This is a genomic window from Erwinia aphidicola (assembly GCF_014773485.1).
Classification (GTDB): Bacteria; Pseudomonadota; Gammaproteobacteria; order Enterobacterales; family Enterobacteriaceae; genus Erwinia; species Erwinia aphidicola.
On record NZ_JACXBP010000001.1, the window covers coordinates 397,765 to 513,107 of the forward strand.

The 115,343-nt window shown below is 56.4% G+C and carries 102 protein-coding genes, 2 tRNA genes and 3 pseudogenes (2 of these 107 only partly in view); 66 read left to right on the forward strand and 41 right to left on the reverse strand.

The annotated features are described in order from the left end of the window. Nucleotides 1-16 (reverse strand) — tRNA-Ser (locus ID864_RS01895); it reaches 72 nt to the left of the window's first position. A 364-nt stretch (nt 17-380) separates the two neighbouring features. Here ID864_RS01895 and phoA point away from each other — a divergent pair. Next, nucleotides 381-1,784, forward strand: coding sequence for an alkaline phosphatase (phoA, locus tag ID864_RS01900; RefSeq protein ID WP_191149323.1), 1,404 nt, complete (start codon nt 381-383; stop codon nt 1,782-1,784). 140 nt (nt 1,785-1,924) lie between these two features. Here the strand turns inward: phoA and ID864_RS01905 are convergent. Then, nucleotides 1,925-2,012, reverse strand: a tRNA-Ser gene (locus ID864_RS01905). Nucleotides 2,013-2,243: 231 nt separating this feature from the next. Here ID864_RS01905 and ID864_RS01910 point away from each other — a divergent pair. The 5 genes from ID864_RS01910 to ID864_RS01930 all read left to right on the forward strand — a co-directional run bounded on the left by ID864_RS01910 (nt 2,244) and on the right by ID864_RS01930 (nt 7,273). Next, a complete protein-coding gene (locus ID864_RS01910) occupies nt 2,244-3,710 on the forward strand; it encodes a peptide MFS transporter (RefSeq protein WP_230050344.1) in 1,467 nt (488 codons plus the stop codon). Nucleotides 3,711-3,798: 88 nt separating this feature from the next. Beyond that, nucleotides 3,799-4,737, forward strand: coding sequence for a glyoxylate/hydroxypyruvate reductase GhrA (gene ghrA / locus ID864_RS01915; RefSeq protein ID WP_099754864.1), 939 nt, complete (start codon nt 3,799-3,801; stop codon nt 4,735-4,737). A gap of 14 nt (nt 4,738-4,751) precedes the next feature. After that, nucleotides 4,752-5,489 carry a phosphatase gene (locus ID864_RS01920; RefSeq protein WP_191149324.1) on the forward strand — a complete coding sequence of 246 codons (738 nt, stop codon included), beginning with the start codon at nt 4,752-4,754 and terminating at the stop codon, nt 5,487-5,489. A 36-nt stretch (nt 5,490-5,525) separates the two neighbouring features. Then, nucleotides 5,526-6,095 (forward strand): TorD/DmsD family molecular chaperone, encoded by a 570-nt coding sequence (locus tag ID864_RS01925; protein ID WP_048915754.1) that lies wholly within the window; start codon nt 5,526-5,528, stop codon nt 6,093-6,095. A gap of 266 nt (nt 6,096-6,361) precedes the next feature. Continuing rightward, entirely contained in the window at nt 6,362-7,273 is a 912-nt protein-coding gene (locus tag ID864_RS01930; RefSeq protein ID WP_191149325.1) for a glycosyltransferase family 2 protein, read from the forward strand. A 34-nt stretch (nt 7,274-7,307) separates the two neighbouring features. On the opposite strand, the gene ID864_RS01935 is transcribed toward ID864_RS01930, so the two are convergent. Both ID864_RS01935 and ID864_RS01940 read right to left on the reverse strand, forming a co-directional pair. Then, nucleotides 7,308-8,690, reverse strand: coding sequence for a CoA transferase (locus ID864_RS01935; RefSeq protein WP_191149326.1), 1,383 nt, complete (start codon nt 8,688-8,690; stop codon nt 7,308-7,310). 19 nt (nt 8,691-8,709) lie between these two features. Continuing rightward, nucleotides 8,710-9,615 carry a DMT family transporter gene (locus ID864_RS01940; RefSeq protein WP_191149327.1) on the reverse strand — a complete coding sequence of 302 codons (906 nt, stop codon included), beginning with the start codon at nt 9,613-9,615 and terminating at the stop codon, nt 8,710-8,712. 241 nt (nt 9,616-9,856) lie between these two features. Between ID864_RS01940 and ID864_RS01945 the strand changes: the two genes are divergently transcribed. The 4 genes from ID864_RS01945 to exaC all read left to right on the forward strand — a co-directional run bounded on the left by ID864_RS01945 (nt 9,857) and on the right by exaC (nt 14,023). Next, a complete protein-coding gene (locus ID864_RS01945) occupies nt 9,857-10,582 on the forward strand; it encodes a glutamine amidotransferase (RefSeq protein ID WP_191149474.1) in 726 nt (241 codons plus the stop codon). 152 nt (nt 10,583-10,734) lie between these two features. Next, entirely contained in the window at nt 10,735-11,583 is an 849-nt protein-coding gene (locus tag ID864_RS01950; protein WP_191149328.1) for a DUF3289 family protein, read from the forward strand. Further along, nucleotides 11,567-12,028 carry a DUF943 family protein gene (locus ID864_RS01955; RefSeq protein ID WP_053110419.1) on the forward strand — a complete coding sequence of 154 codons (462 nt, stop codon included), beginning with the start codon at nt 11,567-11,569 and terminating at the stop codon, nt 12,026-12,028. The genes ID864_RS01950 and ID864_RS01955 overlap by 17 nt, the downstream gene beginning before the upstream one ends. Before the next feature lie 474 nt (nt 12,029-12,502). Then, entirely contained in the window at nt 12,503-14,023 is a 1,521-nt protein-coding gene (gene exaC / locus ID864_RS01960; RefSeq protein ID WP_048915763.1) for an acetaldehyde dehydrogenase ExaC, read from the forward strand. 55 nt (nt 14,024-14,078) lie between these two features. Here exaC and ID864_RS01965 read toward each other — a convergent pair whose 3' ends face one another. Next, nucleotides 14,079-15,197, reverse strand: coding sequence for a hypothetical protein (locus ID864_RS01965; RefSeq protein WP_191149329.1), 1,119 nt, complete (start codon nt 15,195-15,197; stop codon nt 14,079-14,081). A gap of 543 nt (nt 15,198-15,740) precedes the next feature. Here ID864_RS01965 and ID864_RS01970 point away from each other — a divergent pair. The 6 genes and pseudogenes from ID864_RS01970 to ID864_RS01995 all read left to right on the forward strand — a co-directional run bounded on the left by ID864_RS01970 (nt 15,741) and on the right by ID864_RS01995 (nt 20,279). After that, on the forward strand, nt 15,741-17,132 hold the full coding sequence (locus tag ID864_RS01970) for a purine-cytosine permease family protein (protein ID WP_048915766.1): 1,392 nt from the start codon (nt 15,741-15,743) through the stop codon (nt 17,130-17,132). Nucleotides 17,133-17,250: 118 nt separating this feature from the next. After that, a complete protein-coding gene (locus tag ID864_RS01975; RefSeq protein ID WP_191149330.1) occupies nt 17,251-18,099 on the forward strand; it encodes a DUF3289 family protein in 849 nt (282 codons plus the stop codon). Next, a complete protein-coding gene (locus tag ID864_RS01980; protein WP_099754872.1) occupies nt 18,083-18,556 on the forward strand; it encodes a DUF943 family protein in 474 nt (157 codons plus the stop codon). The genes ID864_RS01975 and ID864_RS01980 overlap by 17 nt, the downstream gene beginning before the upstream one ends. Before the next feature lie 35 nt (nt 18,557-18,591). Next, nucleotides 18,592-19,066, forward strand: a pseudogene (locus tag ID864_RS01985) (DUF943 family protein). Nucleotides 19,067-19,082: 16 nt separating this feature from the next. Continuing rightward, nucleotides 19,083-19,562, forward strand: a pseudogene (locus ID864_RS01990) (DUF943 family protein). A gap of 244 nt (nt 19,563-19,806) precedes the next feature. Continuing rightward, nucleotides 19,807-20,279, forward strand: a pseudogene (locus ID864_RS01995) (DUF943 family protein). Nucleotides 20,280-20,476: 197 nt separating this feature from the next. Here ID864_RS01995 and betA read toward each other — a convergent pair. After that, the gene (betA, locus tag ID864_RS02000; protein WP_048918757.1) at nt 20,477-22,153 is read right to left on the reverse strand and encodes a choline dehydrogenase; all 1,677 of its coding nucleotides are present in this window, start codon (nt 22,151-22,153) and stop codon (nt 20,477-20,479) included. A gap of 19 nt (nt 22,154-22,172) precedes the next feature. Continuing rightward, nucleotides 22,173-23,642, reverse strand: a complete 1,470-nt coding sequence (gene betB / locus ID864_RS02005) for a betaine-aldehyde dehydrogenase (RefSeq protein WP_191149331.1) — start codon at nt 23,640-23,642, stop codon at nt 22,173-22,175. A 200-nt stretch (nt 23,643-23,842) separates the two neighbouring features. Between betB and ID864_RS02010 the strand changes: the two genes are divergently transcribed. The 3 genes from ID864_RS02010 (at nt 23,843) to ID864_RS02020 (ending at nt 28,733) form a co-directional block, all read left to right on the forward strand. After that, nucleotides 23,843-25,426, forward strand: coding sequence for a BCCT family transporter (locus tag ID864_RS02010; RefSeq protein WP_048918759.1), 1,584 nt, complete (start codon nt 23,843-23,845; stop codon nt 25,424-25,426). Between the two features lie 1,021 nt (nt 25,427-26,447). Then, nucleotides 26,448-27,425, forward strand: a complete 978-nt coding sequence (locus ID864_RS02015) for a glycosyltransferase family 2 protein (RefSeq protein ID WP_062820936.1) — start codon at nt 26,448-26,450, stop codon at nt 27,423-27,425. Nucleotides 27,426-27,431: 6 nt separating this feature from the next. After that, a complete protein-coding gene (locus tag ID864_RS02020; RefSeq protein ID WP_048915771.1) occupies nt 27,432-28,733 on the forward strand; it encodes a flippase in 1,302 nt (433 codons plus the stop codon). A 10-nt stretch (nt 28,734-28,743) separates the two neighbouring features. Here ID864_RS02020 and ID864_RS02025 read toward each other — a convergent pair whose 3' ends face one another. Then, on the reverse strand, nt 28,744-30,078 hold the full coding sequence (locus ID864_RS02025; RefSeq protein ID WP_048915772.1) for a cation:proton antiporter: 1,335 nt from the start codon (nt 30,076-30,078) through the stop codon (nt 28,744-28,746). Between the two features lie 86 nt (nt 30,079-30,164). Then, nucleotides 30,165-30,731: an NADPH-dependent FMN reductase gene (locus tag ID864_RS02030; RefSeq protein WP_048915773.1), complete on the reverse strand. Its 567-nt coding sequence runs from the start codon at nt 30,729-30,731 to the stop codon at nt 30,165-30,167. A 236-nt stretch (nt 30,732-30,967) separates the two neighbouring features. Between ID864_RS02030 and hemB the strand changes: the two genes are divergently transcribed. Beyond that, the gene (hemB, locus tag ID864_RS02035; protein WP_048915774.1) at nt 30,968-31,948 is read left to right on the forward strand and encodes a porphobilinogen synthase; all 981 of its coding nucleotides are present in this window, start codon (nt 30,968-30,970) and stop codon (nt 31,946-31,948) included. Nucleotides 31,949-32,070: 122 nt separating this feature from the next. On the opposite strand, the gene ID864_RS02040 is transcribed toward hemB, so the two are convergent. After that, nucleotides 32,071-33,534 (reverse strand): sensor histidine kinase, encoded by a 1,464-nt coding sequence (locus ID864_RS02040; RefSeq protein ID WP_191149332.1) that lies wholly within the window; start codon nt 33,532-33,534, stop codon nt 32,071-32,073. After that, nucleotides 33,531-34,259, reverse strand: a complete 729-nt coding sequence (locus ID864_RS02045) for a response regulator transcription factor (RefSeq protein WP_191149333.1) — start codon at nt 34,257-34,259, stop codon at nt 33,531-33,533. The genes ID864_RS02040 and ID864_RS02045 overlap by 4 nt, the downstream gene beginning before the upstream one ends. Nucleotides 34,260-34,409: 150 nt before the next feature. Between ID864_RS02045 and ID864_RS02050 the strand changes: the two genes are divergently transcribed. Genes ID864_RS02050 through ID864_RS02060 form a run of 3 tightly spaced genes read left to right on the forward strand, consistent with a single transcriptional unit; the run spans nt 34,410 to nt 36,185 of the window. After that, entirely contained in the window at nt 34,410-35,027 is a 618-nt protein-coding gene (locus ID864_RS02050) for a cytochrome b/b6 domain-containing protein (RefSeq protein ID WP_191149334.1), read from the forward strand. Between the two features lie 9 nt (nt 35,028-35,036). After that, the gene (locus ID864_RS02055; protein WP_191149335.1) at nt 35,037-35,828 is read left to right on the forward strand and encodes a molybdopterin-dependent oxidoreductase; all 792 of its coding nucleotides are present in this window, start codon (nt 35,037-35,039) and stop codon (nt 35,826-35,828) included. Nucleotides 35,829-35,888: 60 nt separating this feature from the next. Beyond that, nucleotides 35,889-36,185 (forward strand): pentapeptide MXKDX repeat protein, encoded by a 297-nt coding sequence (locus tag ID864_RS02060; RefSeq protein ID WP_191149336.1) that lies wholly within the window; start codon nt 35,889-35,891, stop codon nt 36,183-36,185. Between the two features lie 96 nt (nt 36,186-36,281). Here the strand turns inward: ID864_RS02060 and ID864_RS02065 are convergent, their stop codons facing one another. The 3 genes from ID864_RS02065 to ID864_RS02075 form a co-directional block, all read right to left on the reverse strand. Beyond that, nucleotides 36,282-36,845, reverse strand: coding sequence for a pentapeptide repeat-containing protein (locus tag ID864_RS02065; RefSeq protein WP_191149337.1), 564 nt, complete (start codon nt 36,843-36,845; stop codon nt 36,282-36,284). A gap of 626 nt (nt 36,846-37,471) precedes the next feature. Next, a complete protein-coding gene (locus tag ID864_RS02070) occupies nt 37,472-37,774 on the reverse strand; it encodes an EthD family reductase (RefSeq protein ID WP_048915778.1) in 303 nt (100 codons plus the stop codon). A gap of 63 nt (nt 37,775-37,837) precedes the next feature. Next, nucleotides 37,838-38,662, reverse strand: a complete 825-nt coding sequence (locus ID864_RS02075) for a helix-turn-helix domain-containing protein (protein ID WP_191149338.1) — start codon at nt 38,660-38,662, stop codon at nt 37,838-37,840. Nucleotides 38,663-38,867: 205 nt separating this feature from the next. Between ID864_RS02075 and ID864_RS02080 the strand changes: the two genes are divergently transcribed. The 3 genes from ID864_RS02080 to ID864_RS02090 are packed head-to-tail and all read left to right on the forward strand — an operon-like array spanning nt 38,868 to nt 43,502. Further along, nucleotides 38,868-40,442 carry an alpha-L-rhamnosidase-related protein gene (locus tag ID864_RS02080; protein ID WP_053110422.1) on the forward strand — a complete coding sequence of 525 codons (1,575 nt, stop codon included), beginning with the start codon at nt 38,868-38,870 and terminating at the stop codon, nt 40,440-40,442. Between the two features lie 38 nt (nt 40,443-40,480). Further along, entirely contained in the window at nt 40,481-41,875 is a 1,395-nt protein-coding gene (locus tag ID864_RS02085; protein WP_191149339.1) for an MFS transporter, read from the forward strand. Nucleotides 41,876-41,900: 25 nt separating this feature from the next. Beyond that, a complete protein-coding gene (locus tag ID864_RS02090) occupies nt 41,901-43,502 on the forward strand; it encodes a carbohydrate porin (RefSeq protein ID WP_191149340.1) in 1,602 nt (533 codons plus the stop codon). A 186-nt stretch (nt 43,503-43,688) separates the two neighbouring features. Here the strand turns inward: ID864_RS02090 and ID864_RS02095 are convergent, their stop codons facing one another. The 3 genes from ID864_RS02095 to umuD all read right to left on the reverse strand — a co-directional run bounded on the left by ID864_RS02095 (nt 43,689) and on the right by umuD (nt 46,683). Beyond that, nucleotides 43,689-44,885 (reverse strand): MFS transporter, encoded by a 1,197-nt coding sequence (locus ID864_RS02095; protein WP_191149476.1) that lies wholly within the window; start codon nt 44,883-44,885, stop codon nt 43,689-43,691. Between the two features lie 113 nt (nt 44,886-44,998). Beyond that, entirely contained in the window at nt 44,999-46,261 is a 1,263-nt protein-coding gene (gene umuC, locus ID864_RS02100) for a translesion error-prone DNA polymerase V subunit UmuC (RefSeq protein WP_048915783.1), read from the reverse strand. A 2-nt stretch (nt 46,262-46,263) separates the two neighbouring features. Next, nucleotides 46,264-46,683 (reverse strand): translesion error-prone DNA polymerase V autoproteolytic subunit, encoded by a 420-nt coding sequence (gene umuD / locus ID864_RS02105; RefSeq protein ID WP_099754265.1) that lies wholly within the window; start codon nt 46,681-46,683, stop codon nt 46,264-46,266. A 296-nt stretch (nt 46,684-46,979) separates the two neighbouring features. On the opposite strand from umuD, the gene ID864_RS02110 reads away from it, so the two are divergent. After that, a complete protein-coding gene (locus tag ID864_RS02110; RefSeq protein WP_048915784.1) occupies nt 46,980-47,429 on the forward strand; it encodes a DUF4385 domain-containing protein in 450 nt (149 codons plus the stop codon). Here the strand turns inward: ID864_RS02110 and ID864_RS02115 are convergent. After that, nucleotides 47,426-48,031, reverse strand: a complete 606-nt coding sequence (locus ID864_RS02115) for a TetR/AcrR family transcriptional regulator (RefSeq protein WP_048915785.1) — start codon at nt 48,029-48,031, stop codon at nt 47,426-47,428. The genes ID864_RS02110 and ID864_RS02115 overlap by 4 nt on opposite strands. Nucleotides 48,032-48,135: 104 nt before the next feature. Here ID864_RS02115 and ID864_RS02120 point away from each other — a divergent pair, with 104 nt between their 5' ends. Then, the gene (locus ID864_RS02120; RefSeq protein WP_048915786.1) at nt 48,136-49,029 is read left to right on the forward strand and encodes an ABC transporter six-transmembrane domain-containing protein; all 894 of its coding nucleotides are present in this window, start codon (nt 48,136-48,138) and stop codon (nt 49,027-49,029) included. A gap of 47 nt (nt 49,030-49,076) precedes the next feature. Here the strand turns inward: ID864_RS02120 and ID864_RS02125 are convergent, their stop codons facing one another. Together ID864_RS02125 and ID864_RS02130 are read right to left on the reverse strand one after the other, a co-directional pair. Next, entirely contained in the window at nt 49,077-50,087 is a 1,011-nt protein-coding gene (locus tag ID864_RS02125; protein WP_187498338.1) for an alpha/beta fold hydrolase, read from the reverse strand. A 105-nt stretch (nt 50,088-50,192) separates the two neighbouring features. Beyond that, nucleotides 50,193-50,936, reverse strand: a complete 744-nt coding sequence (locus ID864_RS02130) for a YoaK family protein (protein WP_048915788.1) — start codon at nt 50,934-50,936, stop codon at nt 50,193-50,195. 403 nt (nt 50,937-51,339) lie between these two features. Between ID864_RS02130 and ID864_RS02135 the strand changes: the two genes are divergently transcribed. The 19 genes from ID864_RS02135 (at nt 51,340) to flhE (ending at nt 73,944) form a co-directional block, all read left to right on the forward strand. After that, nucleotides 51,340-52,563 (forward strand): HD-GYP domain-containing protein, encoded by a 1,224-nt coding sequence (locus tag ID864_RS02135; RefSeq protein WP_062818238.1) that lies wholly within the window; start codon nt 51,340-51,342, stop codon nt 52,561-52,563. Between the two features lie 191 nt (nt 52,564-52,754). Continuing rightward, complete coding sequence (gene otsB, locus ID864_RS02140) at nt 52,755-53,564, forward strand: trehalose-phosphatase (RefSeq protein ID WP_191149341.1); 810 nt, start codon at nt 52,755-52,757, stop codon at nt 53,562-53,564. Continuing rightward, on the forward strand, nt 53,539-54,969 hold the full coding sequence (otsA, locus tag ID864_RS02145; RefSeq protein ID WP_048915790.1) for an alpha,alpha-trehalose-phosphate synthase: 1,431 nt from the start codon (nt 53,539-53,541) through the stop codon (nt 54,967-54,969). The genes otsB and otsA overlap by 26 nt, the downstream gene beginning before the upstream one ends. 963 nt (nt 54,970-55,932) lie before the next feature. Beyond that, complete coding sequence (gene flhD, locus ID864_RS02150) at nt 55,933-56,286, forward strand: flagellar transcriptional regulator FlhD (protein ID WP_048915794.1); 354 nt, start codon at nt 55,933-55,935, stop codon at nt 56,284-56,286. Next, nucleotides 56,286-56,864: a flagellar transcriptional regulator FlhC gene (gene flhC, locus ID864_RS02155; RefSeq protein ID WP_048915795.1), complete on the forward strand. Its 579-nt coding sequence runs from the start codon at nt 56,286-56,288 to the stop codon at nt 56,862-56,864. The genes flhD and flhC overlap by 1 nt, the downstream gene beginning before the upstream one ends. Before the next feature lie 132 nt (nt 56,865-56,996). Next, nucleotides 56,997-57,881: a flagellar motor stator protein MotA gene (gene motA / locus ID864_RS02160; RefSeq protein WP_048915796.1), complete on the forward strand. Its 885-nt coding sequence runs from the start codon at nt 56,997-56,999 to the stop codon at nt 57,879-57,881. Further along, nucleotides 57,878-58,909, forward strand: a complete 1,032-nt coding sequence (gene motB / locus ID864_RS02165; RefSeq protein WP_048915797.1) for a flagellar motor protein MotB — start codon at nt 57,878-57,880, stop codon at nt 58,907-58,909. Before motA ends, motB begins: the two co-directional genes overlap by 4 nt. Nucleotides 58,910-58,919: 10 nt before the next feature. Beyond that, entirely contained in the window at nt 58,920-60,914 is a 1,995-nt protein-coding gene (gene cheA / locus ID864_RS02170) for a chemotaxis protein CheA (protein ID WP_048915798.1), read from the forward strand. Nucleotides 60,915-60,938: 24 nt separating this feature from the next. Beyond that, complete coding sequence (cheW, locus tag ID864_RS02175) at nt 60,939-61,436, forward strand: chemotaxis protein CheW (protein WP_048915799.1); 498 nt, start codon at nt 60,939-60,941, stop codon at nt 61,434-61,436. A 209-nt stretch (nt 61,437-61,645) separates the two neighbouring features. Continuing rightward, nucleotides 61,646-63,307, forward strand: coding sequence for a methyl-accepting chemotaxis protein (locus ID864_RS02180; RefSeq protein ID WP_048915800.1), 1,662 nt, complete (start codon nt 61,646-61,648; stop codon nt 63,305-63,307). Nucleotides 63,308-63,493: 186 nt separating this feature from the next. Next, complete coding sequence (locus ID864_RS02185) at nt 63,494-65,155, forward strand: methyl-accepting chemotaxis protein (RefSeq protein ID WP_191149342.1); 1,662 nt, start codon at nt 63,494-63,496, stop codon at nt 65,153-65,155. A gap of 187 nt (nt 65,156-65,342) precedes the next feature. Beyond that, on the forward strand, nt 65,343-67,022 hold the full coding sequence (locus ID864_RS02190) for a methyl-accepting chemotaxis protein (RefSeq protein WP_048915802.1): 1,680 nt from the start codon (nt 65,343-65,345) through the stop codon (nt 67,020-67,022). A 149-nt stretch (nt 67,023-67,171) separates the two neighbouring features. Further along, nucleotides 67,172-68,044 (forward strand): protein-glutamate O-methyltransferase CheR, encoded by an 873-nt coding sequence (gene cheR / locus ID864_RS02195; protein WP_048915803.1) that lies wholly within the window; start codon nt 67,172-67,174, stop codon nt 68,042-68,044. Then, nucleotides 68,044-69,093: a protein-glutamate methylesterase/protein-glutamine glutaminase gene (locus tag ID864_RS02200; protein ID WP_048915804.1), complete on the forward strand. Its 1,050-nt coding sequence runs from the start codon at nt 68,044-68,046 to the stop codon at nt 69,091-69,093. Before cheR ends, ID864_RS02200 begins: the two co-directional genes overlap by 1 nt. A gap of 39 nt (nt 69,094-69,132) precedes the next feature. Then, nucleotides 69,133-69,522, forward strand: a complete 390-nt coding sequence (gene cheY, locus ID864_RS02205) for a chemotaxis response regulator CheY (protein WP_048915805.1) — start codon at nt 69,133-69,135, stop codon at nt 69,520-69,522. 9 nt (nt 69,523-69,531) lie between these two features. Then, nucleotides 69,532-70,176 carry a protein phosphatase CheZ gene (cheZ, locus tag ID864_RS02210; RefSeq protein ID WP_048915806.1) on the forward strand — a complete coding sequence of 215 codons (645 nt, stop codon included), beginning with the start codon at nt 69,532-69,534 and terminating at the stop codon, nt 70,174-70,176. 147 nt (nt 70,177-70,323) lie between these two features. Then, nucleotides 70,324-71,475, forward strand: a complete 1,152-nt coding sequence (gene flhB / locus ID864_RS02215) for a flagellar biosynthesis protein FlhB (protein WP_048915807.1) — start codon at nt 70,324-70,326, stop codon at nt 71,473-71,475. Continuing rightward, on the forward strand, nt 71,468-73,555 hold the full coding sequence (gene flhA / locus ID864_RS02220; protein ID WP_048915808.1) for a flagellar biosynthesis protein FlhA: 2,088 nt from the start codon (nt 71,468-71,470) through the stop codon (nt 73,553-73,555). The genes flhB and flhA overlap by 8 nt, the downstream gene beginning before the upstream one ends. Beyond that, entirely contained in the window at nt 73,555-73,944 is a 390-nt protein-coding gene (gene flhE / locus ID864_RS02225; protein ID WP_048915809.1) for a flagellar protein FlhE, read from the forward strand. The genes flhA and flhE overlap by 1 nt, the downstream gene beginning before the upstream one ends. 76 nt (nt 73,945-74,020) lie before the next feature. On the opposite strand, the gene argS is transcribed toward flhE, so the two are convergent. Continuing rightward, the gene (argS, locus tag ID864_RS02230; protein WP_191149343.1) at nt 74,021-75,751 is read right to left on the reverse strand and encodes an arginine--tRNA ligase; all 1,731 of its coding nucleotides are present in this window, start codon (nt 75,749-75,751) and stop codon (nt 74,021-74,023) included. Nucleotides 75,752-76,408: 657 nt separating this feature from the next. Here argS and ID864_RS02235 point away from each other — a divergent pair. After that, nucleotides 76,409-76,975 (forward strand): VOC family protein, encoded by a 567-nt coding sequence (locus ID864_RS02235; RefSeq protein WP_191149344.1) that lies wholly within the window; start codon nt 76,409-76,411, stop codon nt 76,973-76,975. Here ID864_RS02235 and ID864_RS02240 read toward each other — a convergent pair. After that, the gene (locus ID864_RS02240; RefSeq protein WP_191149345.1) at nt 76,972-78,117 is read right to left on the reverse strand and encodes a MalY/PatB family protein; all 1,146 of its coding nucleotides are present in this window, start codon (nt 78,115-78,117) and stop codon (nt 76,972-76,974) included. The genes ID864_RS02235 and ID864_RS02240 overlap by 4 nt on opposite strands. A 103-nt stretch (nt 78,118-78,220) precedes the next feature. Here ID864_RS02240 and cutC point away from each other — a divergent pair, with 103 nt between their 5' ends. Both cutC and ID864_RS02250 read left to right on the forward strand, forming a co-directional pair. Then, nucleotides 78,221-78,976, forward strand: coding sequence for a copper homeostasis protein CutC (gene cutC, locus ID864_RS02245; RefSeq protein WP_099753934.1), 756 nt, complete (start codon nt 78,221-78,223; stop codon nt 78,974-78,976). Nucleotides 78,977-79,148: 172 nt separating this feature from the next. Next, on the forward strand, nt 79,149-79,979 hold the full coding sequence (locus ID864_RS02250) for a hypothetical protein (RefSeq protein WP_191149346.1): 831 nt from the start codon (nt 79,149-79,151) through the stop codon (nt 79,977-79,979). 62 nt (nt 79,980-80,041) lie between these two features. On the opposite strand, the gene cmoB is transcribed toward ID864_RS02250, so the two are convergent. The 6 genes from cmoB to ID864_RS02280 form a co-directional block, all read right to left on the reverse strand. Beyond that, complete coding sequence (cmoB, locus tag ID864_RS02255; RefSeq protein WP_048915814.1) at nt 80,042-81,010, reverse strand: tRNA 5-methoxyuridine(34)/uridine 5-oxyacetic acid(34) synthase CmoB; 969 nt, start codon at nt 81,008-81,010, stop codon at nt 80,042-80,044. Continuing rightward, nucleotides 81,007-81,747: a carboxy-S-adenosyl-L-methionine synthase CmoA gene (gene cmoA / locus ID864_RS02260; RefSeq protein WP_048915815.1), complete on the reverse strand. Its 741-nt coding sequence runs from the start codon at nt 81,745-81,747 to the stop codon at nt 81,007-81,009. The genes cmoB and cmoA overlap by 4 nt, the downstream gene beginning before the upstream one ends. A 91-nt stretch (nt 81,748-81,838) precedes the next feature. Next, a complete protein-coding gene (locus ID864_RS02265) occupies nt 81,839-82,234 on the reverse strand; it encodes an MAPEG family protein (RefSeq protein ID WP_048915816.1) in 396 nt (131 codons plus the stop codon). 67 nt (nt 82,235-82,301) lie between these two features. Further along, entirely contained in the window at nt 82,302-83,126 is an 825-nt protein-coding gene (locus ID864_RS02270) for a DUF72 domain-containing protein (protein WP_191149347.1), read from the reverse strand. A 101-nt stretch (nt 83,127-83,227) separates the two neighbouring features. Then, a complete protein-coding gene (locus tag ID864_RS02275) occupies nt 83,228-83,794 on the reverse strand; it encodes a hydrolase (protein WP_048915818.1) in 567 nt (188 codons plus the stop codon). Between the two features lie 207 nt (nt 83,795-84,001). Then, nucleotides 84,002-84,595: a hypothetical protein gene (locus tag ID864_RS02280; protein ID WP_191149348.1), complete on the reverse strand. Its 594-nt coding sequence runs from the start codon at nt 84,593-84,595 to the stop codon at nt 84,002-84,004. A 266-nt stretch (nt 84,596-84,861) separates the two neighbouring features. Here ID864_RS02280 and aspS point away from each other — a divergent pair, with 266 nt between their 5' ends. The 6 genes from aspS to ruvB all read left to right on the forward strand — a co-directional run bounded on the left by aspS (nt 84,862) and on the right by ruvB (nt 90,198). Further along, a complete protein-coding gene (gene aspS / locus ID864_RS02285; RefSeq protein WP_048915820.1) occupies nt 84,862-86,649 on the forward strand; it encodes an aspartate--tRNA ligase in 1,788 nt (595 codons plus the stop codon). After that, nucleotides 86,649-87,083, forward strand: a complete 435-nt coding sequence (nudB, locus tag ID864_RS02290) for a dihydroneopterin triphosphate diphosphatase (RefSeq protein ID WP_048915821.1) — start codon at nt 86,649-86,651, stop codon at nt 87,081-87,083. The genes aspS and nudB overlap by 1 nt, the downstream gene beginning before the upstream one ends. A 91-nt stretch (nt 87,084-87,174) precedes the next feature. Then, nucleotides 87,175-87,918, forward strand: a complete 744-nt coding sequence (locus tag ID864_RS02295; protein WP_048915822.1) for a YebC/PmpR family DNA-binding transcriptional regulator — start codon at nt 87,175-87,177, stop codon at nt 87,916-87,918. A gap of 31 nt (nt 87,919-87,949) precedes the next feature. After that, nucleotides 87,950-88,471, forward strand: coding sequence for a crossover junction endodeoxyribonuclease RuvC (ruvC, locus tag ID864_RS02300; RefSeq protein WP_048915823.1), 522 nt, complete (start codon nt 87,950-87,952; stop codon nt 88,469-88,471). Between the two features lie 92 nt (nt 88,472-88,563). Beyond that, nucleotides 88,564-89,178 (forward strand): Holliday junction branch migration protein RuvA, encoded by a 615-nt coding sequence (ruvA, locus tag ID864_RS02305; protein WP_048915824.1) that lies wholly within the window; start codon nt 88,564-88,566, stop codon nt 89,176-89,178. Nucleotides 89,179-89,187: 9 nt separating this feature from the next. Then, nucleotides 89,188-90,198 carry a Holliday junction branch migration DNA helicase RuvB gene (gene ruvB / locus ID864_RS02310; protein WP_048915825.1) on the forward strand — a complete coding sequence of 337 codons (1,011 nt, stop codon included), beginning with the start codon at nt 89,188-89,190 and terminating at the stop codon, nt 90,196-90,198. 67 nt (nt 90,199-90,265) lie between these two features. Here the strand turns inward: ruvB and znuB are convergent, their stop codons facing one another. Further along, on the reverse strand, nt 90,266-91,051 hold the full coding sequence (gene znuB, locus ID864_RS02315) for a zinc ABC transporter permease subunit ZnuB (protein WP_187497920.1): 786 nt from the start codon (nt 91,049-91,051) through the stop codon (nt 90,266-90,268). Next, a complete protein-coding gene (znuC, locus tag ID864_RS02320) occupies nt 91,044-91,802 on the reverse strand; it encodes a zinc ABC transporter ATP-binding protein ZnuC (RefSeq protein ID WP_191149349.1) in 759 nt (252 codons plus the stop codon). Before znuC ends, znuB begins: the two co-directional genes overlap by 8 nt. A gap of 77 nt (nt 91,803-91,879) precedes the next feature. Here znuC and znuA point away from each other — a divergent pair, with 77 nt between their 5' ends. From znuA to lpxM, 3 genes are all read left to right on the forward strand, one after another. Continuing rightward, a complete protein-coding gene (gene znuA / locus ID864_RS02325) occupies nt 91,880-92,827 on the forward strand; it encodes a zinc ABC transporter substrate-binding protein ZnuA (RefSeq protein WP_048915828.1) in 948 nt (315 codons plus the stop codon). Nucleotides 92,828-92,838: 11 nt separating this feature from the next. Beyond that, the gene (mepM, locus tag ID864_RS02330) at nt 92,839-94,164 is read left to right on the forward strand and encodes a murein DD-endopeptidase MepM (RefSeq protein ID WP_048915829.1); all 1,326 of its coding nucleotides are present in this window, start codon (nt 92,839-92,841) and stop codon (nt 94,162-94,164) included. Between the two features lie 136 nt (nt 94,165-94,300). Further along, nucleotides 94,301-95,272 carry a lauroyl-Kdo(2)-lipid IV(A) myristoyltransferase gene (gene lpxM / locus ID864_RS02335; protein WP_099753926.1) on the forward strand — a complete coding sequence of 324 codons (972 nt, stop codon included), beginning with the start codon at nt 94,301-94,303 and terminating at the stop codon, nt 95,270-95,272. A 110-nt stretch (nt 95,273-95,382) separates the two neighbouring features. Here the strand turns inward: lpxM and ID864_RS02340 are convergent, their stop codons facing one another. The 6 genes from ID864_RS02340 to ID864_RS02365 all read right to left on the reverse strand — a co-directional run bounded on the left by ID864_RS02340 (nt 95,383) and on the right by ID864_RS02365 (nt 104,771). Further along, a complete protein-coding gene (locus ID864_RS02340; RefSeq protein WP_048915831.1) occupies nt 95,383-96,609 on the reverse strand; it encodes an MFS transporter in 1,227 nt (408 codons plus the stop codon). A gap of 104 nt (nt 96,610-96,713) precedes the next feature. Then, a complete protein-coding gene (locus tag ID864_RS02345; RefSeq protein ID WP_099753925.1) occupies nt 96,714-99,068 on the reverse strand; it encodes a GNAT family N-acetyltransferase in 2,355 nt (784 codons plus the stop codon). A gap of 1 nt (nt 99,069) precedes the next feature. Next, nucleotides 99,070-100,359 (reverse strand): lysine N(6)-hydroxylase/L-ornithine N(5)-oxygenase family protein, encoded by a 1,290-nt coding sequence (locus tag ID864_RS02350; RefSeq protein ID WP_224750359.1) that lies wholly within the window; start codon nt 100,357-100,359, stop codon nt 99,070-99,072. Continuing rightward, nucleotides 100,352-101,893 (reverse strand): pyridoxal phosphate-dependent decarboxylase family protein, encoded by a 1,542-nt coding sequence (locus ID864_RS02355; protein WP_191149350.1) that lies wholly within the window; start codon nt 101,891-101,893, stop codon nt 100,352-100,354. Before ID864_RS02355 ends, ID864_RS02350 begins: the two co-directional genes overlap by 8 nt. A 434-nt stretch (nt 101,894-102,327) precedes the next feature. Continuing rightward, entirely contained in the window at nt 102,328-103,770 is a 1,443-nt protein-coding gene (pyk, locus tag ID864_RS02360; RefSeq protein WP_048915836.1) for a pyruvate kinase, read from the reverse strand. 128 nt (nt 103,771-103,898) lie between these two features. Further along, complete coding sequence (locus ID864_RS02365; protein WP_048915837.1) at nt 103,899-104,771, reverse strand: MurR/RpiR family transcriptional regulator; 873 nt, start codon at nt 104,769-104,771, stop codon at nt 103,899-103,901. 386 nt (nt 104,772-105,157) lie between these two features. Here ID864_RS02365 and zwf point away from each other — a divergent pair, with 386 nt between their 5' ends. Further along, nucleotides 105,158-106,633, forward strand: a complete 1,476-nt coding sequence (zwf, locus tag ID864_RS02370) for a glucose-6-phosphate dehydrogenase (protein WP_048915838.1) — start codon at nt 105,158-105,160, stop codon at nt 106,631-106,633. 225 nt (nt 106,634-106,858) lie between these two features. After that, nucleotides 106,859-107,497, forward strand: a complete 639-nt coding sequence (locus ID864_RS02375) for a bifunctional 4-hydroxy-2-oxoglutarate aldolase/2-dehydro-3-deoxy-phosphogluconate aldolase (protein ID WP_048915839.1) — start codon at nt 106,859-106,861, stop codon at nt 107,495-107,497. 59 nt (nt 107,498-107,556) lie between these two features. On the opposite strand, the gene purT is transcribed toward ID864_RS02375, so the two are convergent. Next, nucleotides 107,557-108,735, reverse strand: a complete 1,179-nt coding sequence (purT, locus tag ID864_RS02380; protein WP_191149351.1) for a formate-dependent phosphoribosylglycinamide formyltransferase — start codon at nt 108,733-108,735, stop codon at nt 107,557-107,559. 138 nt (nt 108,736-108,873) lie between these two features. On the opposite strand from purT, the gene ID864_RS02385 reads away from it, so the two are divergent. Continuing rightward, nucleotides 108,874-109,170, forward strand: coding sequence for a YebG family protein (locus tag ID864_RS02385; protein ID WP_099755035.1), 297 nt, complete (start codon nt 108,874-108,876; stop codon nt 109,168-109,170). A gap of 59 nt (nt 109,171-109,229) precedes the next feature. Here ID864_RS02385 and ID864_RS02390 read toward each other — a convergent pair whose 3' ends face one another. Continuing rightward, nucleotides 109,230-110,042, reverse strand: coding sequence for a sugar phosphate isomerase/epimerase family protein (locus ID864_RS02390; protein ID WP_191149352.1), 813 nt, complete (start codon nt 110,040-110,042; stop codon nt 109,230-109,232). A 170-nt stretch (nt 110,043-110,212) separates the two neighbouring features. On the opposite strand from ID864_RS02390, the gene ID864_RS02395 reads away from it, so the two are divergent. Both ID864_RS02395 and ID864_RS02400 read left to right on the forward strand, forming a co-directional pair. After that, complete coding sequence (locus tag ID864_RS02395; RefSeq protein WP_048915843.1) at nt 110,213-110,863, forward strand: tellurite resistance TerB family protein; 651 nt, start codon at nt 110,213-110,215, stop codon at nt 110,861-110,863. A gap of 133 nt (nt 110,864-110,996) precedes the next feature. Next, entirely contained in the window at nt 110,997-113,057 is a 2,061-nt protein-coding gene (locus tag ID864_RS02400) for a prolyl oligopeptidase family serine peptidase (protein ID WP_191149353.1), read from the forward strand. Here ID864_RS02400 and exoX read toward each other — a convergent pair. The 3 genes from exoX to ID864_RS02415 all read right to left on the reverse strand — a co-directional run bounded on the left by exoX (nt 113,054) and on the right by ID864_RS02415 (nt 114,788). Further along, nucleotides 113,054-113,719 (reverse strand): exodeoxyribonuclease X, encoded by a 666-nt coding sequence (gene exoX, locus ID864_RS02405; RefSeq protein ID WP_099755032.1) that lies wholly within the window; start codon nt 113,717-113,719, stop codon nt 113,054-113,056. The genes ID864_RS02400 and exoX overlap by 4 nt on opposite strands. A 12-nt stretch (nt 113,720-113,731) precedes the next feature. Beyond that, nucleotides 113,732-114,490 (reverse strand): carbon-nitrogen hydrolase family protein, encoded by a 759-nt coding sequence (locus ID864_RS02410; RefSeq protein ID WP_048915846.1) that lies wholly within the window; start codon nt 114,488-114,490, stop codon nt 113,732-113,734. Between the two features lie 67 nt (nt 114,491-114,557). Next, nucleotides 114,558-114,788 carry a DNA polymerase III subunit theta gene (locus ID864_RS02415; protein WP_048915847.1) on the reverse strand — a complete coding sequence of 77 codons (231 nt, stop codon included), beginning with the start codon at nt 114,786-114,788 and terminating at the stop codon, nt 114,558-114,560. Between the two features lie 166 nt (nt 114,789-114,954). Between ID864_RS02415 and copC the strand changes: the two genes are divergently transcribed. Both copC and copD read left to right on the forward strand, forming a co-directional pair. Continuing rightward, complete coding sequence (gene copC, locus ID864_RS02420) at nt 114,955-115,320, forward strand: copper homeostasis periplasmic binding protein CopC (protein WP_048915848.1); 366 nt, start codon at nt 114,955-114,957, stop codon at nt 115,318-115,320. Beyond that, nucleotides 115,320-115,343, forward strand: the 5' portion of a protein-coding gene (copD, locus tag ID864_RS02425) for a copper homeostasis membrane protein CopD (RefSeq protein ID WP_224750360.1). 858 nt of this gene lie beyond the right edge of the window; only the first 24 of its 882 coding nucleotides appear in the window; the start codon lies at nt 115,320-115,322; the stop codon falls past the right edge of the window. The genes copC and copD overlap by 1 nt, the downstream gene beginning before the upstream one ends.

Here is a 115,343-nt window from a genome sequence, read left to right on the forward strand (position 1 = left end):
ACTCGGACACCTCACCATATTTTACTGCCGCTACCCGCAGGGGGTAACGGGGCGCTACTATAGGCAGTCGCGCGTAATGGGTCAAGCAGTATTTTTCCCTGTGCTTCTATTCGCTTAAGTGCTGAGCAACCACGGATAATCTGGTGCGGCCAGTGCGCAATTCGCCATAAACGGCGAAGCTCGCCTTTTATGCCGTTATAACGGCAGGCCGGGCTTTAAGCCGGGCTGATATCAGCAGCTAAACCCTGCGAAGCGCTCGGCCAGCCATAAGGTAAATTGACATTAATCTGTCACAAATAAGTCGCAAAGCTGAAATAGTTGTATCGCAGACTGACTCCCTGAAATCTTTAGCAAAACTTATTCATGGAGATCGCCGTTTAATGAAACATAAAGCTTTCGCACTTTCCCTGCTGACCTCACTTATCTGCTCCTCTGCCGTCGCCGATATCGCCACTTACCAGCGGGCCGCGCAGGGTGATATTACTCAGCCGGGCGGAGCACGTCGCCTGAGCGGTGACCAGACCAAGGCGATTAAAGCGTCGTTGAGCAACAGCACGGCGAAAAACGTTATTCTGCTGATCGGCGACGGCATGGGCGACTCAGAAATTACGGCGGCGCGAAACTATGCGCAAGGGGCGGGCGGTTTCTTTGAAGGGATTGATGCGCTGCCGCTCACCGGACAGTACACCCACTATGCGCTGGATAAGAAAACCCACAAGCCTGACTATGTGACTGATTCAGCAGCATCTGCCACCGCCTGGGCAACCGGCGTGAAGTCCTATAACGGCGCAATTGGCGTTGATGTAAAGGGTAAAGATCATCCCTCGCTGCTGGAGTTGGCGAAAGCCGCCGGTAAAGCGACCGGCAATGTTTCAACCGCAGAGCTGGAAGATGCCACCCCGGCGGCGCAGATTGCCCACGTCACCTCGCGTAAGTGCTATGGCCCGGTCAAAACCAGCGAGCTGTGCGCCAGCAATGCGCTGGAGCAGGGCGGTAAAGGCTCGATTGCTGAGCAGTTGCTAAATGCGCGCGCCGACGTCACCTTTGGCGGCGGCGGGAAGACCTTCAGTGAAACGGCCAAAGCCGGCGAGTGGCAGGGCAAAACGCTGGAAGAGCAGGCGAAGCTACGCGGCTATCAGCTGGTGAACGATCTCGACGGCATGAATGCGCTTACCTCTGCCAGCGACGCGCAGCCGGTGCTGGGGCTGTTCGCTGCCGGGAATATGCCGGTGCGCTGGAAAGGCCCCAAGGCCACATACCACGGTAATCTTGATGGCAAACCGATTACCTGCGAAGTAAACGCGGAGCGCCCGGCGTCGACGCCGACGCTGGCGCAGATGACCGATAAGGCTATTACGCTGCTGAGCAGTAAACCGGAGGGCTTCTTCCTGCAGGTGGAAGGCGCTTCTATTGATAAGCAGGATCACGCGGCCAATCCGTGCGGGCAGATTGGTGAAACCGTCGATCTGGACGAAGCGGTGCAGAAGGCACTGGAGTTTGCGCGCAAAGAGGGCAATACCCTGGTGATTGTCACTGCCGATCATGCGCACTCCAGCCAGATTATCGCCAACGACAGCAAAGCCCCGGGCCTGACGCAGACGCTGATCACCAAAGATGGCAGCCCGATGACCATCAGCTACGGTAATTCAGAAGAGGATTCGCAGGGCCACACCGGCACCCAGCTGCGCATCGCTGCCTTTGGCCCGCACGCGGCCAATGTCGTCGGCCTGACCGATCAGACCGATCTGTTCTATACCATTAAAGCGGCGCTGGATATTAAATAATCACGCATTTTACGGGCCGATCGAAAAAAAGGATCGGCCCCTACAGCACACAGGAAGATGTAGGGGGCGACCGCTTTTCTGGTCGACCCGCAAATGCAAAAAAAAAGTCTGAACGTGAGTTCAGACTTTCTCTTTAAATATGGTGGTGAGAGAGGGGTTCGAACCCTCGATACGTTGCCGTATACACACTTTCCAGGCGTGCTCCTTCAGCCACTCGGACACCTCACCATATTGTTGCCGCAACCAGGTTGCTGACGGGCGCTAATGTAGGGAAAAGTGCGGTTGCGGTCAACTGCCTTTCGACTATTTTGAGTGCGTTTAGTCAGTTTTAACGCACTTTGCTGGTTTAAACGCCAGCCAGGTTCAGATTAGGCCGCTAAAGCCAAATCGGCGCGCATCGCCAGGCGCAAAAGGTGCATAATAACCGACTTATTTTGGCAGGAAAAACAGAGGTTAGTTGTGGATCACACCAACCGTATCCCCCAACAGCAGGTGCCGGGGGGAACCGGCGCGCTGTTCTTTATTCAAATTTTCGCCACCATGGGCTTCGCGGTGCTTTACTCCAGCCTGGTGCTGTACGCCACCAAAAAACTCGGCTTCAGCGAAGGGCAGGCCAACACCATGATGGGCGTGTTCGGCGCCTTTAACTACGGTCTGCACCTGTTCGGTGGCTACCTTGGCGGTCGCTTCCTCAGCAACCGTAATCTTTTCGTGCTGGGAATGGTGCTGCAGGTTGCTGGCTGCTGGACGCTCTCCGGTCAGAGCGCGGAAGGCCTTTACTGGGGGCTGGCGATGTTCCTGACCGGCAGCGGCCTCAATGTTACCTGCATTAATATGATGCTGACCCAGCGCTTTGCCCCGGAAGATAACCGCCGTGAGAGCGCCTTCCTGTGGAACTACGCCGGGATGAACCTCGGATTCTTCCTCGGCTTTACCGGCGCGGGCTACTTCCAGCTCAGCGAGCACTATGAAGCGCTGTTCCTGTTCGCCACTATCGGTAACGCAGTGGCCATTGTTATCTCGCTGCTGCGCTGGAAGGTGCTGGCCGATATCAGTACCCCGCTGCTGCAGGCAAACCCGCGCCAGTTCCGCTGGCGCATGCTGGCCGGGCTGATGATTCTGGTGGCGCTGGTGCCGCTGATCCGCCTGATGCTCAATCACGCCGGGTTTACCGGGGCGTTTGTGCTGGCGCTGGGCGCAGCGATCTTCCTGCTGCTGTGCTTTACCACGCTGCGCCATCGCCCGCGTGATGAGCAGCGCCGCATGTGTGCTTATCTGATCCTCGCGCTGGGTGCGCTGGTGTTCTGGACGCTGTACCAGCTGGCGCCGATGGGCCTGATGCTGTTCACCGAGCACAATATTAACCTCCGCGTGTACGGCATTCAGGTGGCCCCGCAGTGGGTGCAGAATATCAACACCCTGGTGATTGTTTTCGGCGGGCCTTTGCTGGCTATCTGGTTCCGCAACCTGCGCGAGCGCGGCTGGCGCATCGATATCCCGCTGCAGTTCTCCGCCTCGCTGTTTATGATCGGGCTGGGTATGCTGGTGCTACCGCTGGGTATCGCGCTGGCGGGCGGGGACGGCATTGTGGCGTTCAAATGGATTGTTATCAGCTACGTATTGCAGAGCATCGCCGAACTGCTGCTGTCGCCAATTGGCTATGCGATGATCGGCAAGCTGGCTCCGGCGCGCTATCAGGGGGTGATGATGGGCTGCTGGATGATGGTGACCGGCGTCGCTTCGGTGCTGTCCGGCTACGTTTCCGCGCTGATGCCGGAAAACAGCGGCAGCACGCCGCTGCTGACTAACCCCGGCTACAGCCATATCTTCAGCCTGCTCGGCTGGGGCAGTGCGGCGGTCGGTTTAGTGCTGATCTGCCTGATCCCGCTGCTGCGCCGACTGATCCAGCAGGTCGACCGGCCATAATTCTTTTCGGGGCAGTTCTCTGCCCCAAATTTTCACTTGCCAGCCGCCGCGTTTTCCCTGAGCCTAAACAAAAAACAGGAGAGAAAACGTGGACATCCTTTTTTATCACCCATCCTTTAAGGCAGAGACCTGGATCAGCGGGTTACAGCTGCGTTTACCCCATGCACGTATTCGTCTTTGGCAGCCCGGCGACGATCGGCCGGCCGATTATGCGCTGGTACGCCAGCCGCCGGTAGAGATGTTAAAAGGGCGGGCGCTGAAGGGCGTCTTTGCGCTCGGCGCCGGCGTGGATGATATCCTCGGCCAGCTGCGCGAGCATCCGGATATGCTGGCACCCGGGGTGCCGCTGTTCCGCCTGGAAGATACCGGCATGGGCCGCCAGATGCAGGAGTATGCGGTTTATCACGTCCTCGGCTGGTTCCGCCGCTTCCCGGAATATCAGAAACAGAAAACCGAAACCCTGTGGCACCACCTGCGCAACTACGCGCGCCGCGACTTCACCATTGGTATTCTCGGTGCGGGCGTGCTGGGCAGCAGCGTCGCCAGCAGCCTGCTGGCGTGGGATTTCCCGGTCAGCTGCTGGAGCCGTTCACCGAAGCAGATTGACGGCGTCACCAGCTTCCATGGTGAAGCGCAGCTTGGCGAGTTTCTTGCCGGAAGCCAGGTGTTAATTAACCTGCTGCCGAACACGCCGCAAACCCGCGGTATTATCAACCGCCAGCTGCTCAGCCAGCTGAAGCCCGGTGCATTCCTGCTTAACCTCGCGCGCGGTGCCCACCTGGTGGAAGCCGATCTGCTGGCCGCGCTGGAAGCGGGCGAAGTGAAAGCAGCGGCGCTCGACGTGTTTAATCACGAACCGCTGCCCGCCGAACACGCGTTCTGGTCGCACCCGGATATCGCTATCACCCCGCATAATGCCGCTGTAACCTTGCCAGATGAAGCTATGGACTACATTGCGCGTTCGATTACCCGGCGCGAGAGCGGTGAAATGCCGGAAGGGCGCGTCGATATCGATCGGGGTTACTAATCAGGAGAGAACAGATGTATCCAGTTGACCTTCACATGCATACCGTTGCCAGCACTCATGCTTACAGCACGCTGCGCGACTACGTATTACAGGCGCAGACCTGCGGCGTTAAGCTGCTGGCGATCACCGATCACGGCCCGGATATGGCCGATGCACCGCACTACTGGCATTTTGTTAATATGAAAGTCTGGCCGCGGGTGATTGACGGCGTGGGCGTGCTGCGCGGCATCGAAGCGAATATCAAAAATGTACAGGGCGAGATCGACTGCAGCGGCCCGATGCTGGGTTCGATTGATATTATCGTTGCCGGGTTCCACGAGCCGGTATTTCCTCCGCAGGATGAAGCGACCCATACCCAGGCGATGATCGCCGCGATGGCCAGCGGGCTGGTGCATATTATCAGCCATCCCGGCAACCCAAATTACCCGATCGATATTCATGCGGTCGCTGAAGCAGCGGCGAAGTATGATGTGGCGCTGGAGCTGAATAACTCCTCATTTACCACCTCGCGCATGGGCAGTGAACCCAACTGCCGTAAAGTCGCGCAAGCGGTGCGCGATGCGGGGGGCTGCCTGGCATTAGGCTCTGATTCTCACACCGCCTTTACCCTCGGTAATTTTGAGCACTGTCTGCGTATCATGCGCGAGGTGGATTTTCCTGAAGATCGCGTGTTAAATGTCACGCCGCGCCGCCTGCTGGACTTCCTGCAGCAGCGTACCGGTAAGAAAATAGCTGAATTCGCCGATTTGTGACAGTGTCACGCATAACTTATTACGGAATTGAAAGACATGAATGAGTTTTCCATCATCTGCCGCATTTTAGGCTCGCTTTACAACCGCCAGCCGCAGGACCCTTTACTGGTGCCGCTGTTCCAGATGCTGCGTGAAGGTAAACTGCAACAGCACTGGCCGCTGGAGCAGGATGAGCTGCTGACCCGTTTGCAGCAGAACTGTGACCCGCAGACGCTGGCGACCGACTACAACGCCCTGTTTGTCGGCAGCGAATGCCGAGTGTCGCCTTTCGGTTCGCAGTGGGAGAATGGCCCGCAGGAAGCGGACGTGCGTGCTTTTCTTACCAGCCGCGGTATGCCGCTTAGCGATGCACCTGCCGACCATATTGGCGCACTGCTGCTGGCGGCATCATGGCTGGAAGATCAGTCCGAAGCGGATGAAATCACGGCACAGATAACCCTGTTTGATGAGTATCTGCTGCCGTGGGTGGGGGCGTTTCTGGGCAAAGTAGAAGCCCATGCGACCACCGCCTTTTACCGCACGCTGGCCGTCATCAGCCGTGAAGCGATGCAGGCGATGCGCGACGAGCTGGAAGACGAGAGTGAACAGCAGGAAGATAAGGATTAAAGGGGGGTAATTACTCTCCTTTAAAGCGGAAGATACCTGCAGTTTATTAGCCCCATCGCTTTTGTGGGGGTTGTAGGAATAACATTATCCTGTCGTCAGTGATCACCTGGTGAGGTGATGCGAACGGTTTTTATCGCAGATTAAAGCTATATTGCCTGGCGCAGTGGGGTGTTTTCTCGACATTTACATAAGATATTGCTGTTCTGCCAGAGTGATCTCCCCCTCATAAGCATTCGACATTTATTTAATACGTTTAGGGGGATTTCATGCCAACAGTTTCAGTCCTGCTGCCGGTGCTTAATGGCGAGCGCGATATTAAACAGTGCATCGATTCGATGCTGGCGCAAACGCTGCGGGATTTTGAGCTGATAGTGATTGACGATGGTTCAACGGACGGCACTGCCGCCGTGGTTTCAGCCTACTGCGACAGCCGCATCCGGCTGATTTCGCTAGCGGAAAATGGCGGCACCGCTAACGCCCTCAACCTCGCCTGGTCGCAGTCGGACAGCAAATATATCGCACTGATGGATCACGATGACATTGCGGTCCCTCAGCGTCTGGAGTGGCAGGTCAGGATGCTTAATGGCCAGCCGCGCATTGCTGCAGTAGGGGGGCAGATGAACGCTTTCGGCGAGGCGCAGGGCAAGGTAGCCGTTCCTCTACTGGATGGGCAGATTAAGGCGAATCTGTTAGCCGCCACGCAAAACCTGCTAAACCCAACGACGATGCTACGTCGTAAAGCGATTGATAAAACCGGCATCCGCTGGGATGCGAAAATGAGCGGCGTATTTGACTGGGCGTTCTGGTGTGAGCTGATGTTTCAGCAGGTCAATTATGCCAACCACCCGGAAGTGTTGCTACATTACCGTATCCACGGCGGGCAGCAGTCAAAAGACCAGCGCCATTTGCGACCGTTACATGCTGAGATGCGGTTGAAAATTCTGGCCGCGTTTTTCCCTGACCTTCCCCTACAGCAAGCCACGCTGGTCGAGCCGCTGCTGCAGTGGATCCAACCGCCGCCGTTAAACTCAGAGGCGGTAAAAAGCGGGCTGCAGGTTTTATCGACAATGCTCAACCAGCCGGTGAGCAGGTTGGGGGAGGATCGTAACACGCTGAATAATTTCCTGCAGAGCTGTTATTCACGCTGGGACCAGGCGCTCAGGCCCGCGCATGCCTGATTGATGGCGCTATCGCCGATTGCTGCTGCGGCCTTCAGGGGCAGTTTGGCTGCCACCGGGCACGGTCGCAACCCAGCTTCGTCGGTCCATGCGACCAGTTTAGCGGCGTGCCGGGCAGCCAGAACGGCGAACGCAGCCGCTGGCTCAGGCCAAACGACGATATCAGCGCTTCGGCATCTTCATCTCGCGGCACGCGCGTGCCCAAACCTGAGGGCTGTGCTTCCTGTGGATAGGGGGCGTCCGTCAGCAGGCAGGCGGTGCGCGCCAGCGACAGGCGAGCAGTGAAGCCGGTATTGTGCAGCAGGCGCTGGCGCAATCCTTCCAGTACCGCTGCCGCCATCATATAACCCGTGGCGTGATCCAGCGCCTGCACCGGCAGCGGGACTGGCGCATCGCTGTGCTGCCACAGGCGGCCGCGCTCGGCAATTCCGCTGGCCATCTGTACCAGGCTGTCAAAGCCGCGGCGGTTGCGCCACGGCCCGGTCCATCCCCATGCATTAAGGCTGACATCGACCAGCCCCGGTTTCAGCGCCTGTAGCGCCTCTGCATCATAGCCCAGATTGCTGAGCGCATCGGCGCGGTAGCCGTGCACCAGCACGTCACACTGGCCGAGCAGCTGCTCAAACCGTTTGCGTCCTTCCGCCGATTTCAAATTCAGCCGCGCGCAGCGTTTACCCAGCGTAACTTCCTCCTCCAGCGCAGGTTCCTGCCAGTCTGGCGGATCGAGGCGCAGCACCTCAGCGCCCAGCCCGGCCAGAAAACGCGTGGCGACCGGCCCGGCGATAATACGCGTCAGGTCGAGCACGCGCACGCCCAGCAGCGGGCGTGCCGCAAACAGTCGCCAGGTGGGCGCAGGGCCACAGGCCTGCAGCGTTTGCTCAATCAGTGCTTCACGGCTGACGCTCTGCCCCTGCGGGTGCTGCTGCCACTCGCTGTGGCTGCGCAGCGCGGCGGCACAGCCTCCGGCGTCCACCACGGCCTGCTCCAGCTCCACTTTCTGCCAGCGGGCGACGGCTGCCGCCAGCTGCTGACGATGAGTCTGCTGCCCGAGTACCTGTTCCATCGCTGCACGATGATGCGGCGCATTAGTATGCAGACGCACCCAGCCATCCGCAGTGGCGTAATCCCCGGCAAGCGGATCCCACAGCGAGGGCAGCGGGCGATTAACCGGGCGCAGCGCGTGCTGAAACCAGCGCGCACACAAAGCCGCATCCAGCTCCACCGGTTGCGCGCTACCGATCAGGCTGGCAGTCGCCTGCGCCGCCAGCCCGATGCTGGTGGCCGCCAGTTCGCTGACGGGATAAGCGGAAACCAGCGCCTGTTCACCATTAATTTTCAGCTCGGGCAGCGGCGTGCTGCTGTTGCGAAGTCCCTGCCACAGCTGTTGCCACAGCGCAGCGCTCAGGCGATTATCCATTCAACTCTCCTTCAGTTAATCAGGGGCGATCCGAACGGCGGCGCACAAGGCGAAAACGTGACAGACGGGCGTGCATTTTCAGGTTGCGCAGGTTAATCACCGCGATTGCCGTGCCAATAATCACCAGCAGGCCGCCAGTGACTTTAAAGCTGTTCATGCTGTCGCCCAACACCACCACCCCCATAATCACCGCCAGAACCGGGGTCAGCAGCGAGTAGGGCATGATCAGGTTAACGTTGTAGTTTTTCAGCAGGCTGTACCACAGCGAATAAGCCACAATCGAGGAGCCGATCGCGCTGAACAGGATGCCAAACCAGCCGCGCCATGAAGAGTGTAGCAGCAGGTTAAGCTGGTCGGATTCGGTCAGCCAGGATGCGCTGGCGACGATCGGAATGGCCAGAAATGAGAGCCAGCCGGTCATGGTCAGCGGACTGATGGGCGGTGATTTTTTCACAATCATATTGCTCACCGCCCAGCCGAATGCACTCAGCAGCAGCAGAACCAGCACCCACCAATTAGGGATTGTTGGGCTTCCCGCCAGCACCACCACGCCGCTCAGTGAAATCGTAATGCCCAGCAGCTGCACCAGGCGCAGTTTCTCTTTGAGGATCAGCATCGCCAGCAGCATGGCGATAGGCGTGCCGAGCTGTACGATCACCGCCGCAGTACCGGCATCGGTATGGTTCAGGCTGACAAACAGCAGCGAAAAGTGCATAAAGCCAAACGTAAAGGCAAGCGGCACCAGGTAGCGCAGCTGCTGGCGCGAGACGCGAGTAAACGGCACCAGGATCAGCGCCACCACCACAAAGCGCAGGGTGGTCATCAGCAGTGGGGGCAGGTCATGCAGCCCCCATTTAATAGCGATGTTATTAAATGCCCAGATGGACACCACCATCAGAATCAGAAAAAAATGACGCAGGGCCACCACAAAATCCTTAGTTGAGTGATTGAGTCCCTTTCATCATGGCACGAAATGCGCCAGATGAGGCGCTACTGACCGTCATTTTTTCAGCAGCAGGTAGTGCATAAGTGAAGAAATAGCGCTCTGGCTAAGCCGATGCTTTGTATAAAGATTACCTGAAAATGTTATGAGACAGGCTGGTGACAAACTGCGATGATGATCTGCGGGCTGTCCGGCCCCAATAACATTGCCGATAAGGAGCGAGATAACAGTGAAATTGCCGTTAGCGATTATCCAGCTTGAAAGCCCGCCGCAGGCGGTTAGCCGCCAGGTTGGGGAGCAGAAGCAGTGGTTTATTGAGGCGCTGGAGCTGGCCGATGATGACTATATCGTGGTGCGCCCCGATCTTGGCGATGCACTGCCGGACGTGCAGCAGATTGCCTGCGCCGTGCTCAGCGGTTCGTGGGCGATGGTCACCGACCACGCAGAGTGGAGCGAGCGCACCGCCGCCTGGGTGCGCCATGCGGTGGCCGAACAGCTGCCGCTGCTGGGCGTCTGCTACGGTCATCAGCTGATGGCTTACGCGCTGGGTGGCGAGGTGGGGGATAATCCCAACGGCTGGGAGCGCGGCGTAAAGCTGCTGCAAACCACCCGCGCGCAGCGTCAGGATCCGCTGCTGGCCTCTGTGCCTGAGCGCTTCACCGCGTGGCTATCACACCGTCAGTCGGTGCTGACGCCGCCGCCGGGTGCGCAGGTGCTGGCCGCCTCCGCGCAGGATGGCTGCCAGATTATTCGCTACTCTGCCAGCACGCTGTCGCTGCAGTTTCACCCGGAATTCACCCCTGAAATTATGGCCGCCTGCCTGCATAACAGCCTCGCGCCGGGGGAAGTGCAGAAGCTGCTGACGCAACAGCCCGAACCGCACTGGCCGCGCCAGCTGCTGCGTGATTTTTTCCAACAGGCGCAGCCGCAGCAGGCGAAAAGCGCCTAATATAGGGGGCTGCCTGCAGCGGGCAGCTCTCTTGCTAAAATAGAACGGGCGGATTTCTGATTTTGGCCGTAAACAGCCCGCGATAATTTACTCGGCTGCTGGCTGTGCCGTAACATTCTGCGATGAAAGGACAATCGCACAAGGAGTGTTATATGTCAGCCCTCACGTTTCCCTGCACCCTGTTTAAAACCCAAAAGCAAATGGATGACAATCATGCGGAAGATATGCGCTGCGGGGATTTATCAGAGTCTCAGCTAAAGACGCTTTATCACCTGGTGGATGTTTCCAGCCGGGTAAACCCCTGGACTTTGACTAAAGTCAGCGCTTTTACCCAGCCGCAGTCGATGTTTCAGGGCTCACGCCCTGAAGGGGAAAAAGTGACCCGCCAGCAGTGCGCCGCTATTCTTTTTGATGAGTTCCGCCAGCTATCCCGCCCTTTTGCGCTCTATGGCCCCTACAGCCACCTGATTGAAAAGATGATTACACATATGCAGGTCAGCCAGGGTAAGGCATTTTCCAGTATGTATCTTGATGTGGCTTTAAAAGAGCATATTCAAAGGGATACAACAGAAAACAGTACGAGGAAACTTTTGAAAGATGCCTTTGACGCATATATAGATTGGGAAAATCGGTACTATCCTGTTGGTAAAAGAGGTGAGCTAAGAACCGCCATTCTTGGCGGCAAACTACCTAAATTCGACAGATTAAAAGATAATTTTAACGGTATGGGGATCAGCGTTCACGATACCTGGGCCACCCATATCACCCTTAAATCACTGAAGATAGGGAATGATATCTACCGGGCCGTGTTACATTATAAAGTACAGGATCACTTCGGTCTGGACAGTCACGATATGTTAAACGCAAAGTACAGCCAGTTCCGTTTGTTCCGCATCTGGTTTGTACTGCAGCGGTTCAATAAGTTCGCGTTTAAACCTTTTATGACCAATATGGAAGCCACCGTGGTGATTACCGGAGGACGCAGTGATAATAAAAAATAACAAAGTTTCTAGTGTGTTAATTCTGGCTATCGGCGTGGGCGGTCTCTATTTTATCTCGACTTTACTCAGGCCGGTTGAGATTGTCGCGGTTCACCAGGACGGGAATTTTAGTGATGTTCTGGTAAATAATTTTCCTCTGACCAATAAAGGAAAAATAGATTGGTGGCTGGCGAATAAGAGTATGCTGAAAGATCGCTATGATATTCCCAAACCAGCTTCTTATGGCGCCTTTACTATCGTCTTTTGGGATTTTGGCGATGGCTATATGGAGGAGGGAAAGTATGATCGGCGTTGCTTTGAGGATATGCCGCCGCCGGTAAACTGCATAGAAAAAAACAAGGAATTTACTGTGAAAACCGGTAGGGATGACGAAATTTTATTTGGGCTGCATGATGGCCTGTATCATTTGAAAAAAGATGGTGAGATATTCAAGCAAAGAGATTAGGTAAAAAGGTGAAGTAGATTAATCCTTTAGAAGATTACAGAGTGAATTATGATAATAAAAAAAATAACAGAAGTATGACAGGCTTTGTTTTGTTGATATGCCACCGCCGGTAATCTGCATTGAATAAAACAAGGAGTTCACTGTTGAAATGGGTAGAGGCGACGAGATGTTGTTTGGCGCAGATGGTGGAATATACCATTTGAAAAAAGAGGGTGAGATGTTCAAGGAAAACTATTAATCAATACGTGCCTGTCTGTGCCATCCCGCGTGGTGGCTGGCTGAAGTGAGCAACACGGTGAGTTACCGCCTGTGCCCCACCTCACATCACCCCGCGAAATTCCCGTTTTACTGACGTCCTCATCACAGTTTCAGCCTCTGCGATCTGGCATCCTGCCGAATATCGACAAGTGTTAACATTCAGTTATCACAGTGTTAATTATTCGCCACGGCGATGACCTCAACAGGAGTACGATGATGCGCTATGCATACCCGGGCACCACAGATTCACTGATTACCCTGAAGCAGGAGTATGGCAACTACATCAACGGCGAGTTTGTCGCTCCGGTCAACGGTAACTATTTTACCAATACCTCGCCGGTAAACGGTTCGGTTATCGGCAAGTTCCCGCGCTCTGATAAAGATGACGTTGAAAAGGCGCTGGATGCCGCCCACGCCGCTGCGGAAGCCTGGGGGAAAACCTCCGTGCAGGCGCGCTCCCTGACGCTGTTGAAAATTGCCGATCGGCTGGAGCAGCATCTGGAAACGCTGGCGGTCAATGAAACCTGGGACAACGGTAAGCCGGTTCGTGAAACCATGGCGGCGGATATGCCGCTGGCGGTCGATCACTTCCGCTACTTCGCTGGCTGCCTGCGTGCGCAGGAGGGTACGGCGGCGGAGATCGATGAGTTTACCGCCGCCTACCACTTCCATGAACCGCTAGGCGTGGTCGCGCAGATTATTCCTTGGAACTTCCCGCTATTAATGGCAGCCTGGAAGCTGGCGCCTGCGCTGGCCGCCGGTAACTGCGTGCTGCTAAAGCCCGCCGAGCAGACGCCGCTGTCGATTACGCTGTTTGTGGAGCTGATTGGTGACCTGCTGCCGAAAGGGGTACTGAACGTGATCCACGGTTTCGGTAAGGAAGCGGGTGAAGCGCTGGCCTCGAACCCGCGCATCGCCAAAGTGGCCTTTACCGGGTCGACCGCGACCGGTGGACATATTCTGGAGCTGGCGGCGAAAAACCTGATCCCATCGACCGTCGAGCTGGGCGGCAAATCGCCCAATATTTTCTTCGAAGACATCATGCAGGCCGAGCCATCCTTTATTGAGAAAGCGGCAGAGGGGGTGGTACTGGGCTTCCTGAATCAGGGGGAGGTCTGTACCTGTCCGTCGCGTGCGCTGGTACAGGAATCGATCTACGAGCCATTTATGGCGGCGGTGATGGCGCGCGTGAAAACCATTAAGCGCGGCGACCCGATGGACACCGACACCATGGTGGGCGCGCAGGCTTCGCAGCAGCAGTTTGATAAAATCCTTTCTTACCTTGAAATTGCGCAGCAGGAGGGGGCTGAAATTCTCACCGGCGGCGGGGTGGAAAAACTGGAGGGCGATCTCTCGAGCGGTTACTACATTCAGCCAACGCTGCTGAAAGGTACCAATAGCATGCGCGTGTTTCAGGAGGAGATCTTCGGGCCGGTGGTCGGCATTACCACCTTTAAGGATGAAGCCGAGGCGATTGCCATAGCCAATGATTCCATTTATGGGCTGGGTGCCGGCGTGTGGACGCGCGATATCAACCGTGCTTACCGCGTTGGACGGGCTATTAAAGCCGGGCGCGTCTGGACCAACTGTTACCACCTCTATCCGGCACATGCGGCGTTTGGCGGTTACAAAAAATCCGGTATTGGCCGCGAAACGCACAAAATGATGCTTGATCACTACCAGCAGACCAAAAATTTGCTGGTCAGCTACAGCGTGCAGCCACTGGGTTTCTTCTGAGTAAATTGCGTACAGGCCGGGGTTTTCCGGCCTGTGAATCCCACTGCGCTCCCCCTTAGTGGAACTGAGAACCGCCACCAAATCCTTCCGAACCGGTGTTGTTTGCTCCGTATCCGTGGCCGCCAAAAGCGTGCGATCCGGCATTATTTTCACCATGACCCGAGCCACCCGCATGCTGAGAACGCTGACCTTTAATGCTCCCTCCCGTTCCTTTTGCTGTCTGGAATGGGGCACTGTTTTTGACGACCGGTTTATTCAAAACAACAGCGGGTACAGTCTCGGTAAAGGTCGGGCGGCCGACAACCTGCGTTTTAACCCGATCAATATTCATCTGGGTAAGCTGCGCACCGAGTAACGCGTTGATCTGCATTTGCGTGCGCGCCTGATTGGCGGCGGTGAGCTGAGCGCCTTGCAGTGCCGCAGTTTGCTGCGCGGTACGCGCCTGATTGGCGGCGGTGAGCTGAGCGCCTTGCAGTGCGGCAGTTTGCTGCGCGGTGCGCGCCTGATTGGCGGCGGTGAGCTGTGCGCCTTGCAGCGCGGCAGTTTGCTGCGCGGTGCGCGCCTGATTGGCGGCGGTGAGCTGTGCGCCTTGCAGCGCGGCAGTTTGCTGCGCGGTGCGTGCCTGATTGGCGGCGGTGAGCTGTGCGCCTTGCAGCGCGGCAGTTTGCTGCGCGGTGCGCGCCTGATTGGCGGCGGTAAGCTGTGCACCTTGCAGTGCAGCGCGCGCGGCTGCGGCTGCCTGTTGCCCAGCCAGGATGCTGGCAGTCATCGAGCTGTTTTTAATACTGTTTACAGTCTGGCTGCTGACAGCGGGTTTATCAGGTGTTGTTGCCGTTGCCGTTGCCGTTGGTACTGGTGCTGTCAGGGGCTTCAGGCCAGTCCTGGCAGGTTCACCTGAATATCCGATTCTGTTAGCGATAGTGCTATCCAGATCGTAAACTGAAATGTTGTACCCTTTTGCCAACTGGCCAAAAGTTTGTGCCTGCATATCGGTTAGGGTCATACCTGCGCGCCGTACGGCAATATCCTTAATAGCAGAAATGTTCATTCCCAGAGGTTCTGAGGCAGCCTGGCGAACACTGTCTACGATCTGATGAAGTGGCTCAAAGGCGGAGGCAGAAAAAGTCAGTGTGGAAGCGATTACAACAGCGATGACCTTAATTGAAGTTTTCATAAATCTTCACTATAAAAAAAATTTGCGTTTCATCGGGCCTCTCCCTGGATTCTCTACCTTGTAAGTATCGATAAAAAATCGACATTTTTACTTGCCATCTTTTTTTGAACGTAAACAAGTAGCCAAAACCTTCCGACCAGCGCGTAAAAAAAAGATTAAAAGCCCACTGATAAATGTGAGTGACAGGCAGCATACCCTCCCTCGGCGAGGCTGATATTACGCCGCACTGGGTAGCGGGATTTGACGTAGATCACACTTTTGGTGGAAGCGATTACACTGCGTAAATTTCCCATTGTTTCGTAAAGAAAAATAATTATCAAACAGTGTGAAATGGTGCAATTAGTGTCGTCTGCTGCACCACTGAGAAGGGTAATTATCCTTCCATAACTTTTTAATATGACCCAGACGATTGCTGACTAAAGCCAAATATGGCACGGTGTTTTTAAGGTTGTATAGACAAGAATGCACAACCATTTTTCAACATGACGCTGTCGCCGCGCCGTTCCCGCGGTGATGAGATCACTTCAGGCAAGGAGTTTGGATATGTCCGTCACATCATCGCGCGCGCAGCCTCAGCCACGCCGTCTTATCGAAACCCGCAGTATTGATTATATTCCCGACGCCGAGCGCCATGGCCGGGTGTTCAGCCAGTTCACCCTGTGGTTCGGCGGTAATCTGCAAATTACCGCGATAATCACCGGCGCGCTCACCGTAGTCCTGGGCGGCGATGTCGTCTGGTCGCTGGTGGGGCTGCTGGCAGGACAGGTAATTGGAGCCGCAGTGATGGCGCTGCATGCGGTGCAGGGGCCACGCCTTGGGCTGCCGCAGATGATTACCTGCCGCACCCAGTTTGGCGTTTATGGCGCGGTGATCCCGCTGCTGCTGGTCTGCATGATGTACGTGGGCTTTTCCGCCAGTGGCACCGTGCTGGCCGGGCAGGCGCTGGCGCATCTTGTCGGCGTAGGTGACCGCAGCGGCATGATGCTGTTTGCCGTGATTATCATGGTGGTGGCGACGTTGGGTTACCGTCTTATCCATGGCTTAGGTAAAGTCGCCAGCGTGGTTGGCATCCTGGCATTCTGCTATCTTTTCCTGCGCCTGTTTATGGAAAATGACGTCAGCAGCCTGCTGGCGAACCGCCATTTTTCTCTGCCGATGTTCCTGTTGGCGGTGTCGCTCTCCTCATCGTGGCAGATCGCCTTTTGCCCCTATGTTTCCGACTACTCGCGCTATCTGCCGCGCAGCGTTTCGGCGCGCAGCACCTTTCTGGCGGTGTTCAGCGGCACGGTGCTTGGCACCCAGGCTTCGATGACGCTCGGGGTGATTGCCGCAGCGCTGGCGGGCAGCGCCTTCTCGGGTAATGAGGTGGGTTATATCGTCGGGCTGGGATCGAGCGGCACGATGGCGCTGGTGCTTTATTTCGCCATCTGCTTTGGCAAAATCACCTTTACCACCCTGAATGCCTACGGCAGCTTTATGTCGCTGGCGACAATCGTCTGCGGCTTCCGCAAAAGTGCAGCGATTAGCGAGCGGGCGCGCATGCTGTTTATCATCGCTATGATGCTGGTCTCCTGCGGTATTGCCATACTTAGCGAACCCTCTTTCCTTAAGTCATTCACCCAGTTCCTGCTGTTCCTGCTGGCCTTCTTTGTCCCCTGGAGCGCAATGAACCTGACCGACTACTACTTTATTACCCGTGGGCAGATAGATATTCCGGCGCTGAGCGATCCGGATGGCCGCTATGGGCGCTGGAACTGGACAGGCATTTTTACCTATGCGCTGGGCGTGCTGGTGCAGCTGCCGTTTGTCGCCAATGGCTTTTATCAGGGGGCGTTAGTGAGCTGGTTTGACGGCAATGATATTTCGTGGCTGATCGGCTGGGTATTTACCGCGTTGTGCTGGCTGGTAATTAACAGGCTGCGCACTCATAGGTGATTAAGGATAAATGGCCAAAATTCTGATTTTGGCCAGAAGAATGGGTAAAAAATGACTTTCTCTCTGGCATTAGCGTAATATTTCGGAATAAAAGGATTTTACACAAGGAGTGTATAACATGCCAGCCCTGAGCTTTCCCTGTACCATCTTTAAAACCCAAAGAAGTATGGACGATAACAATGCAGAAGATATGCGCTGCGGGGATTTGTCAGAATCTCAGCTAAAGAGGCACTATCATCTGGTTGACGTTTCCGCCAGGGTTAATCCCTATACCCTGTCCAAAATTAGCGCTTTTACCCAGCCGCAGTCGATGTTTCAGGGCACCCGGCCCGAAGGGGATAAAGTCACCCGCCAGCAGTGCGCCGCTATTCTGTTTGATGAATTTCGCCAGCTGTCGCGCGCCTTTTCGCTTTATGGTCCGTACAAATCGTTGATTGAATCGATGATTAGTCATATGCAAAGCGGTGAAGGTAAGGCCTTTTCCAGCATATATCTGGATGTGGCTTTAAAGGAGCAAATCGAAAGAGACAGTACAGTGAACAGTACGCTGCAGCGGTTAAAGGATGCCTTGAGAAAATTTACAGACTGGGAAAAACGATACTTCCCTCAAGAAAATAGAGAATATCTTACAAAAGCCATTCTGGGCAGCAAACTACCTAAGTTCGATCGTTTTGTCGACAATTTCAACGGAATGGGGATCTCCGTTCATGATACCTGGGCTACCCATATTACCCTTAAGTCGCTGAAGATTAACGGTGACAGTTACCGCGCGGTGGTGCATTACAAAGTGCAGGATCACTTCGGCTTGGACGGTAACGATATTTTAAATATCAAATATCGGCAGCTGCGTTTTTTCCGCATCTGGTTTGTGCTGCAGCGCTACAATAAGCTCGCATTTAAACCCTTTATGACCAATATGGAAGCCAGCGTGGTGATCACCGGAGGGCGTAATGACGATAAAAAATAGCCTGTATCTTATTGTGTTAGCGATGCTCTTTACTTCAGGGCTCCTCTACTTTATCTGTTTTCTTATGCGGCCAGTTGAAATTGTCGCAGTCCACCAGGACGCCCAATTCAGTGATGTGCTGGTGAAACATTTCCCTCTGACTGAAAGAGGGAAAATAGACTGGTGGCTGGCAAATAAAGATACTTTGAAGAAGCGTTATAATTTTCCAAAACCTGACAGAAATGGTAATTTCTCCATTGTCTTTTGGGACTTTGGCGATGGTTATATGGAAGAGGGGAAGTACGATCGGCGCTGCTTTTCAGATATGAAACCTCCGATAAACTGCATTGAAAAAAACATGGAGTTTACTGTGGATAGGGGTATGGATGGCGGTATTTATTTTGGCGTTAATGATGGTATATACCGTATGAAGGAAAATGGTGAGGTGTTTAAAAGAAAATATCAACCAAACCTTTGAGCGCCCGGCTTACTTGAGGTGTACAGGAAAGGATAATGAAATTAAAAAGCAGGAAAACGCTTAACGCAATTATATTAGCTATGGTTGTTGGTGCGTTTTACTTTCTATGGGTTTTCCTCCGGCCGGTTGAAATTGTCGCAGTCCACCAGGATGGTAATTACAGCTATGTCCTGGTAAAAAACTTTCCATTGACCGAAAAAGGGAAAATACACTGGTGGCTGATGAATAAGGATATGCTGAAACAGCGTTATGATATTCCCAAGCCTGCATCCTATGGTGCCTTTACCATTGAGTTCTGGGATTTTGCTGATGGCTACCTTGAAGAGGGGAAATATGACAGGTTATGTTTTACAGATATGAAGCCTTCGGTAAACTGTATTGAAAAAAAATCAGGAGTTTACTGTAGGTAAAGGTTTAGATAACGACATTTATTTTGGCGTTGATGATGGTATATACCGTATGAAGGAAAATGGTGAGATGTTTAAAAGAAAATATCAGCCAAACCTTTGAACGCCCGGATTACTTGATGGGTACAGGAAAGGATAATGACAATAAAAAAAGAAAACCGCTCAACGCACTAATCTTAGCTATGGTTGTTGGTGCGCTTTACTTTCTATGGGTTTTCCTCCGGCCGGTTGAAATCGTCGCAATCCATCAGGACGCCCAGTTCAGTGATGTACTGGTGAAACATTTTCCTCTGACTGAAAGAGGGAAAATAGACTGGTGGCTGGCAAATAAAGATACCTTGAAGAAGCGTTATAATTTTCCAAAACCTGATAAAAAAGGAAATTTTTCCGTTGTCTTTTAGGACTTTGGCGATGGTTATATGGAAGAGGGGAAGTACGATCGGCGCTGCTTTTTAGATATGAAACCTCCGATAAACTGCATTGAAAAAAATAAGGAGTTTACTGTGGAAACTGGCAGGGGAAGCGACATGCTCTTCGGCGTTTATGATGGTATCTATCGTTTGAAAGCCAATGGTGAGATGACTAAAGAAAAATATTAACTCATCATAACTCGTGGCGTAAACGTTATGATCGAATGACCATTTTACCATTTTACCATTTTACCATTTTTATAGCGAGCTCACATAAGCGGGACTTAATTCACATTGAAAGCATCACACCAGCATGAGGTCACCTTCACTATGCTCAATCCCTGAAGCTGCCCAGTCACCCTGATGAAATAAAATAGCCGAAATTCTGATGTGAGTAATTTGGAAACCACTAGGGTTGTCTCTGGAGAACGCAATGACAGTAAAAAATAATAAAGCGGTTATTGTACTACTCTTAGCTTTGGTTGCTGGAGTAATCTACCTTATCTGGTTTCTGCTTCGGCCAGTTGAAATTGTCGCAGTCCACCAGGATGGTAATTACAGCTATGTCCTGGTAAAAAATTTTCCATTGACCGAAAAAGGAAAAATAGACTGGTGGCTGATGAATAAGGATATGCTGAAACAGCGTTATGGTATTCCCAAGCCTGCATCCTATGGTGCTTTTACTATTGTTTTCTGGGATTTTTCTGGTGGTTATATGGAAGAGGGTAAGTACGATCGGCGTTGCTTTGCGGATATGAAACCTCCAGTAAACTGCATTGAAAAAACAAAGAGTTTACTGTGGGGAGAGGTACAGATAGCGACATTTATTTTGGCGTTGATGATGGTATATACCGTATGAAGGAAAATGGTGAAATGACCAAAAGAAAATATAAACCAAACCTGTGAGTGTTTCGGCGAATTTGATCAGTAAAGGAGGAACAATGAGAGGGAAGGGCATCTTTTAGTAAATTAATTATAGCTAAGGTTGCTTGTGCGCTCGGTATACTCTTGATTTTATAAATTTCGATGCTTCGAAAGTTTTAAGGCCCGAACAATCGGGCCTTAATTTTTATATACTCCGGTTTTGCCAGCCGCCTTAATGATTAACGCGGCTGCCGAACCGGTGCGCCGTTGGCCTGATAGTACGGCACCTCCACCGCTGGCAGCGGGGCACGGCCGCGGATCACATCGGCCATCTTCTCGGCAATCATAATCGTTGGCGCATTCAGGTTGCCGGTGGTGATCTGCGGCATAATCGATGCATCCACCACGCGTAGCCCCTCAATGCCGTGAACTTTGCCATCGTTACCCACCACCGCCATATTGTGATAGCCCATCGCGTTCGAGCAGGAAGGGTGGTAGGCGGTTTCGGCATGATGGCGCACGAAGTCATCCAGCTGCGCATCGCTGACGCACTCTGCGCCCGGGGAGATCTCTTTGCCACGGAATGGATCCAGCGCGCGCTGCTGCATAATCTCGCGCGTGATGCGGATCCCCGCCCGGAACTCGCGCCAGTCCTGTTCGTGCGACATATAGTTGAACAGAATGCTCGGATGCGCTTTTGGATCCTTCGATACCACCTGCACGCGGCCACGGCTCGGGGAGCGCATTGAGCCAACGTGTGCCTGGAAGCTGTGGGTGCGGATCGGGTTAGAACCGTTATAGTTCACCGCCACCGGCAGGAAGTGGTACTGAATATTTGGCCAGCTAAACTCTTCGTGGCTGCGGATAAAGCCGCCCGCTTCGAAGTGGTTACTGGCGCCAATTCCCGTGCCGTTCAGCAGCCATTCGGCGCCGATCAGCGGCTGGTTGTGCAGCTTCAGCGCGGGCGACAGTGAAACCGGCTGCGTACATTCGTACTGCAGATACATCTCCAGGTGGTCCTGCAGATTGGCACCCACGCCGGGCAGGTCAAGCACCAGCGGGATGTCCAGCGAAGAGAGCAGTGCGCCGGGGCCGACACCGGAGCGTTGCAGGATCTGCGGGGAGGCAATCGCCCCGGCGCACAGCAGTACTTCGCGTTTCGCATACGCCTGCTGCGGCTGATCTTTCTGCTGCCACAGCACCCCGACGGCGCGCTGCTGCTCGAACAGAATGCGGTCGGTCAGCGCATGGACTTCAATCGTCAGATTGCTGCGCGGACGCGCCTGGTCGAGGTAGCCGCGTGCGGTGCTGGCGCGTCGTCCCTTTGGCGTGACGGTGCGGTCCATCGGACCAAAGCCTTCCTGCTGATAGCCGTTCAGATCCTCGGTGCGCGGATAACCCGCCTGCACGCCCGCCTCAACCATGGCATGGAACAGAATATTGTTATCGCTTTTCGGCGTGGTGACGCTGACCGGCCCGGCATCGCCGTGATAATCATTGCCACCGATATCGCGCCGCTCGGCAATCTTGAAGTAGGGAAGGCAGTCGAGGTAGCGCCAGTTCTCCAGCCCCTCCTGCTGCGCCCAGTTGTCGTAATCCATCGCGTTGCCGCGGATGTAGCACATGCCGTTGATCAGCGATGAGCCGCCCAGCCCTTTGCCGCGCCCGCACTCCATGCGGCGATTGTTCATATGCGGTTCCGGGTCGGTCAGATACGCCCAGTTATAGCGGCGGCCCTGTAACGGGTAAGCCAGCGCCGCCGGCATCTGGGTGCGAAAATCCTGACGGTAGTCGGGGCCGCCAGCTTCCAGCAGCAGCACCGTCACCTCAGGATCTTCGGTCAGGCGGGTGGCCAGTACGTTGCCGGCAGAACCTGCGCCAATAATGATGTAGTCATATTCCCTGCGATTGCTCATGGTCACTTCCCTTTACTCATTAAAAAATTGACTGATAACGTTCCATCGAGACCTGCACCGACTTGATGCGGGTGTAATGGTGGAGAGCGGTTAAGCCGTTCTCACGACCAACGCCAGACTGCTTGTAGCCACCTACCGGCATCTGCGCGGGGGATTCTCCCCAGCTGTTAATCCAGCAAATTCCCGCCTCCAGCTGGTGGATAATCTGGTGAGCTTTCGCCAGGTCGGGCGTGACCACCCCAGCGGCCAGGCCATAAACGGTATCGTTGGCGCGCTGAATCGCTTCCTGCTCGCTGTCATAGCTGAGAAGGCTCATCACCGGGCCAAAGATCTCTTCGCGCACGATGGTGTGGCTATCTTCACAGTCGGTGAAGATGGTGGGCTGCACCCAGGCACCGGCATCGAACATCCCACCGGTTATTGCCGCGCCGCCGCTCAGCAGGCGCGCGCCTTCACGCAGGCCGGAAGCGATATACCCGAGCACCTTGTCACGATGCGCGAAGCTGGCCAGCGGGCCAAAGTTGGTGTCCATTTCCAGCGGATCACCCGGGCGAATACGCTGCACGCGTTTGAGCAGTGCCGCTTCCAGCTCCGCTTTGCGCGCGCGCGGGACAAATACGCGGGTGCCGTTGGTGCACACCTGTCCCGAACTGTAGAAGTTCGCCATCATCGCGATGTCGGCGGCCAGTTCGATATCGGCATCGGCGAGGATAATCAGCGGCGATTTACCGCCCAGTTCCATGGTGACCTCTTTTAATGAGGACTCCGCAGCAGCGGCCATCACTTTCTTGCCGGTCGGCACGCCGCCGGTGAAGGAGATTTTTTCAATGCGCGAATGAACGGTCAGCGCCTGGCCAGTGCTGCCGCTACCCTGCAACACGTTGAATACGCCGTCCGGCACGCCCGCTTCGCTGTAAATCGCCGCCAGCTTCAGCGCGCTGAGCGGGGTGATCTCACTCGGTTTGAAGATCATCGCGTTACCCGCAGCCAGCGCCGGGGCCGACTTCCACAGGGCGATCTGAATGGGGTAGTTCCACGCGCCGATCCCGGCCGTGACGCCCAGCGGTTCGCGGCGGGTATAGAAGAAGCTGCCGCTGCGCAGCGGATACTGCTCGCCTTCAATAGCACCCGCCAGCCCGGCGTAATACTCCAGCACGTCTGCGCCGGTAACGATATCCACGGCCGTGGTCTCCGACAGCGGTTTCCCGGTGTCCAGGCTCTCAAGCAGAGCAAGTTCGGCATTGCGCTCGCGCAGCAGCGCCATGGCGTTGAGCAGAATACGCCCGCGCTCCGTGCCGGTCATGGCGGCCCAGATACGCTGGCCGCGTTCGGCGCTCTCCACCGCACGTTCAACGTCGGCGGCAGTGGCAATTTGCACCTGCGCCAGGCTTTCCCCCGTGGCGGGATTGATGGTTTCGAAGGTCTCTGTGCCGCTGGCATCCGTCAGGCGGCCATCGATATACAGTTTCTGAATGGGAAGTTGAGCCATATGACTTGTCCTTAAGTTGGGGCTTACGTGCTGCCCGGTGCTCCCAATCTGTGATGCAGATTACGGGAAAGAATCGGCTGTTTTATTATTGATTGAACGTTCAATTAAAATACTATAGGCTCACCTAATGTCAATGAGATGATGTTCAATTGATAATGAGATGTTGCAAAATGGTTTGTGAGATGAACAAGGAATGATGGATGACAGTGGAAAATCGCAATACGCATCAAGATGAATCGGTGAGCCTCAATCGGCCGGTTTTTGTCAGTTCATCGCTGGTGATTTTAGTTCTCGGCATCCTGCTGGTGCTGTTCCCGGCAGGCAGCGAGCAGTGGCTGAGCCACGCGCAACTGTGGATAACCGATGTGTTTGGCTGGTACTACATGCTGCTGATGGTGCTGTGCATGGGGTTTGTTTTCTGGCTGGCCTGTTCACGCCACGGTAACATCCGGCTCGGTAAAGAGGGGGAACCCCCGCAGTTCAGCTATCCGTCATGGGTGGCGATGCTGTTCTCTTCGGGCATCGGTATCGCGCTGGTGTACTACGGCGCTTATGAACCGCTCGACCATTTCCTGCAGCCCCCGGAAGGGGCAGGCGGCACCGTGGAAGCGGCGCGACAGGCGATGGCGATCACCTTCCTGCACTGGGGGCTACACGGCTGGGCGCTGTATGCGCTGATTGGCGTGGCGCTGGCCTATTTCGCCTATTGCCGCGGTCAGCCGCTGGCGCTGCGCTCTGCACTCTATCCGCTGTTTGGCGAGCGCACTCACGGCTGGCCCGGGCATCTGGTGGACAGTTTTGGCATCCTGGTCACGGTGATTTCGATGGTCACCAATCTCGGGATCGGCGCGCTGCTGGTCAACTCTGGCCTCAACTATCTGTTTGGCGTGCCGCAAACGCCGGGTGTGCTGCTGGGGTTGATCGTGGTGATGATGATCGTGGCAACCTTTGCAGCGGTCAGCGGCGTTGAAAAGGGCATCGCCATGCTGTCGAATATTAACGTCGGCTTCCTCTGCCTGCTGCTGCTGTTTGTCTTCCTGAGCGGGCCGACGCTCAGCCTGCTGAACGGCATGCTGCAAAACGTGGGTGACTATCTCTCCACCATTGTCAGCCGCAGCTTTGATGTTTACCTGTATGGTAAGGCGGAGAAGTGGCAGGGCGCATGGACGCTGTTTTACTGGGCGTGGTGGGTGGCATGGGCGCCGTTTGTCGGGCTGTTTATTGCCCGTATCTCAAAAGGCCGTACCATTCGTGAACTGATCCTTGGCGTGCTGCTGATCCCGCTCGGTTTTACCCTGGCGTGGCTCTCCATTTTTGGCAATACCGCCATCAGTCTGGTGCTGGAGCACGGCGATGCGATTTTAGGAAAGGTGGCGCTGACCGACCCGCCGATGTCGATATTCAAACTGTTTGAAAATCTGCCGTTCACGCACATTGTGTCTGGCTTTACCGTGGTGATCAGCTTCCTGCTGTTCCTGACGCCGGTCGATTCCGGCACGCTGATGATCGCCAACCTCTCCAGCAAGGGTGGAACCTCCAGCGATGATGCGCCGGCCTGGTTACGTATTTTCTGGGCGGCGGTGACCACTCTGGTCTGCGCCGGGCTGCTGTATGCCGGGAACTTCAATGCGATGCAGACGGCGGTGGTCATTTGCGGCGTACCGTTCTCCGTGGTGATCCTGCTGTATATGGTCAGCCTGCATAAAGACCTGATGCGCAAGAGCCGGGAAGCGCAGCCGCAAAAGCTGTCGCCGCCACCGGCTGATGCCAACGTTAGCCACTAAACTTCGCGTCACACTCACCTGACCGCTGATTTCCCCTCTTTCAGCGGTCATCTTCTGTTCCATCATACTGGCCACCTCCCCACCGATCCCAGCGCGAAAAGCCATAAGGTCGGCAGTGGCTGCCTTTACGTCAGGCCAGCATCAACCGGCAATAACGCGCCTCTGCAGTGGGTTGACCGTCAGTTGGTCGCGATTTCTCGATGATTAATTTGTTAACCCGGAGTTCACTGATTAAAGGAATTTATCTTTGAGGCGAGTTTTGTCGCCTGAACGCGAGGAAATGTTGTCGTCATCGGGTTTTACTAATAAGAATCAGCGTGGGGAAACCGTAACCGGGTGTGACTTTGTGGCTGATGATGTCGCCACTTTACGCTGAAAGTGTGATTTACATCGCGCTGGCTGATGCTTTTTTTGGCTGAAAAGTGGCGAATCTATCAGAATTATCTGTTTTAAACGGTGCTGAATTGCCCGGGTTTGTTACCGCGGTGGTTTGCCGTTCTCCCCTCTAAGCTAAAAAGAGTGTAAATATTACACCAGGATGAATTTGGAACGGTCAGGAGGCGAGGGGAGCAGTCAGGAGGCTAAGCTACAGATTTTATAGGAAACCTCGGTTTTGACCTTCTGCCACTTAACGTGTGAAATAAGAATATCCTCATCCTACGCTTACGGTTGGCAATAAATTTACACTAAGAATATTCCTAGTGGCACTTTTGGTTTATTGAACGTTAATATTAAAAACCACGTCCATTTTTTTCTTAAGTTAACCTTAATGTAATCATTAGCGATAAATTATGTTTTAAATAATTGGATTTAATTATCCCCGCATCGTTTAACCTTTGTTTATTTGATTTCCAACTAATGATTTCACTGAAAATGTTTCAGGGTTTCTTATCTGATTCTTAAGTGATTTCTTTGGCAATGTCGGCTTTATCCGAAACCCCGCGCAGGAATTAATATGGCGTTGATATTTTATTTTATCTGGTGTTAATTAAATTAACTTCGAGCTTAAGAGATTTACGTGATGACTCAAAAATTGCTGTCAGTGATCATCCCTGCGTATAACGTGGCTAACTATATTGTTGAGTGCGTTGATTCATTACTGACACAAATTCCGGCACCGAACGAACTGATTATCGTTAACGACGGTTCAACCGACGACACCCTGGCGCGCGTCGAGCAGGCCTACGGCAGTGATGAACGTGTGAAAATTGTCACGCTTTCTAATGGTGGCGCGGGCCAGGCCCGTGACTACGGCATTAGCCTCGCACAGGGAACATTCGTCTTTTGCTGTGACCCAGATGATGTTGTTACCAATGGCTTTTTTGCAGAGTTGCAGGCGACTTACAGCCAGTTTCCTGAGCTGGAACTGTTCTGCTTCAACTCCTCAATGTTTGCCGACAATGCCCCTGAACGCAGCTGGCCAAAAGTACAGCATCAACAGTTTGGTCTGCTGCGTCCGGCGACGGTTTTCCGCAATTTGTTAAGCCATGGTGGATATACCTCAGCGAGCTGGAACTACGTGCTTAAAAGGGACGTTATCGAGAAACACAATTTGAAATATATCCATCGGGTGCATGAAGACCACTGCTACACGCTGGGGGCATTCCTCTGCAGTCGAATTGCCTTTGTTAGTACCAATATTTATTACCGTCAGCGCGTTCGCCAGGGCTCTCTCACCAATAGCGCCAAAGCGGAAAGTTTCTTCCGCCAGCGTTATGATGCCTTTATCTTCTGCTATGAAAAGCTGATGAAGTTGACAAGCGGAATGGAAGAACGTCATGAATTGCGTCGGCTTTATCTGATCCACTCCTTCAAATTAATGATTAATCTTTCGCTCGCCAGCAACAATCCGGTGCCCGATTACGTAAAAAATGCGATTAATTATTTCGGGAAAAATCTGAAACCGGGCGGTACGGGCAACTGGCTATTGTTAAAACAACCCGAACTGTACTCTAATCTGATTAAATTAAAGCGAGGACTTCGCAAGGCGCAAGGTTAGAGACTCATGGCGAAAGTAATTGATAAAGGTTTGTTAATAAATGTTCTCTCACTGCTGGCCTATCGTGGCGCTTCATTTATCATCCCGCTGGTAACGCTGCCGTATCTGGCACGTATCCTCGGCGTTGAGCATATGGGGTTACTGGCGCTGGGCCTGGCCTGCGTAATGTACTGCAGTACCATCTCCGACTGGGGATTCAACGTTTACACCACCAAAGATATCGCAGAGCATCGTGATAATAAGCTGAAAGTCACCGAGCTGTTCTGGTCGACGTTCAACGCCAAGCTGCTGCTGGGTACTGCCTCGCTGGCGGTACTGCTGATGGTCACCTGGTTTAATCCGGCCTGGCATAACCTGTTCTACATCGTGCTCGCTAACGCTACGGTGTTGTACGGTCAGCTGCTCTCTTTTGGCTGGCTGATGCAGGGCTTTGAGAAGTTGGGCAAGACGGCGATCATCTCGACAATTGGTCAGCTGACGTCTATCCCGCTGACTTTCCTGCTGGTAAAAACGCCGGACGATACCTGGCTGGCAGCGCTGATCCCGGGCGTTGTGGCTTTCGTTACGGCAATTATCACGCTGTCGATTGTCGTGAAGATGGACATCATCGGCTTTTACCGCTTCCAGCCCAGGGAAATTTTGCAGCGCATGAAAGACAGCCTGCACGTGTTCCTGTCGATTTTCGGCGCCAATATGTTTAACAACATCAACGTGCTGATCCTTGCGTCGATGACCAGCACCTATATGGTCGGGCTATATAACGGAGCAGACCGCCTGAAAAAAGCGGCGAACTCGGTGCCTGAGCAGATCGGTAACGCCTTTTTCCCCCGCGTCAGCCATCTGTTTAACAAAGACCGCGCAGCGGCAATAGCAGCCACACGCAAAAGCATCACGTTATCTTTCCTGCTTAGCCTGTTCATCGTGATTTTCACTTACTTCTTCGCCGATATTGTGGTGCGCATCCTGCTTGGGCCAGCATTCCATGAGTCGGCAGACGTGCTGCGGGTGGCAGTGTGTGGCTTTATCTTCGGTAACATCAGCTATCCGGCTGGTCTGCAAATCCTCATTCCTCACGGTCTGACCAAGCAGCGTATGTACCTGATGTTTATCGTTGGCGGGATTAATATCCCGGCCTGCTGCCTGCTGGCGTGGAAGTTTGGTGCTTTGGGTGCGGCCTGCGCGCTGGTGTTTTCAGAAATCCTGATCTTTATCGGCATTATCTATCTGCTGGTGAAACACGATATCCTGAAGACCTATCTCGCCCGGCCAGCGGTTTTTAAACAGCCTGGTAACGAGCACGCAGGCTGAGTTACTGGCGTCAGTGGCGATCGATACGTGACTGACGCCAGTTCAACCACGGCGTTACCGAGATGCCGTGTACCACCACGCTGGCGACGATCAGCGTAAACGCCATATCCGCCATCCGCGTCACTTCCTCCCCCGACAGTCCGTGGGTATAGGCCCAGGCAATATAATTTATGCTGCCAATTCCGCGAATGCCCAGCCAGCCAATCGTGGCGCGCTGCAGGCGCGGTGTGTGCATGCCCAGCGTGGCAATCCAAACCGACAGCGGGCGAATAATCAGGAACAGCAGCGCGGCCAGCACCAGCCCGTCCACGTTCCAGTGCTGCGCCAGCGTCACCCCAAGCACGATAATTATCACCGCGGCAAACAGCCGTTCGATGGTATCGCCGAAGGAGAGCGCATCGCTGACAACCAGCCCGGCAGAGCTGGCCGGATTGGTGCCCTCAACCATATGGCGGGCGTTGGGGTTAATCAGCTCTTCAGCCGGTGGATGACAGTCGCTATCCTGGAACTCTTCGGTCGGGAAATGGCGCACCACGCGCATTTCGGCGCGGCGCAGCCCAACCCCGGCGGCGAAAGCGGCGAGAAAGCCGGAAGCATCCAGCGCCTGCGCTGCGCTGTAGCTCAGGGCAATCAGCGCCAGCGCCAGGAAATCATTCGGGGCAACATCCTGATGCGTGTGGCGCAGGTGCGCGGCATACTGCCCAATCAGCTTGCCGAGCACAAAGCCGATAGCGCTCCCGCCGACCACCGCCCACAGCACGTCGACCAGCGCCCAGTGGCTGAGGTAAGCCCAGGACATTTCTCCGCTGCCGGTCAGCAGCGCCACCGCCAGCATCAGCAGCGGCAGGGCGGTGCCGTCATTCATTCCGGCCTCGCTGGAGAGCGAAACGCGCAGATTATCGTTATCGCGTGCGTCGTTGACTGAAATCAGGCTGGCGAGCACCGGGTCAGTGGGGGCGACGATAGCGCCAAACGCCAGCGCCAGCGGCCAGGAGAATCCGGCCAGCCAGTGTGCGGCCAGCGTCACGCCTGCCACCGTCAGCAGCATGCCTGGAAACGCCAGACGCAGCCCCATATGCCAGCCGGGGCTTTTGATCGGCAGCCGTAGCTTCAGCCCGGTGATAAACAGCGAGGCGGCCATGGCAATCTCAGTCAGGTTTTTGGCCAGCGTGGCGTGGGCAGCAATATCCACACGCAGCAGGTCCAGCACCCACGGGCCGCAGAGGATACCGGCAATCAAATAGAGAGCAAACGCCGTCACCGGGCCGCGCGTAATCCAGCCCGATGCCAGCGACATCAGTAATAACAGACCGCCGGTGGCGGCGGTCCAGCCAAGAAATCCCATCATCACTCCTGAATCGATTTTGCAATCTATTCAGTATGGACGGAATATGGCGAAGCGGCACAAACGACTGCCGCATTTGCGCGCAGTCAGTCGTTACGACGTGCCAGCAGGGCGAGCGCTTCCAGCTGTGCGCTGAGGTGATGACGCGTGCTTTCGTCAGTCACGGTGCCGCTTTCCACATCTATACGCGTGGCGGCCTGGCCAATCATGATTTCCGGCTTATTCAGCACCTGAGCGTTAAGAAACACCATAGATTGACGCAGATGATACTGCGCACGCGCACCGCCAATGGCCCCCGGCGACGCGGTCTGGATCGCCACCGGTTTCCCTGCCAGCGGGTTATCCGGCAGGCGCGACAGCCAGTCGATGGCATTTTTCAGCGCGCCCGGCACCGAATAGTTATATTCCGGCATCACAATGACCACGCCGTCAGCCGCCGCAATGGCGGCCCCCATCGCCAGCACGGCTTCAGGGAAACCTTCCGCCTGGATATCGGCGTCATAGTGGGGGAAGTCGGCAATCGACCCCAGCGGGCTGATCTCTACCCCGGCCGGAGCCAGCTGCGGCAGGCTGTTAGCGACAACGGCATTCAGTGATGCGGCCCGCAGGCTGCCGAGCAAAGTAACAAACTTCAGGGGAGCGTTCTGACTCATGGTGGTTTCCCTATATTGACGGTAGGTTGCTCAATAAAAGCGCTAACCCGTTAATATTACAAGCGCTATTATGAAATATCTGTAAATACTTATGCGCATTCTGTGCCGTTGTGAGGTTCAGAAAAGCCCGCAAAGATTGTCATCCGGCGCCCGGAAGTATACTGTTAGCACACTATTCATCTTTCTCTCCACGGAGTTCTCTTATCCGCTGGATGACCCGCTAAACTGAGGTTGTTGTGTCCACTTACTCTCCCGCTCAGCGCCCAAGACGCCTTCGTCAAACCGCTTCTCTTCGCTCCCTGTTCCAGGAAAATACTCTTAGCCTGAACGATCTGGCGCTGCCGATCTTCGTTGAGGAAGAGATTGACGACTATAAGCCGATTATGGCGATGCCGGGCGTGATGCGTATTCCTGAAAAACGCCTGGCGTATGAGATTGAGCGCATTGCCAAAGCGGGCGTGCGGTCGATCATGACCTTTGGTATCTCTCACCATACCGATGCTGACGGCAGCGATGCCTGGAATGAAAACGGGCTGGTGGCGCGCATGTCGCGTATCTGTAAAGAGACCGTGCCGGAAATGATCGTGATGTCCGATACCTGCTTCTGCGAATACACCAGCCACGGCCATTGCGGCGTGCTGCACGATCATGGCGTGGACAATGACGCGACGCTGATTAACCTCGGCAAGCAGGCGGTAGTCGCGGCAGCAGCCGGAGCGGACTTTATTGCTCCTTCTGCAGCAATGGACGGCCAGGTGGGCGCGATCCGCCAGGCGCTGGATGCGGCAGGCTTTACCGATACTGCCATCATGTCCTACTCCACCAAGTTTGCCTCATCCTTCTACGGCCCGTTCCGTGAAGCGGCGGGCACCTCGCTGAAAGGTGACCGTAAAACCTACCAGATGAACCCGATGAACCGCCGTGAAGCGATCCGCGAATCGCTGATCGACGAAGCGGAAGGCGCGGATGCACTGATGGTGAAACCGGCGGGTGCCTATCTGGATATCCTGCGCGACGTGCGTGAACATACCCGGCTGCCGCTGGCGGCGTATCAGGTAAGCGGTGAGTACGCGATGATTAAGTTCGGCGCGCAGGCGGGGGCCATCAGCGAGATCGATGTGACGCTGGAAAGCCTGGGGGCGATTAAACGCGCCGGTGCCGATATTATTTTCAGCTACTTCGCGCTCGATCTTGCCGAGAAGAAAATCCTTTCCTGAAAATTAAGGTAGGGTCAGGCATGCCTGATCCCTTTTCCGGGCGAGGCATGCCATCGCCCCTACGGCCACCTTTGTAGGGGCTGACCCTCTTTTTCGGTCAGCCCGCCTACCTGACCCGTCTTTCATACCGGCACAAAAAACTGGAAACAGGCGCCGCGTTGCGGGCGATCGACCAGCTTAATATCGCTATCATGCAGCTGCAAAATGCGTCGCACGATCATCAATCCCAGCCCGCCAGCGCGATGCTTGCGCGCATTCAGCAGCGATGGGCGCACAAACAAATCTTCACGCAGCTCGGCGGCTATCCCCGGGCCACTGTCGTTGACCTGCACCTGTACTTTACCTGCCTGCTGCATCATCTCAATCTCAATCAGCCCATGCTCTGGCGTATGCCGTAAGGCGTTATCCAGCAGGTTGGTCAGCACCCGTTCCATCATGCCGAGGTCAGCCGTTACCAGCGGAATCCCCGGCGCGCTACTTACCCGGATTTGCTGGTGGCGGGATTCCGCCGTCAGCTCAAACTTTTGCATCACATCCTGCACCAGCTCGCTCAGGCAGAATCTCTCCTTTTGCGGTTTCACCACGCCATATTCCAGCCGCGCCAGTTCGAACAGCTCTTGCGCCAGGCGGCCCACTTTCTTACTCTGCGCCAGCGCGATGCCAAGGTAGCGCTGGCGATCCTCCACGCTGAGCGTGTCGGCTTTCACCGATAGCGTTTCCAGATAGCCGTGCAGTGAAGTGAGTGGGGTGCGCAGATCGTGGGAGATATTCGCAACAAACTCTCGCCGCATCTGGTCCTGCTGCGTCAGGCTCTGCCACTGCTGGTCGATACGCTGCGCCAGCTGGATAAACGCCTGCTGCAGCTGTGCGACTTCATCCTGCGGCTTGCCCGGTGGCGGGGCGTGTGCCAGCGCGCGGATGGCATCAATGCCGTCGTCATCCAGCCCGGACACCTGCCTGGTCAGCCTGCGCACCGGGCGCGTGACCCAGCGGAAGGCAAAGAAGCCGGCAATGCCGCCCAGTAGCAGCACCAGCCCCATCGAGCGCAGCGCCATCAGTACCGCCGTGTGGCGCTGCGCGGCGGCGGCCAGCAGTGAATACTCCTCGCCCTGCAGCACGATATAGATGTACCCCTGCACGCGGTCGCCCATTTTTAACGGCGCGGCGCTGAACACCTGCGGCCGTGCCGGGTCGCGCGGGTTATCGCCGTAAACCGGCATCGCCGCACCCGCCTGCAGCTGGTTCACTGGTGCCAAATCAACCTGCTGGAGTTGCAGTTTTCCCGGCGGGGCAGCATTGGCAATGATCTTGCCGCTGCTGTCCAGCAGATATACTTCCACGCTCGGGTTGACCGCCATCAGTTGATCGAACAGCTTGTGGACCGCGCCCCGATCCAGCCCCTGCGCGCTGAGCAGCGGGTTATTAGCGACAATCTGGCTGGCGAGGTTAACCGACAGCCGCTGCGTCACGGCCTGACTGTACTGGCTGGCGGAACGCACCTGCAGCCAGCCAGAGATGGCGCAGCAGGCGATTAACAGCAGGATAAACACCAGCATCAGGCGCTGCGAGAGCGTGAGTCGTTTCATATATTTTCCCGGACGTCGTGCGCCTCAGCGACAAATTTATAGCCTTTGCCCCAGACGGTAAGAATGCGCTGCGGCTCGGCGGGGTTAGCTTCAATTTTGATACGCAACCGGTTGATGTGTGTATTCACCGTATGCTCATACCCTTCGTGCTCGTAGCCCCACACCTGGTTCAACAGGTTTAGGCGTGAAAACACTTTGCCGGGGCTTTTGGCAAAGAAGTAGAGCAGGTCAAACTCGCGTGGGGTCAGCTCAACGGGATGCCGATCGAGCATCACCTCGCGTGAAATCGGGTCGATGACCAGCCCGGAGAAACTCAGCGTCCCGGCATCCATTTTCACATTGCGGCTCATCGCCTCCTGGCGGCGAAACAGCGCCTTAACCCGGGCCACCAGCTCCAGCATCGAAAACGGCTTGGCGAGATAATCGTCGGCCCCCAGCTCCAGCCCGAGCACGCGGTGTACTTCGCTGGAGCGGGCGCTGATAATGACGATCGGCGTGTAGCGCGTCATGCTGCGCGCGCGGCGGCAGATCTCCAGCCCGTCAACACCAGGCAGCATCAGGTCGAGGATCAGCGCGTCCCAGCCGCCTTTTTCCAGCAGTGCCGCCCCCCGATCCCCGTCGGCGGCGTGGGTGATTTCGTAGCCCTCGTCGCGCAGATGCAGCGCCAGCAAATCGGCGATATCGCCATCATCCTCCACGATTAAAATACGTTTGCCGTTTTCCATTCTGCCCGCCGCTGTCAGCCTTAATATCACTCAGTTTACACACCCGACTGCCGCGGAGTTATCACATTTTGTTTAACTCTGCGTGAGGTCTTCGGGAACTTATCCGGGCAATACTGCTTCATCGCAACGGAGTCGCTGAGGGTAAACATCATGAACGTGTCATTCCGGGAAGCCGGCAGCCGGCCTGAGATTATCCATCCACTGTGGCTGCGGCTGACGCACTGGCTCAATGTGCTGGCGGTGCTGATGCTGGTCGCCAGCGGCTGGCGCATCTATAACGCCTCACCGCTGTTTGATTTCAGCTTTCCTGGCGAAATCACCCTTGGCGGCTGGCTCGGCGGCGCGCTGCAGTGGCACTTTGCCGCCATGTGGCTGTTCGGATTCAACGGCCTGTTTTATCTGGTCATGAACGTGGCCAGCGGGCGGATAAAGCGAAAATTCTGGCCGCTTAATCTGCGCGCGCTGCTGGCTGACCTCGGCGCGGCACTGCGCGGTAAATTGCAGCACAGCGATCCGCACCACTACAACATGGTGCAGCGGCTGGCTTATCTGTTTGTGATGTTTGACGGCGTGATGCTGGTGCTCTCCGGGCTGGTGCTGTGGAAGTCGGTGCAGTTTCCGCTGCTGCGAGAGCTGCTGGGCGGCTATGAAGCGGCGCGCTATGTGCACTTTCTGGCAATGGCCTCGCTTGTGGGATTTGTGCTGCTGCACGTCGTGATGGTGGCCGTGGTGCCGAAAACGCTGCTGGCTATGCTGCGCGGACGTTAAGGGGAGACGATGAAAAAGAGAATAAGCTCGATATTTAGCGCCGCAGAGACGCAGGACGTGTTGAACGAAGCACAGCGGTTGATTGCCCGCCAGCTTGAGTCCTCTTCACGCCGCCGCTTCCTGCGACAGGGGTTAACTCTCGGCGGTATGGTAATGCTGACCGGCTGTGACATCAGTGATAACGCCGGAGTCGAGAAGGCGCTGAACTCAGTTTCCGGCTTCAACGACCGCGTGCAGCACTGGCTGTTGGGTAGTGACCGCCTGGCACCGGAATACCCTGAATTGGCTATTACGCGGCCGTTTCCGTTCAACGCCTTTTATGGTGAAGAGGATATTCCGCAGGTCAGCGGCGCGGAGTATCGCCTGAACATCGCCGGAAAAGTGCGGGATAAGCGCAGCTGGTCGCTGCCCGAGCTGTATAACCTGGCTCAGGTCAGCCAGGTGACGCGCCATATCTGCGTGGAGGGCTGGAGCGCGATTGGTAAATGGGGCGGGGTGCCGTTTGCTGACTTCCTGCGGCTGATCGGCGCTGACCTCAGCGCGCACTATATCAGTTTCAAATGTGCCGACGACTATTACACCAGCATCGATATGAAAACTGCGCTGCACCCGCAAACGCTGCTGGCGCTGACTTATGACGGGCAGATCCTGCCCCCCAAATATGGCTATCCCATGAAGCTGAGGATGCCGACCAAGCTGGGATACAAAAATCCCAAGCACATTCAGGTTATCGAAGTGACGAATACCTTCCCGGGCGGTTACTGGGAAGATCAGGGCTACAACTGGTTTGGCGGCAGTTAACGTCGCGAACCGCAACTCTGTACCTGCACACTCTGTGCACTTTACTATTAAGGAAATACCATGAAAAAATTAATCAATGCAGTCGTGATCTCTGGCGTGATGATGATGGGTCTGAGCGGGGCGGTACACGCAGCGGACAGCATGAAGAAAGATAGCATGAGCCATATGTCAAAAGAGTGTATGGGCAAGGATTCAATGGGCAAAGATAAGATGGGCCATGACTGTATGAAAAAAGAGGGCATGACGAAAGATTCTATGTCAAAAGATGCCATGTCGAAGGATGCGATGAAGAAAGACAGTATGGGCAAAGATTCAATGAGCAAAGATGGCATGAAAAAGGATGCCATGAGCCAGTAACAGGCTAAACGCGGATGGCTTCATTTTGTGCCGTCCGCGTTACCACTTACCTGAATGCTTTGATGTTGTTGTCATGGCGATGCCTTTGATTCAGGATTAGGAAATGGAAATACCCATTCTCTTAAGAATTTTATTCCCTGCAGTTTGAGGTAATTTTATATTATTGATAATATTTATCTCATGATTAATATCGAGACCTTCCGTATCCGAAAAGTCACAGTCGGAAAGATCTGTTCGGCGAAACTCGCAGTATGAAAAGGCAGAATTTGTAAAGCAGCTTTTCTTGAGATTGCAATCCTCAAAGGAACACTCCTTAAAGAAGCAGTTGCTGAAAGCACTATTTTGCAACGCCAGATTAATAAAATCGACTAAGCTGAGTCGGCAATCGTAAAAAGAGAGTGAGTGCGGAATGGTCAAACCATTAAGCGAAACCCCTTGAATAAAACAATTGCGGAAAATGACATCGTTCATTCTCATAAATGACTGAGTTATCAGCCCGATTGAACTATCTGTAAACCTGCAGTTTTCGAACTCAAACTGACGCAAACGAACTTTTTCAAAGCTGCACCCGATGAAATCACAGTCAATGAAAGTACAGTTTTCTTGAGCTACGTCCCTGACCTGCAGCCCTGTGTAGGTTTGATGTAGATACTCAATCATTTACTCTCCTGGGCATAATCGCACTAATAAATGCCTGCTCAGGAGTCTGGGCGTGCCCAGCCACCGCAATGCCCGCGCCACCTAATCCTATTCCAATGTTAGCTAAAGGTGACTGTCGTGAAATTCTGAGTACATCAGTAGATAGCATCGTGTCAAACTCACGTATTCCTGAAATATTCCTATTCATAAATATCCTTATTAGTCTAAATGAATCCTGTGCATGTTTGCTAGCCAGCGTTTACACATTACTTTTTCTGGTTTTTATGTCAATTGATATTTTTAATGTTTTCTGGTCTGAGGGGTGTTCAATTTTTTATTGTCTATTTTTTTTGAGTTTTCTATTTTTCAGATAAGTTCGTTATGTTATTGAGTCGCTTCGGATGTAGCCCTTAGCGTGTTAACAAAAGGTCCGACAGATAGATGGAGTTTAATGCTGTATTTTTATGATAATTGAAGTTCTATGCGTGGCACCGATCACGTTTTTTAATACTACGGCGCAACCAAATACCAAGAGAGCATGTGCCATCCGTCCTCGATTGGACTGCAGAAGAAATAAAGTATCGGCAAGCAGCAATAAGCCGCAGCGTAAGTGCGTGGGCGAGGGAAGTTCCGCCGCCCACAGGGTTTTACCCGACGTGCAATACCTCGGAGACCATCTTCTGCGACTCAACGTTAGTGAAATTTTTCACATCCGCGACAAACTCCGCACCATGCGCATCAATCACCTGCTGGAACTCCTCAATGCTGTTGCAGTAAACATGGCAGGCGGCAATAAACGGCGCGCTGCTGTCCAGCGGCGTATCAATCTCATAGGCGACACACTTATCGCCCATGCGCGCTTTAAGCAGCGGCAGATGTACATCACGGTAATAGTCGTGGTCGAAGTGGGCATCGGGCTTACGCGGGTAAAGTACGCTGAATTTAATCACACTAGATTCCTTTTGAAGGGGGTGGCGAAGAGAAGGATTATAACCAGCCGACGGCGAGGCGGGTTAGCGCATTGAGCGCTGCTGGCTGGGCGTCTGACCGAAGACCTGCTTATAGCAGGTGGAGAAGTGGTTGCTGTTGGCAAAACCACACAGGTAGGCAATATGGGTGATGGTCTCTTCGGTATTGATGATCCTCTCCCGGGCGGAAACCAGCCGCAGGCGCTTAATATAGTTGTCCGGCGTCAGGCCTGTGGTCTCCTTAATCTGGCGTTGCAGCGTGCGCTTACTGAGGTAGAACTGGTCACCCAACGCTTGCCAATCGATCTCCTCAAAGCAGTGCTGCTGCAGAAATCCGAGCAGCTTATGCAGCTTATATTTGGTATGGCTCTGCGTATGTTCATCCTGCTGGCAGGCCATATTCATTAACAGCTGGAAAAAACAGGCTTCCTGCCAGCCGCTGCCGAACGCCATACCGCCAGCGAGCTGTGTATTGAAAAGCTGTTGGATCAAGGTTTTGCACTGCTCTTTAGTCTGCGGCAGTAGCCAGTGATAGCTACCGGGGTGTGTCGCATCAAAACGCGCCAGTAAGGTCTCAACGTTGTTAAGCCAGCTAAAAGAGTGCTGGCGATTGATCAGCACGTTAATCAGACGCAGGGTGCCCAGCTCATCATAAAAGTGATAATCACGATCCTTAATAAAGAAAACGTCCCCTTCCTGGATAAAGTGCGGCTTGCCGTTGATCACGTGCAGACCGTGGCCGCTCTCGACAATCACCAGCTCGTTAAATTCATGGCTATGTTCGCAGTTGTTGTCTTCCGGGTCACTGGTATACAGGGAAAACTGGTCGCGCTCTGAAGCAAAATACTGGTCAAGCTGCAGATTGTTCATGGTTCTGATTCTCACGCTCTCTAATGCCGCCACGTTAAGGGATTTCTGCGTCCTGGGCGAACCGGCTTTACCATTTTGTGATCGCAGTCGGCACCACCTTTCCGACAGTGCCAGAACGCCATTTTGCCTGGCGGTTTCAGAATAGCTCCACTGGCTTGCTGCGCCCTAAACTCGCTGCTCTTTCGTCAGTAACAGGAGCCTCACCGTGGCCGTTGCCATCCAGAAACATAGCGAATTCCGCACCCGCACCGATCTGTCGCTGCTGGCGACAGCCGATGCGGCCAAACCCGAGATTTACCGCACGGCGCTCGACCCGCAGGCCGTGGTTACCATGCAGCCTGACGCGGTCAATATTCATGGCTGGCAAAGCGTGCCGCGCTGCACACCCGCGCAGCTTTATCAGCAGAGCTTCAGCGCGGGTGACGAGTTTATTATCGATTTCGGTCAGCACTGCGTCGGCTATTTCTCATTTTGCTGTGAAGCCAGCGGCAGCCCGCCTGATGCCCCGGCACATCTGCAGTTTATCTTTGGCGAAATCGCCGCCGAAGTGGCCGAACCGTTTTCTGGCTACAGCGGCTGGCTGAGCAGCAGCTGGCTTCAGCAGGAAGATCGCTATCTGGACGTGCTGCCAGCCGCGGTTACCCTGCCGCGCCGCTACTGCTGCCGCTACGTTAAAGTGCGGGTGATAGCCACCTCGCCGAAATACGCGCTGCGCTTTTCTTCGCTGCGGCTGGAGACCGTCAGTTCGGCCTGCGACAGCATGCTGCAATCCGCCGCTATTCGCGATCCGCTGCTGCGGGAGATCGACGCGGTCAGCGTGCGCACGCTGAAAAACTGCATGCAGGATGTGTTCGAAGATGGTCCAAAGCGCGATCGTCGCCTGTGGCTCGGCGACCTGCATTTACAGGCGCTGGTTAACTACCCGACCTTCGCTCACAACGCGCTGGTGAAACGCTGCCTGTATCTGTTTGCCGGAGTAACGCGGGAGGATGGGCTGGTCTCTGCCAATCTGTTTATGCAGCCGCAGGTGATAGCCGACGATACTTTCCTGTTTGACTATGCGCTGCTGTTTATCGCCACGCTGGAGGATTACGTTGCCGCCACCCACGATTTGACCACTCTGCATGAGCTGTGGCCAACTGCCCTGCGTCAGATTGAGCTGTCGCTACAGCGCCTCGACTCGCGCCACATCCTGCGCGACAGCGAAGAGTGGTGGGCATTTATTGACTGGCATGAAGCGTTGAACAAGCAGGCAGCGGCGCAGGGCGTGCTGCTGTTTGCCCTGCGTAAAGGGCTGCTGCTGGCGCAGCGCTGCGACAGCGGAAAAACCGGCTGGCTTGAGCAGACGATCGTGCAGGTCAGTCAGGCCGCGATGACCCATTTATGGGATGAGCAGCAGGGCTTTTTCATCAGCGGCGCGCAGCGCCAGGTCTCCTGGGCTGCGCAGGTGTGGCTGATGCTGGGTGAGGTGGGTGACCGCGCCTTCCGCCAGCAGCTGATCGCCCGGCTGCGCAGCCACCCCCCGGCGATCAAAATGCATACCCCGTATATGATGCATCACTTTATTGAGGCGCTGCTGGTCAACGGCGAGCGAGAGCAGGCCGTGGCTGAAATCAAACGCTACTGGGGTGGGATGGTGCAGGCCGGGGCGGATACCTTCTGGGAGCTGTATGACCCGGATAATCCGGACTACTCGCCGTATGGCAGCAAGCTGATCAATAGCTATTGCCATGCATGGAGCTGCACGCCGGCATGGTTAATTCGTCACTTTGAACTCTGAACAGACAACCTATAACTTATAAATTCTGAGAGATCATTATGTCCACTCCACTTTTTGCTCTATGGCGTCAGCGGCTGGGATACGGGGTTGCCGACCTTTCCTGTAACCTGGTCTGGCAGTTAATCTCACTCTACCTGATGTTTTTCTACACCGATATTATGGGCCTGCCTGCGTATTATGCCGGACTTATGTTTCTGGTCACCCGGCTGGTGGATGGCGTAGCCGATGTGCTGATGGGCTTGGTGATCGACAATACTGCTACCCGCTGGGGCCGCTGTCGCCCTTATCTGCTGATGGGCGCGGTGCCGTTTGGTGTGCTCTGCGTGCTGGCATTCTACTCGCCGGAGCTGACGATGACCGGTCGGCTGATTTACGCCTTCGTCACCTATCTGTGCCTGTCGTTCCTCTACACCTTCGTCAATATTCCTTATAGCGCCATGCTGCCGTTTATCACTAACGACTCAAAAGAGCGCACCACACTGTCGGCGGTGCGCATTGTGATGGGCTCGCTGGGTTCAACGCTGGTGGCGGTGCTGACGCTGCCCTTAGTTAACAGCCTTGGCCAGGGCAATCAGGCGCACGGTTTTCTCTACACGGCGATGATTTTTGGCGGCATTGCGGCCTTCTTCCTGCTGCTGAGTTTTCGCAGCGTGGAAGAGCGTATTCAGGTACAGCAGGAGCGCATGACGCTGCCGCGTGCCTGGCAGGGGCTGAAAAATAACCGGCCATGGGGCGTGTTCGCGCTGAATATCTTCCTGATGTGGGGGGCGTTCTTCTTTCAGACCGGCTCACTGGTCTACTTCTTTACCTACCATGTCCAGGACGCCAGCATCACCGCGATTGCTGCGGGCATCTCAACCTTTGTGCCGCTGCTGGGCACCCTGACGGTGCCGCTGCTCGCTGCGCGCATGAAAAAATGCCATGTCTACCTGCTTTCCAGCGCCATCAATGTGCTGGGGATGCTGGTGATGATTGCGGCGGATACCCAGATTATCGGCCTGCTGGCGGGTGCCACTATCCTGTCAATTGGTGCGGGCCAGCGCACCGCAATCTACTTCTCAATGCAGGCTGACCCGGTCGACTACGGCGAATGGAAAACCGGTATCAATACCGCCGGGATCCTGACATCGGTCAATGGGTTCCTCGGTAAAGTGGCGATGGCCGGGGCGGGGGCGGTCACCGGGATCCTGCTGTCGCTCGGCGGCTACAGTGCGAATCATGCACAATCGGCCAGCGCGCTGTTGGCGATTAAAACCTGCTATCTCTATATCCCGCTGGCGCTGATTGTTATTTCGATGCTGTGGATGGGCAAATATTACCGGCTGGATAACGACTACGAGAAAATTCGTGCGGAATTAGACCGACGCAAAAAAGTCCTTTCGCCGGAAAATAATGCGCTTGAGGCGATCGCACAGCCGACAACCCAACGCTAAGAATAATAAATTAACAGGAATCATCATGCGTAAAAGTCCTCTTTACGTGGCGTTATGCTGCGCGCTATTTATCTCCGGGATGGCTCAGGCGGCGGGATTAACCATTGAACAACGTCTGGCACTGCTGGAACAGCGGCTGGAGAAGACCGAAGCGGAGGCCAGCGCCGCTCGCGTCAGCGCGCAGCAGGCCAGTGCCAGAACGGCGAAGGCCGAAGCACGAGCCGAGCGTGCCGAGCGCCAACTGGCGGCAATGCAAGCGCCCGTCGCGGTGCCAGCAGCCACGACCCCGGCAGCCGGCAACGCGGCCGTGCCGGAGAAAGATAACGGCTTTGAGTTCTCGGGCTATGCCCGCTCAGGTGCGCTGCTCAGCGGCAGCGGGCGGGGTGCGCACGGCGGACCGGGTGTCTCACCTGCCAGTTCGATCGGCGGCGATGCGCACGTTGGCCGTCTTGGTAATGAAAAAGATAACTATGTTGAGCTGAGCTTTATTAAACATCTGCAGTTTGATGACGGTTCCAGCGCCCGGTTCAAAGCGATGCTGGCGGACGGCGCCAATAATCCCGATCCGTGGGTGCAGGATAATGACAGCCACCATATGAATATTCGCCAGCTGTATGTGGAGATGAATAACCTCGCCGATTTCAGCGGCCCGCTGGAAAATGCCACGCTGTGGGCCGGTAAACGTTTCGATCGCGATAACTTTGATATTCACTTTACCGACAGCGATATTGTTTTCCTTGGTGGCACCGGGGGCGGGATCAATGACGTGCAGTGGGCGCCGGATCTCCACAGTAATTTCTCACTCTATGCGCGCAACTTTGGGGACCTCGGCAGCGACCGCTATAACGATAATGACGTGCAAAACGTGATGCTTACCGCCAACAACTTCTACGGCAATTTGCAGTGGATGCTGACCGGCATGGGTGCGCAGGGCAACGATGACCTGAAAGGCAACACCTCGACCACGGGCAGTTATGCGCTGCGCAGCGATGATACGGCGAAAAACGGGGTTTACACCATGCTGGCCTGGCACGATAAGCAGCGCTTCTATGGCCTGCTGCCCGGCAGCTCCGAAAGCGCGATTCAGTATGGCAGGGGGCTGGGGGCGGAAGCCCGCCAGCCGGGCAGCGATGGCGACCTGACGCGCAATGCGCAGTCGGTGCGCTTTGCCTCTTACGGCATTGTGCCAGTCAGTCAAAACTGGGAGCTGGCGCCGTCGTTGATCGCCCAACACAGTGAGGACCGCTACCGTGCCGGCGATCGCTACGACTGGGCGACCTTTAATCTGCGCGCCTCACAGGCGATAAGCCACAACTTCGCTCTGCTGTATGAAGCCTCCTGGCAGTATATGGACCTTGACCCGAACGGGCGTAGCTACCTCAGCGGGGGTGCGCTAAACCGCTATCAGGCGGTGAAAGGGGATTTCTACAAGCTTACCTTTGCACCGACCTTTAAAGTTGGTGAAGTGTTCGATATCAAAGCTCGCCCGGAAATTCGTGTCTTTGCCACCTACATGAACTGGTCAAAAGACCTCGATCGTTACGCGGTAAATGACGATTTCGGCAGCGCCGGGTTTAGCGCAGGTGGTAACTGGAGCTTCGGCGTGCAGAGCGAAATCTGGTTCTGATTGGGCAGCAGATGGGAGGGGCAAGCCTTACCTGGATCCCAGCGCGATGGCCGGGTGGAAGACTATCTTCTGACGGGAAAAATGCCATCGTACAACAGGCGGCCAAAGTGCCGCCTGTTGTACGATGGGAATCTGGCTATTTTACCGCACGGATCACCGTCATCTGGTTAAACTGTACCGAAAACGTCAGGCATGAAAGACCCGTTTGCTAAAAATCAGCCAGAGTAACAGCGCACACAGGGCTATCCCGCCCAGCGCCATATAAGCATGGCTATACGTTGAATCACTGACAATGGCACCGGCCAGTGCCGGGCTGAGTGAGGCGCCCAGCCCCTGGAATAACATCACCAAACCCAGCGCGGCGTTAATATGGCCCGAGCCGTTGAACAACCAGGCAATCAGTCCGGGCACGGCAACCCCCAGAATTCCCGCAGCGACACCGTCCAGAACCTGAACGGGAAACAACACCCACTCATTCCCCCAAAAAGAGGCAATAGCGGCGCGTAATGGCAGCACCACGAGGGCAATCAGGATAAGCCTGGCGTAACCGCACCGGGCGGCATAGCGTGCGGTCAGCAGTGCGGCGGGGATCATCACCACCTGCGAGATTGCCACCGTTAATGCGGCATAGGTGCCTGGCGTGAACATCGCTTTCGCGCCCGAGGAGGCGATCTGCATGCTCAGCATCGGCAGCTGGGCCGCATTAGCCAGATGGAAGAGCAAGAGAGTGGATCCTGTTACCAGCAATTCTGGCCGTTTTAGCAATGCTAACAAAGAGGGTGAAACGGTCGCACCTGCCTGTTCATTACTCCCCCTTGCCACATTATGGTCGATATCATCTTTGTTGATGGCCGAGGTGCAAATGAGGGTGCATACGGCCATCGCCGTCATCAGTAAGAACACGGACCCGGTGCCCCAAATCCAGCAGGTGAAAGCGGCCAGGAGGGCTATCGTCATATTACCAGCATGGTTGAAGGCTTCATTGCGCCCCATCTGCTGCACAAAAATTTTCTGACCGCCGATCCCCAGGGTGATACCGGCAATCGCGGGGGCAACGACTGCGGCGGCTAAGCCTGTGACGATCTGCGATGCAATCACGATGGTGGGCGTCGGAAAATACCAGAGCATCAGCGTGCTGAAGGTGATGAGCAGGGATGAGACGATAATTAACAGGCGCTTGTGACGCGTGGCGTCGACGATCATCCCAGAGGGGAAGGTGGCCAGCAATCCCGCCAGGCTGCCGGCGGTCATCACCAGGCCTATATCATCCGCCTGCCAGTGATGAGAGACCAGAAATATCCCCAGGAATGGCCCCAGCCCGTCGCGAACGTCGGCAATAAAAAAGTTGAGCAAACAGAGCACTTGCAGTGAACGTAATTTCATACACAACCTCAGGTAAAGCAAGAACTCGCCATAACGTGAGAGATGACAATAGGTTGTGTCGGTGAATTTTTCCACTGCAACTTACACCTGGCAATCTGCGCCATTGAATCCGCTTATTTTGCCAGCGGAAAATCGGCGTAGCGCGTGGTATACGCGGGTGACAGCATCTCACGCTTCATCGCCCAGGCTTTCTCAATCCCCTGACCGGCAAACCACACTTTGCCTTTCCCCGAACTGTTCAGCGTGTCGATCGCCGCCATCAGCGCCGCGCTGTCAGGCCTGGGCTGACAGTCGTCAAACAGGTTCAGCTGCGCCACGCCGCTGCTGAAAAAATCCGCCAGCATCACGCCCGCCTTCATATAGCGGTGGCCGTCGCGCCAGATGTGGTCCAGCGCCTTGGTGGCGGCCTGAATAATATCGCGCGTGTCGTTCGACGGGGTGAGCAGCTTGCTGGCGGCCTGGTTGCCGTAAAACACCTCATCCTGCGCGTGCGGGCTGGTGCGCAGAAAGACGCTGATAAAGCGGCAGAACTGCTTTTCCTGACGCAGTTTTTCGGCGGCGCGTTCGGCATAGGCGCAAATGGCCTGGTGCATCTCTTCATAGGCGGTGATGCGGTGGCCGAACGAGCGGCTGCAGATAATCTGCTGCTTGGTGGGGGAGAACTCCTCCATACCGAGGCACGGCTCGCCGCGCAGCTCGCGGGCGGTGCGTTCCAGCACCACGTTGAAGTGCTTACGCACCACCCAGCTGGAGCAGTCGGCCAGCTGCAGTGCGCTCTCAATACCCATCAGATTGAGCTTTTTGCTGATGCGCCGCCCCACGCCCCACACTTCCTCCACCGGCACCAGCGCCAGCAGCTTACGCTGGCGCTCAACGTTCGACAGATCGACCACGCCGCCGGTCTTTTTCCACGTTTTCGCTGCATGATTGGCGAGTTTCGCCAGCGTTTTGGTCGGCCCGATGCCCACGCCAACGGTCAGCCCGGTGTTTTTCAGCACCTGGTTGCGCATCTGGTGGCCGAAAGTGTCCAGCGGCATACAGTTATTCACGCCGCTGACGTCGACAAAGGCTTCATCAATGGAGTAGATCTCAATCGCCGGGCCGATCTCCGTCAGGGTATTCATCACCCGACTGCTGAGGTCGGCATACAGCGCGTAGTTGGAGCTAAAAACGTGCACCTTCTGGCGGTGCAGCTCGTTTTTCAGCTTGAAGTAGGGCGCCCCCATCTTGATCCCCAGCATTTTGGCCTCGGCCGAGCGCGAGATCACGCAGCCGTCATTATTCGATACCACCACCACCGGCTGGCCGCGCAGGTCCGGGCGAAACACCGTCTCGCAGGAGGTGTAGAAGCTGTTGACGTCAACGAGGGCGAACATGGCTACTGATGCGCTTTCAGGGTAAAGGTCACCACGCCGAAGATTTCCAGCTCTTCCTCGTTATGGAAGGTGATCGGCGTGTACTGGCTGTTGTGGGCGAACAGCTGCAGCACGGGGCGGGTGCGCAGCTCTTTCACCGTGAACTCGCCCGCTACGGCGGCCACCACGATACTGCCGTGCACGGCATCCAGCGAGCGGTCAACGATCAGCAGGTCGCCATCGCCAATCCCTGCACCAATCATCGAATCACCGCTGACCTTAATAAAGTAGGTGGCGCTCGGATGTTTAATCGCCAGCTTGTTGAGGTCGAGCGTCTCCTCAACATAGTCCTGCGCCGGGCTGGGAAAGCCGCACGGCACCCGTTCGATAAACAGCGGGAGCGGCAGAGCCGGGGTGATGATGGCTGGGCGGATGAACGGCATAGTCTGAATCTCAATGTTACTGTGTTTATATACAGTATTACTGAATGCCGCCATCGATCAAGCGTCTTTCGCGCAGGTTCTGGAAAGCCTCTGAAGAGGCGGGAAATTTAGGTGATGCTGGAAAGGATAGCGCTGAGGTTCAGAGGGATAACGTGGGAGTATATCGCGGGTAATATCCAGTATGGCGACTCATGGATGAAACAGAAAGCCTGATGGCAATTGCCGTTCAATGGCAGGGGTATCCGCCAGCGGCTATGCTCTCTGCTGACGGACGCCATTCATCATCAGGAGAAGCCATGAAGGAATTTGATTACCAGCGCGATTTCAGCCAGATCGATTTCAGGAAACACCCGGAGCAGTACCAGGTCGGGCGCGGGGAGCAGGGCGTGCTGATGGTTGAGCCGTATAAAAGCGAAATCCTGCCGCACTGGCGCTTCAAAACGCCCGAGGTGGCGGAGATCTCTGCTAACGCCATCATGGCGCTGTTTGAAGCGTATCGCCGTAGCGATGACTTCGTCGGCATGGATATGGCACGCAAGTTTATTCAGATGGGCTATACGCGCGCCAGGCGTTACGCCAACCACAAAGGCGGGCGTAAATATGATGCGCAGGGCGAGATATTGCCGTATCAGCTGAATGAAGAGAAGGCCGCCGCCGCCGCCATTTTTAAAGCCCACTGGGACAGCATTCGCCAGGATAAAGACTACCTGGCGCGGCGCAAAAAACATCAACAGCAGTTCGGCTAAGCCCCTTTGCCGACGGGTTCGGGGGGCGCGACCAGGATAACGGTGATAAACGCGTTGATATCTGCCGTTGCAGCCTGCTGTGCAGCGGGGGATGGGGAGATAATCAGCTGGTCGGCATAGCCGTTGAGCATCGCCCACAGCTGGCGCGTCACCCGCTGTGCATCACGATGGCGAAAGTGACCGGCCGTAATACCGCGGTCGATAATGTCAGCCAGCAGCGCCTGCCACTGCGCCATCATCGCCTCTGCCAGCTGCGCCCACTCCTCATCGCGGATCGCCAGCTGCCAAAGCGAGCTGTACAGCGACCAGCTGGCGTCCGGTGCGGCGGGCAGGTAGTTTTGCACAAACGCGCTGAGCTGTGAGCGCGCTTCGAGCGCGCCAATCTCATCAGCAAACTCTACGCGGTCGCGCTGCATAAATAGCGTCATCGCCTCTTTGCACAATGTTTCCCAGTCGCGGAAGTAGTGATAGATGTGGCTGCGCGAGATGCCGAGCTGTTCGGTCAGCTCGCGGGTGGTCACGCGCTCAATGCCTTTTTCGCTAAACAGCGTAATTGCGCCATCAAGAATACGGGCGCGTAATACTTCAGCGGTCTCTTTCATTGTTGCTTCCCACGGCTCCACGTTGACTTTGAGCAACTGCTCAAATAGACTGCATCTGGTTTTTGAGCAACCGCTCAAGCCTAATCCTACCAGAAAATAATCCGATGAAAACCTGTACCACTGCGGAAATCGTACCGACTTCCGCCAGCGCGATCGCCACGCTGAAACTGCTTGGCCGCCGCCACAGCAAAAAATTGATCCTCACGCTGCTGCTGGTGATTGCCGAAAACGTCACCTATCTGCTCTATCCGCTGGCGGCCGGATTTGCCATTAACGCCATTCTCAGCGGGCAGGCGCTGCATGCGGTGCTGTATGCGGCGATGGTGTTTACCATGTGGGCGATTGGTGCCGCACGCCGCAGCGTGGATACGCGCACCTTTGCCCGCATCTATGCCGGGCTGGCGGTGCCGGTGATCCTCACCCAGCGCCAGCAAAACCATCCGCCGTCGACCGTGGCCGCGCGCGTGGCGCTGTCGCGCGAGTTTGTCGACTTCTTCGAGCAACACCTGCCGGTGCTGATCACCTCGGTGGCGTCGATTACCGGCGCGGCGGTGATGCTGCTGGCGATTGAATTCTGGACCGGCATTGCCTGTCTGGTGATTCTGGCGTTTTTCAGCCTGTTTCTGCGCGGCTACACGCGCAAAAATGAGCGGCTGTTTGGCCGCCTCAATGACCGGCTGGAGAAAGAGGTGCGCTTTGTCACCCACGCCGAAACGCCTGCGCTGACGCGCCATTACCGCGTGCTGGCCGGGCTGCGCATCCGCCTGTCGGACCGCGAAGCCTGGGGCTATCTGGCCATTGGTAGCGCCGCAGCGCTGCTGTTTGCACTGACCATTCTGTATATGACGCTGAAGGGCGGGGCGGATGCGGGCCACATCTACTCGGTGATGACCTATATGTGGATGTTCGCCATGAGCCTCGATGATGGCCCGCAACTGCTGGAGAAATATTCTCAGCTGAAGGATATTGGCAAACGCGTGAATACCGGGCTGGAGTAAGCGGCAGGTTGACGCGCGCATCACCGCATGGCGATGCGCGTCTGTTTTCAGGAGCGGTTCAGCTCGTTAATCAGCTTGCTGTTGAAGTCCGTCGGGTCTTCCATCTGCGGGGCGTGGCCCATACCGGGAAACTCAATCAGCCGCGCACCAGGGATCATCTTCGCTACCTGTTTGCCCAGCACGTTATAGTGACCGATCTTCGCTTTGACCTCTGGCGGCGCAATATCGCTGCCAATTGCCGTGGTGTCGGCATCGCCAATCATCAGCGTGGTCGGCACTTTGAGCTGTGGGAACTCGTAAAACACCGGCTGCGTGAAAATCATGTCGTAGATCAGTGCGGAGTTCCAGGCGACGATTTCGTGCCCCGGTCCCTTATTCAGCCCGGCCAGCATATCCACCCAGCGGTCGTATTCCGGCTTCCACTGCCCGGCGTAGTAGGTGTTCTGCTCATATTTGCGGATGCCTGCCGCATCCAGCTTCAGCTCGCGCTGATACCACTGGTCGACGCTGCGCCACGGCACGCCTTTGGCTTTCCAGTCTTCCAGCCCGATCGGATTGACCAGAACCAGCTTTTCGGTAGCCTGCGGATAGCTCAGGGCGTAGCGCGTCGCCAGCATGCCGCCGGTGGAGTGGCCAACGATAATGGCTTTGTCGATGCCGAGGCTGCCCAGCAGGGCGTGAGTATTGAGCGCCAGCTGCTGGAAGCTGTACTGATAATGGGCGGGCTTGCTGGCGCTGCAAAAGCCGATCTGATCCGGCGCGATCACCCGATATCCGGCGCTGCTCAGCGCTTTGATGCTGCTTTCCCATGTTGCACCGCAGAAGTTTTTCCCGTGCATCAGGACGGCGGTGTGGCCGTTGGCCTTGCCGGTTGGCGCCACGTCCATATAGCCCATTTTCAGCGACTGCTGCTGCGAGTCAAAGCTGAACTGCTTAAGCGGATAAGGGTACTCAAAGCCCTGCAATTCCGGGCCGTATCCCTGCTGCGGGCTGGCGGCAACGGCGCTGCCGGACAAGGCCAGGGCCAGCAGCAGGCATGAACGGGTCAAAAATGGCATCCATCTTCTCCATCAGATTCAGCGGGTAAGGGCAATAGCATAGCCTGCTTTGCCCTGAAGTTTTCACACTGAAGCCAGTCGTTACAATGATTTACCTAAGCGCGTTTAAGCCAGGCTCAAACGGCGGGTCATCCACACCGTAATGATAATCGAGCTAAGCGCCACCAGCATCAGGCCCGCGCCGACCGCAATCATCGCGCTAAAGCCGAAAAGGTTAAACAGCAGCAGTCCGGCGATACCGCCGCTCAGGAAGGAGACGATGGTGATCAGGTGGGTGAGGAACTGCTTGCGCTGGGTGGTGACCTGTTTGGAAACGTCGCGGCGCGCCAGCGTGGCAATCACCGAACCCAGCGCAATCCCGGCATCGGTCAGCGTGCCGGTGATATGCGTGGATCGTACGCGCCCGTTGGAGAGCTGAGTGGAGTTAGCGTTATGAATACCCATCAGGAAGCCGAGCAGCACGATCACCTCCCGGTTATTAAACGGGGAGTAAAACAGCATCTCAAAAGCGGAGATGGCAATTAATAGCGCCCCTTCCATCAGCAGCACCATGCTGAAGATGGTGCGGATATTGTGTTTAATTCCGCCAATAACAATCAGCCGGCAGGTAATACAGCCGAGAACAAACGCACCAATCACCGACATCAGAAGTATCAGGTCTTTCACATTAAAACTGGATACTTCTGCCGACAGTTGCGAAGTATTTCCGCTCATGTGCGACGGGAAGAAGCCAAAGGCACCCAGCGCCATGGCGTTGAGCAGCCCGGCGCTGGTGGCCAGCACCAGCGCCAGACAGCGGTCCTCAGTGTGGGAGCGGGCGCGCTTGCGCTTAATCATCATATTGAGCATGGCTACCCCTTAATTTGCCTTGATGTTCAGTCATCAGTGTAGTGTGTGGGGTAAGAAGAAAGCCAATAATAACCGGGTAATTAGAGTTATCTTATATTTCGTAAATAAAGAAATTGGTTTTATCTGTTGTTATTAAAAGTTCGGTAAAGAAATACGGTGCGTTTATTGATAACGCCGGAGGGAGATATTATTTCGCGGCGTCTGATAAGCGTTATCTATATACCCGTCAGGCGCAATTTAAGCGCTTTACCGAAGGCGCTTTCGGCATGATAACCGCGGACTGAACTGGCCGAAGCCGATGTTGATCACACCTGACAATTAAGTTGCCTGTTACCCCACAGGTTTTCATCGCCGCTGCCGATACTTCTCAGGAATGGAATTCACTCAGACTTGAGGAGGCGGGATGATCGTCGGTATTGCGGTGAACGAACTGCGGCTGGGTATGTACCTTTATAAGCTTGATGTGTTCTGGCTGAAACACCCGCTGGTCGGCAATGAAATGCTGCTGACGGATGAGACGCAGATAAAGGTCATCCAGAACAGCGGCGTGCGTGAAGTGTGGATTGACCTGTCGCGCGGGCGCGGCGTTGAGGTGAAGACCGGGATAGTCGAAAACGTGGTGCTGCCTGAGGCTGAGGCACCGTCTGGCTATCAGTCGCCGGAAGTTGATCGCGGCCAGCCCGTCACCCTGCGCGGGGAGATGGCGCAGGCGCAGAAAATCTGCCTGGCGGCGAAAGGGCCCGTGATGGACATGTTCAGCGATGCGCGCATGGGCAAAACTATCGATGCAAACAGCACGCTGCCGCTGGTCAATGATATTGCCGGCTCGCTCAGCCGCCATCCCGCCGCTTTGCTGAGCGTGGTGCGCCTAAAATCGCACGATGATTACACTTACCTGCACTCGGTGGCGGTCTGTGCGCTGATGCTTTCTCTGGCGGCACAGCTGAAGCTGGATCAGCATCAGACCAAACGTGCCGGGATGGCGGGGCTGCTGCACGACGTAGGCAAAGCGGCGGTGCCGCTGGCAATCCTCAACAAGCCTGCCAGGCTGACGGAGGAAGAGTTTGAGGAGATGAAGATCCATCCGGTGGCCGGCGCGGAGATCCTGCGTATCAGCGGTGCCGATGCAGATTTACAGGATGTGGCACTGCATCATCACGAAAAGATCAATGGCACGGGATATCCGCACGGGCTACGCGGCAATGCGATTTCTCTGCTCGCCCGTATGGCTTCAATATGTGATGTCTATGATGCCGTCACCTCCGACCGTCCCTACAAAGCGGGCTGGAACCCGGCCAGTGCAATGCACCAAATGGCTAACTGGCACGGCCATTTTGATCGTAAGCTGCTGCACTCATTTGTCAAAGCGGTCGGTATCTATCCGGTTGGCTCACTGGTCAGGCTCTCCAACGGGCTGCTTGGCGTAGTGACCGAGCCGGGTGAACACTCGCTGCTGCAGCCGAAGGTGTGCATTTTCTGGTCGTTAAACAGCGGCAAACGGCTGACGCCGTACGAGGTCGATCTCGCCAGCCAGCACGCCTCGGAAAGCATTGTCGGGCCGGAAGAAGCCGGACACTGGCCGGGGATAGACGTCAACGCGCTGTGGCAGAAAGCGGTTACTGCCTGATTTTCTGGCAGGATTTGGAAACCCTTCTATACTTAATGCTGATGTTGTCCGCACTGAGGGTCGACGCGGTAGGAAAACCACGATCCCTCTCGACGTCAGACGACAGGCAACTGCTCTACGCCGTCCCCGTCAGACCACGCAGTTACCCTCATTGCACAGCATCTTTCTGAACCATTAATCAGGAGGAATGTGTGACTAAACAAGCAGATTTCGTTCCCCCAATTAAGGCAGAAGCGCGCTACGCCTTCTTCTTTGACGTGGATGGCACACTGGCGGCGATTAAACCGCGCCCGGATGAGGTTTCCGTCCCTGCTGCGGTGGTGGCTGACCTTCAGCACCTGGCGCAAAGCTGTGATGCTGCGCTGGCGCTGGTTTCCGGCCGCCCGATAAGTGAACTGGATGCCCTGGTCGCTCCGGCGCGTTTTCCGCTGGCCGGCGTGCATGGTGCTGAGCGGCGCAATCTTCAGAATGAAATAACGCGCATTGCCCTTGACCCGGGCACTGTGACGATCCTCAGCCGTGAACTGGAGCAGGCGATAGCCGCTCTGCCGGGCACCGGGCTGGAGAGTAAAGGTATGGCGTTTGCCCTGCATTATCGCCAGGCACCGCAGTATCAGCAGGCGATTGAAACGCTGGCCGACTCGCTGGTGGCGCGTTTCCCCGAGCTGGTACAACAGCCGGGAAAATGCGTGGTCGAACTGAAGCCGCGGGGCGTGAACAAAGGCGCCGCGATTAACGATTTTATGCAACTGCCTCCGTTTGCCGGCCGTATCCCGGTGTTTATCGGGGATGATTTGACTGACGAAGCAGGTTTTGACGTGGTCAATGCCATGGACGGTATCTCAATTAAAGTCGGCTCTGGAGCCACCGCCGCGCGCGGACGTCTGTCTGATGTTGATGCCGTTTACCGCTGGCTGGAACAGACCCGAATAAAACTAGATCAAGACGCAACAACGTCGGTGAGGAGTCAAAGTTATGAGTCGCTTAGTAGTCGTATCTAACCGTATTGCCATTCCTGATGGCAGTAAGGCCAGTGCCGGAGGGCTGACCGTTGGCATTGTTGATGCCCTGAAGACCACCGGAGGCATGTGGTTTGGCTGGAACGGTGAGATCAATGAAATTGGAGAAGATGAAGAGCAATTGAACATGCTGGAGCAGGACGGTATTACTTATGCCTCCTTCGGCCTCGATCAGAATGATTACGATCTCTACTACCTGCAGTTTTCCAACGCGGTGCTCTGGCCTGCTTTCCACTACCGTCTCGACCTGGTGAATTTCCAGCGTGAAGCCTGGGACGGTTACTGCCGCGTCAACAAGCAGCTGGCACAGCGCTTGCAGCCGCTGCTGAAAGAAGACGATATTCTGTGGATCCACGATTACCACCTGCTGCCGTTTGCCGCCGAACTGCGCAAGCTGGGCGTAAATAACCGCATCGGCTTCTTCCTGCATATCCCGTTCCCGACCCCGGAGATCTTCAACGCGCTGCCGCCGCACGCCGACCTGCTGGAGATGATGTGCGAATACGATCTGCTGGGCTTCCAGACGGAAAGTGACCGCCTGGCGTTCCTCGAGAGCGTTTCACTGCTGACCCCGATGCAGAGCGAGGGCAAACAGCATCGCGCCTTCGGCAACCGCTTCACTACCGAGGTTTACCCAATCGGTATCGAACCTGACAGCATCAAAGAGATGGCAGAAGGGCCGCTACCGCCAAAAATGGTGGCGATGAAGAAAGACCTGGGCGATGCGCAAAATATTATCGCCTGCGAGCGCCTCGACTATTCGAAAGGGTTGCCGGAACGCTTTCTCGCCTACGAGGCGCTGCTGGAGAACTATCCGCAGCATCATGGCAAAATCCGCTACTCGCAGATTGCACCCACCTCGCGCGGCGACGTGCAGGCTTACCAGGATATCCGTCATACGCTGGAAACTGAAGCGGGCCGTATTAATGGTAAATATGGCACGCTGGGCTGGACGCCGCTCTACTACCTCAATCAGCACTTTGACCGCCGCCTGCTGATGAAAATCTTCCGCCTGACGGATATCGGGCTGGTGACGCCGCTGCGTGACGGCATGAATCTGGTGGCGAAAGAGTATGTCGCCGCGCAGGATCCGGATGACCCGGGCGTGCTGGTGCTGTCGCGCTTTGCCGGTGCCGCTAATGAGCTGACCTCGGCGCTGATCGTCAATCCTTATGACCGCGATGATGTGGCGGCGGCGCTTAATCAGGCATTGACCATGTCACGCACCGAAAGGATCTCGCGCTACAACGACATGATGGCGGTGCTGCGCAGCAATGACATTACCCACTGGCGTGAGAGCTACCTGCGTGATTTGCAGGCGCTGCCGCAGGATGGCCGGGTAAAGAGCCAGCAGAGTAACGTGACTTCCTTACCAAAATTGGCCTGAAACATCGGTCCAGTGTAAACAAGATGTTTGACCAACAGGGGCTGCGGCCCCTGATTTTCCTTATCCCGCTTTAACCAATCCTCACGCTGCTTAACGCTTCTCTGACGCAGTTTGCAGAAAAAACGCCCACTTGCTTCAGAAAAAACATAAGAAAGCCACTTTTCCCTAAAGGTTGGCGCCAGTCTGCCGATACTAAAATAAGCAATTACCCGAAAAATCCGAAAAACATTCACACTCCTTATGTAACGCCTATTTACATCTACAGGCATTAGCTGAACATCAGGCGCCTCCTGCTTACAAATCGCTATCACTCCATTGCAAAAACCTGACCTTTGTCACATTTTTACCTTCGAATAGCTTTCGTATATTCACTGTAAGTAACTACCTGAAGGTGGTGTAAAACACCTTATTTAAAGTATAAAAGTCTTACAAATAGTCTTATTTATGAATTTTATGCTGCCACGTGCCGCCTCGCTGCTCTCCTTGCGTTTAAAATTCCACGCGCGTTGGTTTTCGTTCGAAGATGGTTACTTACCGGGCGGAATTTACAAAAACTGACTGAAATGATTAGTTAGTGAGCTAATCAACAGGGTTGCTGATGGTTTTTTCTGAATTATTTGCCTTAAAAGTGTGATCTAGATCACACTTTATCTAAAATTCAGGTAGGCTCTCGTTGTATGTCGAAATCAGAGGGGATAGAGTTGCCTTGTTTTCGGAATAGTCTTAAAAGAATGTAACAAGAAGTCACGGATGGAGTCAGGGAAGAGAGGGCTCAGGAATGGCCACTGGCAAAATGAGTTCATGATTATTTCCTGGCTTGGTTTCTGCGAAAAACAAGACAGCCTTAGCAAGCATTTGGCTTCTGCCACTAAATTTTTGCCATCTTTAGATTTACCAACCAGCAACCATGGTAGCGGCATTGACCGCACACGTTAAAAGTAGTGTCAGTCAGGATGGAAAAAAATGGGTACATCAGAATTACTCAAACATATTTACGACATCAACTTGTCATATTTATTGCTTGCACAACGTTTAATTAACCAGGAAAAAGCTTCGGCCATGTTTCGGCTGGGCATCGATGAATCAATGGCCGATGCTCTGGCGGGTTTAACATTGCCTGAAATGGTCAAGCTGGCGGAAACCAATCAGCTGGTTTGCCAGTTCCGTTTCACCGATCACAATTCGATTAGCCGTTTGACTCGTGAATCTCGTGTGGATGATTTACAGCAGATCCATACCGGTATCCTGTTATCCAGTCGTTTATTACGTGATGTCTCAAAAGATGACGAGACACCGAAAAGAAGGGCGGCGAGCTAATGAGCGAAAAAAGTATTGTTCAGGAAGCGCGTGACATTCAGCTGGCGATGGAATTAATCACGCTGGGTGCGCGCCTGCAAATGTTAGAAAGTGAAACACAGCTGAGCCGCGGCCGCTTAATTAAGTTATATAAAGAGCTGCGTGGAAGCCCACCCCCAAAAGGCATGCTGCCGTTCTCGACTGACTGGTTTATGACGTGGGAGCAGAATATCCATGCTTCGATGTTCTGTAACGCCTGGCAGTTCCTGATCAAAAGCGGATTATGCACCGGTGTTGAAGCGGTGATTAAAGCCTACCGTTTATACCTGGAGCAGTGTCCGCAACAGGACGAGGGCCCGCTGTTGGCGCTGACGCGCGCCTGGACCCTGGTCCGGTTTGTTGAAAGCGGTATGCTGGAATTAGCCGGCTGCAAATGCTGCGGTGGCAGCTTTATTAACCACGCACACCAGCCTGTTGGCAGCTTCACCTGCAGCCTTTGCCAGCCGCCGTCCCGAGCGGTAAAAAGACGTAAACTTATCGCAGAATCTGCCGATAACAATTCACAACTGCTGGATGAACAGGTTAAACAAGCCGTTTAATAGTGTTCGCCACGTGGAGTGAATCCAGCAGCGGTCTTTGACCGCTGCTTTTTTTTTGCCCCACGCCTGGCGATGCGCCTGCCAAATTCTGGCTTAACTTCCACCCACACGTTTACAGCGTAAGGATTTTTCGTGCTGATTATATTGGGTTATATCCTTGTCCTCGGATCGGTGTTGGGCGGCTTCGCAATGGTCGGCGGCCACCTTGGCGCATTATATCAACCGTCGGAGGTGCTGATTATTGTCGGCTCCGGCATTGGCGCATTTATTGTCGGCAACAACGGCAAGGCGATTAAAGCGACGCTCAAGTCGCTGCCGCTGCTGATGCGCGGCTCGAAATATAACAAGTCGGTGTATATGGATCTGATGGCGCTGCTCTACCGCCTGATGGCCAAATCGCGCCAGCAGGGGATGCTGTCGCTGGAGCGCGATATCGAAAATCCGCAGGAAAGTGAGATTTTTGCTAATTACCCGCGCATTCTTGCCGATAAAAGATTAGTGGACTTTATTACCGACTATTTACGCCTGATGGTCAGCGGCAATATGAATGCCTTTGAGATTGAAGCGTTGATGGATGAAGAGATTGAGACTTACGAGCACGAGTGCGATGTGCCGGCAACGGCGCTCGGAACGATGGGCGATTCACTGCCGGCGTTCGGTATCGTGGCCGCGGTAATGGGGGTGATTCACACCCTGGCCTCTGCGGACCGCCCGGCGGCTGAGCTCGGTGCGCTAATCGCCAACGCGATGGTCGGCACCTTCCTCGGTATTTTGCTGGCTTACGGTTTTATCTCCCCGCTCTCCGGGGTTTTACGCCAGAAGTGTGCCGAGACCACCAAGATGATGCAGTGCATTAAGGTGACGCTGCTCTCCAGCCTGAACGGTTATGCCCCGCAGATCGCGGTGGAGTTTGGTCGTAAGACGTTGTACTCAACGGATCGACCGTCGTTCAGCGAGCTGGAAGAGCACGTTCGTAATGCGAAATCCAATAAGCAGACTTCGGATCAAGACGCATGAAGCATAACAATCACCCCATTGTGCTGGTAAAGCGAAAAAAGTCGAATAAGCATGCCGGCTCGCACGGCTCGTGGAAAATCGCCTACGCCGACTTTATGACGGCAATGATGGCCTTTTTTATGGTGATGTGGCTGATTTCTATCTCAAGTCCTCAACAATTGATTCAGATTGCCGATTACTTTAAAACGCCGCTGAAAGTGGCGCTGACCGGCGGCCAGCGCAGCAGCGACAGCTCCAGCCCGATCCCCGGCGGCGGTAAAGATCCGGTCGAGAAGGAGGGTGAAGTGCATAAAGTGGTCGATATGGATGCACAGAAGCGCAAGCTGGATGAAATTCGTCTTAACCGCCTGCGGGAAAAGCTCGACCAGCTGATAGAGGCTGACCCGCGCCTGCGTGCGCTGCGTCCGCATCTGATTATTAACATGGTGGAAGAGGGGCTGCGTATCCAGATTATCGACAGCCAGAACCGCCCGATGTTTAAAACCGGCAGCGCCGAAGTGGAGTCGTACATGCGCGATATCCTGCGTGCGATTGCCCCGATTCTGAATGATATCCCCAACCGGATTAGCCTGGCGGGACATACCGACGACTTCCCTTATGCCGGGGGGGAGCGGGGTTACAGTAACTGGGAACTCTCTGCCGACCGTGCCAACGCGTCCCGACGCGAGCTGATGCTGGGAGGACTGGACAGCGGCAAGATGCTGCGTGTGGTGGGCATGGCTGACACCATGAAATTGAAGAACCGTGGTGGCAACGATGCGGTTAACCGCCGCATCAGCCTGCTGGTGTTAAACCATGACACGGAAGCGCAGATCGAGCGTGAAAATGCCGAAAGTGATGCGGTACAGATTAGTGATGCAAGTAGCCTTAAAACGATAGCGGCACCGGAAGTTCCTTCTGATGCCAGCAAAAACCAAGACCCTCAACACTCACAGGCTGAGCCTGTCAGCGCGAATGCCCCGGTAACATCGTTACCTGCGGCACCCGCACCGGCGGCCCAGACCGATCGCGACTCACAGCCGAGGTGATACCGTGAGCATGGATATCAGCGATTTTTACCAGACGTTCTTTGATGAAGCCGACGAATTGTTGGCGGACATGGAACAACACCTGTTGGGTCTTGACCCGCAGGAACCAGATTCGGAACAGCTTAACGCTATCTTCCGTGCGGCCCATTCGATTAAAGGCGGAGCGGGTACCTTTGGTTTTACTGTATTACAGGAAACCACGCATATTCTGGAAAACATTCTCGACGGTGCGCGACGCGGCGAAATGCAGCTGAGCACCGATATCATCAACCTGTTTTTGGAAACCAAAGATATTATGCAAGAACAGCTGGATGCGTATAAGACTGCCTCGGAACCCGATGCGGCGACGTTTGCCTATATCTGTCAGGCGCTGCGTCAGCTGGCGCTGGAAGCGAAAGGTGAGGTTCCGGCCCCTGCGGTGGCGACTGACGCTGCTCCGGCTGTGGCGGTTGCTGCCAGCGGTCTGCGGATCAAACTGACCGGCCTGAAAGCGGGCGAAGCCGACCTGATGCTGGAAGAGCTGGGCAATCTGGGTACGGTTTCCGCAGCCGTTAAGGGCGAGAACACGCTCGAAGCCTCACTGGATTCCTCAGTGGGTAAAGACGATATCGTCGCGGTGCTGTGCTTCGTTATCGACGAATCGCAAATCCACTTCCCGCAAGCTGAGGTGGTGGATATCAGCGCTGCGGCTGCTGCTCAGCCGGTGGCTGAACCGGTGGCTGCGGTTACCAGCGCCGAAGCGGAACTGGCCAGCGTGAGCGAGATTGCTCCGCTGAAGCGCGAAGCGGCGAAAAAGCCTGCTGCCCCGAAGGTGAATGAATCAACCAGTATTCGCGTAGCGGTTGAGAAGGTCGATCAGCTGATCAACCTGGTTGGCGAACTGGTCATTACCCAGTCAATGCTGGCGCAGCGCTCAGGCGAGCTGGACCCGGTCAATCATGGCGACCTGCTGAACAGCATGGGCCAGCTGGAGCGCAATGCGCGCGACCTGCAGGAGTCGGTGATGTCGATTCGTATGATGCCGATGGAGTATGTCTTCAGCCGCTTCCCGCGTCTGGTGCGCGACCTTGCCAGCAAGCTGGGCAAAGAAGTCGAACTGACGCTGATGGGCAGCTCGACCGAGCTGGATAAGAGCCTGATCGAACGCATTATTGACCCGTTAACGCACCTGGTGCGTAACAGCCTGGATCACGGGATTGAAACACCGGAAAAACGCCAGGCAGTCGGCAAGCACGCGGTGGGCAACCTGACGCTGTCAGCGGAACACCAGGGCGGCAACATCTGCATCGAAGTGACCGATGACGGTGCCGGTCTGAACCGCGAACGTATTCTCGCCAAAGCGCTCTCTTCCGGCCTGCCGGTCAGCGAGTCGATGAGCGACGAAGAGGTCGGCATGCTGATCTTCGCCCCGGGGTTCTCCACCGCCGAGCAGGTGACTGACGTCTCCGGTCGTGGCGTGGGCATGGACGTGGTGAAACGTAATATCCAGGAGATGGGCGGCCACGTTGAGATCTCCTCGAAGCAGGGCAAGGGCACAACGATCCGTATCCTGCTGCCGCTGACGCTGGCAATTCTGGATGGCATGTCAGTGCGCGTGGCCAACGAAGTGTTTATCCTGCCGCTGAATGCGGTGATGGAATCCCTGCAGCCGCTGGCGGATGACCTGAAAGCGCTGGCGGGCGGTGAACGCGTGCTGGAAGTGCGCGGCGAATATCTGCCGCTGGTTGAGCTGTGGAACGTCTTTGAAGTGCAGGGTGCGAAAACCGAAGCGACGCAGGGCATTGTGGTGATCCTGCAGAGCGCCGGTAAACGCTACGCGCTGCTGGTTGATCAGCTGATTGGCCAGCACCAGGTGGTCGTGAAAAACCTGGAAAGCAACTATCGCAAAGTGCCGGGTATCTCCGCCGCCACCATCCTTGGCGATGGCAGCGTGGCGCTGATTGTAGACGTCTCTGCACTGCAGTCTCTGAACCGTGAAAAGCGTGTGGCGGGAGCCGCAGCCTGACAATAACTGATTAAGGGTAGCATTATGACTGGAATGGCCACTGTCACTAAACTCGCCGGCGAAACCGTGGGTCAGGAGTTCCTGGTGTTTACGCTGGGTGATGAAGAGTACGGGATTGATATCCTCAAGGTGCAGGAGATCCGCGGTTACGATCAGGTCACGCGCATCGCCAACACCCCGGCGTTTATCAAGGGTGTCACCAACCTGCGTGGCGTAATCGTACCGATTATCGACCTGCGTATTAAGTTTGCCCAGCCGGACGTCGACTATAACGACAACACCGTGGTGATCGTGCTGAATCTGGAGCAGCGCGTGGTGGGCATCGTGGTGGACGGCGTGTCTGATGTGCTGTCGCTGACGCAGGATCAGATCCGTCCTTCCCCGGAATTTGCCGTCACCATGTCTACCGAGTATCTGACCGGTCTGGGCGCGCTCGGTGAGCGTATGCTGATTCTGGTCGACATCGAGAAGCTGCTGAGCAGCGAAGAGATGGCGCTGATGGATACGCTGCGCAGCGCATAATATTCAGCAATAACGATTGCGTAAGGGGTGGCCGTATTTTGGGTCACCCCTTTTTTTTGCAGTGATACCCCACATTGCTTTGCCTTAAGTGCCGGGAGGAGAGGGCTAAGATCTTTTAGTTACTTAACTTTGCGCAGCATAAAGTTCTCCGCCGGGGAACCGATACCATTAGACGTTATTCTATTCATCATACATACCAAGGGTTTCTTATGTTCACGCGGATTAAAGTCGTCACCAGCCTGATTATGGTTCTGGTGATTTTCGGCACGTTACAGTTAGCTTCTGGCGGCTTGTTTATCAATGCGCTGACTCACGATAAAAACAGCTTTGCGGTATCTCAAGCCGCCAGCGATAACGTGGCGCTGTTTACCGACGCCTGGGTCACGCTGAACCAGACGCGCATTACGCTCAACCGCGGCATGCTGCGCCTGCAGAGCGAAGCGGCCAACTCGGGCAGCAGCGCCTCCCTGAAGATGCTCAGTGACCAGGCCAAACAGCAGCTTGCGCTGGCGGCTAAAACTTACGCCGCTTATCAGGCCCTGCCGGAAACGCCGGGCATGGACAGTCAGCTGGTTGAGCGCCTGGAGCAGAGCTATGACGTTTACGTGCAGACGCTGACGCAGATGATCCAGCTGATGGATGACAAACAGCTGGATGCGATGTTCAAAATGAATATCGAAGCGAAGCAGAAAGTGATGCAGAGCACCTATGTCCAGTGGCGTGACCAGCAGGCAATGTTGAGCAAGCAGGGCGCGGCGCAGAACGAGAAAGCCTACGAGCAGATGCTGTGGCTGATCTCTGGCGTTATGGTTCTGGTGGTGGCGCTGATCGTGCTGTGCTGGTATGGCCTGCGTAACATCTTGATCCGCCCGCTGCAAAGCAGCATTGCGCACATCAGGACCATTGCAGAGGGTGACCTGACGCAAAATATCGTTGCGGTCGGGCGCAACGAAATGGCGCAGCTGGCGAACAGCCTGCATGAGATGCAGCAGGCGCTGGTGAAGACCGTCAGCGTCGTGCGCGATGGTTCAGACGCGATTTACACCGGCGCCAGCGAAATCTCTGCGGGTAATAATGACCTGTCAGCGCGCACTGAAGAGCAGGCTGCCTCGCTGGAGCAGACCGCTGCCAGCATGGAGCAGCTGACCGCGACGGTGAAGCAGAATGCTGAGAACGCCCGCCAGGCTTCACAGCTGGCGCTGAATGCCTCCGAAACGGCACAGAAGGGGGGCCGGGTGGTCGATGGCGTGGTGAAGACCATGAATGATATTGCCGGTAGCTCTAAGAAAATTGCCGATATTATCAGCGTTATTGACGGTATCGCTTTCCAGACCAATATCCTGGCGCTGAATGCCGCGGTGGAAGCGGCGCGTGCCGGGGAGCAAGGGCGTGGCTTTGCCGTGGTGGCGGGTGAAGTGCGTAACCTCGCCCAGCGCAGCGCCCAGGCGGCGAAGGAGATCAAAGGACTGATCGAAGACTCGGTAGCGCGCGTCGATACCGGCTCACAGCTGGTCGGCAGCGCGGGTGAAACCATGACCGATATCGTCAATGCGGTGACCCGCGTCACCGATATTATGGGCGAAATCGCTTCGGCTTCTGATGAGCAGAGCCGCGGCATCGACCAGGTCGGCACCGCCGTCACCGAGATGGACCGCGTGACGCAGCAGAATGCCTCGCTGGTGGAAGAGTCCGCCTCGGCGGCGGCCTCGCTCGAAGATCAGGCCAGCCGTCTGACCCAGGCGGTGGCGGTGTTCCGCATTGCGCGCCAGCAGGCGGCCCCGGCTGCCGTGCTAAAGCGCCCGCTGCTGAATAAGCCCAGCGCTAAGCCCGCTAACCCGGTGAGCAACGACGGTCATTGGGAAACGTTTTAATTCCGTAGCCAAAACGGGTCGGGCATGCCCGACCCCTACACGTAATACGTAGGGCCGAGGCATGTCCGACCTCTACACGTAATACGTAGGGTCGAGGCATGCCTCGACCTTAATCCATCCGAGCGCCATAAAGATCCCCCCGCGATTGCCGATAACAGCAGCCTTAACCGATTAATAAGGAACATTATGTTTAAGCGTATGAAGGTCGTTACCAGCCTGATAGTGGTGCTGGCATTTTTTGGTTCATTACAGTTAATCACCGGCGGTCTGTTCTTCCAGGCGCTGAAAGGTGATAAAGATAATTTCGCCGTCTCCCAGCAGCTGCGGCTGCAGCAGTCCGCCCTCAACCAGTCCTGGATCGCTCTGATTCAGGCACGTAATACCCTTAACCGTTCCGGGATCCGCTACATGCTGGATGCTAATCATATGGGCAGCGGCGACAGCGTTAAACAGCTGCTGGCGGCGGCGCAGGAACAGCTCAATATCGCAGAGAAAAGCTACGCCACCTGGGACTCTCACCTGTCGCAACAGGGCAAAAGCGCCGAAAACGTGCGCGCTATTCAGGAAAACTACCGCATCCTGCACGACGCGCTGGCGCAGCTGATCCAGCTGATGAACGACGGCAAGATTAGCGAATTCTTCGATCAGCCAACCCAGCGTTATCAGGATGGTTTCAGCCATGCCTATAACAGCTGGCTGAGCAAAAACGATGCGCAGGCGCAGGCCGGTGCGGATCAGAATCTGCATGCCTTCAATCAGGCGATCTGGGTGCTGGTTATCGTGCTGGTGGTGTCACTGCTGGCAATTGGCGGTGTGTGGAGCGGCATCCGTCATATTCTGCTGCTGCCGCTGCAGAGCAGCATCGGTCATATCCGGCGTATTGCCAGCGGCGATCTGACGCAGCCCATTACCGTAGAGGGGCGTAACGAGATGGCGCAGCTGGCCGCCAGCCTGCAGCATATGCAGCAAGAGCTGGTGCGCACCGTTAGCGTGGTGCGCGACGGCTCTGATGCCATCTTTACCGGCGCCAGCGAAATCGCCGCCGGCAATAACGACCTCTCCGCGCGTACCGAAGAGCAGGCCGCCTCGCTGGAGCAGACCGCGGCCAGCATGGAGCAGCTGACCGCCACGGTGAAGCAGAACGCCGAGAACGCCCGCCAGGCCTCACAGCTGGCGTTGAGCGCCTCTGAAACCGCGCAGAAGGGCGGCAAAGTGGTGGATGGCGTAGTGAAAACCATGAACGACATCGCCGGCAGCTCGAAGAAAATTGCCGATATCACCAGCGTCATCGACGGCATCGCCTTCCAGACCAATATTCTGGCCCTCAATGCCGCGGTAGAAGCGGCGCGTGCCGGGGAGCAGGGGCGTGGCTTTGCCGTGGTGGCGGGGGAAGTGCGTAACCTCGCCCAGCGCAGCGCGCAGGCGGCGAAGGAGATCAAAGGACTGATCGAAGACTCGGTATCCCGCGTCAACACCGGCTCGGTGCTGGTGGAGAGCGCCGGTGAAACCATGAGCGATATCGTCAATGCGGTGACCCGCGTCACCGATATCATGGGCGAAATCGCTTCGGCTTCCGACGAGCAGAGCCGCGGCATCGACCAGGTCGGCACCGCCGTCACCGAGATGGACCGCGTGACGCAGCAGAATGCCTCGCTGGTGGAAGAGTCCGCCTCGGCGGCCGCCTCGCTCGAAGAGCAGGCCAGCCGACTGACCCAGGCGGTCGCCGTGTTCCGCATTGCGCACCAGCAGGCGGCCCCGGCTGCCGTGCTAAAGCGCCCGCTGCTGAATAAGCCCAGCGTTGAGTCCGCTAACCCGGTGAGCAACGACGGCCATTGGGAAACGTTTTAAATTCCGTATCCAAACGGGTCGGGCATGCCCGACCTCTACACGTAATACGTAGGGTCGGGCATGCCCGACCCCTACACGAAATATGTAGGGTCGAGGCATGCCTCGACCTTAATCCATCCGAGCGCCATAAAGATCCCCCCGCGATTGCCGATAAAACACAGCAGTAGCTATCCAACTGGGGAAAGGTATGTTCAAGAGTATGAAAGTGGTAACCAGCCTGGTGCTGGTTTTGGTTTTGTTTGGTTCTTTACAGTTGATTTCGGGCGGGCTGTTTTTCCAGTCTCTGAAAGGAGATAAGGAAAACTTCGCGCTGACTCAGCAGATTCGCCTGGAGCAGGCCAATCTTACCGCCGCATGGATAGCACTGGTTCAGACACGTAATACGCTTAACCGCGCCGGGATCCGCTATCAGCTGGATGCCAGCAATAACGGCAGCGGCGCCACGATCCCGGAACTGGTTGCGCTGGCGAAAAGCCAGCTGACCACCGCAGAAACGCAGTTTGCTGAGTACACCAAAGAGTTACCGCCGGATGTCGTGGCACTGCCGCACGTTCAGGCCGTGAGCGAGCACTATAAAATCCTGCATGACGCGCTGGTTGAGCTGAGCGACATGCTGGCCAAAGGTGACTTCAAAGGGTTTGTCGACCAGCCTACTACCGGTTTCCAGAACGGTTTTGAAGCGGCCTATGACAACTGGCTGAAAAATACCGATGCCCTGCTGTCGGCGGGTGCCGAGCAGAACGAGCGCGCTTATCACCAGGCTATCTGGGTGCTGCTGATTATTCTGCTGGTTTCCGTCGCCACCATCGCGCTGGTGTGGAGCGGTATCCACCACATTCTGCTGCGTCCGCTGAAACAGAGCATCGAGCATATCCGTTGTATCGCCAGCGGCGACCTGACGCAGAGTATTGAGGTGACAGGACGCAACGAGATGGCGCAGCTGGCCTCCAGCCTGCATCACATGCAGCAGGAGCTGGTAAAAACCGTTAGCGACGTGCGCGACGGTTCCGATGCCATCTTTACCGGCGCCAGCGAAATCGCCGCCGGCAACAACGACCTCTCTGCGCGTACCGAAGAGCAGGCCGCCTCGCTGGAGCAGACCGCGGCCAGCATGGAGCAGCTGACCGCGACGGTGAAGCAGAACGCCGAGAACGCCCGCCAGGCGTCACAGCTGGCGTTGAGCGCCTCTGAAACCGCACAGAAGGGCGGCAAAGTGGTGGATGGCGTGGTGAAAACCATGAACGACATCGCCGGCAGTTCGAAGAAAATTGCCGATATCACCAGCGTCATCGACGGCATCGCCTTCCAGACCAACATTCTGGCCCTCAATGCCGCGGTAGAAGCGGCGCGTGCCGGGGAGCAGGGGCGTGGCTTTGCCGTGGTCGCGGGCGAAGTGCGTAACCTCGCCCAGCGCAGCGCGCAGGCGGCGAAGGAGATCAAAGGGCTGATTGAAGACTCGGTATCCCGCGTCAATACCGGCTCGGTGCTGGTGGAGAGCGCCGGAGAGACAATGACCGATATCGTCAATGCGGTGACCCGCGTCACCGACATCATGGGCGAAATCGCCTCTGCCTCTGACGAGCAGAGCAAGGGCATCGACCAGGTCGGCACCGCCGTCACCGAGATGGACCGCGTGACGCAGCAGAACGCCTCGCTGGTGGAAGAGTCCGCTTCGGCGGCGGCCTCGCTCGAAGATCAGGCCAGCCGACTGACTCAGGCGGTCGCCGTGTTCCGAATTCGTAAAGAAAATGTCATCGCGGCCGTTAATAACAACAGGGGCAACGTTTCCCAAGTGCTGGCAGCACCCGCGGCGGCGCGTAAAGCGTTACCGGCAGCCAGCTCAGACGAGCATTGGGAAACATTTTAACACGTCACAATAAGGTCGGTCGGCCGAAATAGCCGGTCTGCCAGTTAACGGGGCGACCGAAAAAGAGGGTCGACCCCTAAAGTAGGGGCGGAGCGCGGTTGTGTTTCGCCCACGCAGAAACGTTGGGTTGAAGTTGGCAGGATGGCTACATGAAGAAAACGACGTTGTTAGCTCCACCGGAAACCGCAACGCTGCTGTCACAGATGGTGCAGCGTCTGCCGTTATCCGATACGCACTTTAAGCGTATCAGTCAGTTGATTTATCAGCGAGCTGGCATCGTCCTCGCCGACCACAAGCGGGAGATGGTTTATAACCGCCTCGTGCGCCGGTTACGTACGTTAAATATCGACGATTTTGGTCGCTATATGGCGCTACTGGAAACTGACCCGAACAGCGCGGAGTGGCAGGCATTTATCAATGCCCTGACCACCAACCTGACGGCCTTTTTCCGCGAGGCGCACCACTTCCCTATCCTGGCGGAGCACGCGAAGCGTCGCCCCGGCAGTTACAACGTCTGGTGTGCGGCGGCCTCCACCGGTGAGGAGCCTTACTCCATCGCCATGACGCTGGCCGAAACGCTGGGCACCGGTCCGGGTAAATTCCAGATCCATGCCACGGATATCGACACTCAGGTGCTGGAGAAGGCGCAGTCCGGCGTCTACCGCCAGGAAGAGCTGCGCACGCTGTCACCGCAGCAGATGCAGCGCTTCTTCCTGCGCGGCACCGGCCCGCATGAGGGCATGGTGCGCGCGCGTCCGGAGCTGGCAAATATGGTGAGCTTTGCCCAGCTTAACCTGCTGGCTAACGACTGGGCGCTCTCCGGCCCGTTTGATGTGATTTTTTGCCGTAACGTGATGATCTACTTTGATAAAGAGACGCAGGAGAAAATTTTACGGCGTTTTGTTCCGTTACTGAAACCAGGCGGCCTGCTGTTTGCCGGACACTCAGAAAACTTCAGCCAGATCAGTAAAGAGTTCTATCTGCGTGGCCAGACGGTCTATGGACTGACTAAGGAAAGATAATGAGTAAAATCAGAGTGTTGTGCGTTGATGATTCTGCCCTGATGCGTCAGCTGATGACCGAGATTATCAACAGCCATGCCGATATGGAGATGGTGGCATCCGCGCCGGACCCGTTAGTGGCGCGGGATTTAATCAAGCAGTTCAACCCGGATGTGTTAACGCTGGATGTTGAAATGCCGCGGATGGATGGCCTCGATTTTCTTGAAAAACTGATGCGCCTGCGTCCGATGCCGGTGGTGATGGTCTCCTCCCTGACCGGGAAAGGCTCTGAGATCACGCTGCGCGCGCTGGAGCTGGGGGCGGTGGATTTTGTCACCAAACCGTCGCTGGGGATCCGCGAAGGGATGCTGGCCTACAGCCAGATGATTGCCGATAAGGTGCGTGCCGCTTCCCGCGCACGTCTGCACACCCGTGGCCCAACGCCCGCGCCGGTGATGCTGAAAGCGGGTCCGCTGCTGAGTAGTGAAAAGCTGATTGCGATTGGCGCGTCGACCGGCGGCACCGAGGCGATCCGGCACGTGCTGCAGCCGTTACCGGCCACCAGCCCGGCGCTGCTGATCACCCAGCATATGCCGCCAGGCTTCACCCGCTCGTTTGCCGAACGTCTGAACAAGCTGTGTCAGATTACGGTGAAAGAGGCGGAAGATGGCGAACGTATTCTGCCCGGCCATGCCTATATTGCCCCGGGCGCGATGCACCTGGAGCTGGCGCGCAGTGGCGCAAACTACCAGGTCAAACTGAATGAAGGCCCGCCGGTGAATCGTCATAAGCCGTCGGTCGATGTGCTGTTTAACTCAGTGGCGCAGTACGCCGGTCGGAACGCCGTTGGCGTGATCCTGACCGGAATGGGTAACGATGGGGCTGCCGGGCTGCTGGCGATGAATAAAGCCGGTGCCTGGACCATCGCCCAGAACGAAGCGAGCTGTGTGGTATTTGGTATGCCGCGAGAGGCAATCGCCCTCGGGGGAGCCAGTGAAGTGGTGGATCTTCACCAAATCAGTCAGCACATGCTGGCAAAAATTAGCGCCGGACAGGCGTTGCGTATCTAACAACGCGGTCCTCGCGAGCGACAAAAAACGGGAGTAAGTATGGTCGATAAAAATATGCGGTTTCTGGTGGTAGACGACTTCAACACGATGCGTCGTATCGTCCGTAACCTGTTAAAAGAGCTGGGTTTCAACAACGTTGAAGAAGCAGAAGACGGCGTTGATGCGCTGAATAAGCTGCGCGCCGGGGGTTTTGACTTCGTGGTCTCTGACTGGAACATGCCCAATATGGACGGTCTGCAGCTGCTGCAAACCATTCGTGCGGACGCCACGATGAGCAAACTGCCGGTCCTGATGGTGACGGCGGAAGCGAAGAAAGAGAACATCATTGCTGCGGCTCAGGCGGGCGCCAGCGGCTACGTGGTTAAACCCTTCACTGCGGCTACCCTGGAAGAGAAATTAGGCAAGATCTTCGAAAAACTGGGTATGTAAGGAGCCAACATGAACGCAATTCCGAAACCAAATGTTGATGCTGCTTCGGCACAGGACATTATCTCCAAAATTGGTTCACTGACGCGGATGCTGCGCGACAGTCTGCGAGAGCTGGGTCTGGATCATGCTATTGCCGAAGCGGCAGAAGCGATCCCAGATGCCCGCGATCGCCTTGATTATGTGGTACAGATGACCGCGCAGGCGGCAGAGCGCGCGCTTAACTGCGTGGAGGCTGCACAGCCGCGTCAGACGGTGTTGGAAGATGGAGCGAAAACGCTGAAAGGGCGCTGGGATGAGTGGTTTGAAAATCCTATCGAACTGGCAGATGCCCGCTCGCTGGTTTCGGATACTCGTGGTTATCTCGACGAAGTGCCGCAGCATACCAGCTTCACCAACGCCCAGCTGATGGAAATCATGATGGCTCAGGATTTCCAGGATCTGACCGGGCAGGTGATAAAACGTATGATGGATGTGATCCAGGAGATTGAACGTCAGCTGCTGACGGTCCTGATGGAGAACATTCCAGACCAGAGTATGCGGGCGAAAAAAGATACCGACAGCCTGCTCAATGGTCCGCAGATTAATGCTGCGGCACCAAACGTGGTAGCCAGCCAGGACCAGGTCGATGACCTGCTGGACAGCCTCGGCTTCTGATATCCAGGGGCGGTACCCTACCGCCCCTCTATTGACTGTTTTTCCCATTCCGTAAATAACCCCCTAATTACACGTTTACTCGTGGCATTACCCCTGCGCGAATTTGGCATTCTAGCCTCAGTCAATCCGTACTGAAGGTTCGCCGCTGTGTCTCAGGATAGCGATGAGGAAAAAACAGAGTCCGCTACGGCTCACCGATTGGAAAAAGCCCGAGAAGATGGGCAGATTCCGCGATCGCGTGAGCTGACGTCGATCCTGATGCTGGTGGCCGGGCTAAGTATTCTCTGGGCTGGCGGTGAATGGATGGGGCGCAAACTCGGTGCGCTGGTGGCGGATGGTCTGGTGTTTAACCACTCGGTGGTCAGTGACACCAGCCAGATGCTGCGCCAGATTGCCAACCTGCTGATGCAGGCGGTGATGGCTATCTTGCCGATGATGTTTGGCCTGGTGGTGGTGGCAATCGCCGCGCCGATGCTGCTCGGTGGCCTGGTCTTCAGCGGAAAATCAATTAAGTTCGACCCCGGCAAGATGAACCCGATCAAAGGGCTGGCGAAGCTGGTCTCCGCCCAGTCGGCGGCGGAGCTGCTGAAAGCAGTGCTTAAGGCCATGCTGGTTGGCATCGTTACCGGGCTATATATCTGGCACCACTGGGCGGAGATGCTGCGCCTGGTGAGTGAGTCGCCGGTGACCGCGCTGGCCGGGGCGCTGAACATGATTGCGATGTGCAGCATTCTGGTGGTGCTCGGGCTGTCGCCGATGGTGGGTTTCGACGTGTTCTTCCAGCTGTACAGCTACTTCAAGAATTTACGCATGTCGCGTCAGGACATTCGCGATGAGTACAAGCAGCAGGAAGGTGACCCGCACGTGAAGGGGCGTATCCGCCAGCAAATGCGTGCCGCCGCCCGCCGCCGCATGATGGCCGATGTGCCGAAGGCGGACGTGATTGTGACTAACCCGACCCACTATTCGGTCGCGTTGCAGTACGACGAGAAGAAAATGAGTGCGCCAAAGGTGCTGGCGAAGGGCGCAGGGGATATTGCTCTGCGCATTCGTGAGCTGGCGAAAGAGAATCGTATCCCGATCCTCGAAGCCCCGCCGCTGGCGCGTGCGCTGTATCGCCACAGTGAAATTGGCCAGCATATCCCGGGGCAGCTGTACGCCGCCGTGGCAGAAGTTCTCGCCTGGGTATGGCAACTCCGCCGCTGGAAAGTGGAAGGGGGGCTGATCCCAAAACGACCTGTTAAATTACCGGTGCCGGAAGCGCTGGACTTTGCTGGAGAAGAAAAACCTGATGTCTAATCTGGCCGCTAAATTACGGTTACCTGCCAACATGAAAGATACGCAGTGGAAGGTGTTGGCCGGGCCAATACTGATCCTGCTTATCCTGTCGATGATGGTGCTGCCGCTGCCGCCGTTCATCCTTGACCTGCTGTTTACCTTCAACATCGCGCTGTCGATTATGGTGTTGCTGGTGGCGATGTTCACCCAGAAAACGCTGGAGTTCGCCGCTTTCCCGACCATTCTGCTGTTCTCCACCTTATTACGCCTGGCGCTCAACGTGGCCTCCACGCGTATTATTCTGATGGAAGGCCACACCGGGGCGGCGGCTGCCGGACAGGTGGTGGAAGCCTTTGGTCACTTCCTGGTGGGCGGTAACTTCGCCATCGGTATCGTGGTGTTTATCATCCTGGTCATCATCAACTTTATGGTCATTACCAAGGGTGCCGGGCGTATTGCCGAAGTGGGCGCGCGCTTTGTGCTCGACGGGATGCCGGGTAAGCAGATGGCGATTGACGCTGACCTCAATGCCGGACTGATCGGCGAAGAGGAAGCCAAAAAGCGCCGTTCTGATGTGACGCAGGAAGCCGATTTTTACGGTTCGATGGACGGTGCCAGTAAGTTCGTGCGCGGCGATGCGGTGGCGGGGATCATGATTATGGTGATCAACGTGATCGGCGGCCTGCTGGTTGGGGTGGTGCAGCACGGGATGGATGCCGGACATGCGGCGGAAACCTATACCCTGCTGACCATCGGTGACGGCCTGGTCGCACAGATCCCGGCGCTGGTGATCTCCACCGCCGCCGGTGTGATAGTGACGCGCGTGGGCACCGATCAGGACGTGGGCGAGCAGATGGTCGGCCAGCTGTTCAACAACCCGCGCGTCATGATGCTGAGCGCCGGGGTGCTCGGCCTGCTTGGCCTGGTGCCGGGTATGCCAAACCTGGTGTTCCTGCTGTTTACCGCCGCGCTGCTGGGGCTGGCCTGGTGGATCCGCGGTAAAGAGATGCAGCCTAAAGCCGCCGCGACGCCGCAGATGGCCAAAGCCCCGCAGGAGAGCGCGGCCTCGGTCGAAGCCACCTGGGGCGACGTGCAGCTGGAAGATTCGCTGGGGATGGAAGTGGGCTACCGCCTGATCCCGATGGTCGACAGCGCGCAGGACGGCGAGCTGCTCGGACGCATCCGCAGTATCCGTAAGAAATTCGCCCAGGAGATGGGCTTCCTGCCGCCGGTGGTGCATATCCGTGACAACATGGATCTGACGCCGGCGCGCTACCGCATTCTGATGAAGGGCGTTGAAATTGGCAGCGGGGATGCGTATCCCGGCCGCTGGATGGCGATTAACCCGGGCACGGCTGCCGGAACATTACCGGGTGAAGCCACCGTCGACCCGGCCTTTGGCCTGGCGGCGATCTGGATTGATAGCGCGCTGAAAGAGCAGGCGCAGATACAGGGCTTTACCGTGGTGGAGGCCAGCACCGTGGTGGCAACTCACCTCAACCATCTGATTGGCCAGTACGCCAGCGAACTGTTTGGCCGTCAGGAGGCGCAGCAGCTGCTGGACCGCGTGACTCAGGAGATGCCGAAGCTGACTGAGGATCTGATCCCGGGCGTGATCACCCTGACTACACTGCATAAAGTGCTGCAGAACCTGCTGGCCGAGCGCGTGTCGATCCGCGATATGCGCACCATTATTGAAACCCTGGCGGAACACGCTGCGGTGCAGACCGATCCGCAGGAGCTGACCTCGGTGGTGCGCGTGGCGCTGGGCCGCGCCATCACCCAGCAGTGGTTCCCGGGCAATGGCGAAGTGCAGGTTATCGGGCTGGACTCAACGCTGGAACGTCTGCTGTTACAGGCGTTGCAGGGCGGCGGTGGGCTGGAGCCGGGTCTGGCTGACCGCCTGCTGGCGCAGGCGCAGAGCGCGTTGCAGCATCAGGAAGGGCTGGGGGCGCCGCCGGTGCTGCTGGTCAATCATCCGCTGCGTGCGCTGCTGGCCCGCTTCCTGCGCCGCACGCTGCCGCAGCTGATGGTGATCTCCAATATGGAGCTCACCGACAACCGCAATATCCGCATGACTTCCACCATCGGGGGGCATTAATGAGGGCGTTATGGCTGTTACTGCTGCTGCCGGGCATCAGCCTGGCGGCGGGCGGTGCCTGGCATGCCAGCGCCACCGGCCCGGGCCTGCAGAATCGCGGCGTGCAGGCGTCGTCGCGCCCGCTGGCACCGTCTGAAGCGGTGAGCGGCGCAATGACCGAGGTCGCCTGGCGTTACGTGCTGAGCACGCCGGCTCCGGCGGGTTTGCAGGTCAGGCTCTGTGCGGAAAATCGCTGCGTGCCTATTGAGGGCGGCAGCGGGTCAACGCGTGGCTTAAGCAACGTGGCGGCAGGGGAAACATTACGCTTTATTTATCATGTAGAAGGGAAAGGGCGGGTATTTCCTGTAGTGCGCGTGGTGAGTAATGAAGTGATGGTGAATTACCAGTAGGGTTCGACCTTCTTTTCCGGTCGACCCGGAATGCGGGCACGGGTCGACCGAAAAAAAGGGTCGACCCCTACAAGTGTTACATCCGTTCTACCGTCTGAATGCCCAGCGTATCCAGACCCTGCTTCAGGGTTTTGGCGGTCAACAGCGCCAGGCGCAGACGGCTCTGCCTAGTGGCGTCATCTTCGGCATTCAGGATCGGGCAGTGCTCGTAGAAACCGGAGAACAGGCCCGCCAAATCGTACAGGTAAGCACACATCACATGCGGCATCCCGTCGCGCGCAACCTGAGTAATCACCTCTTCAAACTGCAGCAAACGCACGGCCAGGGCCGCTTCGCGCTCTTCGCTGATGCGCGTTTCGCCGCTGATGCCGTGTTCATCAATCCCGGCTTTACGGAACACCGATAGCACGCGGGTATAGGCATACTGCATATACGGCGCGGTGTTGCCTTCGAACGCCAGCATATTGTCCCAGTCAAAGATGTAGTCAGTGGTACGGCTTTTTGACAGATCTGCGTATTTCACCGCGCCGATCCCGACGATCTCCGCCAGCTGCTGCAGCTCGTCCGCTGGCATATCCGGGTTCTTCTCACCAATCAGCTTGGTGGCGCGGTCAACCGCTTCATCCAGCAGGTCGGAGAGCTTAATGGTGCCGCCCGCGCGGGTTTTAAATGGCTTACCGTCTTTGCCCAGCATCATGCCGAACATATGGTGCTCCAGCGGCAGTGAATCCGGGATATAACCGGCTTTACGCACGATGGTCCACGCCTGCATCAGATGCTGGTGCTGGCGTGAGTCGATGTAATAGAGCACGCGATCGGCTTTCAGCGTCTCGTAACGATATTTGGCGCAGGCGATATCGGTGGTGGTGTAAAGATAGCCGCCATCCTTTTTCTGGATGATCACACCCATCGGCTCGCCATCTTTATTTTTGTACTCGTCGAGGAACACCACGGTGGCGCCTTCGCTTTCAACCGCCAGCCCTTTGGCTTTCAGATCGGCGACAATGCCTGGCAGCATGTCGTTGTACAGGCTTTCACCCATCACGTCATTGCGCGTCAGGGTAACGTTCATGCGGTCATAAATTTTCTGGTTCTGCGACATGGTGATGTCAACCAGGCGTTTCCACATCTTGCGGCAGTATTCGTCACCGCCCTGCAGTTTTACCACGTAGCTACGCGCGCGCTCGGCAAAGGCCGGATCTTCATCGTAGGTGCGCTTGGCTTCGCGGTAGAACACTTCGAGATCGGCCAGCGCGATCTCTTCGTGGTTCTCGTTCTGCTGCTTTTCGAGGAAGGCGATCAGCATGCCGAACTGGGTGCCCCAGTCGCCGACGTGGTTGGCGCGGATCACGTTATGGCCGAGAAACTCCAGCGTGCGCGCGGCGGCGTCACCAATGATGGTGGAGCGAACGTGACCCACGTGCATCTCTTTAGCGACGTTAGGGGCAGAGTAGTCGATCACCACGGTCTGCGGAGTGACATCCGCCACGCCGAGCTTCGGTGCCGCCAGCACGTTGTCGATCTGGCTGGCAACCCATGCCGGGTCAAGGAAGATATTAATGAAGCCCGGACCGGCAATCTCCACTTTCTGCGCAATTCCGGTGAGGTCCAGCTGCTCCAGAACCTTTTCTGCCAGCTGTCGCGGCGGCATGCCCAGCGATTTAGCCACGGCCATCATGCCGTTGGCCTGGTAATCACCAAACTGTGCTTTAGCCGACTGGCGCACCTGAGGCTCACAATTAGCCGGAGCACCCACTGCGATCATCGCCTGACTGACTTTATCTGAGAGAAGGGCCTGAATATTCACCGAGTTACCTTAATTTGCTGAAAGGTCAACGCTTGCGCGCTGGCCGTTGTCACGACGCCGCCCGCCGGGAAAATGACCGGGAATGGCAGCGCTAAAAAAGAAGGGGAAAAGTATACTGCATTTGATAACAAGTTATCCAGGAACCTGCGTTCCTGGATAACTTGTGCAGAGCAGGTGGGGAAAACAGTGCTGTGAGGCTGTCATCCACAAAAAAAAGATATTAACGACGGCGATGGGGGCGGTGCGGGCTAGCGACAGTATTTTTTCCGTTCTGTACCTTCCAGTGGCGTACCAGAGCAAACCCCATCATCGCGATCAGCACGGCGACAAGCAATAACATAAGCATAGAGCTTTTCCTTGTGTGATGGTCGGGACAAATCTATAAGAAAGCAGAATAGCCTACAATCCACCCCTTTGGATTTAGGAATTGTCGCATTGTATAAATTTAACTAAACTAAAACAGAAAGTTAAAGGCTATTTTCTAAAAGAAAAGCTGGTACTAAACCAGCTGAAGCTGGATGAAAAGCCGGATAAACAGTCGAATTGTAGGAATAATTGCCTTAAAGCGATAAATTTCTATTGATTGAGATGGTACGCAATTCAGGTTGCCTTAAGTATGAAAGGTAAGCCTGGCTACAGTAAATGAAGGAAACAGTGATGTCTGAGCGCTTTGAAGCAGCAGGATTAAACGATCTGGCTAATGATTTACCCCGTTTTTTACACTCTCTTTACCATCTGGCGCAGCGTCTGGGGCTCGATCTCGCCGCACTGGAAGTTGACCACATAGCGCTGAGGTGCAATCAGAACACCACCGCAGAGCGTTGGAAAGCGGGCCTTTTACGTCTGGGGACGCTGTTTTCCGAGAAGCAGATTGCGGGCAGGCCAATTGCATTATTCGAATTAACGCAACCGTTACAGGTGGGGCCGTGGCCGATAAGCATCATTGAACTACCGTGGCCCGGTCAGCGGTTCTATCGCCACGAGGGGTGGGAGCATATCGAAGTGGTGCTGCGCGGCGATGCCGACACGCTGGGGACGCGTGCGCTGGCGCTGATGGCCGATGAAGGCTTGATCCAACAGGGCATTTCAGTGAAAAGCAGCGCGCCGCAGGGGGAAGGTGAGCGGCTGCCCAACCCGACGCTGGCGGTGACTGATGGCCAGGTGACCATCAAGTTCCATCCGTGGAGCCTGAAGGAGATTGTGGAGAGCGAACGCGAAGCTTAGCGACCGATAGCCAGCGCCAGCGTCATGCGGCGCAGGGCTTCGTTTAACAGGTCGCGCTGACAGCCAAAGTTGAAGCGCACAAACTTGTCATCGCCGAAGTCGCGCCCGGCCGAGAAACCCAGCCCGTGTTTTTCAAAAAACAGCGCCGGGCTGGCTACGTTGAGCTGGCTGGCGTCAATCCAGCCGAGGTAACTGCCTTCCGGCGCGACCATGCTCAGGCCCGGCAGTGTGTTAACGTGCTGCACCAGCGCATCGCGGTTGCTGCGCAGATACGCCAGCTGCGCCTCCAGCCACGGCTGACCGTCGCGCCAGGCCGCGGTGGCCGCGACCAGCGCCAGCACGTCGACGTCCGGCACAATGCCTTTGCGCTGCTGATTAAAACGTTCACGCAGTTCACGGTTGGGGATAATGGCCAGCGATGCGCCCAGCCCGGCGATATTGAAGCTTTTTGACGGCGACAGCAGGGTTACTGAGCGCTGCGCGGCGTCTTCGCTCAGGCTGGCGAACGGAATATGCTCTATCCCCGGTTCCAGCAGCAGGTCACAGTGGATTTCATCCGAACAGACCAGCAGGTCGTGGCGCTGGGCAAACCGCAGCTGGGCTTCCAGCTCAGCGCGGCGATAGACGGTGCCGCCGGGGTTTTGTGGGTTGCACAGCATCAGCAGCTTCTCGTTGCCGGTCAGCTGCGCGTCCAGCGCGTCAAAATCCACCACCCAGCGCTGCTCTTGCAGCACCAGCGGGGCATTGATCTGATCTCTGGCGGCGAGCGAAGCCGCGGAACGAAACGGCGGATAGATTGGGGTGGGGGCCACGGTGCCCTGATGGGCTTCGGTAAAGGCACGCACGCATAGATTAAGCCCGGTCACTACGCCGGGAAGAAACACTAACCATTCCGGCTGGATTTGCCAGCCATAGCGGCTGCTCATACGCGCGATAATCACGTCAATCAGCTCTTCCTGCGGGAAGCCATAACCGAATATTCCGTGAGCCACCCGCTGCTGTAACGCGTCGATAATGCAGTCGGCAGAGCGAAAATCCGTATCCGCTACCCACAGCGGAAGGATATCCCGGTCACCATATTTTCGCCATTTCAGGCTATCGCTGTGACGGCGGTCTATCCGTTGGTCAAAACTGAATGCCATGATCATGTTTCCCGTTAAAATAAGTACCAGTGCAAGATAAGTTCAGACTAATCATCAGAGTATACATAAACAAACAGCCAGCAGTGATTAACCGGAGGATAGGATGCGAAAACTGGAAATATGCTGCTACGGGGTGGAGTGCGCAGTGACGGCAGAACGGGCGGGAGCCGACCGGATTGAGCTGTGCGCAGCCCCCGGCGAAGGGGGACTGACTCCGTCAGCAGGGGCATTGATTGCCGCACGCCAGCGCGTATCGATTCCGGTTCACCCGATCGTACGCCCGCGCGGCGGCGACTTCTGCTACAGCGAGATTGAATTTGAGTTGATGAAGTCGGACATCGCTTTTATCCGCGATCGCGGCTTCCCCGGGCTGGTGATCGGCCTGCTGGATGAAGACGGGCATATCGATCTGGCGCGCATGCAGCAGGTCATGCGGCTGTGTGAGGGCATGAGCGTGACCTTCCATCGGGCGTTCGACCTGTGCCACAACCCACGCAGCGCGCTGGAACAGTTGACGGATCTCGGCGTGGCGCGCATTCTGACTTCAGGCCAGCAGCAGAGTGCAGAAAGCGGATTACCGCTGTTAAGGGAACTTAGCCGCATGACCTGCGGTCCGATTATTATGGCGGGTGCCGGCGTGCGCCTGAGCAACCTGCAAAAATTTATTGATGCCGGTCTGACTGAGCTTCACAGCTCGGCCAGTCAGCGAGTCTCTTCCCCGATGCGTTACCGCAAAGCCGGCGTGTCGATGTGTTCCGAAACAGAAATAGATGAATTCAGCCGCAGCTGCGTTGATGGCGACGTGGTAGCGGCAATGAAAAGCGTAATGTCGTTTGGCGCTCCCGAAAGAGTGGCCTGAGACAGCAGCCGATTTTGCCGCGCAGCACGCCGCACTCTGACGTGATGTTTGCAAGTACCAGACCCCAACCCCTTTGTTGGGGTTTTTTTTGTTCTCAACGCACGCAGATGATGCCGGATTACGCAAAAAACTTTTACACTCACTCTATCCATAACCCGTGATGAGAGCCTTGATGAAGATTTTCGCTTGTACGTTAACGGCGCTGATGACTTTACTGGTGGCCCCGGCGGGATATGCCGCAGCAGCCTGCGCACCCGGCTCTCAGCAGGTGAACAATAACAACAGCCTGATGATGCTGGGCGGCACGGCAAAAGGCCCCGTCAAACAGTTTGTGGTGGGGGAGTTTGGCAAAGATGTCGACCAGCAAAAGCGCATGCTCGGCCAGTTTGACCGCTGCGGAGCACTGCTGCGCGCCGATATCAGCTATGAGAAGCAGGAAGGGAATATGCAGATCAAGCTGGTACAGAATATCGAGCGCGTCGGGCAGGGCTGGCGCTCGGGCTATGATCTGGTGGTGTTTCAGCTAAAGGACGGCCAGCCGGTTGAGGTCAACCATAAGCAGGGCACCATCGACTATCACACCGGTAAGCGCGGCAGCATCACCAGTTCAACCGATAAATTTTTGCTGCAGGGTGAGGAAGGTTTTACGGAAACCACTAATCGCTTCGACGACAAACAGCGCCTGGTGCGCAGCGTGTCGCGCGGCTCAGACCAAAATAGCAACGGGGCTTTCGACTACCGCTGGAATAATAACAATCAGCTGCTCTCTTCAAAATCGGAACGTAGCACCATGCAGTGGCGTTACGATAAGCAGGAGCGCGAGCTGAGCCTGACGACCAAATCCGACAATCCGCTCAGCAGTATGACCAGCGTCGACGAGTGCCAGCTGTGGGACGATCGCGGTAACTGTACCCTGAGCTACTCGCGCGAGATGGAAGTTTTTCCCAGTGGTATAGTGCGGCGCAATATTACCGCTGCCTACCGATTTGAGTATTGGGAATGAGAACGGGACGGGCATGCCCGTCCCCTACGCAGATGTCAGGCTCGCGCCACTTGTACCCTGATTCAGGGCTTAGTGGCGACCAGCACCGCACGCAGCGGGGCCGGATAGCCTTCTACCGTTTTGCCCGGGTCGTTCGGGTCGAGGAACTCGGCGAGGGATTCGCTGGTCATCCAGTCGGTCCGGCGCTGTTCCTCGGTGCTGGTCACGGAGTAGTCCGCAATCTTCACATCGACGAAACCACACTTTTCCAGCCAGTTTTTTAACGCCCCGGTAGAGGGGATAAAGTAGACGTTGCGCATTTGTGCGTAGCGTTCGCCCGGCACCAGCACCTGCTGGTCGTCGCCTTCCACTACTAACGTCTCCAGCACCAGTTCTCCGCCGGAAACCAGCTGGTTTTTCAACTGGAACAGGTGATCCAGCGGTGAGCGGCGATGGTACAGCACGCCCATGGAAAACACCGTGTCGAATGCCTTCAGCTCCGGCAGTTGCTCAATGCCGAGCGGCAGCAGGTGGGCGCGCTGATCGTTACCCAGCAGCTTGCGCACGGCTTCGAACTGGCACAGGAACAGCTGCATCGGGTCGATGCCCACCACCAGCCTGGCACCTGCGCCCAGCATGCGCCACATGTGGTAGCCGCTGCCGCAGCCGACATCCAGCACGGTGCGCCCGGCCAGGGAAGAGATATGTGGCAGGACGCGCTCCCATTTCCAGTCGGAGCGCCATTCGGTATCGATATTGACGCCATACAGCGAGAAGGGCCCTTTGCGCCACGGCATCAGATTGCGCAGCAATTTCTCAATACCGTCACGCTGGCGGGCGGTCAGATGGGCACTGTCGGCGCTGACGCCGTGCAGCAGGTCGAGGGTTTCCGGGGTGAGATCCGGCAGGTGCTCGACGGAGCGGTCCCAGTTCTTGAAGTGGCCGTGCAGCGACTCGCGCTGCCAGGCGGCGATCTGCCCCGGCAGCGTTTCCAGCCAGTGTGACAGCGGGCTTTTGGCAATCAGTTGGTAAAAGTTTCCGAAATCCATCAGGCTTGACCCGCTTTTAAAGCAATTAAAGATCCAAAGTTAAAGCACTGGAACCACAGCTCGGCATGTTCGAAACCGGCGCTGTGCAGGCGCGATTTGTGGGTTTCCACGCTGTCGGTCAGCATCACGTTTTCCAGCATGCTGCGCTTCTGGCTGATCTCCAGCTCGCTATAGCCGTTAGCGCGTTTGAAGTCGTGGTGCATGTTAAACAGCAGTTCACCCACATCGGCATCGGCAAAGCTGAATTTCTCAGACAGCACCAGCGCGCCACCGGGCTTCAGGCCCTGATAAATGGTATTCAGCAGCTGCTGGCGCTCCTGCGGTTCAAGAAACTGCAGCGTGAAGTTGAGCACCACCATCGAAGCATTTTTAATCGGGATCTGGCGGATATCGGCTTCAATGACCTCTACCGGCGTGTCGGCACGGAAGGCGTCAATATGGCGGCGGCAGCGCTCGACCATCGCCGGGGAGTTATCCACGGCGATAATATTGCAGCCTGCGGCTTTGATGTTGCGGCGTACCGATAGGGTAGCGGCGCCCAGTGAACAGCCAAGATCATAGACGGTTGAGTCCGGCTGTACAAAACGCTCGGCTAACATGCCAATCATTGAAATAATGTTGGAATAGCCGGGCACGGAGCGCTGAATCATATCGGGAAAGACTTCAGCCACGCGCTCGTCAAACGTCCAGTCGCCAAGTTTGGCAATTGGCGCGGAAAACAGCGTATCGCGGTTAGACATAATGGTAAGTCCGGAGAGGCTAACGGAAAGGGCATATTCTGGCAGAAAGCGGCGCGGGCTGCACCTTTTCTGCCAGCTGCCAGTCTGCGGATTAATGCAGGGTGAAAACCAGGTCCCACGGCAGGAACACCAGATTGGTGACAACCATGCCAAACAGGGAGAGCAGCGTGAGGATCATGCCATTGCGGCGCCACAGCAGGGTCCGGCTGCGTAAGCCGTGAAAGTGCATCAGGCGACCGAGGAAAAACAGCACGCCGAGCAGATGCAGCAGGACCATGTCAGCGCCGTTCATCTCCATCATCACCAGCAGCATCACGGCAATCGGAATATTTTCTACCGCATTGCCGTGCACCCGGATGGCAAGCTGTAAATCAGAGACGCCGCCATCGCCAATGGAGACCCGGTACTGACGCCGCAGCTTCACCACATCCAGAGAAAATTTAATAATAAAAATCGCGCCAAGAACTACGTAGAGAGCACTGACCATCTCTCACTCCATGTTGTAAGAAATTTCTTGTGCGACAGGGTAGCGGACAAACCGCTCTCTGTCGCTATCAGAACAGTAACTCCTGCCGTGGCCAGTCGGGAGCATCCCCTACCTGCGGCAATGCCTGCTGGAGAGCAGGCCACAGATAACGCACCAGTTCCGGGGCAAAGCCCACGTCCGGGGTATGAATAAACAGCCACGGCTGGCCCGCATCGTACCACTGCGGCAGGCGTTCCAGCCAGGCGTTAAACCAGCCGAGATTAGCAGCCGGGTCGTCCCCGCCGATGAAGCGAATCATCGGGGCATCTGCCGTCATCAGCGCATGGACCGGTAGCTTTGGCTTCTTGCGCTGGGCTTCGATAATTTCGGCAGTAGAAGGCACGGCGCTGTGTACGCCTCGCGTATCAAGAATGACCCGGTTAACCCGGCGCTGGTGCAGGCCGCGGTTCAGGGCGCGCTCCGCTTCCCCTTTGGCAAAAAACTCCGTGTGGCGCACTTCAACCCCGTAGCGAAACTGCGCGGGGAGGCTATCGAGAAAGCCCCAGAGCACGGGCAGGTCGGCCGGGGAAAAGGCGGAAGGGAGCTGCAGCCAATACTGCCCAAGACGATCGGCCAGCGGCACCAGCAGCGAGAAAAACTCGTTACACAGATCGCTGCACTGGCGCAGCGCCGCCTGGTGGCTGATGGTGGCCGGAAATTTAAAACAGAAGCGGAAATCATCATGGGTCATCGCCCGCCAGCGCTGCACCACTTCCGGGCGCGGCAGGGCATAGAGCGTGGTGTTGCCCTCAACGCAGTTAAAGTAGCGGGCATAATCCTCCAGGGTGCTCATCCCCAGTTTCTTCCATTGTGGGTGCTGCCACTGCGGCAGGCCGAGATAAAACGGCTTCATCACGTTTCCTGTGAGTGTTGACTGCGGGCGACTGTAACGCGGGGGGATGATGGTGTGCAAGGGAGAAAAGGACCGGTTCCCTCCGGTCCGCGCCACGCGGATTACAGTGCGGCGATCACCTCTTCAGACTGGCGAACGCGGGCAATGCGCGGGAAAATCCACTCGAAGCTGGCCTGGTGCTGCTCTGCCGTCGCCGTGCTGCAGATATCTTCCGCAATCACCAGGTTGAAGCCCAGCTCCCAGGCGTTACGCGCGGTAGATTCCACACCGATGTTGGTGGCAATGCCGCCCAGAACAATCGTGTCGATGCCGCGGCGACGCAGTTGAAGCTCCAGGTCGGTGCCGTAAAATGCGCCCCACTGGCGTTTGGTCACTTCCAGATCGCTGGCCTGCACGTTAAGCGCCTGTGGGTAAGTCCACCAGTTTTCCGGCAGCGCGCCGCCCGCATGCTCAGCGTCCACCGGCTGCTTCAGCGCTTCGGCGAAATCAGCCGACCAGCCCACGCGCACCAGCACTACCGGTGCATTGACGGCACGGAATTTTGCGGCCAGTTTGGCAGAACGCGCGACCACATCGCTGGCAGCGTGCGGGGCATTACCGAAAGGCAGGATGCCATCCTGCAGGTCGATCAATACCAGGGCAGTGGTTTTTGGGTTCAGTTTAAACATGACTTTCTCCGGTTCAGCAGGTGAAAAACAGCGAGAATACAAAGGAACCGGCTATTTGCGCGACAAATTATGGCGATAAAGCTGGGGAGATTTGTTAGCGGGTATTTCTTAGCCTGCGAATAGCTACATGGGGAATCATTGTTCCCCATGACAGAGACTCAGGTCGTTGCGGGCTAAACTTCGATGTCAAAAAGGGTTTCCTGCGGCTCACCCAGCGTGCCGTAACGCTGGAGCTCTTCGCGTAAGGATTGCCACCGCTCCTGATAAATACGGCGATTTCGCTCGGCCTGTTCGGCTTTGCTCAGGCTCCTGCGCTCTGTGGTACTTTCCTGTTTCAATAACATAGATTCCTGCCTCCCTTTGAATATCCATGCGGTAGCGGTAGTCTAACTCCACTGATTGTTTTTTCAACAGATAATTGTAATAACGGCCCAGAGCAGGGCGGGCGGACAGCCAGAAAAGGATGCTGCACTGCCCGCGATGCGCAAAATTGCGCATCACAGAGCCAATCCCCTGGATGAACAGGGCTTCAAGCTCTTCCCGGCTGTAGTGCATCGCGCTATAAGTGTCATAACGCGCGCGTGGATGCAGGGCATACAGCGCCTGCCGGTCAAAAAAATTAACCATCCAGGCGGTGCGGAGCTGCTCAGGGCTGTACCAGTCAGCCAGCATCAGCCCGTAGTCAGCTAGGAACTCAACGTGGTATTCACTTCTGAGCCAGTCACTCTTGTGGACGTTAAGTAAATAGTGATGCCGACACCGCGGCGTAGGTGTCATTTTGCTGCCTTGTATTCTCATCATACGTTCCCTGTGCTGCGTTCATTTCCGGGTACTGAGCAGCGACACTAGCGCTGGCAGAGCCACGCCGCCAGTTGCTTTATTGACCGCTTGAAGGGACTGGAATGCTGCTCGCGTTTTTTCTGCGCTGTTGCACTGATGACAGCACTTATCCTGTGAGGCGTTTTCCATTATAATGGCCGCCATTTTTCGCGGCAGCAGCGCTTCTCAGAGCAGGGTATTGATTAAAAATGCTGCACCCGCAGCGCTGTAGTTAAAAGGATATCGTTATGCGTACTGAGTATTGTGGACAGATCAACCTGTCTCATGTAGGCCAGCAGGTAACACTGTGCGGTTGGGTTAATCGCCGCCGCGACCTCGGCAGCCTGATCTTTATTGATATGCGCGACCGTGAAGGCATCGTGCAGGTGTTCTTTGACCCGGACCGTCAGGAAGCTTTCAAGCTGGCTTCTGAGCTGCGTAATGAGTTCTGCATTCAGATCACCGGCACCGTGCGTGCGCGTGATGAGAAAAACAAAAACAGTGATATGGCGACCGGTGAGATCGAGGTGTTTGCCACCGACCTGACCATCATCAACCGCTCTGAGCCGCTGCCGTTGGACTCCAACATGGCGAACAGCGAAGAAGCGCGTCTGAAATATCGCTACCTCGACCTGCGCCGCCCGGATATGGCCAACCGCCTGAAAGCGCGTGCCAAAATCACCAGCTTTGTGCGCCGCTTTATGGATGAGCACGGTTTCCTCGATATCGAAACCCCGATGCTGACTAAGGCTACGCCGGAAGGTGCCCGTGACTATCTGGTGCCAAGCCGCGTGCACAAAGGCAAATTCTATGCGCTGCCGCAGTCGCCACAGCTGTTCAAACAGCTGCTGATGATGTCCGGGTTTGACCGCTACTATCAGATCGTCAAATGCTTCCGTGATGAAGACCTGCGCGCCGATCGCCAGCCAGAATTTACCCAGATCGATGTTGAAACCTCGTTTATGACGGCGCCACAGGTGCGTGAAATTATGGAACGTCTGGTGCGCGAGCTGTGGCTCGACGTGAAGTCTGTCGATCTCGGCGACTTCCCGCAGATGACCTTTGCCGAGGCGATGCGCCGTTACGGCTCTGATAAGCCGGACCTGCGTAACCCGATGGAGCTGGTGGACGTTGCTGACCTGCTGAAAGACGTAGAGTTTAAAGTCTTCTCCGGCCCGGCGAACGATGCTAAAGGACGCGTTGCCGCACTGCGCGTGCCGGGTGGCGCGCAGCTTAGCCGCAAGCAGATTGACGATTACGGCAAATTCATTGAAATCTACGGTGCCCGTGGCCTGGCGTATATCAAGGTGAACGAGCGTGCGAAAGGCCTGGAAGGGATCACTAGCCCGGTGGCTAAATTCCTGAGCGCGGAAATTGTTGAAGCTATTCTGGCGCGCACCGCTGCCGCCGATGGCGATATGATCTTCTTCGGCGCTGACAGTGCCAAAGTGGTGGCCGATGCGCTGGGTGCACTGCGCCTGAAGCTGGGACGTGACCTGAAAATCACCGACGAAGCCGCATGGAAACCGCTGTGGGTGATCGACTTCCCGATGTTTGAAGACAATGGCGAAGGCGGCCTGACGGCGATGCACCACCCGTTCACCGCGCCGAAAGATATGTCACCAGCCGAGCTGAACAGCGCGCCGGAAACGGCGATTGCCAATGCCTACGATATGGTGATCAACGGTTATGAAGTGGGCGGCGGTTCTGTGCGTATCCACAATGGCCAGATGCAGCAGACCGTATTCGGCATTCTGGGTATTGCTGAGCACGAGCAGCGCGAGAAGTTTGGCTTCCTGCTGGATGCTCTGAAGTTCGGTACGCCGCCGCACGCTGGCCTGGCCTTTGGCCTTGACCGCCTGGTGATGCTGCTGACCGGCACGGAAAACATCCGTGATGTTATCGCCTTCCCGAAAACGACCGCTGCGGCCTGTCTGATGACCGAAGCGCCAAGTTTCGCCAACCCGGCTTCCCTGGCTGAGTTGGGTATTGAGGTGATTAAAAAGGTCAAAGACCAGCCATTAGAGAACGAATAATGGCCTTCAAGCATCCGGTATCAGTGCTGGTGGTGATTTACGCCGCCAATACGGGGCGGGTGCTGATGTTGCAGCGGCGCGATGATGTGGATTTCTGGCAGTCGGTCACCGGCAGCCAGGAAGCAGGGGAGAGCCCCGCACGGACCGCGCAGCGCGAGGTGCTGGAAGAGACGGGAATTGATATTTGCGCGGAGCAGCTCACATTAGTGGACTGCCAGCGTCATATAGAATTCGAAATCTTTCCGCACTTCCTCCACCGCTATGCGCCGGGCACCACCCATAACCGGGAACACTGGTTTACTCTGGCGCTGACGGCGGAGTGCGACATAACGCTGAGCGAGCATCTGGCCTATCAGTGGCTGGACGCCCCGGCCGCCGCCGCGCTCACCAAGTCCTGGAGTAATCGCCAGGCAATTGAAGAATTCGTAGTTTAACTTTGGTTTAATCTTTTGAACTTAGCCAAACGGTCAGGCGTCATCGCCAGCAAGATAGCCTGTCCGGTGCCAATTTGGAGACTAATAGGAAATGGCGGGACACAGTAAATGGGCAAATACCAAGCACCGCAAGGCTGCACAGGATTCCAAGCGCGGTAAAATCTTTACCAAAATCATCCGTGAGCTGGTGACGGCTGCCAAACTGGGCGGCGGTGATGCCAGCTCTAACCCGCGCCTGCGTGCGGCGATGGATAAAGCGCTGTCCAACAACATGACGCGTGACACCATGAACCGTGCGATTGCACGCGGCGTGGGCGGCGATGATGATACCAATATGGAAACCATCATTTATGAAGGCTACGGCCCGGGCGGCACCGCCGTGATGATCGAGTGCCTGTCTGATAACCGTAACCGTACCGTGTCTGAAGTGCGTCATGCCTTCACCAAAACCGGCGGTAACCTGGGGACTGACGGGTCGGTTGCCTATCTGTTCACTAAAAAAGGGGTGATCTCTTACGCACCTGGCCTGGATGAAGATACGGTGATGGATGCGGCGCTGGAAGCCGGCGCTGATGACGTGGTGACCTATGACGATGGCGCGATTGACGTGTTCACCCCGTGGGAAAACATGGGCGCGGTGAAGGATGCTCTGGAAGCGGCAGGTCTGCCAGCGGAAAGCGCGGAAGTCACCATGATCCCATCGACCAAAGCGGATATGGATGCGGAAACCGCGCCAAAACTGCTGCGTCTGATCGACATGCTGGAAGATTGTGACGACGTGCAGGAAGTTTACCATAACGGTGAAATTTCTGACGAGGTGGCGGAAACGCTTTGATAGCGGCTCCATCGCACCGCAGGAGCGCGTAATGGCGATCATTCTTGGTATTGACCCGGGTTCGCGCATTACCGGCTACGGAGTGATCCGCCAGGTCGGGCGGCAGTTAACCTATCTGGGCAGCGGCTGTATCCGCACCAGCGTGGCCGATCTGCCGACCCGCCTGAAGCTGATCTACGCGGGCGTCAGTGAAATTATCACGCAGTTCCAGCCAGAATATTTTGCTATCGAGCAGGTATTTATGGCCAAGAACGCGGACTCGGCGCTGAAGCTCGGCCAGGCACGCGGGGCGGCGATCGTCGCGGCGGTTAATCAGGACCTGCCGGTGTTCGAATACGCGGCGCGTCAGGTCAAGCTGACCGTGGCAGGCACGGGCGGTGCGGAAAAGAGCCAGGTGCAGCACATGGTGCGCACCTTGCTTAAACTTCCTGCTAACCCGCAGGCGGATGCGGCGGATGCGCTGGCCATTGCCATCACCCACTGCCATCTGAGCCAGAACGTCACGCGTATTGGCGAAGGCAAACTGACCCTTGCACGCGGCCGCCTGAGTTAGCTTTCATCCCGAAATTCCCGGCAGGCTGGATATTCATCCAGCCTTTTTTATGCTATAAACTCCCCACTTAAAGTTATCGGAAGGAAGCGAATGTGATAGGTCGTCTGAGAGGCATTATCCTGGAAAAACAGCCGCCCGTGGTGTTAATTGAGGCCAGCGGCGTGGGTTATGAGGTGCAAATGCCGATGACCTGTTTTTATGAGCTTCCCGAACTCAATCAAGAAGCGATCATCTTTACCCAGTTCGTGGTGCGTGAAGATGCCCAGCTGCTGTTCGGCTTTAACAGTAAGCCCGAGCGTGCGCTTTTTCGCGAGCTGGTGAAAGTGAATGGCGTCGGGCCGAAGCTGGCGCTGGCGATCCTCTCCGGGATGTCGGCCCAGCAGTTTGTGACTGCCGTCGAGCGTGAAGAGATCGCCGTGCTGGTGAAACTGCCGGGCGTGGGCAAGAAAACCGCCGAGCGCCTGGTGGTTGAAATGAAAGACCGCTTTAAAGGCATGCACGGCGATCTGTTCGCCAGCGATGCACCGTTTGCCCTGACCAGCGAAATGCCGGTGGAAACGGGTAACGATGCCGAGAGTGAAGCCGTTGCTGCGCTGGTCGCCCTGGGGTATAAACCGCCAGAAGCCAGCCGGATGATCAGTAAAGTGGGCAAACCTGATGCCGACTGCGAAACGTTAATTCGCGAAGCCCTGCGCGCAGCCATTTAGAGGTAAAGCATGATTGAAGCCGATCGCCTGGTCTCTGCCGGGGTTATTACAGAAGAAGAGGTGATTGACCGCGCGATCCGTCCGAAGATGCTGGACGAGTACGTCGGCCAGCCTGTGGTGCGCGAGCAGATGGAGATCTTCATCAAAGCCGCCAAAATGCGCGGTGATGCGCTCGACCATCTGCTGATCTTCGGTCCTCCGGGCCTCGGTAAAACCACGCTGGCCAACATTGTCGCCAATGAGATGGGCGTCAATCTGCGCACCACCTCCGGGCCGATTCTGGAGAAGGCGGGCGATCTGGCTGCTATGCTGACCAACCTTGAGCCTCACGACGTGCTGTTTATCGATGAGATCCACCGCCTTTCACCGGTCGTGGAGGAGGTACTGTATCCGGCGATGGAAGATTACCAGCTGGATATTATGATCGGTGAAGGGGCGGGTGCCCGCTCGATCAAGCTGGACCTGCCGCCGTTTACCCTGATTGGTGCTACCACGCGCGCCGGGTCGCTCACCTCGCCGCTGCGCGACCGCTTTGGCATCGTGCAGCGCCTGGAGTTTTATCGCGTGGAAGATCTGCAGCATATCGTCGGGCGCAGCGCAGCCTGCCTCGGTTTGCCGCTGACCGATGATGGCGCGCTGGAGATCGCCCGCCGCGCCCGCGGTACGCCACGTATCGCCAACCGCCTGCTCAGGCGCGTGCGTGACTTCGCGGAAGTGCGTGCCGCCGGGGAGATGAGTGGCGATGTCGCCGCGAAAGCGCTGGATATGCTGAGCGTCGATACCGAAGGTTTCGACTATATGGACCGTAAACTGCTGCTGGCGATTATTGATAAGTTTATGGGTGGCCCGGTCGGGCTGGATAACCTGGCGGCGGCGATTGGCGAAGAGCGCGAAACCATTGAGGATGTGCTGGAGCCATTTTTAATCCAGCAGGGCTTTATTCAGCGCACGCCGCGCGGGCGTATTGCCACCGGGCATGCGTACAAGCATTTTGGTATCGATCGCCCGGCTTCTCCGTAGGGGCGAGGCATGCCTCGCCCGCTGCCAGCAAGCCAGGGTCAGACATGCCTGACCCCTACGAGGGATGCTAAACTGCCGGTTTCTTCACCATACTCAGCATAAACAGCACGGCAGCGCCCAGCACCACGGACGGGCCTGCCGGCGTGTCATAAAACGCCGAGAAGGTCAGGCCGGCAGTGACGGCCAGCATGCCAACCACAATAGCCAGCAGCGCCATCTGTTCCGGGGAACGGGCAAAGCGGCGCGCGGTGGCGGCAGGAATAATCAGCAGGGAGGTGATGATCAGCGCCCCGACAAACTTCATGGCCACGCCAATGGTCAGCGCGGTGATCAGCATCAGAATCATTTTGGTACGCTGAATATTCACCCCATCCACCTGCGCCAGCTCCGGGCTGATGGTCATCGACAGCAGCGCGCGCCACTGCCAGCCCAGCAGCAGCATCACCACCGCCACGCCCGCCGCAATCGTCCACAGATCCTGCGGCGTGACGGCCAGCAGGTCGCCAAACAGATAGGCCATCAGGTCAACGCGCACGTCTGACATCAGGCTGACCACCACCATCCCCAGCGACAGCGCGCTGTGCGCCATAATCCCGAGCAGGGTATCAATGGCCAGATGCGGCCTGCGCTCCAGCCACACTAACACCAGCGACAGCAGCAGGGTCACCGCGATCACCGCATAAAACGGGCTGACGTTGAGCAGCAGGCCAAATGCCACGCCGAGCAGAGAAGCGTGCGCCAGGGTGTCGCCGAAGTAGGACATGCGGCGCCAGACCACAAATGACCCCAGTGGACCGGCCGCCAGCGCCAGTAAAATGCCGGCCAGCCAGCCGGGTAATAACAGCTCAATCATTGCGTCCGGTCCCTCTACGTAAAACAATGCGTCCCTGAAGATCGTGACGATGGTTGTGATGATGGCGATAAATGGCCAGCTGCTCGGCACCGCGTGGGCCAAACATCGAGATAAATTCCGGATGTTGCGACACCGCCTCCGGCGTTCCGGAGCAGCAGATATGGTGATTGAGGCACAGCACCTCATCGGTTTTCGCCATCACCAGATGCAGATCGTGGGAGACCATCAGCACGCCGCAGTTCAGCTCGCGACGCAGCTGGTCAATCAGATCGTACAGTGCGACCTGGCCATTAACATCGACGCCCTGAGTCGGCTCATCCAGCACCAGCAGCTGTGGCTGATTGAGCAGTGCCCGCGCCAGCAGCACGCGCTGCATCTCACCGCCGGATAATTTCTGCAGCGGATACTCCAGCAGCTGCGCGGCCTGCACGCGCTTCAGCGCCGGCAGGATATCGGCGCGCTTCACGCCGGGGCGCAGACGCATAAAGCGATCGACGGTGAGCGGCAGGGTGACATCCAGATGAATTTTTTGCGGCACGTAGCCAATTCGCAGCTGGGCAGGGCGGGTCAGAGTACCGGCGGTAGGGGCAATCAGCCCCAGCACCACGCGCACCAGCGAAGATTTACCGGCACCGTTTGGCCCGAGCAGGGTCAGAATGCGGCCGGGCTGCAGCGTCAGTGAAACATCAGACAGCACGCGGCGCTGACCAAAACTCACAGATATTTTATCAAGGGCTATCAAAGGGGACATATCGATTACTGGTTGCAGAAGTTTACGGATGTTATAATATCACAACCCATCAGCTAATCACGATGGATTGAATCATTATGTTACATAAAAAAACGCGTGCCTTTTCAATGCTGGCTGGCCTGAGTGTCGCCGCTTCGCTTGCACTTCCTGCCCAGGCCGCCGTGGTAGCCTCTGTTAAGCCGGTGGGCTTCATCGCCTCAGCCATTGCCGATGGTGTAACCCCGGTTGAAATCCTGCTGCCCGACGGTGCTTCAGAGCATGATTACGCGCTGCGCCCATCAGACATTAAACGCTTGCAGGACGCGGATTTAGTGGTATGGGTCGGGCCAGAAATGGAAGCTTTTATGACCAAATCGGCCGCTTCCCTTCCCGCACAAAAGAACGTTGAAATGGACACCCTGCCGGGTGTAAAAGCGCTGCTGCTGAAGGGCGGGGAAGACGAAGAGGAAGAGCATGAAGGGCATGCTCATGGCGGTGCCGAAGAGCACGAGCACCACCACCACGGGGAATATAATATGCACCTGTGGATGTCTCCTGAAATCGCCAGGAAAACTGCTGTTGCAATCCATGCAAAATTATTGGAACTTATGCCGCAAAGCAAGGACAAACTAGACGCTAATCTGCAGCACTTTGAAGCAGAATTGTCGTCTGCCGATGCGAAAATCGGTAATCAGCTGGCCCCGGTGAAAGGTAAAGGATATTTCGTTTTTCATGATGCTTACACATACTTTGAAAAACACTACGGTCTGACTCCATTAGGTCATTTTACCGTGAATCCTGAGATCCAACCTGGCGCGCAGCGTTTACATCAAATACGAACACAGTTGGTTGAGCAGAAGGCCGCATGCGTCTTTGCTGAGCCACAATTCAGGCCGGCCGTGATTGAAGCCGTTGCCAGAGGGACCAAAGTGCGTTCGGGCACGCTGGATCCACTCGGGACGAACATCACCCCAGGTAAAGATAGCTATGTGACATTCCTCTCACAGCTGTCCAGCCAATATGCGAGCTGCCTGAATGGAGAATAGAGGAAACTTAAGTGCAGCAGATTGCCCGCGCTGTCGCCATAGCGTTCAATAATTTACCCCGACCTCACCGCATCATGCTGGGGTCGCTCACCGTCGTAACTCTGGCCGTCACCGTCTGGCGGCCTTACGTTTATCATCCTGGCAGTGAAAGCCCGATTGTGAAAACGGTCGAGCTGGAAAAGAGTGAGCTGCGCACGCTGCTCCCGGAAGCCAGTGAACCTATCGATCAAGATACGCCGTCCCCCGCTGATGATGTGCCTAAAGATGAAATCGATGAGGATGTGCCGGATGAAAGCGGCACGCACGACTATGTCGTTTCCACCGGCGACACGCTCAGCAGCGTACTGAATCAGTATGGCATTGATATGTCTGATATCAGCCAGCTGGTGAAGGCGGATAAAGACCTGCGTAATCTTCAGATCGGCCAGCAGCTGTCGTGGACGCTCACCGATGATGGTCAGCTTCAGCGCCTCAGTTGGGAAGTTTCCCGCCGTGAAACCCGTACTTACGATCGTTCCGGCGAAGGCTTTAAATCTTCCGCGGCGATGCAGAAGGGCGAGTGGCAGAACAAGGTACTGAGCGGCGTGGTTAACGGCAGCTTCGTCAGCAGCGCCCGCTCGGCAGGCCTGACCGGCGGCGAAATCAGCGCGGTGATCAAATCACTGCAGTGGCAGATGGATTTCCGCAAGCTGCGCAAAGGCGATCGCTTCGCGGTGCTGATGTCGCGTGAAATGATGGACGGTAAAAGCGAGCAGAGCGAACTGCAGGGCGTGCGTATGAGCAGCGGGGGCAAAGATTACTACGCTATCCGCGCTGAAGACGGCAAGTTCTATGACCGCAGTGGTTCCGGTCTGGCGCGCGGCTTTATGCGTTTCCCCACGGTGAAACAGTACCGCGTCTCCTCTAACTTTAATCCGCGCCGCGTCAACCCGGTCACCGGGCGTATCGCGCCGCACAAAGGCGTCGACTTTGCCGTGCCGGTCGGTACCCCGGTGCTGGCGGTGGGTGATGGTGAAGTGATCGTCTCCAAGCGCAGCGGCGCTGCGGGCAACTATGTGGCTATCCGCCACGGTCGCCAGTATATGACGCGCTATATGCACCTGAAAAAGCTGCTGGTGAAGCCAGGTCAGAAGGTGAAACGCGGTGACCGTATTGCGCTGTCCGGCAATACCGGGCGCTCCACCGGGCCTCACGTGCATTACGAAATCTGGATTAACAATCAGGCAGTCAACCCATTAACGGCCAAGCTGCCGCGTATGGAAGGGCTGGCCGGTAAAGAGCGTCGCGACTACCTTGCGCAGGTGCGTGAAGTGGTGCCCAAGCTGCGATTTGAATAATTCAGCTGCATGAAAACTGAGCCGATGGGTGTTGCCGTCGGCTTTTTTTTTAGGCAGGCAGAGGCTAAATGACCAATAACATTGCAAATTTGCCCGTCAGCACTATCATAAGCCCGTTATTGTTCGAGGCCAGTGCATGGAAAACAGAAAAAAAAGTAACGTTGAGTTTATACCCACCTTTCAGAAATCCTTTCTTTTACCGCGTTACTGGGGGAGCTGGCTGGCGGTAGGTGCCTTTGCTGGTCTGGCGCTGGTTTCCCCGCGTCTGCGCGACCCGCTGCTGGGTGCGCTGGGGCGTTTTGCCGGCAAGCTGGCGCGCAGCGCGCGACGTCGTGCGCAGATTAACCTGCTGTACTGCATGCCTGAGAAGACCGAAGCCGAGCGCGAGCAGATTGTCGATGAGATGTTTGCCACGGCACCGCAGTCGATGGCGATGATGGGCGAGCTGGCTATCCGCCCGAAGAGCGCAATCAAACGCATTCGCTGGCACGGCCGTGAGATTATCGAACCGATGCGCGCAGCGGGTCAGAATGTGATCTTCCTTGTGCCGCACGGCTGGGCGGTCGATATTCCGGCAATGGTGCTGGCTTCCGAAGGGCAGCCGATGGCGGCGATGTTCCATAACCAGAGCGATCCGGTGATGGACTATGTCTGGAACAGCGTACGTCGCCGTTTTGGTGGCCGTATGCACGCCCGTAATGATGGTATCAAACCGTTTATCAGCTCTATCCGTCAGGGTTACTGGGGCTACTATCTGCCCGATCAGGACCACGGTGCCGAGCACAGCGAGTTTGTCGATTTCTTCGGCACCTATAAAGCCACGCTACCCGCGCTGGGCCGCATGATGAAAGTGTGCCGCGCCAGAGTGGTGCCGCTGTTCCCGGTGTACGACAGCAAAACGCATATGCTGGATATCTGGCTGCGCCCGCCGATGGATGATTTGGTGGATGTGAACGATCAAAAACTGGCGCGGCGGATGAATGAAGAGGTCGAAATCTTTGTGCGCCCGAACCCGGAGCAGTACACCTGGATCCTCAAGCTGATCAAAACGCGTCGTCCGGGTGAGGTTGAGCCCTACGATCGTAAAGAGCTGTACCCGAAGAAATAAGCAGTTTGCGCGTAGGGGGCGACCGCTGTTCTGGTCGACCCGCAACGACTTCAAGGGCGGACCGAAAAAGAGGGTCCGCCCCTACACAACATCACATCACCTTCTGATTATCAATCCAACGCCGAACGGCGCTTTCTCTCACGCAGGAACGCACGCACCAGCCAGCACCAGAGCAGGCCGCAGGCCAGATTTGCCAGGCTGAAAGCACGCGTGCCATCGCTGAAGTAAGCAAACTTCGCCAGCTCAATCCCCAGCGCGAACACCAGAATACTCACCATACCGAGCATCGCGGCCACGCTGCCTTTGCCTGCGCTGCTGGAAAACAGCGTCAGACGATACAGCCCGGCATTGACCAGCCCGGTGCCGAAGCCATAGATGCTCAGCCCGGCAGTCAGCCACAGATAGCTGTGGCCGTCGATCAGCGCGGCAATGGCGGCAATCCCCAGCCCCAGAAGGATTGGCCAGGCACCCAGGCGCAGCGGGAAGTCGATTGGCACGCGGGAGGCCAGCTTACCCAGCGTCAGGTTACCGGCAATCATCGCGACAAACACCGGCAGCTGCAGCAGCGCATAGTCCATGCGCGACAGCCCCTCGTCGTGGATCAGGATCACCGGCGACAGCGCCACCCAGGCCAGGCAGGGAATGGTGACCAGGCCTATCGCCAGCGAACCGCTCATCACCTGACGGTCCTTCACCAGTGCCAGGTAGCCTTTGCCGAGTGATTTCAGCGACAGCGACATCTGCCTGTCGCCTGCGGTTTCCGGCATGGTACGCCACAGTCCAACCAGCGCCACGGCGGTCACCACGCCAAACAGCCAGAACATGGTGCGCCAGTCGCTGAACTCAAGGAATGCCGCACCCGCCAGCGGGCCCGCTAACGGCGCCAGCAGGGCAACGTTCGCCATCAGCGCCATAATGCGCACGCTCAGGGCCTCGTCGAATGCTTCCTGTATGGCGGCATAACCGACGGCGCCGATAAAGCACAGGCTGATGCCCTGCAGGAAACGCAGCAGGACAAACTGCTCAATGCTCTGCACCCAGTGGGTCGCCATACAGGTCAGCATAAAGAAGGCGACGCCTGAGAGCATCACCGGGCGGCGGCCGAGCTTGTCGGACAGCGGCCCGAGCAGCCACTGCAGCACAATGCCGCCAATCAGATAGGCGGTCAGCGAGGCAGATACCCACTCCGGACCGACCTTAAACTCGCTGGTCACCAGCAGCATGCCGGGCTGGATCATATCGTGGGCGATATAGGTGGCAAACTCAAACAGCACCAGTGACAGCGGGAAAATCAGATGTCGCCGGGTAAGGTTTGCTATGGGGATAAATGACGCCATTCCGGCTCCCTCCTGGAATTAATGAAAAGTAAAAAAAGCGCGGCCGCCTGAGCGACCGCGCTAACATACCGCATTTTTACCTGATAACACTGCACAATTATGAATTATCTAAAACGGGCAATCGGATTGTGCAATACGCCGGAAAACTTCAGGTTCTCTGCCGGATCGGCCAGATTGATCATCTGCTGGTTGTTCGCCAGCTGCAGGCGGTTAAGGCAGGAGCGCTGGAACGTTTCGGCAAACAGATCGTAGCGCGCAAACTTGCGGGCAAACTGTGGATGCGCCTGCTGATACTCCTGCACGCAGTGAGCCACGGCCTGCCAGAAACGCGCTTCGGGTAGCGTGCCGGACTGGTCGAGAATGGCGCTGACGAAGCGGAAGATGCAGTCGAAGACGTCGGTGAAGATCGACAGCAGCTTTAGCGGTTCCGGCACGTCCACTGCCAGGCGCTGCACGTTATCCGGCAGCTCGGCATCCGGGTTCATCACCGCAATCTCTTCGCCGATATCTTTCATATAGGCGCTGACCGGAATATTGTTCTGCAGCAGCAGGATCAGGTTCTCGCCGTGCGGCATAAACACCAGGTCGTGCTGATAGAAGCAGTGCAGTAGCGGGCTGAGGTAGCAGCGCAGATAGCGCGCGACCCAGTCGGCCGCGTCGAGGCCTGAATCGGCAATCAGCGCAGGCAGCAGCGGCTGCTGGTTGGCATCAAGGTGCAGGAATGACGCCATGGTCATCAGCCGCTGGCCGGGCTGCAGCTGTGCCATCGGGTTATCGCGCCACAGGGCGGCAAACATCTTCTTGTAGGCCGAGTCGCCGCTGATGGCCTGCTCGTAATAGCGGTTGTGATAGCCGATAGCCGCCACTTCGCGCAGGATGCGGAAATCGCACTGCTGCAGCCAGCTGTCATTTTTCACCAGCTCTGCCAGCCAGTGATTGATCGCCGGGGTGGTCGCCATATAGTACGGCGACAGGCCGCGCATAAAGCCCATGTTCAGCACCGACAGCGCGGTTTTGACGTAGCGTTTCGTCGGCTGGCTGCGGTTGAAGAAGGTGCGGATCGACTGCTGTGCCTGGTAAACATCATCCCCCGCTCCCAGCCAGATAATATCGCGGGCGGCAATATCGGCGGCGAACACCGTCAGCAGCTTGTTGTACCACTGCCACGGATGGACCGGCATCAGCAGATAGTCCTGCTGCGCCACGCCCAGATTATCGAGCTGCTGATGGAAGGCGGCCAGGGTAGTATCGCCCAGCTCATCGCGCATCAGCTGCTGATACTCCAGCTCATCCAGGCTGGCAAAGTGCGCATTGCGGCGATGCACCGCAACCCAGATCAGATTGATCGGCGCGGCGGCTTCCGGTGCATAGGCCAGGTAATCACGGGCATCAAAACCGATGCGGCCATTGTTGGCGACAAAGCAGGGATGGCCTTCGCTCATGGCGGCTTCTACCGTCTGGAAATCGGCGCGAACCAGTTCGGCGCTGCTGAGGCTGTTTTTTTGCAGCTTGAAGACCGAGCTGCACAGCGTGCTGGTGATCTCCTCCATGTAGGTCGCCAGCAGGTTGGGTGGAATACCGATCTGCTGATTGAACTCGACGATAAACTGCAGCGCATCCAGCGGCAGCGGCGCGCCGTTGTTCAGCTTTTGCAGCGACTGTTCGTCGATTGCCCAGTGATCGAGCGCCATGCGCCGGGCGCGGAACTGATATTCGCACTCGCTGGCCGGAACGGGCAGGCGATAGCGGTCATCGCCCAGCGCCTGCGGCGTGATAATCAGCTCGTGTGAGAACTCGGCAATGGCTTTGCGCAGCAGCAGGCGGTTAGCCTGTTCCCAGTGGGGACCGGGCAGATGGCTGCCGCTCAGCAGCGGGGAAGGGGTGGTCATGGTCAGGGTCTCCTGTTGCAGTGCCTGTTGGTAATCTTCGCGCTGGCAAAACGCCAGCCACGCGGTTTTGTGCCCCATATCAATCTGGTGCTGGTACTGGAAGCCGGCACGCTTATTTAGCGGGTGGATCCTGGCGTTATTTACATCCGGTTCGACCACCACGCGCTGGACCTCAGGGCGACTGAACATAAAGTCCATCACCACGGTAAACACCTGCCAGCTGAACTGCGGACGCGGCTGAGTAGCGGGGGCGATGAGGATGTGCATCCCGTAGTCGCCGTCGCGCGCCGGATAATACTTACCGACTTCATCGCGCTGCGCCTGATAGCACTCGATGAGAAACACCGGTTCGCCGTCGCAGCAGCCAACCAGCGCTGCGTGCGGATCGCTGGCGGTCAGCTGCTGATAAAACTGGCTGACCTGCTCCAGCGTGTCCTGCTGCATGCCCCAGAAGCGGGCGTAGTCGCGCGTTACCCAGCTGTGGATTACGGCGGCATCTTCAGGCTGCAGCGGGCGCAGCGAGAACGCTCCCGCCGGACGTGAGGTGGTGAAAATAGCGGATGACAACATATTACTGCTCCTCGCAGGCGGGGAAGGTCTGGAAGGCGATGCGGCGCTCAACGGGATAGACTTCCCGCCCGGTCAGTTCGCGGATCAGCACCGAGTTGCGGTAGCACGCCATGCCGAGGTCCGGGGTGACAAAGCCGTGGGTATGCAGCTCTGCGTTCTGCACAAACACCTGATTGTTGCGGTCGATACTGTAGTTACGCTGCACGTCGTAGCGGCCTTTATCATCCCAGCGCAGCCGCTGGGCGATCCCCTCAATAAACTGCGGCGGCTGATAGTGATAGCCAGTCGCCATGACGATGCCCTCGCTGCGGCGCGTGTAGCTGCGGTCCTGCTCCTGCTGATGCAGCGTTAGCTCAAATCCGCCCTGCGGCAGCCAGCGCAGAGCGGTGAGGGCCGAGTGGGTAAACAGATTGACGTCAAGCGCACCGTCCAGCTGCTTAACGTACATCAGGTCATAAATCGCGTTAATCAGCTCGCTGTTGATGCCTTTATAGAGGTTCTTATGCTGGGCGTTGAGGCTATCGCGCTTCTCCGCAGGCAGCTGGTGGAAGTAATCCACCCACTCCGGCGAGGTCATCTCCAGCGTCAGCTTGCTGTACTCCAGCGGGTAGAAGCGCGGGGCGCGGGTCACCCAGTTGAGCTGGTAGCCAAATTTATCGATGTCGCCAAGCAGGTCATAGTAGATCTCCGCCGCGCTCTGGCCGCTGCCGAGTACGGTAATCGAACGCTTCTGCTGCAGCTGGGCTTTGTTCACCAGGTACTGGCTGGAGTGCGTCAGACGCTGCTGATGCGGCTTGCTGCACTCCGGTAGCCAGGCCTGCGGGCCGGTGCCCAACACCAGGCGGCGCGTCAGCCACTGCTGGCGCTCCCCGCTGCGGCTGTCGTGGCTGCGCACGCGGTAGCACTGCAGCGGCTCATCCCAGCTGACGTCATCAACCCGGCTGTTCCAGCGCAGATTAGTCAGCTGAGCGGCGGCCCACTGGCAGTAGAGGTTGTACTCTTTGCGCATCAGGAAGAAATCTTCGCGGATGTAAAATGAGTAAATCTTGCCCTGCTGCTTCATGTAGTTGAGCAGGCTGAAGCGGCTGGTGGGGTCAGCCAGCGTTACCAGGTCGGCCATAAACGGCGTCTGCAGATGCGCGCTCTCCAGCATCATGCCGGTGTGCCAGTCGAAGCCGGGATTCTGATCGAGGAAGAGGCCATCGAGATCCTCCAGCGGCTCGGTCAGGCAGGCAAGGCTGAGGTTGAACGGTCCGATGCCAATGCCGATAAAATCGTAAATTTTACTCATGATGCTGGCCTCCTGTGCGCGGCTGGCTGAGCAGCTCGCGCCCGTAATGAACGATAAGCGCGAGGGTATCCTGCAGGTCAGCGAGGGTGGTATTGGGGTTGAGCAGGGTGATTTTCAGATACTGACGGCCATCCACTTTGGTTCCGGCGACCACGGCATTGCCAGAGCGGAACAGCGCCTTGCGCACCCCGGTATTCAGCTCATCGAGCTGCGCATCGCTGTAGCCTGCTTTCGGCACCAGACGAAACACCTGAGTGGTCAGTTCGGGGGCGTGCAGCACCTCCATCACCGGGTGATCGCGCAGCAGCTGGTGCGTCTGCTGACAGCGCTCCAGCAGGCCGTCAAATGCGCTGCCGAGCGTTTCTGCGCCCATAATGCGCAGCGTCAGCCACATTTTCAGCGCGTCGAAGCGGCGGGTGGTTTGAATGCTTTTATTCACCAGATTTGGCGTGCCTTCCTGCTGCGCGCTGAGCGGGTTCAGGTAGTCGGCGTGATGCGTGACGTGGCGCAGATGGCGTTTATCGCGCACCATGAAGGCGCCGCAGCTGACGGTCTGGAAGAAGGATTTGTGATAATCCACCGTCACCGAGTCCGCCAGTTCAATGCCCTCCAGCCGCTCGCGGTGCAGGTTTGACACCAGCAGCCCGCAGCCGTAGGCAGCGTCGACGTGCATCCATAGCCCGTAGCGGCGGCTGAGTGCGGCAATGGCGGGCAGGGGATCAATACTGCCAAAATCGGTGGTGCCGCTGGTGGCGACCACGGCAATCGGGATTAATCCCTGCTGCAGACAGGCTTCAATCTCGCGCTGCAGCTCCCCGGCATCCATACGGAACTTGTCATCGTGCGCCACTGGGATCACCGCGTCGTAGCCTAATCCCAGCAGCGCTGCGGATTTTTGAATGCTGAAGTGGCTGAGGCCGGAAGTGAAAATGCGCCATTTACTGGCGTCGGCAGGCAGCCCGTTCTGCTTGATGGTGCGCCCGGGATGGCTGCGCTCGTACCCGCTGTCACGCGCCAGCAGCATCGCCATCAGGTTTGACTGCGTGCCGCCGCTGGTGAAAATGCCGTCGGCGCTGGCGGGCAGGCCACAGCGTTTCAGCGTCCAGTCAATCACCTTCTGCTCGATCAGCGTAGCGCCTGCGCTCTGGTCCCAGGTATCCACCGAGCTGTTCACGGCGGCCATCAGCTGTTCGGCCAGCAGGGAAGGGAGCACCACCGGACAGTTGAGGTGGGCAATGTATTTGGGATGGTGGAACCACACGGCGTCCTTAAGCCACAGCTGCTGGAGTTCAGCCAGCGCAGACTCTTCGTCAGCCAGTGGCCGGTCAAGGTCGACGCTGGCGAACGCCGGTGCCAGCTCATGCGGCAGGATGCCGCTAAAGGGTTTTTCTACATTGTGGAAGGTACTGGCAATCAGCGCGACTGCCCGCTCCGTCTGGCGGGAGTACGCTTGCAGCTGCGCATCATTGAAAATGAATTTTTCCGCGGGCAGAGATGGCGCCTCTGACTGTGCGGTTTGCGAACGAAAGACCATACCCGTCACCTTATTTTTTGCGTAAGAAGCCCAGCCGTCATATTTTCCTGACAGCACGATCCGCCTGACGCGCTGCGTCAGTTCAGTATGTTTAATGTTTTTTGCCGGTTACTGTTTTCCGGTCAATAGGTTAAAGCGTGGGTTTTAGCGATGTAAGGTAATAAAACTCCTTTCAGTGGGGTTTAAACCGCTGTTAATGCCGTAGTAAAAGTGTGAATGAGATTATAAATAGTAATTATTATCATTCAATAGGATTAATGTGACAAAGATTGCATAAGCAAAGCTAATATCATGAGTGTGATGTAAGTCACAAAAAAGAGGTTTTATAGGTGAAAAATATTCTGGAAGAGGAGATAAAAGGGAAAGCTGGCGGCATGATTGCCGGAAGAAAGGTGAGAAAAGATTGGGCCTGAGCGGCCCAATCCTATTGCGGATTACTCGACGCGCAGTACGCGGCTGGTATTGGTGGTGCCAGTGGTGCTCATCACATCACCCTGAGTGACGATGACAAGATCGCCCGACATCAGGAAACCTTTTTCACGCAGCAGGTTAATGGCGTCGTGCGCTGCCGCTACGCCATCATTGTTGCTGTCAAAGAACACTGGCGTCACGCCGCGATAGAGCGCGGTCAGGTTCAGCGTGCGCTCGTGGCGCGACATGGCGAAGATCGGCAGGCCGGAGGTGATACGCGAGGTCATCAGTGCAGTACGACCGGATTCGGTCATAGTGATAATTGCGGTAACGCCCTGCAGATGGTTGGCGGCATACATCGCCGACATGGCAATCGCTTCTTCGATGTTGTCGAACTGCACGTCGAGGCGGTGCTTGGAGACGTTAATGCTGGGGATTTTCTCCGCGCCCAGGCACACTTTCGCCATTGCTGAAACGGTTTCCGCCGGATACTGTCCCGCTGCGGTTTCGGCCGACAGCATCACGGCATCGGTGCCGTCCAGTACGGCGTTCGCCACGTCCATCACCTCTGCACGGGTAGGCATTGGGTTAGTGATCATCGATTCCATCATCTGGGTCGCGGTGATCACGGAGCGGTTGAGCTGGCGCGCACGACGGATCAGCGCTTTCTGAATACCCACCAGTTCCGGATCGCCGATTTCAACCCCCAGATCCCCCCTGGCGACCATGACCACATCAGAGGCGAGAATGATGTCATCCATCGCTTCCTGGCTGGCAACGGCTTCGGCACGCTCAACTTTGGAGACGATTTTCGCTTCGCAGCCCGCTTCACGCGCCAGGCGGCGCGCATAGTTCAGGTCTTCTCCGCAGCGCGGGAAGGAGACGGCAAGGTAATCAACGCCGATTTTGGCTGCGGTCAGAATGTCAGCCTTATCTTTTTCCGTCAGCGCTTCAGCAGACAGGCCGCCGCCGAGCTTGTTGATGCCTTTATTATTAGAAAGCGGGCCGCCAACGGTCACTTCGGTAAACACCTTCATGCCCTGGACTTCCAGCACTTTCAGCTGCACGCGACCATCATCCAGCAGCAGAATATCCCCTGGAACCACGTCAGCCGGCAGGCCTTTATAGTCAATACCGACTTTTTCACGGTCGCCTTCACCTTTACCGAGGCTGGCATCCAGCAGGAAGCGTTCGCCGATATTCAGGAACACTTTGCCCTCTTTGAAGGTTGAAACACGAATTTTAGGGCCCTGAAGGTCACCCAGAATCGCCACATGCCGCCCCAGCTTAGCCGCAATTTCACGCACTTTATCTGCACGCATCTGGTGATCTTCTGCTGTGCCATGTGAGAAGTTCAGACGAACGACATTGGCGCCCGCCGCGATGACTTTTTCAAGGTTGTTATCGCGATCGGTGGCGGGCCCCAAAGTGGTTACGATCTTGGTTCTTCTGAGACGTCTTGACATGTATAACTCCGTTGACTTTGAGTGTGGTGTTGCGGGAGCAAGCACTACTTAGGCTGTATCTCTAGTTATATGATATGGGCCAGATGAATTCGACCCTTTACCGTCGTTACTGATTAAAAAACGGTTAATTACTGGCGCGTCAGAGCAGAAATCAGGCTCTCTTTCTCGAAGCGTGAATCCTTGAGGGCTTCTTTCACCCGCTTCAGGTTATCGCGAAATTTCGCCCCGCGCCGCAGGGTGAAACCGGTGGCCAGAACGTCAATCAGGGTGAGCTGCGCCAGTCTGGAAACCATTGGCATATAGATATCGGTGTCTTCGGGAACGTCCAGCGTCAGAGCCAGTGTGGCCTCGCGGGCAAGTGGCGAGCCGGGAGAGGTGATAGCCAGCACGGTGGCATCATTTTCACGGGCCAGCATTGCCAGTTCGACCATACTTTTGGTGCGCCCGGTATGGGAGATCAGCACCATCACATCGCCTTCACCGCTGTTCATACAGCTCATGCGCTGCATCACAATATCATCTGAATAGATGACGGGGACATTGAAGCGAAAAAATTTATTCATCGCATCGTGCGCGACAGCGGCGGATGCGCCCAGGCCAAAAAAGGCGATTTTCTTCGACTGGGTGAGCAGATCGACCGCGCGATTGACGGCATTAACGTCCAGACTCTGTTTCACCCGGTCGAGACCGGCCATCGCCGATTCGAAAATTTTGCCGGAATAGGACTCGACGCTGTCATCCTGTTCAACATTACGGCTGACATAGGGCGTGCCGTTTGCCAGGCTTTGAGCCAGCTGGAGTTTAAAATCTGGAAAACCGTTGGCATCCAGACGGTGGCAGAAGCGATTAACCGTCGGTTCGCTGACGCCGGCTGCACGTGCCAGCAGCGCAATGCTGGAGTGCATCGCGGTGGCCGGGGAGGCGAGGATCACTTCTGCCACCTTGCGTTCGGATTTGCTCAAATTTTCCAGTTGTAACTGAATTTTTTCCAGCATATTCATATTGCTACCCGCTCATACATTCTGACGATTTCAATCAAAGGAGAAATCGATGTCATTTTGTAGAGAATATACAATGCGCTACAGGCCCGGTGTCAGTAGCATAACGACAATACTTTACATTTTTTGCCAGAGTTTGAGCTGTGTCTGATTTTCACAACTGTAATAACAGTAACAAAAATGTCGAAAAATTACGCACAAACTGAGTGCCACCCCCTGAGGTTTGTCACTAAATTAGGCATTGGTTGAATACATTGTGCCTGAGTGCGTCCGGCTGGTTTACGCGGACCGGGCAAAAGCAGTACATTGTATTGAAACAAAATTACAATAAGAGTCTGTCTGACTACGGAATTTTAGGGACAGGCTAATCCTGCAACGAGGAGAATGAAATGGCGGTTACACAAACAGCCCAGGCATGCGATCTGGTCATTTTCGGTGCCAAAGGCGACCTTGCACGCCGGAAACTGTTGCCCTCACTGTACCAATTAGAAAAAGCCGGTCAGATCCATGAGGACTCCCGCATCATCGGCGTTGGCCGCGCTGAGTGGGATAAAGCAGCCTATACCAAGGTGGTGCGTGAAGCGCTGGAAACCTTCATGAAGGAGAAAATCGACGAAGCGCTGTGGGATAAGCTCAGCAACCGCCTCGATTTCTGCAACCTGGATGTGAACGACAGCAGTCATTTCCCCCGCCTCGGTAAGATGCTGGACCAGAAAAAACGCGTCACTATCAACTATTTCGCTATGCCACCAAGCACTTTCGGCGCGATCTGTAAAGGGCTGGGCACTGCCAAGCTGAATGCGCACCCGGCGCGCGTAGTGATGGAAAAACCGCTGGGCACCTCGCTGGCGACCTCGCAGGAAATTAACGATCAGGTCGGTGAGTACTTCGACGAGAGCCAGGTTTTCCGTATCGACCACTACCTCGGTAAAGAGACGGTGCTTAACCTGCTGGCGCTGCGTTTTGCTAACTCGCTGTTTGCCTCCAACTGGGATAACCGCACCATCGACCACGTGCAGATTACCGTGGCCGAAGAAGTGGGAATCGAAGGCCGCTGGGGTTACTTTGACCAGGCTGGCCAGATGCGCGATATGATCCAGAACCACCTGCTGCAGGTTCTGACCATGGTGGCGATGTCACCGCCGGCGGACCTCTCTGCCGACCGTATCCGCGATGAAAAAGTGAAAGTGCTGCGCTCCCTGCGCCGTATTGACCACACCAACGTGCGTGAAAAAACCGTGCGTGGCCAATACACGTCCGGCTTCGTGCAGGGCAAAAAAGTGCCTGGCTACCTGGAAGAAGAGGGAGCGAACAAAACCAGCACCACGGAAAGCTTCGTCTCTATCCGCGTGGATATCGACGACTGGCGCTGGGCGGGCGTGCCGTTCTACCTGCGTACCGGTAAGCGTCTGCCGACCAAATGTTCTGAAGTGGTGGTCTACTTCAAGAATCCGGCGCTGAACCTGTTCAAAGATACCTGGCAGGAGCTGCCGCAGAACAAACTGACCATTCGCCTGCAGCCGGATGAAGGCATGGATATTCAGATCCTGAATAAAGTGCCAGGCCTGGACCACAAGCACAACCTGCAGACTACCAAGCTGGATCTGAGCTTCTCAGAAACCTTCAACCAGTCGCACCTGGCAGATGCCTATGAGCGCCTGCTGCTGGAAACCATGCGCGGTATTCAGGCACTGTTCGTGCGCCGTGATGAAGTGGAAGAGGCGTGGAAGTGGGTCGACTCGATTATGGATGCCTGGGCTGCCGATAAAGAAGCGCCTAAGCCTTATCAGGCGGGCACCTGGGGGCCGGTGGCTTCCGTCGCGATGATCACCCGCGATGGTCGCTCATGGAATGAATTCGAGTAGTTCATGCCTGAACAGTAAAACCCGCTTCGGCGGGTTTTTTTATGGTCAAAATTCAGATTCATTAAAAATGAACCTCCATTTTAAAAATGATCAGGTGGCATAGACGCCTGCGGGCTTTCTCCTGTATGGTAGAGCACGCAATCATATTCCTGACGCTGTAGGCGTCACTTTTGCCTGCAACGATCCGCCAGGACGGAAGGCAGGCCCGACAGGAGAAGGTCACAGATGAGTCACTGGAAAACAAGCGCAGAACAGATCCTCACCACCGGCCCGGTCGTTCCGGTTATCGTAGTCAACAAGCTGGAGCACGCGGTACCGATGGCGAAAGCGCTGGTGGCGGGCGGCGTGCGCGTGCTGGAAGTGACGCTGCGTACTCCCTGTGCGATGGATGCCCTGAAAGCGATGGTGCGTGAAGTGCCAGAGGCGATTGTCGGTGCAGGGACGGTGTTAAACGCACAGCAGCTGCAGGAAGTGACCGATGCTGGCGCGCAGTTTATTATCAGCCCGGGGCTGACTGAACCGCTGCTGAAGGCGGCCGTTGCCGGCTCTGTGCCGCTGATCCCCGGCATCAGTACCGTGTCTGAGCTGATGACCGGTCTTGACTATGGCCTGCGCGAATTTAAGTTCTTCCCGGCGGAAGCTAACGGCGGCGTGAAAGCCCTGCAGGCGATTGGCGGCCCGTTCCCGCAGGTGCGTTTCTGCCCGACGGGCGGGATCTCTCCGGCAAACTATCGCGACTATCTGGCGCTGAAAAGCGTGCTCTGCATCGGTGGTTCCTGGTTGGTGCCCGCCGACGCGCTGGAAGCAGGGGATTATGAGCGTATTACCCAGCTGGCGCGCGAAGCGGTGGCGGGTGCACGTTAAGCGAGCAGAGATGAAAAAAGGGCGCTGATATCAGCGCCCTGAGTTTTACCGCCTGCCAATTACCCGCTGACTTTAACCTGAGCAGCCGCTGCGACGGCACGCTGTACCGCATCATCAATATCATGACCGGTGGCCAGCGCCACGCCCAGCCGACGCTTACCCTGAATTTCCGGCTTGCCAAACAGGCGCAGCTGTAAACCCGCCCCGAGTGCTGCTGTCAGATTGCCAAACTGCACGTTAGTGCTGTCCAGTTCTGGCAGGATCACTGCCGATGCCGCCGGACCGTACTGACGAATGCCGCCAACGGGCAGGCCAAGGAACGCACGCACGTGCAGCGCGAACTCGGAAACATCCTGCGAAATCAGCGTGACCATTCCGGTATCGTGCGGGCGCGGGGAGACTTCGCTAAACACCACCTCATCACCACAGACAAACAGCTCCACGCCAAACAGGCCGCGACCGCCAAGGGCGGTAACCACTTTCTGCGCAATATCCTGCGCGCGCTGCAGAGCCAGTTCGCTCATCTGCTGCGGCTGCCAGGATTCGCGGTAGTCACCATCTTCCTGACGGTGGCCGATGGGCGCACAGAAGTGGATACCGTCAACCGCATTAATAGTCAGCAGCGTAATTTCAAAATCAAACTTCACCACGCCTTCAACGATGACGCGGCCCGCGCCGGCACGGCCACCCTGCTGGGCATATTCCCAGGCGGCATCCAGCTGCGAGGCTGTGCGAATAAAGCTCTGACCCTTGCCGGAGGAGCTCATGACGGGCTTGACGATGCACGGGAAGCCAATCTCATCAGCCGCTGCGAGAAAGGCTTCACGGCTGTCGGCGAACTGGTAGGTTGAGGTAGGCAGCGCCAGCTCTTCTGCCGCCAGGCGGCGGATACCTTCGCGATTCATGGTCAGCTTAGCCGCGCGGGCGGTGGGCACCACGTGCTGGCCCTGTTTTTCCAGCTCGATCAGCATATCGGTGGCAATCGCTTCGATTTCCGGCACCACAAAGTCCGGTTTCTCCTGGGCGACCAGCGCAGCCAGCGCGGCGCCATCCAGCATGTTGATAACATGACTTCGGTGCGCAACGTGCATTGCCGGGGCATCTGCGTAACGGTCAACGGCGATAACTTCCACGCCCAGACGCTGGCACTCCAGCGCCACCTCTTTGCCCAGTTCACCAGATCCTAACAGCATTACGCGGGTTGCTGCAGGGCGCAGCGCGGTTCCAAGAGTCGTCATAATCTCTACCTGAATGGATTAAAAAAACGCGCGCAGTATAAACGAAAACGTTTGCGTATTCATCCGGCAGTTTGCACTTGAGTCAAAAAAGCGCCGCTGCTATACTGTATAAAAATACAGTTAAACGGGACGAAAATCATGGCTGTTGAGATCAAATACGTTGTCGTCAGAAAAGGTGAGGAAAAGATGACATTTGCCAGCAAGAAAGAAGCCGATGCCTACGACAAGATGCTCGACATGGCGGAAGTGTTCTCTGACTGGCTGAGCGCCAGCCCGCTGGAGATAGACGAGCAGCAGGGCGAGGCGCTTGGCCTCTACCTGGCCGAGAATAAAGATGCGCTGCAGCAGATCCTGCGCACCGGCAAGCTGCCGGAAGAGAGCAGCGCGGCCGACGGCAGCGAAGACGCCGCCGAAGGCAAACTGCGCGCGGTTTAACCTGCCCTGTAGGGGTCAGGCATGCCTGACCCTGGCCCCTGGGGACGCATGCTTCAACCTTACAGTACGCTACGCAGGGCATTCATTGCCGCTGCTGCCGTAGCAAACGGATCGGCCGCCTTACGCCGATCGTTAAACACCTCCAGTCCTATTGGCCCGCGGTAGTCAATCCTCTGCAAATGGCCCAGTAAATCCTCCAGCGGATAATGGCCCTCTCCCGGCAGCAGGCGCTGATGACGGGCGACATCAACCAGACTGCCATCTTCCGGCTGCTTGTCGAGGTCGGAGAGCTGCACCAGATAAATTTTGTCTGCCGGAATACCCGCCAAATCTTCAACGCTGCGCTGGCGTACAAATATATGAAAGGCATCAACGACCAGCCCCAGGTTGGGCGCATCGATGCGCTTCACCAGCTGCCAGGCGGCGGCGGTGTTATTGATCTGCTGGCTCCAGGCCATCGCTTCATACGCCACGCGTAATCCCCGCCCGGCGGCCTGCGCCACCAGCCAGCGCAGATCGTCTTCCACCCGTTCAGCCTGGCAGCGCGCATGGGTTGAGGCGGGAACCAGTACGGTAGATGCCCCCAGCTGCTGTGCCGTGGTCATCATCCGCAGGGCTTCCTGGCGCTTGCTGTCGCGCAGATCGTCCGGTGCCCCGTCAAAGTCCAGCAGAACCTGGTAATCGGTCAGACCAAGCGAGCGCGAACGGCATAACGCCGTCAGAGTTTCCACGCCACCTTCTGCTGCCTCAACATCCTGCTGCCACAATTCAACCTGAGCGAAACCTGCCTGGGCAGCGGCTGCAAGCTTCTCCTGCGGGTTGCCCCCTAACAGTACGGTATTGATAAAGAGTGGATTGGTTGAAAATCTCATGTGGCTCCTTAAGCTGTTTTCCCCTGGCCTTTTAAAATAGGAACAAATTACCGTCTCCACCAGCAGGGGAACGGTAACAAACAGTGAAAATTTTAGCGCCTTTTCATGCTTTGACGTTTCCTGACGCGGGGTCACCTATTGTGGTGTTTTCTGGCAATGAAGGAGTGAGTATGAGCAACTGGCTGCAACAGATTCAGACGGTATTAGGCAAAGCGGGTAAATCGTCCGGTGGTGAAGGCCTGAGCAAGATGCTGGCGCCCGGGGCACTCGGCGGGCTGGCTGGATTACTGATTGCCAGTAAGTCATCGCGTGGATTGCTGGCTAAATACGGTAAAAATGCGCTAATCATTGGCGGCAGCGCCGCCGCAGGTGCCGTGCTGTGGAATAAATATAAGCAGCGCGTCAGCGAAACGCATCAGGATGAGCCGCAGTTCGGCCAGCAGAGCACGCCGGTCGATCGCCGCGCTGAACGACTGATTGAAGCGCTGGTGTTCGCGGCAAAAAGCGACGGGCATATTGATGCAGAAGAGCGCAAAGCCATCGATCAGCATATTCACCAGTCGGGATTGGGCACGCAGGCCGAGCAGATTGTTCAGCGCGCCATCGACCGGCCACTGGACCCGAATACGCTGGCTGCGGATGTGAAAAATGAAGAGGAAGCGCTGGAAGTCTATTTCCTCAGCAATCTGGTGATCGACGTCGACCACTTTATGGAGCGCAGCTACCTGCAGGCGCTGGGCGATGCGTTGAAAATCCCCGCCGACGTGCGGCAGTCGATTGAAACGGACATCCGCGCCGAAAAACAAAAACTTCCTGCCTGAACCTGAAGGCGGTGAAGTTATCGCCTTTCAGCTCATCCCCCGTGCTGATTGCCAGATTGTTCGCCATAACCCCTTGGCAATCAGCCGGGTTGCTGCCAACCTTACAGACAGACACAGCAACCGCGAAGATAATATGACACCTCCTAAAGCACAAAAAATCCCTCATGTGATGTCGCTGCACGGCGATACGCGCACCGATAACTACTACTGGCTGCGCGACGATGAGCGTGAAAACCCGCAGGTGCTGGCGCATCTGCGCGCTGAAAATGATCACTGCAAAGCGGCATTACTGCCGCAGCAGGCGCTACAGGAACAGCTGCTGAAGGAAATTGTCGGGCGCATCCCCCAGCGTGACCACTCAGTGCCCTATGTGAAAAAAGGCTACCGCTATCAGAGCCGCTATGAAGAGGGCAATGAGTACACCCTCTATACCCGCCAGCCTGCTGAGACCACAACCCCGGACGTCTGGGATACGCTGCTGGACGGCAACGAGCGTGCGGCAGACAGCGAGTTCTATACCTTAGGCGGCGTGGCGATCAGCCCGGATAACCAAGTGATGGCGGTGGCGGAAGATTTCCTCTCGCGCCGGGTGTATGGCATCCGCCTGCGCAATTTACGCAGCGGGGAGTGGTATCCGGAGGTGCTGGAAGGCGTGGCTTCCAGCATGACCTGGGCGGCCGACTCGCGCACGCTCTACTATGTATTGAAAGACAAAAAGACGCTGCTGCCTTATCAGGTCTGGCGCCATACGCTTGGGACGCCGCAGTCTCAGGACCAGCTGGTGTATGAGGAGCTGGACGATACGTTCTACATCAGCGTTTATAAGACCACCTCTGAGCAGTTTGTGGCTATTGCGCTTGGCAGCAGCACCACCAGTGAGATCCTGCTGCTGGATGCTGAGCAGCCGGATGCGCAGCCGCAGGTTTTCAGCCCGCGCCGCAAGGATCACGAATACAGCGTGGATCACTACCAGCAACAGTTCTATATACGTTCCAACCGCGAAGGCAAAAATTTCGGCTTATACCGCAGTGAGCGTTTCGACGAGCAGCACTGGCAGACGTTGATTGCCCCGCGTAACAACATCGTGCTGGAGGGTTATGCGCTGTTTCGCGACTGGCTGGTGGTGGAGGAGCGCGAGCGTGGGTTGACCAGCCTGCGGCAGATCAACTGGCAGAGCGGGGAGAGCAGCGCCATTGCTTTCGATGACCCGGCCTATGTCACCTGGATCGGCTACAACCCCAGCCCGGACAGCAGCAAGCTGCGCTATGGCTACTCCTCAATGACCACACCCGATACGCTGTTTGAGCTGGATCTCGACAGCGGCGAGCGCGAAGTGCTGAAGCAGACCGAAGTGAAGGGGTTTGATGCCGGTGAGTACCTCAGCGAGCGTCTGTGGATCAGCGTGCGTGACGGCGTTGAAGTACCGGTTTCGCTGGTTTACCGCAAGGACAGCTTTACGCCAGGCAGCAATCCACTGTTAGTGTACGGCTATGGTTCTTACGGCAGCAGCATGGATGCCGACTTCAGCGCCAGCCGTCTCAGCCTGCTTGACCGTGGTTTTGTCTTTGCCCTGACGCATATTCGCGGCGGTGGCGAGATGGGCCAGCAGTGGTACGACGATGGGCGTCTGCTGAATAAGCTCAACACTTTTCACGACTTTATCGACATTACCAATGCGCTGGTGGAAAAAAGTTACGGCGACCCGGCAAAACTTTACGCCATGGGCGGAAGCGCCGGTGGCCTGCTGATGGGGAGCGTAATCAATAGTGTGCCGGAGCGTTTCCACGGTGTCGTCGCGCAGGTGCCGTTTGTTGACGTCGTCACCACCATGCTGGATGAGACTATCCCGCTGACCACCGGTGAGTATGATGAGTGGGGCAACCCCAACGACGAAAAGTATTACCACTACATCAAACAGTACAGCCCGTATGACAACGTCAGCGCCCAGGCCTATCCGCACCTGCTGGTGACGACCGGGCTGCATGACTCCCAGGTGCAGTACTGGGAACCGGCAAAATGGGTGGCAAAACTGCGCGAGCTGAAGACCGATGACAACCTGCTGTTGCTGGACACCGATATGGATTCCGGCCACGGCGGTAAATCAGGACGTTTTAAAGCGTATGAAGGCGTGGCGCTGGAATATGCGTTTCTTATCGCGCTGGCGACCGGACTGCTGCCCGGTCAGAACGCTTAATCAACCGCGCTCAGCGCCCGCTGCATAGCACTGCGTAAGTCGGGCTTTAGATCCGTGATATTTTTTAGCATCCATTTTAAATATCCCGGATCTTTCTTCGCGACATCATCCACTTTCTGCCCACGATATTTGCCGAACGGGAAGGTATTTACCGAGCCCTGCACCTGCATACGGCGCACCATCTCGGCGGCATCCCAGCCGCTAAACGACATAATGCGGATCAATAAAGCGGCAGTGACGTAGCAGTCGTACAGCGCGCGGTGGGCGTGCAGATCGGCAGGTGGCTCGACGTCCAGTTGCAGCGTCTCGCGCAGCGCCTGGTTACTGTATTTGAGGCCGGGCCACAGGCGGCGAGACAGCGTCATGGTGCAGATCCACTCACCGTGCATCTCCGGCAGCATACGGCGGTCAAAGCTGGCGTTATGCGCCACGTAATGGCTGCTGCCGTGATAGCGACCGATAGCCTGTTCGATGGTCGGTTTACCGTGCACCATCGCTGGGGTAATTCTGTGGATCGCCATCGCCTGGTGGCTGATAGGGCGGTCGGGGGAGATCAGGTCGCTCATTGGATTGACGATCTGCCCGTCCACCACATCGACTGATGCCACTTCGACGATGCCACCCTGCAGCCCGCAGGTTTCCGTGTCTATCACGCGTAACATAACTTCTCCCGTTTACAGATTTGACGGGCAGGGTAACGGATGTGCCTCTCCCTGCCAATGGCTGGCGTTGCGCCGGGCAACAATCAGCTGCTCACCCTCGCCGCCGCGCACTACCTGACGACCGCTCTGATCCCAGAAAGCGCTTTTCCCGGCGCAGATATACCCCCCGCTCGGCCACGCATGGTTGGCCATAACGATCGCCATTTTATACTCGCGCGACCAGCGGGCAAGGTACTCGCAATCGGTCTCGTAGCCGTTCTCTGACACCAGCACGCTGGTGGCATAGAGATCGGCACCGCGGTGAGCGGCATCACGGGCATACTCCTCCACGCTGATATCGGCGCAGATGGCGATGGCGACATGGTGATGCTGATAGCCAAACAGCGGCAGGGCTTCGCCCCGGGTGAATATCTGCTGCTCCGGGCCAAAGAGATTGCGTTTACTGTAGGCGAGACGGGTGCCGTCCGGCAGGAAGGTCAGTGCCGAAAGGCGCACGTTTTTACCACTTTGCAGCGGCAGGCCGATGCTAATCCCCATCTGATGCTCCTGCGCGGCATCGGCGAAGGCTTGCAGACGCGGATCGTCAGTGCTCATCGCCAGTTTCGCCATCAGCGGCAGCTCATACCCCGTCAGGGAGAGTTCAGGAAACATCAGCAGATCAACATGGTGTACAGCGGCGTAGCGGACAAATTCGAGGTGGTGCTGAAGGTTCCAGGCAATATCCCCTGGACGTGAACCTGACTGTGCTGCAGCGATAGTCCAACTGGACATAGGTGCTCCCCCGAGACGAGAAAGTAGGTGTCTTATCTCAACCGAAGCGGGAGCAAAACGCAACCCGCTATTTTTGCTTAGGTTCCCAGGGCAGGCGGGAGAGTGAAAGCGAGGCCTGACGATAATGCATCAGACGCTGGCGAAACCAGTCACGCAGCGCTTCTGGCTGCTCGCGCTCAACCATTTCGGCGATGACCGGCATGTTATAACGCTCTTTAAACGCCACGCCTGCGGCGGCCAGATCAACGTTAACCTTGTCTTTCTCATCCTGCGGCAGCGTGGCCAGATTGTAACTCATAATGTCCTCCCGATGGTTTGTGGCAGAAAGTAATGCAGAAGGCACGGATTAGCAAGTTTCAGCGTGGATTGATAGCTGCTATCACCTCGACACTGCTTTTTAAGCGGAGTATTCTTTCGGCCTCAGGCAGCAAGGCGCTGCGCATTGTTAAGGATAATTGCGATTCATGCGTAACTTCTTCAAGATCTCCGGCTTACTTACTGCCGCTCTTTTTGCCCAGCAGGCTTCTGCTCATGCACATCTTAAAAGTGAATACACCTCGTTAAATCCGGCGGGCAGCCAATATCCCAATGCGCTGACCATCCAGTTTACTGAAAATGTCGAGCCGGCATTTAGCGGCATCGTCGTGACCCATATGGATAACTCGCCGTTGCCGCAGCTAAAGGCGAAACGCGTTCCAGGCCAGCGCGACACGCTGCGCGTGCAGTTCAAGCAGCCGCTGAAAAGGGGTGAGGAGTATAAGGTCAGCTGGCACGTATTGTCAGTAGATGGTCATAAGACAAAAGGGAACTACACCTTTAGCGTGCCGTAATGATCTCACTGGCAGGCGTCTAC

What these genes read in the sequence shown, in the direction of transcription:
- phoA (WP_191149323.1), top strand. Translation starts at nt 381, where the DNA reads ATGAAACATAAAGCTTTCGCACTTTCCCTGCTGACCTCACTTATCTGC.
- ID864_RS01920 (WP_191149324.1), top strand. Translation starts at nt 4,752, where the DNA reads ATGTATCCAGTTGACCTTCACATGCATACCGTTGCCAGCACTCATGCT.
- ID864_RS01925 (WP_048915754.1), top strand. Translation starts at nt 5,526, where the DNA reads ATGAATGAGTTTTCCATCATCTGCCGCATTTTAGGCTCGCTTTACAAC.
- ID864_RS01930 (WP_191149325.1), top strand. Translation starts at nt 6,362, where the DNA reads ATGCCAACAGTTTCAGTCCTGCTGCCGGTGCTTAATGGCGAGCGCGAT.
- ID864_RS01935 (WP_191149326.1), bottom strand. Translation starts at nt 8,690, where the DNA reads ATGGATAATCGCCTGAGCGCTGCGCTGTGGCAACAGCTGTGGCAGGGA.
- ID864_RS01950 (WP_191149328.1), top strand. Translation starts at nt 10,735, where the DNA reads ATGTCAGCCCTCACGTTTCCCTGCACCCTGTTTAAAACCCAAAAGCAA.
- exaC (WP_048915763.1), top strand. Translation starts at nt 12,503, where the DNA reads ATGCGCTATGCATACCCGGGCACCACAGATTCACTGATTACCCTGAAG.
- ID864_RS01965 (WP_191149329.1), bottom strand. Translation starts at nt 15,197, where the DNA reads ATGAAAACTTCAATTAAGGTCATCGCTGTTGTAATCGCTTCCACACTG.
- ID864_RS01970 (WP_048915766.1), top strand. Translation starts at nt 15,741, where the DNA reads ATGTCCGTCACATCATCGCGCGCGCAGCCTCAGCCACGCCGTCTTATC.
- ID864_RS01975 (WP_191149330.1), top strand. Translation starts at nt 17,251, where the DNA reads ATGCCAGCCCTGAGCTTTCCCTGTACCATCTTTAAAACCCAAAGAAGT.
- ID864_RS01980 (WP_099754872.1), top strand. Translation starts at nt 18,083, where the DNA reads ATGACGATAAAAAATAGCCTGTATCTTATTGTGTTAGCGATGCTCTTT.
- betA (WP_048918757.1), bottom strand. Translation starts at nt 22,153, where the DNA reads ATGAGCAATCGCAGGGAATATGACTACATCATTATTGGCGCAGGTTCT.
- betB (WP_191149331.1), bottom strand. Translation starts at nt 23,642, where the DNA reads ATGGCTCAACTTCCCATTCAGAAACTGTATATCGATGGCCGCCTGACG.
- ID864_RS02010 (WP_048918759.1), top strand. Translation starts at nt 23,843, where the DNA reads ATGACAGTGGAAAATCGCAATACGCATCAAGATGAATCGGTGAGCCTC.
- ID864_RS02015 (WP_062820936.1), top strand. Translation starts at nt 26,448, where the DNA reads ATGACTCAAAAATTGCTGTCAGTGATCATCCCTGCGTATAACGTGGCT.
- ID864_RS02020 (WP_048915771.1), top strand. Translation starts at nt 27,432, where the DNA reads ATGGCGAAAGTAATTGATAAAGGTTTGTTAATAAATGTTCTCTCACTG.
- ID864_RS02025 (WP_048915772.1), bottom strand. Translation starts at nt 30,078, where the DNA reads ATGGGATTTCTTGGCTGGACCGCCGCCACCGGCGGTCTGTTATTACTG.
- ID864_RS02030 (WP_048915773.1), bottom strand. Translation starts at nt 30,731, where the DNA reads ATGAGTCAGAACGCTCCCCTGAAGTTTGTTACTTTGCTCGGCAGCCTG.
- ID864_RS02040 (WP_191149332.1), bottom strand. Translation starts at nt 33,534, where the DNA reads ATGAAACGACTCACGCTCTCGCAGCGCCTGATGCTGGTGTTTATCCTG.
- ID864_RS02045 (WP_191149333.1), bottom strand. Translation starts at nt 34,259, where the DNA reads ATGGAAAACGGCAAACGTATTTTAATCGTGGAGGATGATGGCGATATC.
- ID864_RS02050 (WP_191149334.1), top strand. Translation starts at nt 34,410, where the DNA reads ATGAACGTGTCATTCCGGGAAGCCGGCAGCCGGCCTGAGATTATCCAT.
- ID864_RS02055 (WP_191149335.1), top strand. Translation starts at nt 35,037, where the DNA reads ATGAAAAAGAGAATAAGCTCGATATTTAGCGCCGCAGAGACGCAGGAC.
- ID864_RS02060 (WP_191149336.1), top strand. Translation starts at nt 35,889, where the DNA reads ATGAAAAAATTAATCAATGCAGTCGTGATCTCTGGCGTGATGATGATG.
- ID864_RS02065 (WP_191149337.1), bottom strand. Translation starts at nt 36,845, where the DNA reads ATGATTGAGTATCTACATCAAACCTACACAGGGCTGCAGGTCAGGGAC.
- ID864_RS02075 (WP_191149338.1), bottom strand. Translation starts at nt 38,662, where the DNA reads ATGAACAATCTGCAGCTTGACCAGTATTTTGCTTCAGAGCGCGACCAG.
- ID864_RS02085 (WP_191149339.1), top strand. Translation starts at nt 40,481, where the DNA reads ATGTCCACTCCACTTTTTGCTCTATGGCGTCAGCGGCTGGGATACGGG.
- ID864_RS02090 (WP_191149340.1), top strand. Translation starts at nt 41,901, where the DNA reads ATGCGTAAAAGTCCTCTTTACGTGGCGTTATGCTGCGCGCTATTTATC.
- ID864_RS02095 (WP_191149476.1), bottom strand. Translation starts at nt 44,885, where the DNA reads ATGAAATTACGTTCACTGCAAGTGCTCTGTTTGCTCAACTTTTTTATT.
- umuC (WP_048915783.1), bottom strand. Translation starts at nt 46,261, where the DNA reads ATGTTCGCCCTCGTTGACGTCAACAGCTTCTACACCTCCTGCGAGACG.
- umuD (WP_099754265.1), bottom strand. Translation starts at nt 46,683, where the DNA reads ATGCCGTTCATCCGCCCAGCCATCATCACCCCGGCTCTGCCGCTCCCG.
- ID864_RS02110 (WP_048915784.1), top strand. Translation starts at nt 46,980, where the DNA reads ATGAAGGAATTTGATTACCAGCGCGATTTCAGCCAGATCGATTTCAGG.
- ID864_RS02115 (WP_048915785.1), bottom strand. Translation starts at nt 48,031, where the DNA reads ATGAAAGAGACCGCTGAAGTATTACGCGCCCGTATTCTTGATGGCGCA.
- ID864_RS02120 (WP_048915786.1), top strand. Translation starts at nt 48,136, where the DNA reads ATGAAAACCTGTACCACTGCGGAAATCGTACCGACTTCCGCCAGCGCG.
- ID864_RS02125 (WP_187498338.1), bottom strand. Translation starts at nt 50,087, where the DNA reads ATGCCATTTTTGACCCGTTCATGCCTGCTGCTGGCCCTGGCCTTGTCC.
- ID864_RS02130 (WP_048915788.1), bottom strand. Translation starts at nt 50,936, where the DNA reads ATGCTCAATATGATGATTAAGCGCAAGCGCGCCCGCTCCCACACTGAG.
- ID864_RS02135 (WP_062818238.1), top strand. Translation starts at nt 51,340, where the DNA reads ATGATCGTCGGTATTGCGGTGAACGAACTGCGGCTGGGTATGTACCTT.
- otsA (WP_048915790.1), top strand. Translation starts at nt 53,539, where the DNA reads ATGAGTCGCTTAGTAGTCGTATCTAACCGTATTGCCATTCCTGATGGC.
- flhD (WP_048915794.1), top strand. Translation starts at nt 55,933, where the DNA reads ATGGGTACATCAGAATTACTCAAACATATTTACGACATCAACTTGTCA.
- flhC (WP_048915795.1), top strand. Translation starts at nt 56,286, where the DNA reads ATGAGCGAAAAAAGTATTGTTCAGGAAGCGCGTGACATTCAGCTGGCG.
- motB (WP_048915797.1), top strand. Translation starts at nt 57,878, where the DNA reads ATGAAGCATAACAATCACCCCATTGTGCTGGTAAAGCGAAAAAAGTCG.
- cheA (WP_048915798.1), top strand. Translation starts at nt 58,920, where the DNA reads ATGGATATCAGCGATTTTTACCAGACGTTCTTTGATGAAGCCGACGAA.
- cheW (WP_048915799.1), top strand. Translation starts at nt 60,939, where the DNA reads ATGACTGGAATGGCCACTGTCACTAAACTCGCCGGCGAAACCGTGGGT.
- ID864_RS02180 (WP_048915800.1), top strand. Translation starts at nt 61,646, where the DNA reads ATGTTCACGCGGATTAAAGTCGTCACCAGCCTGATTATGGTTCTGGTG.
- ID864_RS02185 (WP_191149342.1), top strand. Translation starts at nt 63,494, where the DNA reads ATGTTTAAGCGTATGAAGGTCGTTACCAGCCTGATAGTGGTGCTGGCA.
- ID864_RS02190 (WP_048915802.1), top strand. Translation starts at nt 65,343, where the DNA reads ATGTTCAAGAGTATGAAAGTGGTAACCAGCCTGGTGCTGGTTTTGGTT.
- cheR (WP_048915803.1), top strand. Translation starts at nt 67,172, where the DNA reads ATGAAGAAAACGACGTTGTTAGCTCCACCGGAAACCGCAACGCTGCTG.
- ID864_RS02200 (WP_048915804.1), top strand. Translation starts at nt 68,044, where the DNA reads ATGAGTAAAATCAGAGTGTTGTGCGTTGATGATTCTGCCCTGATGCGT.
- cheY (WP_048915805.1), top strand. Translation starts at nt 69,133, where the DNA reads ATGGTCGATAAAAATATGCGGTTTCTGGTGGTAGACGACTTCAACACG.
- cheZ (WP_048915806.1), top strand. Translation starts at nt 69,532, where the DNA reads ATGAACGCAATTCCGAAACCAAATGTTGATGCTGCTTCGGCACAGGAC.
- flhA (WP_048915808.1), top strand. Translation starts at nt 71,468, where the DNA reads ATGTCTAATCTGGCCGCTAAATTACGGTTACCTGCCAACATGAAAGAT.
- flhE (WP_048915809.1), top strand. Translation starts at nt 73,555, where the DNA reads ATGAGGGCGTTATGGCTGTTACTGCTGCTGCCGGGCATCAGCCTGGCG.
- ID864_RS02235 (WP_191149344.1), top strand. Translation starts at nt 76,409, where the DNA reads ATGTCTGAGCGCTTTGAAGCAGCAGGATTAAACGATCTGGCTAATGAT.
- ID864_RS02240 (WP_191149345.1), bottom strand. Translation starts at nt 78,117, where the DNA reads ATGGCATTCAGTTTTGACCAACGGATAGACCGCCGTCACAGCGATAGC.
- cutC (WP_099753934.1), top strand. Translation starts at nt 78,221, where the DNA reads ATGCGAAAACTGGAAATATGCTGCTACGGGGTGGAGTGCGCAGTGACG.
- ID864_RS02250 (WP_191149346.1), top strand. Translation starts at nt 79,149, where the DNA reads ATGAAGATTTTCGCTTGTACGTTAACGGCGCTGATGACTTTACTGGTG.
- cmoA (WP_048915815.1), bottom strand. Translation starts at nt 81,747, where the DNA reads ATGTCTAACCGCGATACGCTGTTTTCCGCGCCAATTGCCAAACTTGGC.
- ID864_RS02265 (WP_048915816.1), bottom strand. Translation starts at nt 82,234, where the DNA reads ATGGTCAGTGCTCTCTACGTAGTTCTTGGCGCGATTTTTATTATTAAA.
- ID864_RS02270 (WP_191149347.1), bottom strand. Translation starts at nt 83,126, where the DNA reads ATGAAGCCGTTTTATCTCGGCCTGCCGCAGTGGCAGCACCCACAATGG.
- ID864_RS02275 (WP_048915818.1), bottom strand. Translation starts at nt 83,794, where the DNA reads ATGTTTAAACTGAACCCAAAAACCACTGCCCTGGTATTGATCGACCTG.
- ID864_RS02280 (WP_191149348.1), bottom strand. Translation starts at nt 84,595, where the DNA reads ATGATGAGAATACAAGGCAGCAAAATGACACCTACGCCGCGGTGTCGG.
- aspS (WP_048915820.1), top strand. Translation starts at nt 84,862, where the DNA reads ATGCGTACTGAGTATTGTGGACAGATCAACCTGTCTCATGTAGGCCAG.
- nudB (WP_048915821.1), top strand. Translation starts at nt 86,649, where the DNA reads ATGGCCTTCAAGCATCCGGTATCAGTGCTGGTGGTGATTTACGCCGCC.
- ID864_RS02295 (WP_048915822.1), top strand. Translation starts at nt 87,175, where the DNA reads ATGGCGGGACACAGTAAATGGGCAAATACCAAGCACCGCAAGGCTGCA.
- ruvC (WP_048915823.1), top strand. Translation starts at nt 87,950, where the DNA reads ATGGCGATCATTCTTGGTATTGACCCGGGTTCGCGCATTACCGGCTAC.
- ruvB (WP_048915825.1), top strand. Translation starts at nt 89,188, where the DNA reads ATGATTGAAGCCGATCGCCTGGTCTCTGCCGGGGTTATTACAGAAGAA.
- znuB (WP_187497920.1), bottom strand. Translation starts at nt 91,051, where the DNA reads ATGATTGAGCTGTTATTACCCGGCTGGCTGGCCGGCATTTTACTGGCG.
- znuC (WP_191149349.1), bottom strand. Translation starts at nt 91,802, where the DNA reads ATGTCCCCTTTGATAGCCCTTGATAAAATATCTGTGAGTTTTGGTCAG.
- znuA (WP_048915828.1), top strand. Translation starts at nt 91,880, where the DNA reads ATGTTACATAAAAAAACGCGTGCCTTTTCAATGCTGGCTGGCCTGAGT.
- lpxM (WP_099753926.1), top strand. Translation starts at nt 94,301, where the DNA reads ATGGAAAACAGAAAAAAAAGTAACGTTGAGTTTATACCCACCTTTCAG.
- ID864_RS02340 (WP_048915831.1), bottom strand. Translation starts at nt 96,609, where the DNA reads ATGGCGTCATTTATCCCCATAGCAAACCTTACCCGGCGACATCTGATT.
- ID864_RS02345 (WP_099753925.1), bottom strand. Translation starts at nt 99,068, where the DNA reads ATGTTGTCATCCGCTATTTTCACCACCTCACGTCCGGCGGGAGCGTTC.
- ID864_RS02350 (WP_224750359.1), bottom strand. Translation starts at nt 100,359, where the DNA reads ATGAGTAAAATTTACGATTTTATCGGCATTGGCATCGGACCGTTCAAC.
- ID864_RS02355 (WP_191149350.1), bottom strand. Translation starts at nt 101,893, where the DNA reads ATGGTCTTTCGTTCGCAAACCGCACAGTCAGAGGCGCCATCTCTGCCC.
- pyk (WP_048915836.1), bottom strand. Translation starts at nt 103,770, where the DNA reads ATGTCAAGACGTCTCAGAAGAACCAAGATCGTAACCACTTTGGGGCCC.
- ID864_RS02365 (WP_048915837.1), bottom strand. Translation starts at nt 104,771, where the DNA reads ATGAATATGCTGGAAAAAATTCAGTTACAACTGGAAAATTTGAGCAAA.
- zwf (WP_048915838.1), top strand. Translation starts at nt 105,158, where the DNA reads ATGGCGGTTACACAAACAGCCCAGGCATGCGATCTGGTCATTTTCGGT.
- ID864_RS02375 (WP_048915839.1), top strand. Translation starts at nt 106,859, where the DNA reads ATGAGTCACTGGAAAACAAGCGCAGAACAGATCCTCACCACCGGCCCG.
- purT (WP_191149351.1), bottom strand. Translation starts at nt 108,735, where the DNA reads ATGACGACTCTTGGAACCGCGCTGCGCCCTGCAGCAACCCGCGTAATG.
- ID864_RS02385 (WP_099755035.1), top strand. Translation starts at nt 108,874, where the DNA reads ATGGCTGTTGAGATCAAATACGTTGTCGTCAGAAAAGGTGAGGAAAAG.
- ID864_RS02390 (WP_191149352.1), bottom strand. Translation starts at nt 110,042, where the DNA reads ATGAGATTTTCAACCAATCCACTCTTTATCAATACCGTACTGTTAGGG.
- ID864_RS02395 (WP_048915843.1), top strand. Translation starts at nt 110,213, where the DNA reads ATGAGCAACTGGCTGCAACAGATTCAGACGGTATTAGGCAAAGCGGGT.
- ID864_RS02400 (WP_191149353.1), top strand. Translation starts at nt 110,997, where the DNA reads ATGACACCTCCTAAAGCACAAAAAATCCCTCATGTGATGTCGCTGCAC.
- exoX (WP_099755032.1), bottom strand. Translation starts at nt 113,719, where the DNA reads ATGTTACGCGTGATAGACACGGAAACCTGCGGGCTGCAGGGTGGCATC.
- ID864_RS02410 (WP_048915846.1), bottom strand. Translation starts at nt 114,490, where the DNA reads ATGTCCAGTTGGACTATCGCTGCAGCACAGTCAGGTTCACGTCCAGGG.
- ID864_RS02415 (WP_048915847.1), bottom strand. Translation starts at nt 114,788, where the DNA reads ATGAGTTACAATCTGGCCACGCTGCCGCAGGATGAGAAAGACAAGGTT.
- copC (WP_048915848.1), top strand. Translation starts at nt 114,955, where the DNA reads ATGCGTAACTTCTTCAAGATCTCCGGCTTACTTACTGCCGCTCTTTTT.